This window comes from Bradyrhizobium sp. IC3195 (assembly GCF_020193585.1).
GTDB lineage: Bacteria > Pseudomonadota > Alphaproteobacteria > Rhizobiales > Xanthobacteraceae > Bradyrhizobium > Bradyrhizobium yuanmingense.
This window is the reverse complement of record NZ_JADYVG010000023.1, coordinates 1-114,730: the sequence shown is the minus strand read 5'-3', so window position 1 is coordinate 114,730 and position 114,730 is coordinate 1. Positions and strand designations below refer to the sequence as shown.

The 114,730-nt window shown below is 65.0% G+C and carries 103 protein-coding genes and 1 other RNA gene (1 of these 104 cut by a window edge); 54 read left to right on the top strand and 50 right to left on the bottom strand.

Annotated features, from left to right (window positions below):
* The 3 genes from dapD to dapE form a co-directional block, all read left to right on the top strand.
* Positions 1-44, top strand: the 3' portion of a protein-coding gene (dapD, locus tag I6F09_RS31160; RefSeq protein ID WP_057027810.1) for a 2,3,4,5-tetrahydropyridine-2,6-dicarboxylate N-succinyltransferase. The gene continues 802 nt to the left of window position 1, outside the view; the window shows 44 of its 846 coding nt (coding positions 803-846); the start codon falls outside the window, past its left edge; its stop codon occupies positions 42-44.
* Positions 45-190: 146 nt separating this feature from the next.
* Positions 191-835 carry a DUF805 domain-containing protein gene (locus I6F09_RS31155; RefSeq protein ID WP_036014086.1) on the top strand — a complete coding sequence of 215 codons (645 nt, stop codon included), beginning with the start codon at positions 191-193 and terminating at the stop codon, positions 833-835.
* Positions 832-1,998 (top strand): succinyl-diaminopimelate desuccinylase, encoded by a 1,167-nt coding sequence (gene dapE, locus I6F09_RS31150; RefSeq protein ID WP_225172601.1) that lies wholly within the window; start codon positions 832-834, stop codon positions 1,996-1,998. The genes I6F09_RS31155 and dapE overlap by 4 nt, the downstream gene beginning before the upstream one ends.
* A 173-nt stretch (positions 1,999-2,171) precedes the next feature.
* On the opposite strand, the gene truA is transcribed toward dapE, so the two are convergent.
* From truA to def, 3 genes are all read right to left on the bottom strand, one after another.
* A complete protein-coding gene (truA, locus tag I6F09_RS31145; RefSeq protein WP_225172606.1) occupies positions 2,172-2,909 on the bottom strand; it encodes a tRNA pseudouridine(38-40) synthase TruA in 738 nt (245 codons plus the stop codon).
* A gap of 138 nt (positions 2,910-3,047) precedes the next feature.
* Complete coding sequence (fmt, locus tag I6F09_RS31140; RefSeq protein WP_225172600.1) at positions 3,048-3,971, bottom strand: methionyl-tRNA formyltransferase; 924 nt, start codon at positions 3,969-3,971, stop codon at positions 3,048-3,050.
* A 136-nt stretch (positions 3,972-4,107) separates the two neighbouring features.
* Positions 4,108-4,635, bottom strand: coding sequence for a peptide deformylase (def, locus tag I6F09_RS31135; RefSeq protein ID WP_036041776.1), 528 nt, complete (start codon positions 4,633-4,635; stop codon positions 4,108-4,110).
* Between the two features lie 169 nt (positions 4,636-4,804).
* Here def and rmuC point away from each other — a divergent pair, with 169 nt between their 5' ends.
* Positions 4,805-6,004, top strand: a complete 1,200-nt coding sequence (rmuC, locus tag I6F09_RS31130) for a DNA recombination protein RmuC (RefSeq protein WP_036026501.1) — start codon at positions 4,805-4,807, stop codon at positions 6,002-6,004.
* Positions 6,005-6,197: 193 nt separating this feature from the next.
* Positions 6,198-7,559, top strand: coding sequence for an MFS transporter (locus I6F09_RS31125; RefSeq protein WP_225189780.1), 1,362 nt, complete (start codon positions 6,198-6,200; stop codon positions 7,557-7,559).
* Positions 7,560-7,693: 134 nt separating this feature from the next.
* Here I6F09_RS31125 and I6F09_RS31120 read toward each other — a convergent pair whose 3' ends face one another.
* The 5 genes from I6F09_RS31120 to ffs form a co-directional block, all read right to left on the bottom strand.
* Positions 7,694-8,128 carry a hypothetical protein gene (locus tag I6F09_RS31120; RefSeq protein ID WP_036014102.1) on the bottom strand — a complete coding sequence of 145 codons (435 nt, stop codon included), beginning with the start codon at positions 8,126-8,128 and terminating at the stop codon, positions 7,694-7,696.
* Between the two features lie 88 nt (positions 8,129-8,216).
* A complete protein-coding gene (gene recR, locus I6F09_RS31115) occupies positions 8,217-8,819 on the bottom strand; it encodes a recombination mediator RecR (protein WP_036026497.1) in 603 nt (200 codons plus the stop codon).
* Between the two features lies 1 nt (position 8,820).
* Positions 8,821-9,141 (bottom strand): YbaB/EbfC family nucleoid-associated protein, encoded by a 321-nt coding sequence (locus tag I6F09_RS31110; RefSeq protein ID WP_225189779.1) that lies wholly within the window; start codon positions 9,139-9,141, stop codon positions 8,821-8,823.
* Positions 9,142-9,167: 26 nt separating this feature from the next.
* On the bottom strand, positions 9,168-11,003 hold the full coding sequence (locus tag I6F09_RS31105; protein ID WP_225189778.1) for a DNA polymerase III subunit gamma/tau: 1,836 nt from the start codon (positions 11,001-11,003) through the stop codon (positions 9,168-9,170).
* Between the two features lie 95 nt (positions 11,004-11,098).
* Positions 11,099-11,195, bottom strand: an RNA gene (gene ffs / locus I6F09_RS31100) — signal recognition particle sRNA small type.
* Between the two features lie 200 nt (positions 11,196-11,395).
* Between ffs and I6F09_RS31095 the strand changes: the two genes are divergently transcribed.
* The 4 genes from I6F09_RS31095 to I6F09_RS31080 all read left to right on the top strand — a co-directional run bounded on the left by I6F09_RS31095 (position 11,396) and on the right by I6F09_RS31080 (position 14,307).
* On the top strand, positions 11,396-11,815 hold the full coding sequence (locus I6F09_RS31095) for an HIT family protein (protein WP_225189777.1): 420 nt from the start codon (positions 11,396-11,398) through the stop codon (positions 11,813-11,815).
* Between the two features lie 10 nt (positions 11,816-11,825).
* Complete coding sequence (gene nudC, locus I6F09_RS31090; RefSeq protein ID WP_225127009.1) at positions 11,826-12,770, top strand: NAD(+) diphosphatase; 945 nt, start codon at positions 11,826-11,828, stop codon at positions 12,768-12,770.
* Between the two features lie 12 nt (positions 12,771-12,782).
* On the top strand, positions 12,783-13,700 hold the full coding sequence (locus I6F09_RS31085; RefSeq protein ID WP_225189776.1) for a sugar kinase: 918 nt from the start codon (positions 12,783-12,785) through the stop codon (positions 13,698-13,700).
* A gap of 97 nt (positions 13,701-13,797) precedes the next feature.
* Positions 13,798-14,307, top strand: a complete 510-nt coding sequence (locus I6F09_RS31080; RefSeq protein ID WP_025032510.1) for an Lrp/AsnC family transcriptional regulator — start codon at positions 13,798-13,800, stop codon at positions 14,305-14,307.
* A 162-nt stretch (positions 14,308-14,469) separates the two neighbouring features.
* On the opposite strand, the gene I6F09_RS31075 is transcribed toward I6F09_RS31080, so the two are convergent.
* The 4 genes from I6F09_RS31075 to I6F09_RS31060 all read right to left on the bottom strand — a co-directional run bounded on the left by I6F09_RS31075 (position 14,470) and on the right by I6F09_RS31060 (position 20,716).
* Positions 14,470-15,969, bottom strand: a complete 1,500-nt coding sequence (locus I6F09_RS31075) for a phosphomannomutase/phosphoglucomutase (protein WP_036026482.1) — start codon at positions 15,967-15,969, stop codon at positions 14,470-14,472.
* Between the two features lie 197 nt (positions 15,970-16,166).
* Complete coding sequence (locus I6F09_RS31070) at positions 16,167-16,679, bottom strand: TIGR02281 family clan AA aspartic protease (RefSeq protein ID WP_225189775.1); 513 nt, start codon at positions 16,677-16,679, stop codon at positions 16,167-16,169.
* A 127-nt stretch (positions 16,680-16,806) separates the two neighbouring features.
* Positions 16,807-19,281 (bottom strand): ATP-dependent helicase HrpB, encoded by a 2,475-nt coding sequence (gene hrpB / locus I6F09_RS31065; RefSeq protein WP_225189774.1) that lies wholly within the window; start codon positions 19,279-19,281, stop codon positions 16,807-16,809.
* Between the two features lie 118 nt (positions 19,282-19,399).
* Positions 19,400-20,716: a UDP-glucose/GDP-mannose dehydrogenase family protein gene (locus I6F09_RS31060; RefSeq protein ID WP_225127013.1), complete on the bottom strand. Its 1,317-nt coding sequence runs from the start codon at positions 20,714-20,716 to the stop codon at positions 19,400-19,402.
* Positions 20,717-20,919: 203 nt separating this feature from the next.
* On the opposite strand from I6F09_RS31060, the gene I6F09_RS31055 reads away from it, so the two are divergent.
* The 3 genes from I6F09_RS31055 (at position 20,920) to I6F09_RS31045 (ending at position 26,233) form a co-directional block, all read left to right on the top strand.
* Complete coding sequence (locus I6F09_RS31055) at positions 20,920-21,987, top strand: acyltransferase family protein (protein ID WP_225140971.1); 1,068 nt, start codon at positions 20,920-20,922, stop codon at positions 21,985-21,987.
* Positions 21,988-22,246: 259 nt separating this feature from the next.
* On the top strand, positions 22,247-25,327 hold the full coding sequence (gene polA, locus I6F09_RS31050) for a DNA polymerase I (RefSeq protein WP_225189773.1): 3,081 nt from the start codon (positions 22,247-22,249) through the stop codon (positions 25,325-25,327).
* Between the two features lie 270 nt (positions 25,328-25,597).
* On the top strand, positions 25,598-26,233 hold the full coding sequence (locus tag I6F09_RS31045) for a LysE family translocator (RefSeq protein ID WP_225189772.1): 636 nt from the start codon (positions 25,598-25,600) through the stop codon (positions 26,231-26,233).
* A gap of 6 nt (positions 26,234-26,239) precedes the next feature.
* Here the strand turns inward: I6F09_RS31045 and I6F09_RS31040 are convergent, their stop codons facing one another.
* Positions 26,240-26,866, bottom strand: coding sequence for a glutathione binding-like protein (locus I6F09_RS31040; RefSeq protein ID WP_036014128.1), 627 nt, complete (start codon positions 26,864-26,866; stop codon positions 26,240-26,242).
* A gap of 184 nt (positions 26,867-27,050) precedes the next feature.
* On the opposite strand from I6F09_RS31040, the gene pyrE reads away from it, so the two are divergent.
* Positions 27,051-27,614, top strand: coding sequence for an orotate phosphoribosyltransferase (pyrE, locus tag I6F09_RS31035; protein WP_036014130.1), 564 nt, complete (start codon positions 27,051-27,053; stop codon positions 27,612-27,614).
* A 217-nt stretch (positions 27,615-27,831) separates the two neighbouring features.
* A complete protein-coding gene (locus I6F09_RS31030; RefSeq protein WP_036014132.1) occupies positions 27,832-28,635 on the top strand; it encodes a DUF2865 domain-containing protein in 804 nt (267 codons plus the stop codon).
* A 61-nt stretch (positions 28,636-28,696) separates the two neighbouring features.
* Here the strand turns inward: I6F09_RS31030 and I6F09_RS31025 are convergent, their stop codons facing one another.
* The 7 genes from I6F09_RS31025 to I6F09_RS30995 form a co-directional block, all read right to left on the bottom strand.
* Positions 28,697-29,128, bottom strand: a complete 432-nt coding sequence (locus I6F09_RS31025) for a hypothetical protein (RefSeq protein ID WP_036026470.1) — start codon at positions 29,126-29,128, stop codon at positions 28,697-28,699.
* Positions 29,129-29,398: 270 nt separating this feature from the next.
* Positions 29,399-30,070, bottom strand: a complete 672-nt coding sequence (gene pdeM, locus I6F09_RS31020) for a ligase-associated DNA damage response endonuclease PdeM (protein ID WP_050995974.1) — start codon at positions 30,068-30,070, stop codon at positions 29,399-29,401.
* Positions 30,071-30,112: 42 nt separating this feature from the next.
* Positions 30,113-32,698, bottom strand: a complete 2,586-nt coding sequence (locus I6F09_RS31015) for a ligase-associated DNA damage response DEXH box helicase (protein WP_225189771.1) — start codon at positions 32,696-32,698, stop codon at positions 30,113-30,115.
* A 250-nt stretch (positions 32,699-32,948) separates the two neighbouring features.
* On the bottom strand, positions 32,949-33,314 hold the full coding sequence (locus tag I6F09_RS31010; protein ID WP_225189770.1) for a nuclear transport factor 2 family protein: 366 nt from the start codon (positions 33,312-33,314) through the stop codon (positions 32,949-32,951).
* A 113-nt stretch (positions 33,315-33,427) separates the two neighbouring features.
* On the bottom strand, positions 33,428-33,778 hold the full coding sequence (locus I6F09_RS31005) for a RidA family protein (RefSeq protein WP_025032572.1): 351 nt from the start codon (positions 33,776-33,778) through the stop codon (positions 33,428-33,430).
* 128 nt (positions 33,779-33,906) lie between these two features.
* Positions 33,907-34,824: a PHB depolymerase family esterase gene (locus tag I6F09_RS31000; RefSeq protein WP_036014144.1), complete on the bottom strand. Its 918-nt coding sequence runs from the start codon at positions 34,822-34,824 to the stop codon at positions 33,907-33,909.
* Positions 34,825-34,827: 3 nt separating this feature from the next.
* Entirely contained in the window at positions 34,828-36,486 is a 1,659-nt protein-coding gene (locus tag I6F09_RS30995; RefSeq protein WP_225189769.1) for an FAD-binding dehydrogenase, read from the bottom strand.
* A 281-nt stretch (positions 36,487-36,767) separates the two neighbouring features.
* On the opposite strand from I6F09_RS30995, the gene I6F09_RS30990 reads away from it, so the two are divergent.
* The 6 genes from I6F09_RS30990 to I6F09_RS30965 all read left to right on the top strand — a co-directional run bounded on the left by I6F09_RS30990 (position 36,768) and on the right by I6F09_RS30965 (position 41,141).
* Positions 36,768-37,289: a hypothetical protein gene (locus tag I6F09_RS30990; RefSeq protein ID WP_036014153.1), complete on the top strand. Its 522-nt coding sequence runs from the start codon at positions 36,768-36,770 to the stop codon at positions 37,287-37,289.
* Positions 37,290-37,434: 145 nt separating this feature from the next.
* A complete protein-coding gene (locus I6F09_RS30985; RefSeq protein ID WP_036014155.1) occupies positions 37,435-37,629 on the top strand; it encodes a hypothetical protein in 195 nt (64 codons plus the stop codon).
* Between the two features lie 24 nt (positions 37,630-37,653).
* Positions 37,654-38,244: an SCO family protein gene (locus I6F09_RS30980; RefSeq protein ID WP_225189768.1), complete on the top strand. Its 591-nt coding sequence runs from the start codon at positions 37,654-37,656 to the stop codon at positions 38,242-38,244.
* 89 nt (positions 38,245-38,333) lie between these two features.
* Complete coding sequence (locus I6F09_RS30975) at positions 38,334-39,269, top strand: transporter substrate-binding domain-containing protein (protein WP_036014158.1); 936 nt, start codon at positions 38,334-38,336, stop codon at positions 39,267-39,269.
* A 187-nt stretch (positions 39,270-39,456) separates the two neighbouring features.
* Positions 39,457-40,374, top strand: a complete 918-nt coding sequence (locus tag I6F09_RS30970) for a sulfite exporter TauE/SafE family protein (RefSeq protein WP_074448058.1) — start codon at positions 39,457-39,459, stop codon at positions 40,372-40,374.
* Entirely contained in the window at positions 40,371-41,141 is a 771-nt protein-coding gene (locus I6F09_RS30965) for a TIGR02186 family protein (RefSeq protein WP_036014162.1), read from the top strand. The genes I6F09_RS30970 and I6F09_RS30965 overlap by 4 nt, the downstream gene beginning before the upstream one ends.
* Before the next feature lie 115 nt (positions 41,142-41,256).
* Here I6F09_RS30965 and I6F09_RS30960 read toward each other — a convergent pair whose 3' ends face one another.
* Complete coding sequence (locus I6F09_RS30960) at positions 41,257-42,168, bottom strand: DMT family transporter (RefSeq protein ID WP_225114582.1); 912 nt, start codon at positions 42,166-42,168, stop codon at positions 41,257-41,259.
* Positions 42,169-42,277: 109 nt separating this feature from the next.
* On the opposite strand from I6F09_RS30960, the gene I6F09_RS30955 reads away from it, so the two are divergent.
* Positions 42,278-43,141 carry a LysR substrate-binding domain-containing protein gene (locus I6F09_RS30955; protein WP_225127163.1) on the top strand — a complete coding sequence of 288 codons (864 nt, stop codon included), beginning with the start codon at positions 42,278-42,280 and terminating at the stop codon, positions 43,139-43,141.
* 23 nt (positions 43,142-43,164) lie between these two features.
* On the opposite strand, the gene I6F09_RS30950 is transcribed toward I6F09_RS30955, so the two are convergent.
* Positions 43,165-43,398, bottom strand: a complete 234-nt coding sequence (locus I6F09_RS30950) for a hypothetical protein (protein WP_036014169.1) — start codon at positions 43,396-43,398, stop codon at positions 43,165-43,167.
* Positions 43,399-43,601: 203 nt separating this feature from the next.
* Between I6F09_RS30950 and I6F09_RS30945 the strand changes: the two genes are divergently transcribed.
* The 3 genes from I6F09_RS30945 (at position 43,602) to I6F09_RS30935 (ending at position 47,376) form a co-directional block, all read left to right on the top strand.
* Positions 43,602-46,118, top strand: coding sequence for a glycogen/starch/alpha-glucan phosphorylase (locus I6F09_RS30945; RefSeq protein WP_036041825.1), 2,517 nt, complete (start codon positions 43,602-43,604; stop codon positions 46,116-46,118).
* A gap of 97 nt (positions 46,119-46,215) precedes the next feature.
* The gene (locus tag I6F09_RS30940) at positions 46,216-46,557 is read left to right on the top strand and encodes a hypothetical protein (RefSeq protein WP_225189767.1); all 342 of its coding nucleotides are present in this window, start codon (positions 46,216-46,218) and stop codon (positions 46,555-46,557) included.
* A 3-nt stretch (positions 46,558-46,560) separates the two neighbouring features.
* Positions 46,561-47,376: a thioesterase family protein gene (locus tag I6F09_RS30935; RefSeq protein WP_109145473.1), complete on the top strand. Its 816-nt coding sequence runs from the start codon at positions 46,561-46,563 to the stop codon at positions 47,374-47,376.
* Between the two features lie 212 nt (positions 47,377-47,588).
* On the opposite strand, the gene I6F09_RS30930 is transcribed toward I6F09_RS30935, so the two are convergent.
* From I6F09_RS30930 to I6F09_RS30920, 3 genes are all read right to left on the bottom strand, one after another.
* Complete coding sequence (locus tag I6F09_RS30930) at positions 47,589-49,205, bottom strand: phosphoenolpyruvate carboxykinase (RefSeq protein ID WP_109145474.1); 1,617 nt, start codon at positions 49,203-49,205, stop codon at positions 47,589-47,591.
* Positions 49,206-49,522: 317 nt separating this feature from the next.
* Positions 49,523-52,111, bottom strand: a complete 2,589-nt coding sequence (locus I6F09_RS30925; RefSeq protein WP_225150825.1) for a CHAT domain-containing tetratricopeptide repeat protein — start codon at positions 52,109-52,111, stop codon at positions 49,523-49,525.
* A gap of 64 nt (positions 52,112-52,175) precedes the next feature.
* A complete protein-coding gene (locus I6F09_RS30920; RefSeq protein WP_036026441.1) occupies positions 52,176-52,925 on the bottom strand; it encodes a DUF2470 domain-containing protein in 750 nt (249 codons plus the stop codon).
* Positions 52,926-53,166: 241 nt separating this feature from the next.
* Here I6F09_RS30920 and I6F09_RS30915 point away from each other — a divergent pair, with 241 nt between their 5' ends.
* The 5 genes from I6F09_RS30915 (at position 53,167) to I6F09_RS30895 (ending at position 57,148) form a co-directional block, all read left to right on the top strand.
* Positions 53,167-53,868: a response regulator transcription factor gene (locus I6F09_RS30915; RefSeq protein ID WP_008542552.1), complete on the top strand. Its 702-nt coding sequence runs from the start codon at positions 53,167-53,169 to the stop codon at positions 53,866-53,868.
* A gap of 113 nt (positions 53,869-53,981) precedes the next feature.
* The gene (locus tag I6F09_RS30910) at positions 53,982-55,778 is read left to right on the top strand and encodes a sensor histidine kinase (RefSeq protein ID WP_225130995.1); all 1,797 of its coding nucleotides are present in this window, start codon (positions 53,982-53,984) and stop codon (positions 55,776-55,778) included.
* The gene (locus I6F09_RS30905; RefSeq protein ID WP_057027499.1) at positions 55,775-56,299 is read left to right on the top strand and encodes an HPr kinase/phosphatase C-terminal domain-containing protein; all 525 of its coding nucleotides are present in this window, start codon (positions 55,775-55,777) and stop codon (positions 56,297-56,299) included. The genes I6F09_RS30910 and I6F09_RS30905 overlap by 4 nt, the downstream gene beginning before the upstream one ends.
* Positions 56,300-56,432: 133 nt before the next feature.
* The gene (locus I6F09_RS30900; RefSeq protein ID WP_007597752.1) at positions 56,433-56,834 is read left to right on the top strand and encodes a PTS sugar transporter subunit IIA; all 402 of its coding nucleotides are present in this window, start codon (positions 56,433-56,435) and stop codon (positions 56,832-56,834) included.
* Positions 56,831-57,148, top strand: a complete 318-nt coding sequence (locus I6F09_RS30895; RefSeq protein WP_036014186.1) for an HPr family phosphocarrier protein — start codon at positions 56,831-56,833, stop codon at positions 57,146-57,148. The genes I6F09_RS30900 and I6F09_RS30895 overlap by 4 nt, the downstream gene beginning before the upstream one ends.
* Before the next feature lie 65 nt (positions 57,149-57,213).
* Here I6F09_RS30895 and I6F09_RS30890 read toward each other — a convergent pair whose 3' ends face one another.
* A complete protein-coding gene (locus tag I6F09_RS30890) occupies positions 57,214-58,839 on the bottom strand; it encodes a glycosyltransferase family 39 protein (RefSeq protein ID WP_225189766.1) in 1,626 nt (541 codons plus the stop codon).
* Positions 58,840-58,951: 112 nt separating this feature from the next.
* Here I6F09_RS30890 and lepA point away from each other — a divergent pair, with 112 nt between their 5' ends.
* Positions 58,952-60,763 (top strand): translation elongation factor 4, encoded by a 1,812-nt coding sequence (gene lepA, locus I6F09_RS30885; RefSeq protein WP_036041840.1) that lies wholly within the window; start codon positions 58,952-58,954, stop codon positions 60,761-60,763.
* Between the two features lie 210 nt (positions 60,764-60,973).
* Here the strand turns inward: lepA and I6F09_RS30880 are convergent, their stop codons facing one another.
* The 5 genes from I6F09_RS30880 to I6F09_RS30860 are packed head-to-tail and all read right to left on the bottom strand — an operon-like array spanning position 60,974 to position 66,264.
* On the bottom strand, positions 60,974-62,209 hold the full coding sequence (locus I6F09_RS30880; RefSeq protein ID WP_036026436.1) for an HlyD family efflux transporter periplasmic adaptor subunit: 1,236 nt from the start codon (positions 62,207-62,209) through the stop codon (positions 60,974-60,976).
* A gap of 2 nt (positions 62,210-62,211) precedes the next feature.
* Positions 62,212-64,575: an FtsX-like permease family protein gene (locus tag I6F09_RS30875; RefSeq protein WP_036026435.1), complete on the bottom strand. Its 2,364-nt coding sequence runs from the start codon at positions 64,573-64,575 to the stop codon at positions 62,212-62,214.
* 4 nt (positions 64,576-64,579) lie between these two features.
* Entirely contained in the window at positions 64,580-65,287 is a 708-nt protein-coding gene (locus tag I6F09_RS30870; RefSeq protein ID WP_225189765.1) for an ABC transporter ATP-binding protein, read from the bottom strand.
* Positions 65,288-65,335: 48 nt separating this feature from the next.
* Positions 65,336-66,010: an isoprenylcysteine carboxylmethyltransferase family protein gene (locus tag I6F09_RS30865; RefSeq protein ID WP_225189764.1), complete on the bottom strand. Its 675-nt coding sequence runs from the start codon at positions 66,008-66,010 to the stop codon at positions 65,336-65,338.
* Positions 66,010-66,264: a DUF2933 domain-containing protein gene (locus tag I6F09_RS30860; protein WP_036026429.1), complete on the bottom strand. Its 255-nt coding sequence runs from the start codon at positions 66,262-66,264 to the stop codon at positions 66,010-66,012. Before I6F09_RS30860 ends, I6F09_RS30865 begins: the two co-directional genes overlap by 1 nt.
* A gap of 181 nt (positions 66,265-66,445) precedes the next feature.
* On the opposite strand from I6F09_RS30860, the gene I6F09_RS30855 reads away from it, so the two are divergent.
* The gene (locus I6F09_RS30855) at positions 66,446-66,691 is read left to right on the top strand and encodes a hypothetical protein (protein ID WP_036014203.1); all 246 of its coding nucleotides are present in this window, start codon (positions 66,446-66,448) and stop codon (positions 66,689-66,691) included.
* A 147-nt stretch (positions 66,692-66,838) separates the two neighbouring features.
* Here the strand turns inward: I6F09_RS30855 and I6F09_RS30850 are convergent, their stop codons facing one another.
* The 3 genes from I6F09_RS30850 to I6F09_RS30840 form a co-directional block, all read right to left on the bottom strand.
* The gene (locus I6F09_RS30850) at positions 66,839-67,252 is read right to left on the bottom strand and encodes an SRPBCC family protein (RefSeq protein ID WP_225189763.1); all 414 of its coding nucleotides are present in this window, start codon (positions 67,250-67,252) and stop codon (positions 66,839-66,841) included.
* 426 nt (positions 67,253-67,678) lie between these two features.
* A complete protein-coding gene (locus I6F09_RS30845) occupies positions 67,679-68,632 on the bottom strand; it encodes a tetratricopeptide repeat protein (protein WP_036014205.1) in 954 nt (317 codons plus the stop codon).
* A gap of 143 nt (positions 68,633-68,775) precedes the next feature.
* Positions 68,776-70,077: a serine hydrolase gene (locus I6F09_RS30840; RefSeq protein ID WP_225186122.1), complete on the bottom strand. Its 1,302-nt coding sequence runs from the start codon at positions 70,075-70,077 to the stop codon at positions 68,776-68,778.
* A gap of 194 nt (positions 70,078-70,271) precedes the next feature.
* Between I6F09_RS30840 and I6F09_RS30835 the strand changes: the two genes are divergently transcribed.
* The 3 genes from I6F09_RS30835 (at position 70,272) to I6F09_RS30825 (ending at position 73,174) form a co-directional block, all read left to right on the top strand.
* The gene (locus I6F09_RS30835; RefSeq protein WP_225189762.1) at positions 70,272-71,492 is read left to right on the top strand and encodes an MFS transporter; all 1,221 of its coding nucleotides are present in this window, start codon (positions 70,272-70,274) and stop codon (positions 71,490-71,492) included.
* Positions 71,493-71,682: 190 nt separating this feature from the next.
* On the top strand, positions 71,683-72,630 hold the full coding sequence (locus I6F09_RS30830) for an ABC transporter substrate-binding protein (protein ID WP_036014208.1): 948 nt from the start codon (positions 71,683-71,685) through the stop codon (positions 72,628-72,630).
* A gap of 82 nt (positions 72,631-72,712) precedes the next feature.
* On the top strand, positions 72,713-73,174 hold the full coding sequence (locus I6F09_RS30825; RefSeq protein ID WP_225189761.1) for a GNAT family N-acetyltransferase: 462 nt from the start codon (positions 72,713-72,715) through the stop codon (positions 73,172-73,174).
* Positions 73,175-74,070: 896 nt separating this feature from the next.
* On the opposite strand, the gene I6F09_RS30820 is transcribed toward I6F09_RS30825, so the two are convergent.
* Together I6F09_RS30820 and I6F09_RS30815 are read right to left on the bottom strand one after the other, a co-directional pair.
* Positions 74,071-74,235 carry a helix-turn-helix domain-containing protein gene (locus tag I6F09_RS30820; protein ID WP_162130849.1) on the bottom strand — a complete coding sequence of 55 codons (165 nt, stop codon included), beginning with the start codon at positions 74,233-74,235 and terminating at the stop codon, positions 74,071-74,073.
* 246 nt (positions 74,236-74,481) lie between these two features.
* Complete coding sequence (locus tag I6F09_RS30815) at positions 74,482-76,683, bottom strand: EAL domain-containing protein (protein WP_225189760.1); 2,202 nt, start codon at positions 76,681-76,683, stop codon at positions 74,482-74,484.
* A gap of 417 nt (positions 76,684-77,100) precedes the next feature.
* Between I6F09_RS30815 and mepA the strand changes: the two genes are divergently transcribed.
* From mepA to modC, 4 genes are all read left to right on the top strand, one after another.
* The gene (gene mepA, locus I6F09_RS30810) at positions 77,101-78,045 is read left to right on the top strand and encodes a penicillin-insensitive murein endopeptidase (RefSeq protein WP_225134037.1); all 945 of its coding nucleotides are present in this window, start codon (positions 77,101-77,103) and stop codon (positions 78,043-78,045) included.
* Between the two features lie 368 nt (positions 78,046-78,413).
* Positions 78,414-79,196, top strand: a complete 783-nt coding sequence (gene modA, locus I6F09_RS30805; protein ID WP_225189759.1) for a molybdate ABC transporter substrate-binding protein — start codon at positions 78,414-78,416, stop codon at positions 79,194-79,196.
* 67 nt (positions 79,197-79,263) lie between these two features.
* Positions 79,264-79,959, top strand: a complete 696-nt coding sequence (gene modB / locus I6F09_RS30800) for a molybdate ABC transporter permease subunit (RefSeq protein WP_225189758.1) — start codon at positions 79,264-79,266, stop codon at positions 79,957-79,959.
* Positions 79,960-79,961: 2 nt separating this feature from the next.
* Positions 79,962-80,624, top strand: coding sequence for a molybdenum ABC transporter ATP-binding protein (gene modC / locus I6F09_RS30795; protein ID WP_036014214.1), 663 nt, complete (start codon positions 79,962-79,964; stop codon positions 80,622-80,624).
* A 14-nt stretch (positions 80,625-80,638) separates the two neighbouring features.
* On the opposite strand, the gene I6F09_RS30790 is transcribed toward modC, so the two are convergent.
* Positions 80,639-80,899: a PepSY domain-containing protein gene (locus I6F09_RS30790; RefSeq protein ID WP_036014215.1), complete on the bottom strand. Its 261-nt coding sequence runs from the start codon at positions 80,897-80,899 to the stop codon at positions 80,639-80,641.
* Positions 80,900-81,035: 136 nt separating this feature from the next.
* The gene (locus tag I6F09_RS30785; protein WP_225189757.1) at positions 81,036-82,829 is read right to left on the bottom strand and encodes a potassium/proton antiporter; all 1,794 of its coding nucleotides are present in this window, start codon (positions 82,827-82,829) and stop codon (positions 81,036-81,038) included.
* 208 nt (positions 82,830-83,037) lie between these two features.
* On the opposite strand from I6F09_RS30785, the gene I6F09_RS30780 reads away from it, so the two are divergent.
* From I6F09_RS30780 to radC, 4 genes are all read left to right on the top strand, one after another.
* Entirely contained in the window at positions 83,038-84,354 is a 1,317-nt protein-coding gene (locus I6F09_RS30780) for a mechanosensitive ion channel domain-containing protein (RefSeq protein WP_036014217.1), read from the top strand.
* A gap of 184 nt (positions 84,355-84,538) precedes the next feature.
* Positions 84,539-85,357, top strand: a complete 819-nt coding sequence (gene map, locus I6F09_RS30775) for a type I methionyl aminopeptidase (RefSeq protein WP_036014218.1) — start codon at positions 84,539-84,541, stop codon at positions 85,355-85,357.
* Between the two features lie 373 nt (positions 85,358-85,730).
* Positions 85,731-86,993: an adenylate/guanylate cyclase domain-containing protein gene (locus I6F09_RS30770; RefSeq protein WP_051057161.1), complete on the top strand. Its 1,263-nt coding sequence runs from the start codon at positions 85,731-85,733 to the stop codon at positions 86,991-86,993.
* A gap of 132 nt (positions 86,994-87,125) precedes the next feature.
* Complete coding sequence (radC, locus tag I6F09_RS30765; RefSeq protein WP_225186114.1) at positions 87,126-87,839, top strand: DNA repair protein RadC; 714 nt, start codon at positions 87,126-87,128, stop codon at positions 87,837-87,839.
* Positions 87,840-87,843: 4 nt separating this feature from the next.
* Here the strand turns inward: radC and I6F09_RS30760 are convergent, their stop codons facing one another.
* The 6 genes from I6F09_RS30760 to I6F09_RS30735 form a co-directional block, all read right to left on the bottom strand.
* Complete coding sequence (locus I6F09_RS30760; protein ID WP_225189756.1) at positions 87,844-88,620, bottom strand: tetratricopeptide repeat protein; 777 nt, start codon at positions 88,618-88,620, stop codon at positions 87,844-87,846.
* 94 nt (positions 88,621-88,714) lie between these two features.
* Positions 88,715-89,437 carry an AprI/Inh family metalloprotease inhibitor gene (locus tag I6F09_RS30755; RefSeq protein ID WP_036014220.1) on the bottom strand — a complete coding sequence of 241 codons (723 nt, stop codon included), beginning with the start codon at positions 89,435-89,437 and terminating at the stop codon, positions 88,715-88,717.
* Positions 89,437-90,426 carry a 2-hydroxyacid dehydrogenase gene (locus I6F09_RS30750; RefSeq protein WP_225189755.1) on the bottom strand — a complete coding sequence of 330 codons (990 nt, stop codon included), beginning with the start codon at positions 90,424-90,426 and terminating at the stop codon, positions 89,437-89,439. The genes I6F09_RS30755 and I6F09_RS30750 overlap by 1 nt, the downstream gene beginning before the upstream one ends.
* Positions 90,426-91,244, bottom strand: coding sequence for an ABC transporter permease (locus I6F09_RS30745; RefSeq protein ID WP_225189754.1), 819 nt, complete (start codon positions 91,242-91,244; stop codon positions 90,426-90,428). The genes I6F09_RS30750 and I6F09_RS30745 overlap by 1 nt, the downstream gene beginning before the upstream one ends.
* Complete coding sequence (locus I6F09_RS30740; protein WP_225150788.1) at positions 91,241-92,056, bottom strand: ABC transporter ATP-binding protein; 816 nt, start codon at positions 92,054-92,056, stop codon at positions 91,241-91,243. Before I6F09_RS30740 ends, I6F09_RS30745 begins: the two co-directional genes overlap by 4 nt.
* Before the next feature lie 191 nt (positions 92,057-92,247).
* Complete coding sequence (locus I6F09_RS30735; protein ID WP_225189753.1) at positions 92,248-93,270, bottom strand: ABC transporter substrate-binding protein; 1,023 nt, start codon at positions 93,268-93,270, stop codon at positions 92,248-92,250.
* Between the two features lie 153 nt (positions 93,271-93,423).
* On the opposite strand from I6F09_RS30735, the gene I6F09_RS30730 reads away from it, so the two are divergent.
* From I6F09_RS30730 to I6F09_RS30715, 4 genes are all read left to right on the top strand, one after another.
* Entirely contained in the window at positions 93,424-94,230 is an 807-nt protein-coding gene (locus I6F09_RS30730) for a creatininase family protein (RefSeq protein WP_225145587.1), read from the top strand.
* Between the two features lie 140 nt (positions 94,231-94,370).
* Positions 94,371-94,634 carry a hypothetical protein gene (locus I6F09_RS30725; protein ID WP_036014244.1) on the top strand — a complete coding sequence of 88 codons (264 nt, stop codon included), beginning with the start codon at positions 94,371-94,373 and terminating at the stop codon, positions 94,632-94,634.
* A gap of 207 nt (positions 94,635-94,841) precedes the next feature.
* Positions 94,842-95,795, top strand: coding sequence for a DUF1194 domain-containing protein (locus I6F09_RS30720; RefSeq protein WP_225141012.1), 954 nt, complete (start codon positions 94,842-94,844; stop codon positions 95,793-95,795).
* A 385-nt stretch (positions 95,796-96,180) separates the two neighbouring features.
* Positions 96,181-98,151 (top strand): carbohydrate porin, encoded by a 1,971-nt coding sequence (locus I6F09_RS30715; protein WP_225189752.1) that lies wholly within the window; start codon positions 96,181-96,183, stop codon positions 98,149-98,151.
* A 217-nt stretch (positions 98,152-98,368) separates the two neighbouring features.
* Here the strand turns inward: I6F09_RS30715 and I6F09_RS30710 are convergent, their stop codons facing one another.
* On the bottom strand, positions 98,369-100,444 hold the full coding sequence (locus tag I6F09_RS30710; RefSeq protein WP_225189751.1) for a HAMP domain-containing methyl-accepting chemotaxis protein: 2,076 nt from the start codon (positions 100,442-100,444) through the stop codon (positions 98,369-98,371).
* A gap of 244 nt (positions 100,445-100,688) precedes the next feature.
* On the opposite strand from I6F09_RS30710, the gene I6F09_RS30705 reads away from it, so the two are divergent.
* The gene (locus tag I6F09_RS30705) at positions 100,689-101,984 is read left to right on the top strand and encodes a hemolysin family protein (RefSeq protein WP_225189750.1); all 1,296 of its coding nucleotides are present in this window, start codon (positions 100,689-100,691) and stop codon (positions 101,982-101,984) included.
* Between the two features lie 178 nt (positions 101,985-102,162).
* Here the strand turns inward: I6F09_RS30705 and I6F09_RS30700 are convergent, their stop codons facing one another.
* The 3 genes from I6F09_RS30700 to I6F09_RS30690 form a co-directional block, all read right to left on the bottom strand.
* Entirely contained in the window at positions 102,163-102,402 is a 240-nt protein-coding gene (locus I6F09_RS30700) for a PilZ domain-containing protein (protein WP_225157236.1), read from the bottom strand.
* A 98-nt stretch (positions 102,403-102,500) separates the two neighbouring features.
* Positions 102,501-104,126, bottom strand: coding sequence for an FMN-binding glutamate synthase family protein (locus I6F09_RS30695; protein WP_225189782.1), 1,626 nt, complete (start codon positions 104,124-104,126; stop codon positions 102,501-102,503).
* A gap of 376 nt (positions 104,127-104,502) precedes the next feature.
* On the bottom strand, positions 104,503-105,276 hold the full coding sequence (locus I6F09_RS30690) for a ferredoxin--NADP reductase (RefSeq protein ID WP_036014229.1): 774 nt from the start codon (positions 105,274-105,276) through the stop codon (positions 104,503-104,505).
* Positions 105,277-105,649: 373 nt separating this feature from the next.
* Here I6F09_RS30690 and I6F09_RS30685 point away from each other — a divergent pair, with 373 nt between their 5' ends.
* From I6F09_RS30685 to I6F09_RS30660, 6 genes are all read left to right on the top strand, one after another.
* Positions 105,650-106,462: a RimK-like protein gene (locus tag I6F09_RS30685; protein WP_225189749.1), complete on the top strand. Its 813-nt coding sequence runs from the start codon at positions 105,650-105,652 to the stop codon at positions 106,460-106,462.
* Between the two features lie 214 nt (positions 106,463-106,676).
* On the top strand, positions 106,677-107,684 hold the full coding sequence (locus I6F09_RS30680; RefSeq protein ID WP_225189748.1) for an NADP-dependent oxidoreductase: 1,008 nt from the start codon (positions 106,677-106,679) through the stop codon (positions 107,682-107,684).
* Positions 107,685-107,834: 150 nt separating this feature from the next.
* Positions 107,835-108,668 (top strand): cysteine rich repeat-containing protein, encoded by an 834-nt coding sequence (locus tag I6F09_RS30675; protein ID WP_225189747.1) that lies wholly within the window; start codon positions 107,835-107,837, stop codon positions 108,666-108,668.
* 133 nt (positions 108,669-108,801) lie between these two features.
* Complete coding sequence (locus I6F09_RS30670) at positions 108,802-109,017, top strand: hypothetical protein (RefSeq protein ID WP_036026389.1); 216 nt, start codon at positions 108,802-108,804, stop codon at positions 109,015-109,017.
* Positions 109,018-109,203: 186 nt separating this feature from the next.
* Positions 109,204-110,367 carry an FAD-dependent monooxygenase gene (locus I6F09_RS30665; protein ID WP_225189746.1) on the top strand — a complete coding sequence of 388 codons (1,164 nt, stop codon included), beginning with the start codon at positions 109,204-109,206 and terminating at the stop codon, positions 110,365-110,367.
* Positions 110,364-111,977: a benzoate-CoA ligase family protein gene (locus tag I6F09_RS30660; protein WP_225189745.1), complete on the top strand. Its 1,614-nt coding sequence runs from the start codon at positions 110,364-110,366 to the stop codon at positions 111,975-111,977. Before I6F09_RS30665 ends, I6F09_RS30660 begins: the two co-directional genes overlap by 4 nt.
* Positions 111,978-112,130: 153 nt before the next feature.
* Here the strand turns inward: I6F09_RS30660 and I6F09_RS30655 are convergent, their stop codons facing one another.
* Both I6F09_RS30655 and maiA read right to left on the bottom strand, forming a co-directional pair.
* Positions 112,131-112,643, bottom strand: coding sequence for a MarR family transcriptional regulator (locus I6F09_RS30655; protein ID WP_225189744.1), 513 nt, complete (start codon positions 112,641-112,643; stop codon positions 112,131-112,133).
* The gene (gene maiA, locus I6F09_RS30650; protein ID WP_225189743.1) at positions 112,633-113,265 is read right to left on the bottom strand and encodes a maleylacetoacetate isomerase; all 633 of its coding nucleotides are present in this window, start codon (positions 113,263-113,265) and stop codon (positions 112,633-112,635) included. The genes I6F09_RS30655 and maiA overlap by 11 nt, the downstream gene beginning before the upstream one ends.
* 204 nt (positions 113,266-113,469) lie before the next feature.
* Between maiA and gtdA the strand changes: the two genes are divergently transcribed.
* Positions 113,470-114,510, top strand: a complete 1,041-nt coding sequence (gtdA, locus tag I6F09_RS30645) for a gentisate 1,2-dioxygenase (protein ID WP_225189742.1) — start codon at positions 113,470-113,472, stop codon at positions 114,508-114,510.
* Positions 114,511-114,730: the final 220 nt, after the last annotated feature.

Sequence of the window (114,730 nt, the reverse complement as noted above, 5' to 3'; positions counted from 1 at the left end):
GCACGCGGTCGAAGACCAGCATCAACGAGCTGCTGCGGGATTGATGCAAGGCGAGTAGCGAATGGCCAGTGGCGAATAGGGCGCCAATCCTACTTGCCATTCACCATTCACCATTCGCTGCTAGGATCGAACCCACCCTCCCTCCATCGCGACCAATTTCCGGGCGGCCATTCCGCCCGGAGCCACTCGCATGGACTGGATCTGGTACCTATTCCGCTTCGACGGCCGCATCAATCGCGCCCTGCTGTGGCAGGCGCTGTTGATCGTTGCGCTGCTGGCAGGCTTGCTGGAGGTGATCGGTCAGATCATTCATCTGCCCAATGCCGACGGATCGTTGAAGCTCTCGCTCAAGCTCGATTTCGGCCTTGGCGATCTGTTCAAGCTGGCCGATCCCCGGGAACACCCTTCACTCGCGTCTACCGACCGCGCGCCCCTGATCCTGAGGGCATTCGGCATGTCGCTGTTCCTGTGGGTCTATCTGGCAACGGCGATCAAGCGGCTGCACGACCGTGACAGGAGCGGCTGGTGGCTCGTTCCGTTTTTCCTCGTGCCCGGCCTGTTCAACCAGTTCTCGGACCTGCTCCCCGACACCAGCGTGATGCTTCTTTTCAACCTCGCCGCTTCGATGCTGTGGCTGTGGGGTCTCGTCGAGATGCTCTGCGTGCCCGGCACTGTCGGCGATAACCGGTTCGGGCCTGATCCGCTGGCCGGGATCGCGTATGAGTCCACGCCCGCCTCGCCGCCTGCGAAGAGCTGGGACCAGGGCCGCGAGATCGAAATTGTTCCGCCCAGCGCTAGCCCACCCGGCGGCATGCATGTTAAGCGGGGCGCATGACCGATGCTCTCTCCATTGCCCGCGACCTGATCCGTTGCCCTTCAGTCACTCCGGCCGATGCCGGCGCGCTCGGGGTGCTCGAAAAAATCCTGGGCGCTGCCGGCTTCACCTGTCACCGCGTGACCTTCAGCGAGGAAGGCACCGCCGACGTCGACAATCTCTACGCTCGGATCGGCACCGACGGTCCGCACATCACCTTCGCAGGCCACACCGATGTGGTGCCGCCCGGCGACGAGAGCGCCTGGAGCGTCGGCGCGTTCTCCGGAGAGGTGAAGGACGGCGTGCTGCATGGCCGCGGCGCGGTCGACATGAAAGGCGGCATCGCCTGCTCGGTCGCCGCGGTGCTGGAGCATCTCGCCGCCAACGGCGGCAAGCCGCGCAGCGACGGAAAGGGCTCGATCTCGTTCCTGATCACCGGCGACGAGGAAGACGTCTCGATCAACGGCACCATCAAGCTGCTGAAATGGGTCGCCGAGCGCGGTGAGAAATTCGACCATTGCGTGCTCGGCGAGCCTTCCAACGTCGAGACGCTCGGCGACACCATCAAGATCGGCCGGCGCGGCTCGCAATCCGGCACGCTCGTCGTCGACGGCGTGCAGGGCCACGTCGCCTATCCGCACCGCGCCTCCAATCCGGTGCCTGATATCTCGCGGCTGATCGTCGCGATCTCCGACGAGCCGCTCGACCATGGCAGCGCGCAATTCCAGGCGTCCAATCTCGAATTCGTCTCGGTCGACGTCGGCAACAAGGCCTTCAACGTCATCCCCGGCGAGGCCCGCGCAAGATTCAACATCCGCTACAACGACAACCACACCCAGGCGAGCTTGCGTGAATTGGTGGAGACGCGTCTCGCCAAAGCCTGCGGCAACCGCATCAAGGCCCGCATCGTGTGGGAGCCCTCCAACTCGAACGTGTTCGTGACCAAGCCGGGTCCGTTCACCGATCTCGCGGTCTCCGCGATCGAGGAGGTGACGGGACGCAAGCCCGAGCTGTCGACGTCAGGCGGCACGTCGGATGCGCGGTTTATTTCAAGCTATTGCCCCGTGATCGAGTTCGGCCTGGTCGGGCAGACCATGCACCAGGTCGACGAGCGCGTGCCGGTGGCGGATCTGGAGAGGCTGACGAAAGTGTATCGCGGGATTTTGGCGCGGTATTTTGCTTGAGGCAGTGTTGCCTCCACAAACACGACCGTCATCGCCCGGCTTGACCGGGCGATCCAGTATTCCAGAGACGGCAGTGATTGAGCCGAGAGGCCGCGGCGTACTGGATGCCCCGGTCAAGCCGGGGCATGACACCGAGGTTTGGCGAGAGCGTGCCCGCTCTCTGCGCCGCTCGCCTAATAATCCACCTTCATCAAATACAGCCCCTCGGGCGGGGCGACGATGCCGCAGGCGGCGCGGTTGCGGGCTTTGAGTGCGGCGGAGAGATCGTCGGCGGTCCAGCGGCCCTCGCCGACCCAGACCAGGGATCCCACCATCGAGCGCACCTGGCTGTGCAGGAACGAGCGCGCCGAGGTGATGACGTTGATCTCGCGGCCATCGCGGATCACGTCGAGCTGGTCGAGCGTCTTCTCCGGCGATTTGGCCTGGCACTCGGTGTCGCGAAAGGTGGTGAAATCGTGCTTGCCGAGCAGGCGCTGCGCCGCCGCGTGCATTGCGTCGGCATCGAGCTTGCGCGGCACGCGCCAGGCGTGGCCGACATCGAGCGCGAGATTGGCGCGAGTGTTGACGATGCGATAGCGGTAGTGGCGCTTGACCGCCGAGAAGCGCGCCTCGAAATCGTCGGGCACGATCTCGGCCTCGAGCACCGCGATCGGATGCGGGCGCAGATGCGCGTTGAGCCCGTCGCGAAAACGGCCCGACGGAAACTGCTTGTCGACGTCGACATGGGCGACTTGGCCGCGTGCATGCACGCCGGCATCGGTGCGGCCGGCACCGTGCACGCGCAGATCCGAACCAGTCATCGCCTTCACCGCGGCTTGCAGCGCGCCCTGCACCGATGGCAGCGTGTCCTGCACCTGCCAGCCGAAGAACGGCGCGCCGTCATATTCGATGGTGAGCTTGTAGCGGGGCATCGTGTCCAGTTTCGTCGTCATTGCCCGCCTTGTGCGCTGTTGCGCACTGGGGCGGGCAACCCAGTACTCCGCGGCTTATCCGATTGACCGAGAAGCCTCGGCGTACTGGATACCCCGCCTTCGCGGGGTATGACAGTGTCAGGTGAATTTGGATCCCGCCTTTAACGGCACGCCGCGCAGGAAGTCCGCGGCCTGCATGCGGGCCTTGCCCTCGCGCTGCAGCTCGATGATGCGGATGGCGCCGTCGCCGCAGGCGACGGTAAGCTGATCGTCGAGCATTTCGCCAGGCGCGCCGGCGCCTTGCGCCAACTCGCAACGCAGGATTTTGACGCGGGCATCGTCAAGCTCGCTCCAGGCGCCGGGGAAGGGCGAGAGGCCATGGACGTGGCGCAGCACCGCGCGCGCGGGCCTGGTCCAGTCGATCCGCGCCTCGGCCTTCTCGATCTTGGCGGCGTAGGTGACGCCGTCCGCGCTCTGCGCCTTGAGCTGGAGCCCGCCGCGTTCGAGCGCGGCCATCGCGCGCACCATCAGGTCGGCGCCAAGGCGGGACAGACGATCGTGCAGGTCGAGCGCGGTCATGCCGTCGGTGATCGTGATGCGCTCGGCCATGGCGACGTCGCCGGTATCTAAGCCGACATCCATCTTCATCACCATCACGCCGCTCTCGGCATCGCCGGCCATGATGGCGCGGTTGATCGGCGCGGCGCCGCGCCAGCGCGGCAACAGCGAGGCATGCAGATTGTAGCAGCCGAGTTTTGGCGCATCGAGGATCGCCTGTGGCAGGATCATGCCATAGGCGACGACGACGGCCGCGTCCGCATCGAAGGCGCGGAACTCCGCCAGCGCCTGCTCGGTCTTCAGCGTCTTCGGCGTCAGCACGGGAATGCCCAGCTTTCGCGCGGCCTCCTCGACCGGGGTCGGCTGCAATTGCAGGCCGCGCCGGCCGCCCGGCTTCGGCGCGCGGGTGTAGGCGGCCGCGATCTCGTGGCCATGCGCGACCAGCTCGAGCAGCGTCGGCACGGAGAAATCGGGCGTGCCCATGAAGATGAGGCGGAGGGGCATGTGACGAGACAATCCTTGAAACGAGCAAGGTACTCGTCATGGCCGGGCTTGTCCCGGCCATCCACGTTCGTCCTGCTCGCGGCGGCAAAGAACGTGGATGCCCGGGACAAGCCCGGGCATGACGGCGGAGGAATTATCACTCCGCCGCGCGCTTGGCGGCTTTCTCGAACTTCTTCATGACGCGGTCGCGCTTGAGCTTCGACAGATAGTCGACGAACAGCACGCCGTTGAGATGGTCGATCTCGTGCTGGATGCAGGTGGCGTAGAGGCCTTCGGCATCCTCCTCGTGCACCTTACCGTCGAGATCGGTGAAGCGCACGCGCACCTTCGCGGGCCGCTCGACCTCCTCGTAATATTCCGGGATCGAGAGGCAGCCTTCCTCGTAGACCGACAGTTCCTCGGACGAGGCGATGATCTCGGGATTGATGAAGACGCGCGGCAGCGGCTTGGTCTCGCCGTTCTCGTCGCGTTTGGCGAGGTCCATCGTGATCAGACGCAAGGGCTGCGCGACCTGGATCGCCGCCAGCCCGATGCCGGGCGCGTCGTACATAGTCTCGAACATGTCGTCGGCAAGCTTGCGGATCTCCGCCGTGACCTTCTCGATCGGCTTGGAGACCAGGCGCAGCTGCTTGTCGGGCAGGATGATGATTTCTCTGAGGGCCATGGCCGCGATTTAAGCCGCGCGCCGGATGCGGTCAATGCGGCCCGGAACCCGTTAACCCCTCGCTAACCATAAAACTTCACCTTTCATTAACCATGAAAATTAGGGGCCGGTTAACCCAGAATGTTCCCTCTTCGTTCGCGAGAGCGCAGCGAATCGGCTACAAGGCGGCATGAACGAGATCATTGTCATGCTGGGCGACTGGCCGGTGCGCATCGTCGATGCGCTGATCGGCTTCGGTGCGCTCGTCCTCATCCTGCTGGTTGTGATTGCGGTCGTGATCGCGCGCTCGGGGCGGCGTGGCGCGGAACTCGCCATGGCGAACGCGATCCGGGCCGACGAGCTCGAGGAGCGGCTCGCCCAGGTGCTGCACGCCCAGAGCGAGGCCTCGGGGCGGGTCGACGCCATGACCCAGGCGCTGGCGGGACGCCAGGCCGAGATGGCGCGCGCGGTCAACGAGCGGCTTGATTCGGTGACGCATCGAGTCGGCCAGTCCATGGAACATTCGACCCGCAACACCATGGAGAGCCTGCGCGCGCTGCATGAACGGCTCGGCATCATCGACAACGCGCACAAGAACCTCACCGACCTCACCACGCAGGTGACCACTCTGCGCGACGTACTCGCCAACAAGCAGTCGCGCGGCGCCTTCGGCCAGGCGCGGATGGAGGCAATCGTCCAGGACGGTCTGCCCAAGGGCTCCTACGAGTTCCAGTTCACGCTCTCGACCGGAAAACGGCCGGACTGCGTCGTGTTCCTGCCCGACCAGCGCCCGCTGTGCATCGATGCGAAGTTTCCGCTGGAGGCGATGACGGCGCTGCACGACGCCCGCACCGACGAGGAGCGGCGCGTTGCCACGCAGCGGCTGCGCGGCGACGTGATGAAGCATGTCAGCGACATCGCGGAAAAATACCTCGTCACCGGCGAGACCCAGGAGATGGCGCTGATGTTCGTGCCGTCGGAATCGGTCTATGCCGAGATCCATGACGGCTTCGACGACGTGATCCAGAAGGCCTATCGCGCCCGCGTCGTGCTGGTGTCGCCGTCGCTGCTGATGCTCGCGATCCAGGTGATGCAGCAGATCATGAAAGACGCGCGCATGCGCGACGCCGCCGACCAGATCCGCACCGAGGTGATCAAGCTCGGCGACGATTTGGGGCGCCTGCGCGACCGCGTGCTCAAGCTGCAAAAGCATTTTGCCGACGTGAACGAGGACGTCCGCCAGGTGCTGATCTCCGCCGACAAGATCGAAAAGCGCGCAGGGCGAATCGAGGAGCTCGATTTCAGCAAGAGCGATGCGCCGGAGGCGCCGCGCCTGGTGGCGACGGGAGCGGCAGAGCTGTTTCCGCGCAAGCTCCAGGCGGGGGAGTGAGACTAGGGCACACTGTCGTGCCCCGCGAAGGCGGGGCATCCAGTATTCCGCAGCCCGTGTGGTTGAACCGAGACGCCGCGGAGTACTGGATCGTCCGCCTTCGCGGACGATGACACCGAGCGTGTTGGAAGCTCTCCCGTCTCACCAGCTACCGCGAGAGTCTTTTCTCCCAGAATCTGCTAACACGCCCCCCATGACCGCACCCGACGCGACCTCCCCCGCCGCGACTTCCACCGCCTCGCCCTCCTGGCGCGACAGCCTTGCTGTTTACCTGCAGCCGCGGGTGCTGATCGTGCTGTTTCTCGGCTTCTCCTCGGGGCTGCCGCTGGCACTGTCGGGATCGACGCTGCTGGTGTGGATGGCCGAAGCCGGGGTCGATCTTGGAACGATCGGGCTGTTTGCGCTGGTTGGAACGCCATACACGCTCAAGTTCCTGTGGGCGCCGCTGGTCGATGCGCTGCATGTGCCGTTCTTCACGCATGCCTTCGGACGTCGCCGTGGGTGGCTGGTGTTTGCGCAGCTGCTGCTGATCGGCGCGATCCTGCTGTTGGCGCTGACCGATCCGGCACGTTCGCCACTGCTTGTCGCGCTCGGCGCGCTGCTGGTCGCGACGATGTCCTCGACGCAGGACATCGTGGTCGATGCTTTCCGCGTCGAGAGCCTGCCCGAAAGCGAGCAGGCCGCCGGCATGGCCGCCTATGTCGCCGCCTATCGCATCGGCATGTTGGTATCGACTGCAGGCGCCCTGTTCATCGTCACCGGCTTCGAGGCGATCGTCCCGCGTGGGGCCGCCTGGATGTGGGGCTATGTGGTGATGGCGGCTCTGGTGCTGATCGGCACGGCGACTGCGCTCGCCGCCACCGAGCCCGCACAATCCGCGCGCGCCGAGGCCGCCACGCAGGACGAGGGCGCGCTCACGCGGGTGTTCCATGCGGCGCTGGGCGCGTTCTCGGAATTCCTGCGACGCAAGGAAGCATGGGTCGTGCTCGCCTTCGTCGTGCTGTTCAAGTTCACCGACGCGTTCTCCGGCAACATGACCGTGCCGTTCGTGATCGACATCGGCTTCACGCGGAACGATTATGCCGTGATCGTCAAGGGCGTCGGCATCATCGCGACCCTGGCCGGCGGCTTTGCCGGCGGCTTCGTGGCCCGACGCTATTCGCTCGCGACCAGCCTGTGGATCGGCGGCATCGTGCAGGCGATGTCCAATTTGTCGTTCTCGTGGCTGGCGCTGGTCGGCGTCAACGAATGGGCGCTGACCCTCGCGATCACCTCCGACAATTTCTGCAACGCCATCGGCACCGTGATCTTCGTCGCCTATCTCTCGGCGCTGTGCCAGAACCCGCTGCACACGGCGACCCAATATGCGCTGCTGACGGCGCTCGCCGCGGTGGGACGGACCTATTTGTCGTCGGGCGCAGGCTATCTGGCGAAGGCGACGGGCTGGCCGATGTTCTTCGCGATCTCCGTCCTCGTCGCCATCCCGAGCCTGATGCTGCTGGCGTATTTGCAGAAGCGCGGGCATTTCGAGGCGCTGGGGCCGGTGCGGGTGTAGGCACCCCTGTCATGCCCCGCGAAGGCGGGGCATCCAGTACTCCGAGACAGTCGTGATCGACCGAGAAGCTGCGGCGTACTGGATCGCCCGCCTTCGCGGGCGATGACACCGGAATCGGGGAGACGACTCCACCCCTACTGCTTCTTGATCAGGCTCCACTTGGTGATCACGGCCTCGCTCATCTGGCCGGGATCGCTGGCGCAGGCGACCTCGTCCACCTTCACGGAGATCTCCTTGCCGACGAAGGATTTCAGCTGGGCGGCCTGCGCCTCGCTGGAGGTGACGAGTTGGAACGTCTCAGGGCCGGTTTCGAGATTGCACAGCCCGTTCGGCGGCGGCAGGCGGCGCGGCTCGGACGTGATCTGGTAGGTCGCGACGCGCTTGCCGTTCTTGGCGTCGCGCACCTTCATCGCGTTGAGCTCGCCGGAGAGCACGTCGCCAGTGTTGATCGGCTTGCCGGGCTTGGACGGCGGCAGCGCCGCGTCGCCCTGCTGCGCGGAGATGGCCGGGGTCACCAGCATCAGCATCGTCGCGACCAAAGCCCATCGCGTGGCGAAAAGTTTCGTCATGTCGTCCGTTCCGTAAAGTCTGGATGGAGATTCCTGTTTTGACGCGTTTTCTTCACGCGAACCGGTATCCACTTCGCTCGAAAACGCTCTAGAACAGGGTGCGCTGCCGCATCGCAGCCGATAGCGTACCTTCGTCGAGATAATCAAGCTCGCCGCCGACGGGAACCCCGTGGGCGAGCCGCGTCACCTTTACATTGGCGTCCTGAAGCAGGTCGGTGATGTAATGCGCCGTGGTCTGGCCGTCCACCGTCGCATTCAGCGCCAGGATGATTTCGTGCACTTGCGAATCATGGGCGCGCGCCACCAGCGCGTCGATGGTCAGATCCTGCGGGCCGACGCCGTCGAGCGGCGACAATGTCGCACCGAGCACATGATAGCGCCCCTGGGTCGCATTGGCCCGCTCCAGCGCCCAGAGGTCGGCGACATCGGCGACGACGACGATGATCGCAGGATCGCGCTTCGGATCGGTGCAGACGGTGCAGGGATTTTGCGTGTCGATGTTGCCGCAGGTCTTGCAGACCTGGACCTTGTCCAGCGCCACCTGCAAGGCGCTCGACAACGGCATCATCAGTGCTTCGCGCTTCTTGATCAGATGCAGCGCCGCGCGCCGCGCCGAGCGCGGACCGAGGCCCGGCAGCCGCGCGAGCAGCTGGACCAGCCGCTCGATCTCGGGACCTGCAACAGCGCCCATTTTATTGGCCGAACAGCCCCGGCGGCAGGCCGAGCCCGCCGGTGAGGGCCTGCATCTTCTCCTGCATGGCGGTCTCGGCCTTGCGGCGCGCATCAGCGAGGGCGGTGACGAGCAGGTCTTCCAGCACCTCGCGCTCCTCGGCCTTCATCAGCGAAGGATCGATCTTGATGCTCTTGACGTCCATCTTCGCGGTCATGCGCACGGCGACGAGACCGCCGCCGGAGATGCCTTCGACCTCGAGGTTGGCGAGCTGGTCCTGCATCTCCTGCATCTTGGATTGCAGCTGCGCCGCCTGTTTCATCATGCCGAGAAAATCAGCCATGGGTGCGTGTCCTTGGAAAGAATGGTTCAGAGATCGTCGCCGTCGGAACCTTCGGGCGGATCGTCGCTGCCATAGTCGGCGTTAATATCGGTTTCCGGCGTCTCGGGAGCAAGCCTGCGGACCTCGACGACCTTGGCGCCGGGGAAACGCGACAGCACCTCCTGCACGCGCGGATCGGCTTCCGCGGTACGGGCATGCTCCTGCTTAGCCGCCTGGTTCACCGAGCGCAAAGTCGGCTGGCCCTGCTCGTTGGAGACGATCACGGTCCAGCGGCGGCCGGTCCACAGCTCGAACTTCTTCGCAAGTTCCGAGATCATGGTCTTGGAAGCGTTGGGCTCGAGCGCGACTTCCAGCCGCCCCTCCTCGAAACGGACGAGGCGCATGTCGCCTTCGAGCGCGCTCTTGGTCATGATGTCGCGCTTCTGCCCTGCGAGCGCAACCAGCTGGGTGAAGCTCGCGATGCGCAGCTGGGGCGCCGCCCCTTGCGTATCCGGCGCGGGGGCCGCCATCTGCGGCCGGGCGCCACCGCCAAACGCTGGAGCCGAGGCTGTCGGCATGCGCACGGGCGCAGCTGACATCGGCGCTGCGGAGGCAACCGGCGCGGCCGGCGCGCCGTTGCGCGCGCTACTTCCGCCGTTCACGACCGGCGAGCCGCCGCCGTTCTGCTCGAGCATTCTGATCGCTTCGTCGGGCGTCGGCAGGTCGGCGACATAGGCGATGCGCACCAGAACCATTTCGGCCGCGGCTGCGGGACGCGTTGCGGCCTGCACCTCGGCGATGCCCTTAAGCAGCATCTGCCACATCCGCGACAGCACGCGCATCGAGATCTTGGAGGCGAACTCCTTGGCGCGCACCCGCTCGGTCTCGCCATAGGCGACGTTGTCGGCGGTCGCCGGGATGACCTTCACACGGGTGACGAAATTGACGAACTCGGCGAGGTCCGAGAGCACGACGATGGGATCGGCGCCGACATCGTATTGGTCGCGGAACTCCTTGAAGGCGGACGCGATGTCGCCGCGCGCCAGCGACTCGAACAGGTCGATGACCCGGGTGCGGTCGGCAAGGCCCAGCATCTGCCTGACGGCATCGGCCTTCACCTGCCCCGCCGCATGCGCGATCGCCTGGTCGAGCAGCGACAGCGAATCGCGCACCGAGCCCTCCGCGGCGCGCGCAATGATGCCGAGCGCTTCCGGCTCGATCTCGACGTTTTCCTTCGCCGCAATGCTGGCGAGGTGCTTCATCAGCACGTCGGCCTCGACGCGGCGCAGGTCGAAGCGCTGGCAACGCGACAGCACGGTGACCGGAACCTTGCGGATCTCCGTCGTCGCGAACACGAACTTGGCGTGCTCGGGCGGTTCCTCCAGCGTCTTCAGGAAGGCGTTGAACGCCGCCGTCGACAGCATGTGGACTTCGTCGATGATGTAGACCTTGTAGCGGGCGCTGGCCGGGGCATAGCGCACGCTGTCATTGATCTGGCGGACGTCGTCGACGCCGGTATGCGAGGCCGCGTCCATCTCCAGCACGTCCATGTGCCGGCTTTCCATGATCGCCTGGCAATGCACGCCCAAGGACGGCATGTGGATGGTCGGCCCCTTCACCGATCCATCCGGCATCTCGTAGTTGAGTGCGCGGGCGAGAATGCGCGCGGTGGTGGTCTTACCGACCCCGCGGACGCCGGTGAGAATCCAGGCCTGCGGAATGCGGCCGGTCTCGAACGCATTGGAGACGGTACGGACCACGGCCTCCTGGCCGATCAGGTCGTCGAACGAGGATGGGCGGTATTTGCGCGCCAGCACCCGGTAGGGCGCATTGCCGGCCTGGCCGGCGCTGTCGGGATCGGGAGGGGCGCCAGCGTCGGTCATCGGTCGATCCGCAATGAAATGTCTCTTGGCCGGCTTTTGCGGAAAGGAGCGCGCTGGCGGCTGGTGCCGCCGGCGCTGGTTCGCTCGAAAAACAGGTAGGAGACTGACGAGCGACCCGATCCGGACCTCGTTAGGGCTGCTTCCTTCCGGACCTGACCCGGTTGGCGAGTGGCTCGTCCACCGCCAATCTCCCGGTCCCTATTTGGGGCCAAAGGGAGCGGAAAGCAAGCGGGGTCTGGGGCTGTTCCGACGGCGCTTGAGGACTTCCGGCGCCGAATTCGCCCTCATTCGGCCTGTCCCACCGGGTCCGGCGCATAAGGACCACGGCGCATACGCATGTTGTCTGGGGGCGTGGTCTCTGCGACGGTAAGAATCAATCCAGAGAAGCCTTCATGCCCGAATCCGCCTGGTCGCTGCACTCCCGCTTGAAAGAGGACACCATCGATATCGGCGACCTGCCGCTGTCGAAGGTGCTGGTCATCAAGGACGCGCATTATCCCTGGCTGCTGCTGGTGCCGCGGCGCGCCGACACGGTCGAGATCATCGATCTCGACGAGGTGCAGCAGGCGCAGCTGATGACGGAGATCTCCCGCGTCTCGCGCGCGCTGAAGGAGATCACCAAATGCGACAAGCTCAACATCGCCGCGCTCGGCAACCTCGTGCCGCAGCTGCACGTCCACATCATCGCGCGCCGCACCAGTGACGCGGCCTGGCCGCGGCCGGTGTGGGGCGTGATGCCGCCGCTGGCGCATGACGCCGCGGAGGTTCAGAATTTCATCAGCGCGCTTCGCCGCAAGATCTGGTTGGGTTGAAAGAACGATAATGTCAGCATTCAACGCGTTTCCGCTCGGGCAGCCGGCCTTCGTCACCAACGTCCTCGACCGCGCCGCGCATCTGCGCCGCGACGACGAAAAGCTGTTCGCGCTGGAGCAGAAGCCGTCCTCGCGCGCCTACGTGGTCTATCGCGACTCGCTGCTGGTGAAGCGCGAGGGCGACAAGGTGCGGGCGCTGCTCGGAATCGACGAGGCGCTGAAATGCGGCGCCAATCCCGGCACGGTGTTCCTCGGGCTTCGCGACGGTGCGGCCGTGTTCGGCATGGGCCTGTCGCAGGCCGCCGCCGAGAAGCTGGTCGGCCGCGAGGATTATACCGTGACCGAGCTGCGCGGCATGGCGATGCAGGGCGCGATCCCGCCCGAGGAGCTCTCGGCCGTCGCGATGGCAAAGTCGATGGTGGGATGGCATCAGCGCCACGGCTATTGCGCCAATTGCGGCGTACGCACCAGCATGAAGGAAGGCGGCTGGAAGCGCGACTGCCCGAGTTGCAAGGCCGAGCATTTTCCGCGCACCGATCCGGTCGTGATCATGCTGGTGGCGTCTGGCGACAAGTGCCTGCTCGGACGCCAGAAGCAGTTTCCGGCAGGGATGTATTCCTGCCTCGCCGGCTTCGTCGAGGCTGCCGAGACCATCGAGGACGCGGTGCGCCGAGAAATCTTTGAAGAGTCCGGGATCCGCTGCACCGACGTGCAATACTACATGACCCAGCCCTGGCCCTATCCGTCGTCCCTGATGATCGGCTGCAGCGCGCAGGCGCTGAACGAGGACATCGTCGTCGATCGGATGGAGCTGGAAGACGCGCGCTGGTTCACGCGCGAGGAGGCGGCGAAGATGCTGACGCGGACGCATCCGGACGGGTTGGCCGGTCCGCATCCGTTCGCGATCGCCCATCATCTGCTCGGCCGTTGGGTGCACGACAAGAGCAGCGCCTGAGCCGAGCCGACGATGGCCGGGATCGCGCCGCGCATCCTCTGCATCGGCATGCCGGTGCGCGACCTCATCCTGCGGATCGAGGCCCTGCCCGAACGCGGCGGCAAGGCCAACGCCAGCCATCTCGCCGAAGTGTGCGGGGGCAACGCGCTCAACGCTGCCATCGCGGTGGCGCGGCTCGGCGGCCGCGTCGCGTTCGCAGGTCCCATGGGCGATGCGCAGGAGACGTCGAGCGCTTTCATCCTCGCGCAGATGGCGCAGGAGGGCGTCGATAGCACACACATCGTGCGCATGCCGGGTCTGACCACGCCGGTCTCGGCGATCATGATCGAGCCCTCGGGCGAGCGGACGCTCACCATCTATCGCGATCCCGCGCTGTGGACCGTGAGGCTGCCCGAGGCCGATGCGCTGCTTGCCGATTGTCAGGCGGTGCTCGTCGAAAGCCGCTGCGCGGCGTTCGCGGCCTCGTTTTGCGCCGAGGCACGCCGGCGCGGCATTCCCGTCATCGTCGGCGTCGACCGCGCGATGGCGCTGCAGGACGGCCTGCTCACGGCCGCCTCGCATCTGCTGTTCGCCAGCGCCCAGCTGCAGGAGACGGCCGGCATCGCTGACGACGGCGCGGCCTTGAAGCGCCTGGCGGAGCTGACGCCCGCCTTCCTCGCGGCCACAAGGGGCCCGCGCGGCGCGATCTGGCTGAACCAGGCGGGCGCGCTGGAGGAAACACCAGCCTTCCCGGTCCAGGCGGTCGATACGCTCGGAGCCGGCGACGTCTTCCATGGCGCATTCGCGCTCGGCCTCGCTGAGGGTAAGGGGTTGCGGGAAGCGATGCGATTCGCCGCGGCCGCCGCGGCGCTGAAATGCACCCGCCATGGCGGCGGCCTGGCCGCCCCGCAACGCGTTGAAGTTGAAAGGTTTTTGCGCGATCACCCGTAGAGCGATTCCATGGAAGCGCCGAGATTATGGGCTTGCTGTGGAAAGATTTTCTCTATATCAGGGAAATCTGCCCCTGAAATGAAACAAAGTTCTTCAAATGACTGATGTCGCCGTCCAAATTCCCGAGACCAGCCGCCGCCTCGACGCCATCGACCGCAAGATCCTGATGGTGCTCCAGGAAGACGCCTCCCTTTCCGTCGCCGAGATCGGCGACCGGGTCGGCCTGTCCTCGACCCCCTGCTGGAAGCGCATCCAGCGCCTGGAGGCCGACGGCGTGATCATCAAGCGCGTCGCGCTCGTCGACCAGAACAAGATCGGGCTCGGCATCTCCGTGTTCGTGTCGGTCGAGAGCTCCGACCATTCGGATGCTTGGCTGAAGCGATTCGCCGAGGCCGTCAGCGCGATGCCGGAGGTGATGGAGTTCTATCGCATGGCCGGCGACGTCGATTACATGCTGCGCGTCGTGGTCGCGGACATGCAGGCCTATGACGTGTTCTACAAGAAGCTGATCAGCGCCGTGCCGCTGAAGAACGTCACCTCGCGCTTCGCGATGGAGAAGATCAAGTCGGTGACGGCGCTACCGATCCCGGCGGTGGTGGCAGCTTAATTTACGCCACACGGAAAGTGTCATCGCCCGATTTAATCGGGCGATCCAGTATTCCAGAGACGCCCGTGATAGAATCGAGAAGCCGCGGGGTACTGGATGCCCCGGTCAAGCCGGGGCATGACAGCGGAGCGAGAGGGACGGATCGCCTCTCTCAGGTGCTCCTCAAATCTTCTGATTGTACTCGCCGACTTCGGGATGCGTGCGCAGCACGCTGTTCACCATCTCGAACATGTCGTGCATGCGCTGCTCCGAGACCGGGCTTTCGACCACGACGACGAGCTCGGGCTTGTTGGACGAGGCGCGCACCAGGCCCCAGCTGCCGTCCTCGACCGTGACGCGCACGCCGTTGACGGTGACGAGATCGCGGATCGCCTGCCCCCCGATCTTCGCACCCTTTGCTTGCAGGCCTTCGAAGTGCTTCACCACCTTGTCGATGACGCCGTATTTGGTCTCGTCGGCGCAATGCGGCGACATGGTCGGCGACGACCAGGTCTTCGGCAGCGCGTTCTTCAGATCGGCCATCGACTTGCCGGGCGCGCGGTCGAGCATGTCGCAGATCGCGAGCGCCGAGACCAGGCCGTCGTCATAGCCGCGGCCATAGGGCTTGTTGAAGAAGAAGTGGCCGGACTTCTCGAAGCCCGCGAGCGCGCCGGTCTCGTTGGTGCGGCGCTTCATGTAGGAATGACCGGTCTTCCAATAGGCGGTCTTTGCGCCCTGCTTCTGCAGCACGGGATCGGTGATGAACAGGCCGGTGGACTTCACGTCGACGATGAACTGCGCGTCCTTGTGGATCGCCGACATGTCGCGCGCCAGCATCACGCCGACCTTGTCGGCAAAGATCTCCTCACCGGTGTTGTCGACCACGCCGCAGCGGTCGCCGTCACCGTCGAAACCAAGGCCGACATCGGCCTTGTGCTGCAACACCGCGTCGCGGATCGCGTGCAGCATCTCCATGTCTTCCGGATTCGGATTGTATTTCGGGAAGGTGTGGTCGAGCTCGGTGTCGAGCGGGATCACCTCGCAGCCGATCGCTTCCAGCACCTGCGGCGCGAACGCACCGGCGGTGCCGTTGCCGCAGGCCGCGACCACCTTGAGCTTGCGCTTGAGCTTCGGACGAGAGGTGAGGTCGGCGATGTAGCGCGCCGGATAGTTCTCGTGGAACTGGTAGGAGCCCCCGGCCTTGTTCTTGAATTCCGCGTTCAGGACGATCTCCTTCAGCCGCGTCATCTCGTCAGGGCCGAAGGTCAGCGGGCGGTTGGCGCCCATCTTCACGCCGGTCCAGCCATTGTCGTTGTGGGAGGCCGTAACCATCGCAACGGCGGGCACGTCGAGATCGAACTGCGCGAAATAGGCCATCGGCGTCACCGCAAGACCGATATCGTGCACCTTGCAGCCCGCCGCCATCAGGCCGGAGATCAGCGCGTATTTGATCGAGGCCGAGTAGCCGCGGAAATCGTGGCCGGTGATGATCTCCTGTTTGACGCCGAGCTCGGCGATCAGCGCGCCGAGCCCCATGCCGAGCGCCTGCACACCCATCAGATTGATTTCCTTCTGGAACAACCAGCGCGCGTCGTATTCGCGAAAGCCCGTCGGCTTCACCATCGGCTCGGATTCGAAGGCGTAGGTGTTGGGCAACAATACGGATTTCGGCTTCGGGAACATTGAGTCGGTCTCGTGAAAGGGGGGCGGGAGTTGCTGCAGGCTTAGCGAATGCCAAACCGCAGCGAAAGGCGGGAATGAAGGCTTATGGCCGATAATTGCGGCAGTTTGGTAACGAAGAAACGTTACCGGGAGGGCAGCCGGAGCAAGGATATCATCTACTTGAAATTGGCGACTGCGCGGTCGCGCGGGCAGCGCCTCTACTGCTCCAGCACCATCTGCCCGTTGGCGTACTCAAAACGCTTCAGGCGGGACAGGAAGGAGAGGCCGAGCAGGTTTTCCGACAGCGCCTCGTCCGGCAGCACCATGGCATCGACGTCGCGCACGATGAGGCCGCCGACGTCGAGCATGGCGATTCGGGTGCGCGCGGCCTTGATGGTGCCGTTGGCGGTGGAGACCGTGGCGTTGTAGTCGCCGCGCGAGGGACGGAGACCAAACCGGGCGGCCGAGGTCTCGTTCAGCGCAACGACGGAGGCGCCGGTATCGATCATGAAGCCGATGCGCTGGCCGTCGATCCGGCCCTCGGTCTGGAAATGACCGCGGCCGTCACGGCCAATGGCCAGGCTGCGGCCGCCGGCCGGCGCTGTGGCCGCGACTGCGACCGTCGTGCGCGGCACTGACGTGGCGGAAGCCGAGCTCATCTTGTCCGCCATCTGCGCCATGAAGGTGCCGAGGCCGATCATAACGGCCGCGATGATCATAATGTTACGCATCACACCACTTCCGAGCCGAAAGCTCGATTTCATCACGCGACGAGGCCGGCGGCGAGCGCAGGCACGCCGGGGCTCCTGTCATTTTGACGAAAAGGATGAGCGGAGGGTTAATGCCGGTTGCGAGTTCTCACGTCCCGCGCGGCTTCGCCCGCCTTGTCGGCACGGCGCTCGCGGGATCGTCGGGCCAGGGGTGACGCGGGTAGCGGCCGCGCAGGTCGGAGCGGACGGCGGCGTAGCTGCCGCGCCAGAAGCCGGGCAGATCGCGCGTCACCTGCACCGGACGCTGGGCCGGCGACAGCAATTCCAGCACCAGCGGCACCTTGCCGGCGGCGATCGAGGGATGGGTGTTGAGGCCGAACAATTCCTGCAGCCGCACCGCGATGGTCGGTCCCTGCTCGGCCTCGTAGTCGATCGCGAGCATAGTGCCGGTCGGCGCCTCGAAATGCGTCGGCGCCTCGCGGTCGAGCCGCGTGCGCATCTCCCAGGGCAAGAGCGCCATCAGGGCGTCGGAGAGATCGCCCGCGGAGATGTCCTTGAGCGCGATCTTGTCGGAGAGCGCCGGCACCAGCCAGTCGTCGCGCCGCGCGATCAGACCGTCGTCGGACAAATCGGGCCAGCTGTCGCCCTCGGCCTTGCGCAGGAACATCACGCGATCACGCCATTGCTTGGCGGCTTTCGACCAGGGCAGCCGGTCGAGGCCCGCGGCGATCAGGCCATCTGCGAAGATGCGCGCGGTGTCCTCCGAGGGCGATACTGAAAGCGTCGCCTCGGAAAGCGTGATCGCGTGCAGCACGCGCTTGCGCCGCGCCCGCAGCGCCATCGCGCCGCGATCGAACGAGATCTCGTCGGCGGTCTCGATATGCTCGGCGAAATGCCGCTCGATCTCGTCCTCGGTGATTTGCGCGGCGAGCAAGATGCGACCGCTCGCCGCCGTCCCCGTCATCTCACCGATCGCGATGTAGGGCGCACGGGCGAGCGAGGAGGTCTGCTCGACAGAGGCGCCGCGGCCGTTGGCCAGCACGAAGCTGCCATTCCCGCGATTGCGCGCGACGCGGTCCGGGAACGCATAGGCGAGCATCAGGCCGGTCGAGAGATCCTCCTGCTGCGCCACCTTCTCCGACGCCGCGACCTGCGAAGCCCAGCGGTGCGCGAGATCGCGCGCGCTTGCCGCGCGTGGTGAGCGGTCGCGGCGGAACTGGTCGCGGCGGTGCTCGAGATCGACGCTGTCGCCGCCAAGGCCGCGCTCGGTGATGATGGCCGCGATCTCGGCCGCGGCCTCGCCCTCGCCGGCGCGATGCGAATCCACGATCATGCGTGCCAGCCGAGGCGGCAGCGCCAGCGCACGCAAGCTCTTGCCTTCGGCGGTGATGCGGCCGTCGCCGTCGAGCGCGTTGAGCTCGCTCAGCAGGCTCTTGGCTTCCTTCCAGGCCGGCTGCGGCGGCGGATCGAGGAACGATAGAGCCGCGGGATCGCTGACGCCCCATTGCGCCAGATCGAGCACCAGCGAGGACAGATCGGCGCTGAGGATTTCCGGCTGCGTGTAGGGCGCGAGCGAGGTGGTCTGCGGCTCGTCCCAGAGCCGGTAGCAGACGCCGGGCTCAGTGCGGCCGGCACGGCCGCGGCGCTGGTCCACCGCCGCGCGCGAGGCGCGCACGGTCTCGAGCCGCGTCAGGCCGATATCGGGCTCGTAGCGCGGCACGCGGGCAAGACCGCTATCGACGACGATGCGCACGCCCTCGATGGTGAGCGAGGTCTCCGCGATCGAGGTCGCCAGCACCACCTTGCGCGTGCCTCTGGGAGCCGGCGCGATGGCGCGGTCCTGCACGGCAGCATCGAGCGCGCCGAACAGCGGCACGATCTCGACGGAGGCGTCCTGCACGCGCTCGGAGAGGAAATTCTGCGTGCGGCGGATCTCGGCGGCACCCGGCAGGAAGGCCAGCACCGAGCCGCTATCGGCGCGCAGCCCAGATGCGATCGCATCCGCCATCTGCCGTTCGATCGGTGCATCCGCCTTGCGGCCGAGATAGCGTGTCTCGACCGGAAACGCACGGCCCTCGCTCTCGACGACGGGGGCATCGCCGAGCAGCCTTGCCACCCGCGCACCGTCGAGCGTCGCCGACATCACCAGGATACGCAAATCCTCGCGCAAGCCGGTTTGCGCATCACGCGCCAGCGCGAGGCCCATGTCGGCGTCGAGCGAGCGCTCATGAAATTCGTCGAACAGGATCGCGGCAACGCCTGTTAGTTCGGGATCGTCGAGGATCTGGCGGGTGAAGATGCCCTCGGTCACCACCTCGATGCGTGTGGCGCGCGAGATCTTCGAGCCGAAGCGGACGCGATAGCCGACGGTTTCGCCGGCGCGCTCGCCGAGCGATTTGGCCATGCGGTCGGCGCTGGCACGCGCAGCGATGCGGCGCGGCTCCAGCACGATGATCTTCTTGTCCTTGGCCCAGGGCGCATCGAGCAAGGCCAGCGGCACGCGCGTGGTCTTGCCGGCGCCGGGAGGGGCCACCAGCACTGCGGCGTTGCTGGCCTCCAGCGTACGCGACAAATCGTCGAGCACGGCATCGATCGGGAGGGGCGTGTCGAAGCTGCGGGGCAAGATCCATCCACTCGTCATGCCCGGGCTTGTCCGGGGCATCCACGTCCTCGACCAGAAAACAGACGTGGATGGCCGGGACAAGCCCGGCCATGACGAATTTATGTGGAGCTGGGAACGATCAGCCCTGCACTGGCGGACGACCGACGCTCTCGTAGACGAAGCCGGCGGCTTCCATGTCTTCGGGGCGGTAGATGTTGCGGAGGTCGACGACGACCGGCTGCGCCATGGTCGCCTTCAACCGGTCGAGATCGAGCGCGCGGAACTGGACCCATTCGGTGACGATGACGAGCGCGTCGGCGCCTTGCGCGCAGGCATAGGCGTCCTCGCAATAGGTGATATCGGGCAATTCGCCCTTGGCCTGCTCCATGCCGACGGGATCGAACGCCTTCACCTTCGCGCCCATGTCGATCAGGCCTGTTACCAGCGGGATCGACGGCGCATCGCGCATGTCGTCGGTGTCGGGCTTGAAGGTGAGGCCGAGCACCGCAACGGTCTTGCCGCGCAGATTGCCGCCGAGCGCCTGGCTCACCTTGCGCGCCATCGCGCGCTTGCGGTTCTCGTTGACCGCCAGCACCGATTCGACGATGCGCAAGGAGACGTCGTAGTCCTGCGCGATCTTGATCAGAGCCTTCGTGTCCTTCGGGAAGCACGAGCCGCCGAAGCCGGGACCGGCATGCAGGAATTTCGTGCCGATGCGGTTGTCGAGCCCGATGCCGCGCGCGACCTCCTGAACGTTGGCGCCGGCCTTCTCGGACAGATCGGCGATCTCGTTGATGAAGGTGATCTTGGTCGCCAGGAACGCGTTGGCGGCGTATTTGATCATCTCGGCGGTGCGGCGCGCGGTGAACATCAGCGGCGCCTGGTTCAGCGACAGCGGACGGTAGATGTCGCCCATCACCTTGCGGCCGCGCTCGTCGGAGGTGCCGACCACGATGCGATCCGGGAATTTGAAATCGCGGATCGCCGCACCCTCGCGCAGGAACTCGGGGTTCGAGGCGACAACCACATCGGCCGACGGATTGGCTTCGCGGATGATGCGCTCGACCTCGTCGCCGGTGCCGACCGGCACGGTCGATTTCGTCACCACCACGGTGAAGCCCTGCAGCGACTGCGCGATCTCTTTCGCGGCGGCGTAGACGTAAGACAGGTCGGCGTGTCCGTCGCCGCGGCGCGAGGGCGTGCCGACCGCGATGAACACGGCATCGGCATCGGCGACCGGCTGCTTCAGGTCGGTGGTGAAGTCGAGCCGCTTGGCTTTCACATTGTTCGCGACCAGCTCGTCGAGGCCAGGCTCGTAGATCGGGATCTCGCCGCGATGGAGTGCCGCGATCTTCCTCTCGTCCTTGTCGACGCAGGTGACGTCGTGGCCGAAATCCGCAAAGCAGGCGCCGGACACCAATCCCACATAGCCCGTGCCGATCATCGCAATTCGCATGAAAAATCCTGTTCCAGCTTGGTTAACGGACGTCCAACTCAGCCCAATCCGGGGCGGTTTAGCATTTTCCCGAGGCCATGGAACAGTCCGCATGCAAAAACCGGCCCGCGATTTGAACCGGTAAAGAAGTCGGAAACTACTGCGCTCCAAACTGCCCCAGGCCCGCACAGGCACGGGCGGAACGCGCCTCGAAAAGGGACACCATGGCACGATCAGGCACAATCGCGGCGGCCAGCCCTTCCACGGCCGCTTCGGGCGCGCGTATCGACTGGGTCGACTACGCCAAGGGCATCTGCATCGTCATGGTGGTGATGATGCATTCGGTGCTGGGGGTGGAGCTTGCCGCCGGGCAGACCGGGTTCATGCACGTGCTCGTAGCCTTCGCAAAGCCGTTCCGGATGCCGGATTTCTTCCTGATTTCGGGCTTGTTCCTGTCTCTGGTGATCGATCGGGACTGGCGAACCTATCTCGACCGCAAGGTGGTGCATTTCGCCTATTTTTATGTCGTCTGGGTGACAATCCAATTCGGCTTCAAGGCCCCGGCCTTTGCGGCCGAGACCAGCTGGCAGCATGTTGGCCTGCTGTATCTCGAATCCTTCATCGAGCCGTTCGGCACGCTGTGGTTCATCTATCTGTTGCCGGTCTTCTTCGTCGTCACGAAACTGACACGCAAGGTCCCATCGCTCGCGGTCTGGCTCGTCGCCGCCGCGCTGGAGACCGCGCACATCACGACCGGCTGGACCGCCATCGACGAGTTCTGCGCACGCTTCGTCTATTTCTATTCGGGCTATTTGTTCGCGCCCTACGTGTTCGCCCTGTCGGATCAGGCGCGGAAGCATCCGGCGCTGGCGCTTGCAGCGCTCGCTGCCTGGGCGCTGATCAATGCCGGCCTCGTCGCAGCGGGCGCCAGCGAGTGGGCGATCGTCTCGCTCGCGCTCGGCTTCGCCGGCGCCTGCGCCATCATCGCGGCGGGCACGCTGCTCGCGCGGGCGCACTGGCTCAACTTCCTCCGCTTCTGCGGCGAGCATTCGATCGTGATCTATCTCGCCTTCTTCCTGCCGATGGCGGCGACGCGAACGCTGCTGCTGCGCACCGGCGTCATCCCTGATATCGGCACGGTGTCGCTGCTCGTTACCGTCGCTGGCGTGCTCGGATCGCTTGTGATCTGGCAGGTCGCGCTCCGCCTCAATGCGCGCTTCCTGTTCGAGCGGCCCGATGCGTTCTGGATCGCGCCGAGGAAGGCGGGCGCGCGGTTGCAGGCAGCGGAGTAGCTGCCCTCTCGGTGTCGTCGCCCGGCTCGACCGGGCGACCCAGTACGCCGAGAGCATTGATTGAGCCGAGAAGCCGCGGCGTACTGGATTCCCCGCTTGCCGCCTACGCTAGAGCTTCGGCGTGCCCAAGACCGAGACCTCGGCGAAGCCTTGGCATAGCCGGGTCGCGGGGAATGACAGCGGGGATTAGTCGCGCTACCGGCCCAAAAATCCGCCTCCCAAGGCTGTCAAAGTCCGCAAAAATTCATACATTGCGGCCATGCCCAAGACATCTCCGAAGACCACCGCCAAAGCTGACACCAAGGCCGCGCCGAAAGCTGCCGCAGAGACCAAGCCCGCTGTTGCCAAGGCTGCTGCCAAACCGGTCGCGGCAAAGGCGGCCGGAAAGGGCGACCACGTCTTCCTGGTCGATGGTTCCTCCTACATCTTCCGCGCCTATCACGCGCTGCCGCCGCTGAACCGCAAATCCGACGGGCTCCAGGTCAACGCCGTGCTCGGCTTCTGCAACATGCTGTGGAAGCTGCTCCGCGAGATGCCCGAGGACAATCGGCCGACGCATCTGGCCATCATCTTCGATAAGTCGGAGATCACCTTCCGCAACAAGATCTATCCGGACTACAAGGCGCACCGGCCGCCGGCCCCCGACGATCTCATTCCGCAATTCGCGCTGATCCGCGAAGCCGTGCGCGCCTTCGACCTGCCCTGCCTGGAACAGATCGGCTTCGAGGCCGACGATCTCATCGCGACCTATGTGCGCCAAGCCTGCGAGCGCGGCGCCAGCGCCACCATCGTGTCGTCCGATAAGGACCTGATGCAGCTCGTCACCGATTGCGTCACGATGTACGACACCATGAAGGACCGCCGCATCGGCATATCAGAGGTGATCGAGAAGTTCGGCGTGCCGCCGAACAAGGTGGTCGAGGTGCAGGCGCTCGCGGGCGATTCCACCGACAACGTGCCGGGCGTACCCGGCATCGGCATCAAGACCGCGGCGCAGCTGATCACCGAATATGGCGATCTCGACCAATTGCTGTTCCGCGCCGGCGAGATCAAGCAGCCCAAGCGGCGCGAGGCGCTGCTCGAGAATGCGGAGAAGGCGCGCATCTCGCGGCAACTCGTGCTGCTCGACGACAAGGTCGAGTTGGAGGTGCCGCTGGACGACCTCGCCGTCCACGAGCCCGACGCGCGCAAGCTGATCGCCTTCCTCAAGGCGATGGAGTTCACGACGCTGACGCGGCGCGTCGCCGAATATGCGCAGATCGATCCTGCCAATGTCGATGCCGATCCCGGCTACGCCAGCGGCGCCAGCGTGTTCACGACGCTGCCGCCTTCGGACGTCGTGCCCACACCAGGCACGGGAACTCCGGCGCCAGCCCGGCCGAACCAGCCCAACAAATCGGCAGGCAAGGAGGACAAGGCTGCGAGCCCGAAGGGTGCGCCGATCTCGCTCGCCGTCGCGCGCGAAGAGGCGCTGCGCAAGCTTCCTGTCGATCGCGGCAAATACCAGACCATCAAGACGCTGAAGGAGCTCGACGCCTTCATTGCGCGCATCCATGACGCCGGCCATGTCGCGATCGAGACGAGAGCGAGCTCGATCGATCCGATGCAGGCCGATCTCTGCGGCATCGCGCTGGCGCTGGCGCCGAACGAGGCCTGCTACGTGCCGCTGGCGCACAAGCAATCCGGCGGCGGCGCCGGCCTGTTCGATGCCGGCCTCGCGCCGGACCAGGTCAAGCATGACGACGCGCTGCAAGCGCTGCGGCCGGTGCTGGAATCGACGGGCATCCTCAAGATCGGCTTCGACGTCAAGTTCACGGCCGTGATGCTGGCGCAGCACGGCATCACCCTGCGCAACATCGACGATGCGCTGCTGATCTCCTACGTGCTCGATGCCGGCCGCGGCTCGCATGCGCTCGAATCGTTGTCGGAGCGCTGGTTCGGCCATGCCATGCTGAAGGACAGCGAGCTGCTCGGCAGCGGCAAGGGCAAGATCACCTTCGACCAGGTGCCGATCGACAAGGCCGCACCGCTGTCAGCCGAAGGCGTCGACATCGCGTTGCGGGTGTGGCGCGTGCTGAAGCCGCGCCTGGTTTCCGAGCACATGAGTGCGGTCTACGAGACGCTGGAGCGGCCGCTGGTCTCCGTGCTTGCGCGTATGGAGCGGCGCGGCATCTCGATCGATCGCCAGGTGCTGTCGCGTCTGTCCGGCGACTTCGCCCAGACCGCAGCGCGCGTCGAGGCCGAGATCCAGGAGATCGCGGGCGAGCCGGTCAATGTCGGCAGCCCCAAGCAGATCGGCGACATCCTGTTCGGTAAGATGGGATTGCCTGGCGGCACCAAGACCAAGACCGGCGCGTGGTCGACCACCGCACAGGTGCTCGACGAGCTCGCCGAGCAGGGCCACGACTTCCCGAAGAAGATTCTGGAGTGGCGCCAGGTCTCCAAGCTGAAATCGACCTACACCGACGCGCTGCCGACCTACGTCAACCCGCAGACCCACCGCGTGCACACCACCTACGCGCTGGCTGCGACCACGACGGGGCGCTTGTCGTCGAACGAGCCGAACCTGCAGAACATTCCGGTGCGTACCGAGGACGGCCGCAAGATCCGCCGCGCCTTCATCGCCACGCCCGGGCACAAGCTGGTCTCGGCCGATTATTCACAGATCGAGCTGCGGCTGCTGGCCGAGATCGCCGATATTCCGGTGCTGAAGCAGGCGTTCCGCGATGGGCTCGACATTCACGCCATGACCGCGTCGGAAATGTTCGGTGTGCCGATCAAGGCCATGCCGAGCGAGATCCGCCGCCGCGCGAAAGCGATCAATTTCGGCATCATCTACGGCATCTCCGCCTTCGGCCTCGCCAACCAGCTCGGCATCGCGCGCGAGGAAGCCTCCGCCTACATCAAGAAGTATTTCGAACGGTTCCCCGGCATCCGCGCCTATATGGACGAGACGCGCGATTTCTGCCGCAACCACGGCTACGTCACCACGCTGTTCGGCCGCAAGTGCCACTACCCCGACATCAAGGCTTCGAATGCCTCGGTGCGCGCCTTCAACGAGCGCGCCGCGATCAACGCGCGGCTTCAGGGCACCGCCGCCGACATCATCCGCCGCGCCATGACCCGCGTGGAGGATGCGCTGGCCGCGAGGAAGCTGTCGGCGCAGATGCTGCTCCAGGTGCACGACGAATTGATCTTCGAGGTGCCGGACGACGAGGTCGAGGCAACGCTCCCCGTCGTGCAGAAGGTGATGCAGGATGCGCCGTTCCCGGCCGTGCTGCTCTCGGTGCCGCTGCATGTCGACGCCCGCGCCGCGAACAATTGGGACGAGGCGCATTAGCGCACTTCCTTACCTCTCCCCGCTTGCGGGGAGAGGTCGGATCGCCCTTCCGATCCGGGTGAGGGGGTGCAGGTCTATCGACGACCGCCCGTGTGGAGAAAGCCCCTCACCCCAACCCTCTCAGGGCGAGCGAAGCTCGTCCCGGCCCCGTAAGAACCGGGGCGAGGGAGCACACCGGCGCAAGACCTCGATTGTCCTCCGATCAATTGCGCGATGGCCGCGCGATCCCGCGCGTATTAGAACCTTTGCATCTCCCGCACCGGTTCAACCATGCCCCACACCTCCGCCTTGCTCGGCTTCGCCCTCGTCAGCCTCGGCCTCGTGCTCACGCCGGGACCGAACATGATCTACCTGATCTCGCGCTCGATCACGCAAGGCGGCGCGGCCGGCATCGTCTCGCTCGGCGGCGTGGCGCTCGGCTTCGTGTTCTACATGCTGTGCGCGGCGTTCGGTATCACGGCGCTGTTGCTCGCCATTCCTTTCGCCTATGACGCGCTGCGCTTTGCCGGTGCCGGCTATTTGCTGTGGCTCGCCTGCCAGGCGGTGAAGCCGGGCGGACGCTCGCCGTTCCAGGTGAGGAAGCTCGCGGTCGACAGCCCGCGCAAATTGTTCGTGATGGGCTTCATCACCAACCTGCTCAACCCGAAGATCGCGATGCTGTATCTGGCGCTGCTGCCGCAATTCATCGATCCCGCGGCGGGCAGCGTGCTGACGCAGTCTGTGGTGCTGGGCGCGATCCAGATCGCGATCAGCGTCAGCGTCAACGCGATGATCGCGCTCGCCGCCGGATCGATCGCGCTGTTCCTGGTGAACCGGCCGAGCTGGATGCTGGTGCAACGCTGGCTGATGGGCACCGTGCTGGCCGGGCTCGCGGTGCGGATGGCGGTAGAAGCGAAGAGGGTGTGAAGAAGCTCAATCCAGCTTCGCCTCCATCCCCCGCTTCACGGCCGGGCGCGCCATCAGGGCCTCGTACCAGCGCTTGACGTTGGGGAAGTCGGCCAGATCAACCTTGTGGCGAGGATGGCGCCAAGCCCAGCCCAGGATGGCAAAATCGGCAACCGAGAGCTCGCCGGCGACGAAGTCGTGCCCCTCGAGGCGGCGGTCGAGCACACCATAGAGCCGGCGCGTCTCGGCCATGAAGCGCTTCAGGCCGTAGGCCCGGTCCTGCTCGTTCTCGAGTGCGATGAAATGGTGTACCTGGCCGGGCATCGGGCCGAAGCCGCCCATCTGCCACATCAGCCATTCGTAGACCGGAATGCGTTGGATAAGCGATTTCGGCAGGAATTTGCCGGTCTTTTCGCCGAGATAGAGCAGGATCGCGCCGGATTCGAAGATGCTGACGGGCTTGCCCTCAGGCCCCTCGGGGTCGACGATCGCGGGGATCTTGTTGTTGGGCGAGAGCTTGAGGAACTCGGGCGCCATCTGCTCGCCCTTGGTGATGTTCACCGGGATCACCTTATAGGGCAGCCCCATCTCCTCCAGCGCGACCGAGATCTTGCGGCCGTTCGGCGTGTTCCAGGTATAGAGCTCGATGGTCATTCCGTGTCCTTCCCCAAGAGGCGTGCCCGAAGGCTTGCCCCCTCACCTACTCCAGAAGGTTGCGCCCTCACAACCTTTGGGCCGGGATGGCCGATCCCTGTTGACGGGAGACGCCCCCTCTGGAATGTCGCGTCGGTCGCGGATAAATTCCGCCCCCACCAAAAACGCCGTTTGAGGGACCGCCGTGTCGAAATCCGCCTCCCGCGCCCGCCTGTTCGAGATCATCCGCCGGCGCTCATTCGGCCGCGGCGAGGTGACGCTCGCGTCGGGCCGCAAGAGCGATTTCTACTTCAACCTCAAGCCGACCATGCTCGACCCCGAGGGCGCAACGCTGCTCGCCGAGCTGACTTACGAGGCGCTCAAGGACGACCAGCTCGATTTTATCGGCGGGCTCGAGATGGGCGCGGTGCCGCTCGCCGGCGCGCTGGCGCAGATCTCCTGGATCAAGGGGCATCCGATCGCGGCCTTCTTCGTGCGCAAGAAGCCGAAGGAGCACGGCGCGAAGCTCGCGATCGAGGGCCTGCCCAAGGGCGAGACGCTGGCGGGCAAGCGCGTCGTGATCGTCGAGGACGTCACCACCACGGGCGGCTCGGCGATGAAGGCGGTGGAATCGGTGCGCGAGGCCGGGGCCAATGTCGTGCTGGTGCTGACCATGGTCGATCGCGAGGAAGGCGCCACCGACACGTTCGGTGCGGCTGGCCTGCCGTTCCGCTCGCTGTACAAGGCGTCGGAATTCTTGAAGGGGTGAAGTGGCGGAAATTTCTCCGCCGTCGTGCCTCAATGTGTCCCGGTAGCAACCACCCGTCCAAAGCTGCGCCCGGCCTTAAAGAGGCCACCGCCTCGTCTTGAAACCGCCTACGCTCAACTGCTCATTTACCATCCCGCTTTATGGTGAATCGTGTGCTGAGATCGCTCGGTCCCAGCCGATTCAGTAGCGTCGGGTGGAGTAAGCATTGCGTACAGTCATGTCCCATGCGCGCCGGCGGCGTCGCGCTTCGCTTGTGGCCGCCATGCTGGCAGCGCCGCTGCTGGCGGCGCCGACCTCGGTTGCAGCCGAAGGCCTGTTCGATTTCCTCTTCGGCGGAATGCAGCAGCGGCCGCAGCGCGAGGTGCCGCCGGCGAACTCCCACGTCGATCCCTTCAGCAGCCAGCAGAATGGCGCCACGCCGCAATATGTGCCGCCGACCCGCTCGGCCGCGGCCGGTGGCTCGGGACCGGCCTTCTGCGTACGCAGTTGCGACGGGAAATACTTTCCGCTGATGCGCGGTCTCGTCTCACCCGCGCAGATGTGTCAGGCGTTCTGTCCTGCCAGCGCGACCAAGGTCTATTTCGGCTCGTCGATCGACGGTGCCTATTCACAGACCGGCGAGCGCTATGCCGACAGCGAGAACGCGTTCGCCTACCGCAAGGCGCTGCGCGCCGACTGCACCTGCAACGGCCGTGAACCCGTCGGTCTTGCCCCGGTCGACCTTGCGCTGGATTCCTCCCTGAAGGCCGGCGACGTGATCGCCACCAGCGACGGCCTCGTCGCCTATACCGGCGTCCGCGTCGGCAACGACCAGGCTGCGGACTTCACCCCGGTTGCCTCCTATCCCGGCCTCACCGCGCAGGTTCGAGCGCGGCTCGGCGAGATGAAGGTGGCGCCGGTGCGCGCCGAGACGGTGTCGGCAGATGCGCCAGCGTCAAACGAGATCGTGCGCGAGCCGCTGCCGGACGTGACAGTGCCGAAGACCGCCGCGAAGCCGGCGAAGCGGGCGGGGTTGGAGTAAGCCTCACCTGTAACCACACCGTCATTGCGAGCGTAGCGAAGCAATGACGGAATTTGCGGCACTACCTCCCGATGATCACGCCGATCACATTCGGCGCCGCCAGATATTTCTCCTCGATCGCGGCGCGCGCGGAGGCGCGGTTCTCCGGCGTCAGGAGGCCGCGCTTCTCGGCCAGGATCATCCAGCAGAAGCCCCACCAATCGGTCAGCATGCCCTGATCGCCGACGAGGTCATAGCCCTGCTCCGCCGCGAAGATGCGCGCATGCGCTTCGTCCAGCGTGTCGAGAAACAGATGATCCTCGGACGAGAACAGATCGTCGCTGACATCGTCGATGGTGTAGCCCCAGATCGACTGGCACACCGCGTTGAACTCGCGGTCGAACTGGTCGTCATCGACCCTCTGGCGCCGCGCGGCCTGATGCAGCCGTGACAGCGAGCGCGCGAAATCGGCGATCCGGGTGAGGGCAAACTGGTCGAAGGCAATGGTGGACATGTAGTCCTCGCAAAGTCGGACAGACGCTAGATATTGTATCGGCGAGGCGCCGAATCACAATGATATATCAAAGACTTGCTAAAGTGTTCTTAATTTGTTCTGGGCGCGCGTGGAATCGAAAGGGGCCGCCCGAGGCGACCCCTTTGCCGGTTGCAATCTTGTTCGGGATGAAATCCAGCCCCGGCAAGCGCGGACGTTAATACCGACAGCGGGCTTTGCGCGATTCCGGAAAAATACCGGTCGTAGTGCTGTCCTAATGCAGCCGGCGCCTCAATGGCAGCGCGAGGCCGCAATGGCGTGGACGCGGCGGTCGCCGAGGAGATGGGCGACAAAGCCATTCGCCGGAAAGATCTTTGCGAAGGCTGGATCGCGGACGCTGAGGCCCCCCGCGTAAGCACCGAATGCCGGCATCACCGCCCGCATCCCGTCGCTGGCGAAGCAGCGGCGCTCCATCGAGCGGCCACGCGCCGAGACACGCGCCTTCGGATGCAGATGGCCGGCGATCTCGCCGTGGGCGCCGGTCGGCTCGTGGCGGAAGGTGATCGGGCCGATTGCGACTTCGTCCGCGATGGTGCCGCCAAGATCGCGCGGCAGCATGGGGTCGTGATTGCCGGAAATCCAGATCCAGTCGCGGCCGGTCTGGAGTGCGGCCAAGGCGTCGCGGTCCTCGGCGGACAGGCGCTCATGCGCGCTGCGGTCGTGAAAACTGTCGCCGAGCGCGATGACCACTCGCGGATCATGGCGGGAGATGACAGCAGCGAGCCGGCCGAGCGTCGCAATGGTATCGTAAGGCGGCAGCAGGACGCCGCGCGTGGCGAAGCTCGAGCCTTTCTCGAGATGCAGGTCGGAGACGACGAGCAGGCGCTGCTCGTCCCAGAACAGCGCGCCGGAGAGATCGGCCGCAAAGGTCACATCGCTGATCGTGACTCTGGAAACGCGCATGTCCTCGACATCTCCCGAAATCAGCGCGCCTGCCGTCACGTCTTACCCGCTTCGATCCATCGCCTCTTTGACGAGCTCGTCGGCGGCTTCCGCCAAAAGCTCGTCTGCAGCTTCGCCATAAACTGACTCGCGGCCGATTTCCAGCATCACGGGCACGGCGAGTGGGGAGACGCGGTCGAGTTCCCGGTGCGTGATGCGGCCGTGGATGCGCATCAGCATGTCGCCGAGCCGGCGCAAATCGAGCAGGCCGGTGGCGGCATCGGCGCGCGCAGCGCGGAGCAGGACGTGATCGGCCTGGTGCTTGCGCAACACGTCGTAGACGAGATCGGTCGAGAACAGCACCTGACGGCGGCTCTTCTCCTCCCCGGTGTGGCGGCGCGCGATCAGGCCGGAGATGATGGCGCAGTTGCGGAAGGTTCGCTTCATCAGCGCGGATTCGGCGAGCCAGGCTTCGAGATCATCGCCGAGCATGTCAGGATCGAACAGCGCGTTGAGGTCGATCCGCCCATCGCGGATCATGAAGGAGAGATCACCGAGCCCCCAGATCGCCACGGCATATTCATTGGCGACGAAGCCGAGCGGACGCGCGCGAGCGCGCTCCAGCCGGCGCGTCAGCAGCATGCCCAAGGTCTGATGCGCGAGACGGCCCTCGAAGGGGTAGCAAACGAGATAATGCTTGTTGGCCCGCGGAAAGCTCTCGACCAGCAGCTCGCGGACCGCCGGCACTCTGCTGACATCCTTCTGCAGCGACAGCCAGTCGCGCACCTGCTCCGGCAAGCCGCCCCAGGCGCGGCCATCATCGAGCAGGCGGCGCACGCGCTCGGCGAGATAGGTCGAAAGCGGAAACTTGCCGCCCATGTAGGACGGCACCTTCGGGTCCTTGTCATGCGCGCGCGAGACATAGACCTGGTCCTCGACCAGGGTCTCGTAGCGCACCACTTCGCCCGAGAACACGAATGTGTCGCCGGGGGAGAGGCCCTCGATGAAGGCTTCCTCGATCTCGCCGAGCAGTCGGCCGCCGCGTGCGATCACGCCTGTGGATCCTGCACCGCTGTCGCGCGAACGCACCAGCCGCACCTTCAGCATGTCGTCCTCGACGATGGTGCCGACATTCATGCGGTAGCTCTGCCGCACCTTGGGATTGGCGACGCGCCAGCGTCCCTCCTTGTCCTGCTTGATGCGAGCAAAGCGCTCATAGGTCTTCAGCGCATAGCCGCCGGAGGCGACGAAATCGACGACGTCGTCGAAATGCTGCCGCGACAGGCTTGCGTAGGGCGCGGCGGTGCGAACCTCGCCATAGAGCTCGTCGCTGAAGAACGGCTCGCCACAGGCACAGCCCAGAACATGCTGAGCCAGCACGTCGAGCGCGCCAGTGCGCAAGGGCGGCGTATCCTGCGCATTCTCGGCGATGGCGTCGATGGCGACGCGGCACTCCAGCACTTCAAAACGGTTGGCGGGCACCAGCACCGCGCGGGAAGCCTCGTCGAGGCGGTGATTGGCGCGGCCGATGCGCTGCATCAGACGCGAGGAGCCTTTTGGCGCGCCGATATTGACGACGAGATCGACGTCACCCCAGTCGACGCCGAGGTCGAGCGAGGAGGTGCAGACCACGCCGCGCAGCCGGCCCGCCGACATGGCGTCTTCGACCTTGCGGCGCTGGGCGACGTCGAGCGAGCCGTGATGCAGCGCGATGGCAAGGCCATCGTCGTTCATGCTCCAGAGATTCTGGAACAGCATCTCGGCCTGGCTGCGGGTGTTGACGAAGACCAGCGTGGTCTTGTTGGCCTTGATCAGCTCGTAGATTTCAGGGAGCGCGTGACGCGCGCTGTGACCGGCCCAGGGCAGCCGCTCGCGCGTATCGAGCATCTCGACCACGGGCGGCGCGGCGCCGCCGGCGACGACGATGTCGGCTGCCCGCTCCTTGCCGTCGGGCTGCGGCACCAGGAAGCGCGCGAGCTGCTCTGGCTCGGCTACGGTCGCGGACAAGCCGATCGCGCGCATCTGCGGCGCGAGGCGCCACAATCGCGCCAGCCCGAGGGAGAGCAGATCGCCCCGCTTGGACGTGACCAGCGCGTGCAGCTCGTCGAGCACGATGCGCTTGAGAGAGGAAAACAGGAACGGTGCGTCGTCGGAGGAGAGCAGCAGCGCGAGCTGCTCGGGCGTCGTCAGCAACACGTCGGGCGGATAGCGCCGCTGCCGCTGACGGCGCGACACCGGCGTATCGCCGGTGCGGGTCTCGACCTTGATGGGCAAGTCCATCTCGGCGATCGGACGCTCAAGGTTGCGCGCGATGTCGACGGCGAGCGCCTTGAGCGGCGAGATGTAGAGGGTGTGCAGGCCGCCGCTGCGCTGCACGCTCCGGCCGGTGGAGACGAGGTTCTTCTTCGCACCCGCGTCGCGTGTCAGCGGCTGCGTCGACAGCTCGACCAGCGTCGGCAGAAATCCGGCCAGCGTCTTGCCGGCGCCGGTCGGCGCAATCAGGAGAGCGGACCGGTCCTCGCGCGCCTTCTCCAGCAGCGCCAATTGATGCGCGCGCGGCGACCAGCCGCGGGCTGCGAACCAGGCCCGAAAGCGATCCGGCAGCAGGGCGGCCGGCTCGGTCGATGTCTGGAGGAGACGGGGCGGCACGGCATGACAGGTAAGCCGTAGGGATGGCTTCGTCGAGGGGGGCTATGGCCTGCGACAGGGCGATCGCACACGCGCTGTCCATTTGAGGCACGATAGACTCGACATCGTCATGGCCGGGCTTGTCCCGGCCATCCACGTCTTACCCGCGGCACGAAGAACGTGGATGCCCGGGACAAGCCCGGGCATGACGACCGCTTGTGAGGTCCAAATTTCGGTCCTCTCCTCGCCTGCGCGACGAGGGCCAGCGCTCTCACGCCCCGGCCGGGACCTCATCGAGAAATCCGGTCACGCTTCTGATCCGGCCGTCCTTCAGCACGGCGAAATCGGTGCCCTTGATCGGGCTGTCGGCGCCGTCAGGGCCAAGTCCCCACGAGAAGCGGATGTGATCGCCGTAGCCGTTGGGCTCGCCGATCAGCTTGAATGTGAAATCGGGAAAGCGCTGCTGCACACCTGCGATCAGCGCCTCGATGCCGTCCTGGCCGTCGCCCTTCATCACGGGGTCGACGTAGCTCGCATCCGTCGTCCAGCTTTCGCTCAGCAGCTCGCGGCGGCGGCCGGCGGTGCGCTCGTTCCAGAGCTCGATGTAGCGACGGGCGATGGTGACGGGGTCGGTCATGGTTCTCTCCTTCGATGGCGCCGTGTTGTCCGGCTGACCGTGACTATCGAAGGTTCACGCGCGTTGATCGATTACCTCGGAGGTCATCAACGCGCGTGAGGTTTTCGCAAAAATTACTTCGCCGCCGTCACCATGATCTCGACGGTGTATTGCGGGGCGGCCAGCTTGGCTTCGACGGTGGCGCGCGCAGGCGTATTGCCGGGCGAGACCCAGGCGTCCCACACAGCGTTCATCTCTGCGAAGGTCTTCATGTCGGTGATGTAGATCGTGGCCGAGAGCAGCTTCGACTTGTCGGTGCCGGCCTTGGCGAGGTGACCGTCGATGGTCGCCAGGATGTCCTGGGTCTGCTTCGTCACGCTTTCGCCGGCCGCCTTGTTGGCGACGACACCGGCGAGATAGACGGTGTTGCCGTGCACGACGACCTGGCTCATGCGCGGGCCGGTTTCAAAACGCTGAATGCTCATCTGGATCTCCTGGCTGGAATGGCGGCCCTGTCTAGCCCAGCGGTTTGCACTGTGCCACCCCTTGGCACGCGTGCGTTGCCTGCCACGCATGCGTTGCCCGGCACGCATGCGTGGGGCAGCAACGCCGTTCACGGAAACCGGCTGAAGAACGTCCAGATCGTTTCGGCGCCGTCGATGTCGCCGTTCTGCGGTCCGAGCAGGTTCCTGGCGACCTTCGGGAATCGGGCATCCGGAGCAAAGCCTGGCATGCGGTGGCCGCCGTGGTTGATGCGATAGAGCACGACGTCGTGCCCAGCCGGACAGCGCGAGCTGATACGCGTGACCGTGGACTGGTCCGCGGGCGCCGCGTCGGGCATGTCGGTGATCCCGGCGTCGTCGGTCTCGCAGCCATTGAGCCTGCGCCAGAACGCCAGCGTCTCATCCGTCGACCAGAATCCCTCTGCGGCAAAATAGCTCGATCCGCGCCCGCCCTCATAAGGGACCAGCGGATCTTCCGTCCCGTTCATGAGCAGCATCGGCAGCGGCCGCGACGGATGACAGGTGACGGCGGCTTCATCGTTGAGGTTCATGATCACACTCGCAGCCGCCGCAAACAGATCGGCCCGCGCGCAGGCCATGGTCATCGCCATGGCACCGCCATTGGAGACGCCGGCGACGTAGACGCGCTTCGCATCGGCCGTGCCGTCGGCCACCAGCTTCTCGACCAGCCTTGCGATGAAGGCGACGTCATCGGTGCCGACCGGTGGTCCGCGCAGGGCCGGCCCCGCCTTAGTGCGCGCGTCCGCCCATGCGTTGTTGAGCCCGTCCGGAAACACCACGGCGAGGCCCTCGCGCTTGGCAACCTGCGGCCAGGCCGTCCGCGTGACCATGTCGGCGCCGCGCTGGGTCTTGCCATGCAGCACGATGACGAGCGGTGCGGGCCGCTTGGCCGGCAGTTGCGCGGTGTAGGAGCGCTTCACCCCGTTGACATCGACCGTATCGGCGGACGCAGCCGAAGCTGCCGTCAAAGCAGCGATCAGCGTGGCGATGCGCATCCGCCGCCGCATGGTCTAGCCCACTGCCTTGGCGGCGGCACGGCCCGCATTGCGGCCCGAGAACAGGCAGCCGCCCAGAAAGGTGCCTTCCAGCGAGCGATAGCCATGCACGCCGCCGCCACCGAAGCCGGCGGCCTCGCCGACGGCGTAAAGGCCGGGAATGACGCGGCCCTCCTCCCCGAACACGCGGGAGTCGAGATCGGTCTCGAAGCCGCCCAGCGTCTTGCGGGTGAGGATGTTGAGCTTCACGGCGATCAGCGGCCCATGCGCGGGATCGAGGATGCGGTGCGGAGAAGCGGTGCGGATCAACTTGTCGCCGATATAGCGGCGCGCATTGTGGATGTTCATGACCTGCGCATCCTTGACGTAGGGATTGGCGATCTCGCGGTCGCGCGCCTCGATCTGCATCCTGATGTGCTCGAGCTTGAGGAGATCGCTGCCGGCGAGCTTGTTCATGGCCGCAACGAGCTCATCGAGCTTGTCGCGGACAATGAAGTCGACACCATGGCTCTTGAACGCCTCCACCGGCGCCGGCGCGCCCTTGTTGGTGGCGCGGCGAAGCGTCATGCGCCAGCTCTTGCCGGTCAGGTCCGGGTTCTGCTCCGAGCCCGACAGCGCAAACTCTTTCTTGATGATGCTCTGGGTCAGGATGAACCAGGAATAGTCGTAGCCTGTCGACATGATGTATTTGAGCTGGCCGAGCGTGTCCGAGCCCGGGAATAGCGGCGCCGGCAGCCGCGTGCCTGTCGCGTCGAACCACATCGAGGAAGGACCCGGCAGGATGCGGATGCCGTGGCGCGGCCAGATCGGGTTCCAGTTCTGGATGCCCTCGACGTAGTGCCACATGCGGTCGCGATTGATCAGCCGTGCGCCGGTCTTTTCCGTGATGCCTATCATGCGCCCGTCGACATGCTCGGGCACGCCGGAGATCATGAACTTCGGGGGCTCACCGAGCCGCTCCGGCCAGTTCTGCCGCACCAGCTCGTGGTTGCCGCCGATGCCGCCGGAGGCGACGATCACGGCCTGCGCCTTCAACGCGAAGTCACCGACCACGTTGCGCGAGGAGCTCTTGCCGCGCTCTGCATCATCAGGCGCAAGAACGACGCCGCTGACGCCATCCACCGTGCCATTGGTGACCGAGAGCGCATCGACGCGATGGCGGAATCGGAAGATCAATCGGCCGGTCTTCATCGCCTCGCGCGCGCGGCGCTCGAACGGCTCGACGATGCCCGGGCCGGTGCCCCAGGTGACGTGGAAGCGCGGCACCGAATTGCCGTGGCCCATCGCATCATATCCGCCGCGCTCGGCCCAGCCGACCACGGGAAAGAAGCGATGGCCCATCGCGCGCAGCCAGCCGCGCTTCTCGCCGGCCGCGAAGGCCACATAGGCTTCGGCCCATTGGCGCGGCCAGAAATCCTCGTCGCGGTCGAAGCCGGCGGTGCCGAGCCAGTCCTGCATGGCAAGCTCGTAGGAGTCCTTGATGCCGAGCCGGCGCTGCTCCGGCGAATCGACCAGGAACAATCCGCCGAACGACCAGAACGCCTGGCCCCCCAGCGACTGCTCGCCTTCCTGGTCGATAACGATCACGCGCTTGCCCGCATCAGCGATCTCAGTGGCGGCAACGAGGCCCGACAGTCCCGCGCCGACGACGATGACATCCGTTTCTTGAACCATGCGCTTCCCCCTCCAAGTTCTTCTCCTCCTCAAGGGTTCCCCCCTGTAGTTGCCCGGATTGAAGCCAGCGGTTGCAACTGAGATCAAGGGTATGGCGCGCAAGACCTCGTTAACTTGTTCCACTTTGGGATGGAGACCGGCCGGGTGCAGCGCGGACGCAACACTGGATTTAATTTGTTTTGAGCCAGCAGGCCTGCCTAGACAAAGCCTCGGTTACGACCGACGCTAGCCGTGCATCATCACCTGACACACAGATTCGAATTCGACTGGGGCGGGGGAAAATGAATTTTCTGACGGGGTTGCTTGCGGCGGTTCTCTTGATCGCAGGCATGGGGGCTTCTCACGCGGTGGTTCGGATCGCGGATGACCGCGGCGGCCGGATCGGAACCTACGTCGACAAGTACCAGGACCTCAGGCAATCGGGCGAGACGGTCATCATCGATGGCCTCTGCGCCTCGGCCTGTACCATCGTTCTCGGTGCTATCCCGCACGACCGGATCTGCGTGACCTCGCATGCGACGCTGGGCTTCCATGCCGCCTGGGATTTCGGCGCCAACGGCCGCGCCATCACCAATCCCGAAGCGACCCAGATGCTCTATGCGATGTATCCCTCGCAGATCAGGCGCTGGATCGGCCAGCGGGGCGGCCTCACCCCGCGGATGCTCTTCCTGAGGGGCAAGCAGCTCCAGGCCATGTACAAGCCGTGCTACCTGGACGCGCAGGCCTCGACGACCAGGCCGTCGCGCCGGTCGCTCCCGCAAGCTGAGCCGCTCGAATCCGCCCGGGGCCAGCTCCTCCACTGACATCCACAGGCTGGCGGCGTCCTCTGGCGCCGCCGCGGCGTCTTGCCAGCTGGCGGAGCCTTGCCTGCTGGCGGCGCCTTGCCCGCAGCCGGCGCAAAGCCTATCTGAAAGCCAGGGAACCGGGGCCTTCGTCCCGATTGTTGTCATGGCTCAACCGCTGCACCCGGCACATCGGCTATCGGACAATTCGCCCACTGCCGGGCGGATGCCATCCGTGCTGCTGTGGGCGGGCGCTGCAATCGGCGGTCTCGCCGTGATCGGCGCGCTGGCGCTCTGGTTCCACTATGGCAGCCAGGTGTTCTTCGAAATGATCAGGACCGGCTTTGCCGCCTGCTTCTGACCTGCGACAGGAAGTTTTCCGCCCATGAGCTCCGCCACCCGTCCGCTGGTGATCGCGACCGCCTTCGCTACAAGCCTCGTCGTCGGGCTCCTGATCATGTTCTGGGCCCTGGGCGGGGTCGGCAAGGTGGCACAGCCGGCCGCGATCGGCGGCCCGTTCCAGCTGACCGACCAGAACGGCAAGGCCGTCACCGACAAGAGCCTGAAGGGCAAGCCGACCCTGATCTTCTTCGGCTACACCCATTGCCCCGACGTCTGCCCGACCTCGCTGTTCGAGATCTCGGAAGTGCTGCGCGCGCTGGGCAAGGACGCCGACAAGGTCAATGCCATCTTCATTTCGGTCGATCCCGAGCGCGACACGCCGGCGACGATGAAGGATTACCTGTCGAGCTTCGATCCGCACCTCCAGGGCCTGTCCGGCGACCCCGCCGAGACCGCCAAGGTGATCTCCTCCTACCGGGTCTATGCCAAAAAGGTCCCGACCAAGGACGGCGATTACACGATGGACCACACCGCGCTGATCTACCTGATGGACCGCGAGGGCAGGTTCGTCTCGCCGTTCAATTTGAAGCGGACGCCGGAAGAGGCAGCGGTTGATTTGAAGCGGTATCTCTGAGCTTCACGCTGGCCACAATCGGCGCTCGCGTTCCCGGCGGGATGGTCTATAAGGCCCTCCGATCCCGACGAAATTCATTCCTTCGGCCGATGGCTCCATCGCAACAGGCGAAATCGCTCAAATCTGTCCGTGGCTTGCTGGCAGGGCTGGCTGCTGGCCTTTGCCTGCTCGGCGGCCTCACCGAGGCGAACGCGCAAGCTCCCGCCAAGCGGCCTCCGGCTGCGCCACAGACCACCCCTCAGGCGGCGCCCCAGGCCGCCCCGCAGGCGGTGCCCGGGTTCTGGGACCCGCGCCGGCGCCCCGAACGGCCGGACCTGTCCCGCCTGACCGTGATCCGCTTCCTGACCGAGACCGACTATCCGCCGTTCAACTACACCGGTGCGGACGGCAATCCGGCCGGCTTCAACGTCGATTTCGCCCGCGCCCTGTGCGAGGAGATCAAGGTCACCTGCACGGTGCAGATGCGGCGTTTCGAGACGCTGGTCGATGCGCTCACCTCCAACCGGGGCGATGCCATCATCGCCTCCATGGCGGTGAGCCCGCAGCTGCGCGCCCGCGTCGACTTCACCGATCCCTATTACCGCGTGCCGGCGCGCTTCGTCTCGCGCAAGGATGCGGTGATGCCGGAGATCCGCCCCGAATATCTCGAGGGCAAGAAGGTCGGCGCCATCGCCGGCTCGGCGCACGAGGCGTATCTCAAGGCGATGTTCACCGACGCCGAGCTGCACGCCTACCCCAATGACGATGCGATGCGCGCAGCTCTGCGCAGGGGCGAGGTCGACTTCATCTTCGGCGACGCCATCTCGCTGGCGTTCTGGATCAACGGCACGGATTCGGCCGATTGCTGCGCCTTCTCCGGCGGTCCGTTCGTCGAGAGCCGTTTCTTCGGCGAGGGCATCGGCATCGCCGTGCGCAAGGGCAACGACGTGCTGCGCCAGGCCCTGAACTGGGCGATGTTCCGGATCTGGGAAAAAGGCCGCTACACCGATCTCTGGCTACGGTATTTCTCGGTCAGTCCGTTCTGACCTCCGCCTGCAGCGGGAGTGCGGACGATCGCAGAGATCATCACGCGCGCGTCATACCCATTCACCACGCCTGAAATTCCCGGTCCCGCCCGCCCGCGAATTCCGCTATTGAAGGACGCGGCAATCGTTCCGTCCTCTCCGCGAGCATTCCGCGTTCGTCGATCCGTCTCGCCGGTGCGCAGGTTCAATGCAGCTTTACCTCCCGATCGCCGATCTTCCGGTCAACGTCTTCCTGGTGCTCGCCATGGGCGCGGCGGTCGGCTTCGTCTCCGGCATGTTCGGCATCGGCGGCGGCTTCTTGATGACGCCGCTTTTGATCTTCATCGGCATCACGCCGGCGGTCGCGGTGGCCTCCGTGGCGAGCCACATCGCGGCCTCCTCCTTTTCCGGCGCCCTCTCCTATTGGCGGCGGCGCGCGATCGATCCGGCGCTGGCGAGCGTGTTGTTATGCGGCGGCGTGACCGGCACGACGCTCGGCGTCTGGACCTTCACCCAGCTGCGGGCGCTCGGCCAGCTCGACCTGATGATCGCGCTCTCCTACGTCGTGCTGCTCACCACGGTCGGCAGCCTGATGTTCTCGGAAGGATTGCGCGCCTTGATGCGGACCCGGCGCGGGGCGCTGCCGCCGCGCCGCACCCACAACTGGATCCACGGCCTGCCGCTGAAGATGCGGTTCAAGCGCTCGAAGATCTATCTCTCGGTCATCCCCGTGGTGATCGTCGGCATCGTGATCGGTTTCATCGGCGCCATCATGGGTATAGGCGGCGGCTTCATCCTGGTGCCGATCATGATCTATCTCTTGAGGGTGCCGACCTCGACGGTGATCGGGACCTCGATGGTTCTCACCGTCGTCACCATGCTGTTCGCGACCATGCTGCACGCGGCGACCAATCACCTGGTCGATGCCGTGCTGGCGCTGATCCTGATGGTCGGCGGCGTCACCGGCGCGCAGTTCGGCGCCCGTGCCGGCCAGAAGATCCGCGGCGAGCAGCTGCGGCTGCTGCTGGGCTTGCTCATCCTCTCGGTCGGAATCCGCTTCGCGATCGAGCTGGTGATCCAACCCTCCGATCTCTTCACCATCCGTGAGCTCGGAGTGAGCCGATGAGGCGCATGCTTCTCGCCATCGTCCTCGTCCTGCTGCTCGGCGGCGCTGCGCGGGCCGAGCGGCTGATTGTGTCGGTCTCGAATCACCGGGTCACGGTGACGCCGAACTATTCCGGCGAGGAGCTGGTGCTGTTCGGCTCGGTCGAGAAGGATACGACGACGCCCGCGGACCGCACGGCCTACGACCTCGTCGTCACCGTGATGGGCCCGCGCGCCGACATGGTGACGCGGCGGAAGGAGCGCACCTTCGGCATCTGGATCAACACCGACTACCGCCAATTCCTGCAGGTGCCGAGCTATCTCGCGCTGTTCGCCAACCGCCCGCTCGACGCCATCACCTCGCCCGAGATCGCGCGGCGGCAGCAGATCGGGCTCAACAACGTGCTGCTGACGCAGCGGGTCAGCGGCGACTTTGCCGACGTGGTGCCCAACGATGCGTTCCGCTCGGCCTTCATTCGCCTGCGCACCCAGCGCGGGCTCTACCGCGAAGACGGAAGCGCGGTCACGTTCCTGACGCCGACGCTGTTCCGCACCGGCATTCCGCTGCCCGCGGAGGTGCCGATCGGCACCTATGAGATCGAGATCAAGTTGTTCGCCAACGGCGCGTTCATCGGCAAGACCGAGACCGCGTTCGAGATCGTCAAGGTCGGCTTCGAGCAGTTCGTCGCCACCACTGCCCGCCAGAATGGCCTGATCTACGGCCTCGCCACCGTTGCGATGGCGCTGATGACGGGGTGGATGGCCTCGATCGTGTTCAGGAAGGACTAGCCCCCCGTCATTGCGAGCGCAGCGAAGCAATCCAGACTGCCTCCGCTGCGGCAGTCTGGATTGCTTCGTCGCAAGAGCTCCTCGCAATGACGATAGTGAACAGCGGGGCCTCCACCTACACCACCGCCTTCGCCGGCCGCGTCACCAGATAGATGCCGAGCGCGACCGGAATGATGCCAAGCAGGTCGCGCGCCTCGATGTGCTCGCCGAGGACGAGGAATGCGAACAGCATGCCGAGCGGCGGCATCAGGAAATGATAGGCGCTGGCGGCGGTGGCGCCACACGTCTTCAAGAGACGAAACCAGAGCCAAGAAGCGATGATCGAGCCGCCGAGCACGAGAAAGGCGAAGGCGCCGATCAGGCTCGGCGTATAGTCGATCGCGTCGACATCGGCGAAGGTGAGCGCGACCGGTGTCAGTACGATGCCGGCCGCGAGGTTCTGCACGCCATTGCCGATCCACAGGGATCCCTTCGGCGCCAGCAGCTTGAACAGGATGGTGCCGGCCACGATCGAAGCGAGCGAGGCCAGCGTGAAAACGATGCCGTGCAGCGAATCGGTGCCGACCGACAGGCGGTGCCAGACGATTGCGGTCACGCCGATGATGCCGAGCAAGAGGCCGCTCGCCTTGCGCCAGGTCATGCCTTCGCCGAGCAGCAGCGCGGCAAGGCCCGCGGTGAACACCGGATTGGCTGACACGATCAGGCCGCCGAGGCCGGCGGAGACCGATTGCAGGCCGGTGTAGCCGAGGCCGAGATAGAGCGCATTGTTGGCGATGCCGAGCACCGCGAAGATCGCGGCATCGCGCCACGACAACGACCAGGCTTCGCCGCGGATCAACGTGGCGCCCAGGATCAAGATACCCGCGAGCGAGAAGCGCGCGGCGAGCAGGATCAGCGGCGGGCAATGGGTGACGCCGATCTTGCCGGCGATGAAGGCGTAGCTCCAGAGCAGGCAGAACAGGCCGATCGCGAGCGGCAATGTGTTGAAGCGGCTGCGGGGGGCGGGAAGCGAGCTGGCGAGCGACATGAGGGGCATTCTCGGATGTTTTTTTCTGCCCTCGATCTAGGGAGGCCGCTTGCCATTTGGAAATTAAATGATTAACTCGCGCCCAGTGGATTTCTTAATGGAGGCGGCCGTGCTCGATCTCGAGCTGCTGCGCAGCTTCGTCTCGGTGGTCGAGGCCGGCGGCTTCACCCGCGCCGGCGAGCGCGTCCACCGCACGCAATCGACCGTGAGTCAGCAGATCAAGCGGCTGGAGGAGGATGTCGGTCAGGTGCTGCTGCACCGCGACGGCAAGGACGTGCGCCCGACCGAGGCCGGCGAGCGGCTGCTGTCCTATGCGCGGCGATTGCTCTCGCTGGCCGAGGAGGCGCGCGACGTGCTGCGCCAGCCTGATAGCGATGGCGCGATCCGGCTCGGCATCCCCGAGGACTTTGCCGCGTACCGGCTGGCAAAACTGCTGGGCGCTTTCTCGCGCTCGCATCCGGGATTGCGGCTGGACGTGCGCGCCGACCAGAGCAAGCATCTCGCCCGCGATCTCCAACGCGGCGAGCTCGACCTTGCGCTCTACAAGCGCGAGGCTGGCGCGAAGGACGCGATCGCGGTGTGGCCGGAGCGGGTGCACTGGGTCACCAGCAAGAGCCACCCGGTCGACGTCAACGTGCCGTCGGTGCCGCTGATCGGCTTTCCGCTCGGCTGCATCTACCGCGCCGGCGCCATCCACGCGCTGGAAACGGCCGGCCGCGCTTGGCACACCGCCTACACCTCATCGAGCCTCGCCGGCATTCAGGCCGCGGTCGCCGCCGGCATGGGCCTCAGCATCCTGTCGGAGATGGCGATCCAGACCGACCACCGCGTGCTGACGGCGAAGGACGGCTTTGCGCCGATCAACAAGACCGAGGTTGCACTGATGGCTTCGCCGGATGCGAGCCCGGCGACGCTGCGGCTTGCGGACCGTCTCGCGGAGTTTTGCGATACGGTGCAGAGCAAGGCGGCTTGAGCTCGCCAAAGCTCCTACGGCTCTCAATTCGCTGCGGATATCAGCTTGTCGCCGCACGCGCTTGCGTAAAACTTGCCGCCGCATTGGCGCTTGATCGCAGCGCAGCGGGCTGCGGGCGACGCCTTCTGCGGCACTGTGAAGCCGCAGCTGAGGCCATCGGCGCTGCGACCGGTCGTGCCGGCGGCAAACGCCGCACTGGTGGCGCTGATGCAGACGACGAGCAGGGCCGCAGTGGCGATTTCGATCAGCAGTCTCACGGTCCGCTTCTCCACACTGATGGCTGAATCTTTCGTAATCTAGCACCGAATCTGGGTTTCTCCGTGCTCCTCCGGGTTCCCAATTCGGCCCATTCCTTGCATAAATTTGCGCCAGCGCAGTGCACGACCTCGCGGGCGACAGTTCCGGTGCAAGGGCAGGACGCGTAGAGTTAAGAGTTGTTTCGACCTAGGAAGTAACGGCTTTGCAGGATTCATCGTTCCAGCCCAGTTATCCGGCCCCCGGCCAGCCCATCGACGAACTCGCGCTGGCCGAGATCAAGGGCGCAATCCTGGCGAAGCTGCGCCTTGCCATCGGCAAGGACGCTGGCATGGCGACCAGGCACGATTGGTACCAGGCCGCGGCGCTCGCGCTGCGCGACCGCATCGTGCATCGCTGGCTCACGGCCGAGAAGCACAGCTACGACGCGGGCCGCAAGCGGGTTTACTATCTCTCGCTCGAATTCCTGATCGGCCGGCTCTTCACCGACGCGCTCAACAACATGGGCCTGCTCAAGATCTTCGAGGTCGCGCTCGGCGATCTCGGCGTCTCGCTGCCGGAGCTGCGCAAATGCGAGCCGGATGCGGCGCTCGGCAATGGCGGCCTCGGCCGGCTCGCCGCCTGCTTCATGGAGAGCATGGCGACGCTGTCGATCCCCGCGATCGGCTACGGCATCCGCTACGATTACGGCCTGTTCCGCCAGATCATCAATCAGGGCTGGCAGCAGGAATATCCCGACGAATGGCTGAGCTTCGGCAATCCCTGGGAATTGCAGCGACCCGAGGTGATCTACGACGTCAATTTCGGCGGCGGCGTCGAGCATGTCGACGACAAGGGCCGCGACCGCTCGATCTGGCATCCTGCTGAAACCGTGCAGGCGATCGCCTATGACACGCCGATCGTCGGCTGGCGCGGCCAGCACGTCAATGCGCTGCGGCTGTGGTCGGCGCGCTCGCCCGATCCGCTCAAGTTAGATGCCTTCAACAAAGGCGATTACGTCAGCGCCAGCGCCGAGCAGGCGCGCGCGGAGGCGATCTGCAAGTTCCTCTATCCGAACGACGAGAGCCCGGCGGGCCGCGAGCTGCGGCTGCGCCAGGAATATTTCTTCGTCTCCGCCTCGCTCCAGGACCTGGTGAAGCGGCATCTCGCCTCCGACGGCCAGCTGCGCAACCTCGCCGGCAAGGTCGCGGTGCAGCTCAACGACACCCATCCGAGCCTTGCCGTCACCGAGCTGATGCGCATCCTCGTCGACCTCCACAATTTCCGCTGGGACGAGGCCTGGAAGATCACGGTCGCCACCCTCTCCTACACCAACCACACGCTGCTGCCGGAGGCGCTGGAGACCTGGCCGGTCGAGCTGTTCGAGCGGCTGCTGCCGCGGCATCTGGAGATCATCTACCGCATCAACGTGCAGCATCTGGCGCTCGCCGAAGCGCGCTGCCCCGGCGACATCGACTTCCGCGCCTCGGTCTCGCTGATCGACGAGAAGAGCGGCCGCCGCGTGCGCATGGGCCAGCTCGCCTTCGTCGGCTCGCACCGCATCAACGGGGTCTCGGCGATGCATTCGGACCTGATGCGCGAGACCGTGTTCCACGACCTCAACCATCTCTATCCCGGACGGATCACCAACAAGACCAACGGCATCACCTTCCGACGCTGGCTGATGCTGGCGAACCCGAAGCTGACCGATTTGTTGCGCGAGAGCTGCGGCGATGCCGTGCTCGACGATCCGACCCAGCTCTCGCTGATCGAGGCGCGCGCCAGCGACGTCGAGTTCCAGAAGAAGTTCCGCAGCGTCAAGCACCACAACAAGGCCCAGCTCGCCCGCCTGATCGGCGAACGGCTCGGCATCAGGGTCGACCCGGGCGCATTGTTCGACGTGCAGATCAAGCGCATCCACGAATACAAGCGCCAGCTGCTCAACGTCATCGAAACGGTCGCGCTGTACCAGGCCATCAAGGACGAGCCCAACGGCAATTGGGTGCCGCGGGTGAAGATCTTCGCCGGCAAGGCGGCGGCGAGCTATCGCTACGCCAAGCTGATCATCAAGCTGATCAACGACGTCGCCGAAATCGTCAACAACGATCCCGCGATCGGCGGCAAGCTCAAGGTCGTGTTCCTGCCCGACTACAATGTCAGCCTCGCCGAGGTGATCATTCCCGCCGCCGATCTGTCCGAGCAGATATCCACCGCGGGCATGGAAGCCTCCGGCACCGGCAACATGAAGCTGGCACTCAACGGCGCCATCACCATCGGCACGCTCGACGGCGCCAATATCGAGATCCGCGACCATGTCGGCACCGAGAACATCGCGATCTTCGGCATGGAGGCCGGCGACGTGATGATCCGGCGCAAGCAGGGCCTGGATGCCTCCGACGTGATCCGCAGGTCGCCGAAGCTGCAGCGTGCCATCAACGCGATCGGCGCCGGCGAGTTCTCGCCCGGCGACCCCGGCCGTTTCGAATCGATCGCGCACGCGCTGCGTTATCTCGACCATTACATGGTCAGTGCCGATTTCGATTCCTACTACGAGGCGCAGCGCGCGGTCGATGCGCGCTGGCAGGTGGCGCCGGCCTGGACCCGCGCCTCGATCCTCAATGTCGCGCGCATGGCCTGGTTCTCGTCCGACCGCACCATCCGCGAATATGCCGAGGAGATCTGGAACGTGCCGGTCAATCCGACCACGCCGCTGCTGCCGAACCTGCGCGACGCCGCGGGCTGATTTTCCGCGACGTGGAAGCGGCCTTACCTGCCAGGTTATTGCTTTAGCAGGATAGCCATCATATCACGGCTTGAGATTTTTCTGGCCGGAGTTGATCGTGCCTGTCGGCGAGTATGTCACCCCGGATGGGCAGTTTCGATTCCTCGTCATCTGTCCCGATGGGGACTGGACGTTGGGTTTCGACGGCTTCCCCTGGCACACGCACGGCAGCATCCTCGCCAGTCTCTCCGGGAAGGACGAGGAAACTGCCATCGACGACTTCATCGCCCACCTGACGAGCGGCAAGAGCATCATCGCTGTAAAGCGCATAGGAGGCTCGATCACAGACGTCTGGGTTACAGACGATCCAGCGGATGATGCCCTGAGTTCGCGGCAATATGGCCCCGATGACGAGACGATGGAGTTTCGTCGTTGGGACGGAAGCTCAGTAGAGGTCTAACCCATGCACGCCAAGCTCCCGCACCCGTTCGACGAGGCCACGCGCGTCACCGCCGGTGACTCTAGCTGGCAGGGACACACCAGCGACGATTACTGGGCCTTTGTCGGCCCGTTCGGCGGCGCCACCGCCGCGACCATTTTGCGGGCGCTGATCGAGCACCCGCAAGCCGCGGGCGATCCGCTCGCCCTCACCGTCAATTATTGCGCGCCGATCGCCAAGGGTCCGTTCGATCTCGACGTGCGCCTCGTCAAGGCCAACCGCTCCAGCCAGCACTGGAGCGTCGAGCTTAGCCAAGGCGGCGGCGAGGTCGCAACGCTCGCCACCGCGGTGTTCGCCGAGCGCCGTCCGTCCTGGGAGCACAGGGTGGCGCAATATCCGGATGCCAAGCCGTTCGAGCAGACGCTGCCATTCCCGAAGATCTCGGCATCCTGGGCCAACCAGTACGAATTCCGCTTCGTCGAGGGCGAGATGCGGATCGGCCCGCCGCAGGCCGAGCCCGCCAGCACCTACTCGAAGATCTGGATCAGCGACCGCACGCCGCGCAAGCTCGACATGCTGTCGCTGATGTCGATGTCGGACGCCTTCTTCGGCCGCATTTTCCACGCCCGGCGCGAGCTGGTGCCGTTCGGCACGGTGTCGCTGACGACCTATTTCCACACCGACGCCGAGGAGCTCGCGGCTGAAGACATCACGCGCGTGTTGGCGACGGCGGATTCGAAGATCATGCACAAGAGCTACGCCGACCAGAACGCCGAGCTGTGGTCGCCAAACGGGCGGCTGCTCGCGACCACGACGCAGATCGCGTATTTCAAGGCGTAGCTTTCTCCTCCCCTCTCCCCTTGTGGGAGAGGGTGGATCGCCGCGTAGCGGCGAGACGGGCGAGGGGTTCTCTCCGCGGGCACTTCCCTCGCACTTGAGTTTGCGGATAGAACCCCTCATCCGGCGCTTCGCGCCACCTTCTCCCGCAAGGGGAGAAGGAAAGAAAAAGGGCGGCCTTTCGGCCGCCCTTTCGCAATTCAAACAATGCGACCTTACTCCGCGGCGAGCTTCACGTCCGGCGCGGCCGCGCGCACCTCGGCGTCCACCTGTGCTTCGAACTTGGCAAAATTCTTCTGGAACATGCCGACCAGGGCGCGGGCGGTCTTGTCGAACTCGTCCTTGTCCTTCCAGGTGTTGACCGGGTTGAGGATCTCGGCCGGCACGCCCGGCAGCGCGGTCGGGACCGCGAAGCCGAAATACTTGTCGGTGCGGAATTCGACGTTGCGAAGCGAGCCGTCGAGCGCGGCGGTGAGCAGCGCGCGCGTCACCTTGATCGGCATGCGCGAGCCGACACCATACTTGCCGCCGGTCCACCCGGTGTTGACCAGCCAGCAATCGACATTGTGCTGGGCGATGAGGTCGCGCAGCATGTTGCCGTAGACGGATGGATCGAGCGGCAGGAAGGGCGAGCCGAAGCAGGTCGAGAATTCCGGCTGCGGCTCGTTGCCGAGGCCGCGCTCGGTGCCGGCGACCTTGGCGGTGTAGCCGGACAGGAAGTGATACATCGCCTGCGCCGGCGAGAGCTTGGCGATCGGCGGCAGCACGCCGAAGGCGTCGGCGGCGAGCATCACCACGTTCTTCGGCTGCGGCGCGCGGCCGGTGCGCGAGGCGTTCGGGATGAAGTCGAGCGGATAGGCCGAACGCGTGTTCTCGGTCTTGGAGCCGTCGTCGAAATCGACGACGCGGGTGTCCTCATCGAGCACGCAGTTCTCGAGCACCGCGCCGAAGCGGGTCGAGGCGGCATAGATCTCCGGTTCGGCTTCCTGCGACAGCTTGATGCACTTGGCGTAGCAGCCGCCTTCGAAATTGAAGACGCCGTTCGGGCCCCAGCCGTGCTCGTCGTCGCCAATCAGCGTGCGGTTGGGATCGGCCGACAGCGTCGTCTTGCCGGTGCCCGACAGGCCGAAGAAGATCGCGGTGTCGCCCTTGGCGCCGACATTCGCCGAGCAGTGCATCGGCATCACACCGCGCTCGGGCAGGTAATAATTCAGCGTCGTGAAGACCGACTTCTTCATCTCGCCGGCATAATAAGACCCGCCGATCAGGACGATCTTGCGGGCGAAATCGATCGCGACCACGTTCTCCGAGCGGCAGCCATGGCGTTTAGGATCGGCGCGGAAGCTCGGCATGTCGATGATGGTGAGCTCCGGCACGAAGGTCGGCAGCTCGATCGCCTCGGGGCGGATCAGCAGCGTGCGGATGAACAGCGAGTGCCAGGCAAGCTCGGTGAAGACGCGCGTCTTGATCCGGTAGGCCGGGTCGGCGCCGCCATAGAGGTCCTGCGCGAACAGGCGCTTGCCTTCGGCGTGCTTGAGGAAGTCCTGGTAGAGCGTCTCGAATTGCTCTGCGGTGATCGACTGGTTGCCGGCCCACCACATCTTCTTGTCGGTGGTGGCGTCGCGCACCGTGAACTTGTCCTTCGGGCTGCGCCCGGTGAACTCGCCGGTGTCGGCGCAGAGCGCGCCGTCGGCGGAGAGCACCGCCTCACCCGCTGCCAGCGAGTATTGATAGAGTTGTGGCGCACCCAGATTCCAGTGAACCTGCTTGAGATTCTTTAAGCCGAATTTGTCGGCGCCGAAGGCACCGTTGCGCACGCCCGTCTCTTGCACGAAAAATCCCTCCTAGAACCCGCGACATCAAGCGCGGCCAAGTTTGGCGCCGTCGCGATCACCGTGAATATGGGCCGTTCGGCCTCGGCTGAACGACCTAATAATGATGAACGCAGGCGTTGCCAAGCTGATCCCGCAGGATTTGGTTTATTCAAGGACCGCGCCAAACGCCGCGCATGTCAGCTCTGTAAGGCCGCATCGAGAAAGTGCGGATGATCGCGCAACCAAATGCACATCTGCGCGTTATGCGCGCAACCAAATGCACATCTGCGCGTTATGTCCGGTTATTGCGACGCACAATCACTGCGTCGACACCCCTATCTTACCTCGCCCTCTCCGATCAACGCGAACGGTCCCCACATCGCGGGATAAGCGTTGCGCGGCGACGAGGCGTCGTCGAGATAGGTTAACATCGCGCGGCGCAAGGCTTCGGCGCGGCCGAGCTTTGGCTCGTTCTTCAGCAGCTCGAACGTCGACGTTGTCAAGCGGGTCGCAGCCTCCGAATCCACGGCCCAATGCGACACCAGGAGCGCGCGAGCACCTGCGTAGAAGAACGAGCGCGCCAATCCCGACAACGCCTCGGCACCGGGCTTGTCGCCCGCGATGGTGTTGCAGGCAGACAGCACAACCCAATCGGCATTGAGCTTGAGCTGGGCCACTTCGCTCGCGGTGAGAAGACCATCGTCGAGCTCCGTCGGCTGGTCGGGGATGGAGAGCGCCAGCGAGGGCTCCCCCAATCCCTTGACATCGCCGGCGACGAGGCCGTGGGTGGCAAAGTAGATGATGCCGTATTGGGCAAGCGCTGCACGCTTGAGCGTCGTTTCGCTGGCGTCGCGGCCGAGATGGATGTCAGCCTCGGCAGCGCCGACGTCCCTCGCCACCGCGTTCAATTCGTCGGCGGTATCGGGCAGCTGCGGCAGCGCCTGGGCCAGCCGCGCACGATCCACGCCCGCGCCGCGCCAGAAGTCGGCATAGGCGATCGTCGCGATGCTGCGTGCGGCGACCTTGCCGTTCGCGGCACGCCGGTCGGCAGGCCCTTCGGCTGCAGGGTTGAACACGGGATCGCCGAAACCGGTCATCGGCTTGACGCTTTGATCCCTGCGGGCAAAAGCGCGCAGCGATTTCAGGCTGATCACTGACGGCAGGACCGAAACGGCCTGACGCCGCAGCAGCCAGGCAGCACTGCGATAGCCCTCGAGCCGGTCCGGGATCGCAGCCTGTGGCTTCTCTGTGACCAGCAGATGAAACGGCAATGCGGTCAATGCCGCCGACGGCACGACCAGCAGGTTGCGCTTGTCCTTGGTCAGCGCCTCAACCGGGCCGAGCAGCGCGACATAGAGCTCGTTGGCAAGACCGAGGTCGAACAATCCCGATTTGCCGGATGCATCGCGCGCCTTGCCGACATCGAGCCCCCTGCGGAAGGCCGTGACCTTCTGTGCGACCGCGTCCGCTCCGAGCGGAATCTCCTTCCAGTCGACGCTCTCGCGCGTGATCGCGACGACATAGCTCCGCCTGTCGACGACGGAATAGACCACCATCGCCTCGTCGGACGCCAGCAGCGGCTGGATGTCCTTGACGGTCAGCGGCAGCGGGTTGGATAGCGAGGAATAGTCGGGAAACTCGACGGCGAGCGTCTTCTGCAATCCATTGCGCGCGCCCGCGATCGCCGCAATCCGCACGCGGCTGCGCTGCTCGGCCGCGACGTCGCGCTGCGCCGATGGCTTCGACACCGCAGCGATGATCGCCTTGTCGAGCGCTTCCGACTCGGCCGCGAGATCCTGATCCTTGCGCACGAGCTCGGCGAGCCGGTCGCTGCCGGCGGCGAGCCGCACCGCGAGCTTGTTCACGGCAGAAGCGGCAGAGGATTGCGTGCCGCGCTGGATCGCAGCAAGCGCATCGTCGAGCGCCTTCTCGCTCTCCAGCAGCGATTGCTGCCGTGCCGCGAACAGGATCGGCAGCACGACGCGCAGCTGCGCACGATTGGCCGCAAGCGTCTTCTGCGCCAACGGCAAGGCATCCGCCGTCCGCCCCGTCGCCTGCAGAAAGTCGGCAAGATTGCTCGTCGAAGTCGCGACATCAGGGTGATCCGGCCCGAGCGCGCGTTCGCGGATCGCCAGCGCGCGACGATACAGCGGCTCGGCATCGGCAAAACGCTGCTGGTGCTGGTAGAGCCCGGCGAGATTATTGAGCGAGCGCGCGACGTCGGGGTGTTCAGGCCCCAGCACCTTTTCGCGGATCGCGAGCGAGCGCTTGATCGGCGCTTCGGCACCGGCGTCGCGATTGAGGTCGCGCTCGACCTGTCCGATGTTGTTCAGGACCGTGGCGACCGCGGGATGCTCGGGACCGGCAGCCTTCTGATAGATCGCGAGCGCACGGCGGAACAGTGGCTCGGCATCGGCCGGACGCTGCTGCTTGGCGTAGAGCGTGGCGATATTGTTGAGGGATTGACCGACGTCGGGATGCTCGCGCGGCAGCGCCTTCTCGCGCACGGCAAGTGCACGCTTGAACAGCGGCTCGGCCTCTGCGAAGCGACCCTGCCGCTGATAGAGCGCGGCAAGATTGGTCAGCTCGGCCGCAACCAGGGCGTTGTCGGAGCCGAGCGATTTTTCCATGAGTGCGATCGCGCGCTTGTAGAGCGGCTCAGCCAGATCGTCCCGTCCCTGACCGGCATGGACCTGGCCGAGATTGTTCAACGCGCCCGAGAGATCGCGGCCGTTGTCCTTCTCCAGGCTGGCGACCATCGCCTGCGCCAACGGCAGCGCTTCCGAATATTTTCCGGCACCGATGAGCGCGGTGAGCCGCGCGCTCTCGGCGGCGAGACCTTTCTGCGCAAGGGCTGGCGTGGCGAGCAAGGTGGTGATGGCGAGCGCGAGAGCCGCCGTCCATGCCAAACGTTGACGCGTCATGACCCCTCTCGCTGCGAGCCCGAAAACCATCACGGTCATGGGTCGCGGCGATCGGTAGCCGCGTTCAAGCGGTTGCGCCCTGGTCCACCTTCGTGCGCGCTTCGCCAGCGAGACGGACCAGCATCTTGCGAAGCGCCGTGCCATCCGTCACCCGCTCCGGGAAGTCCAGCCGCAGCGTTGCCTGGCCGACCTGCATGTCGAGGCCTTCAGGATCACAGCCGGTACAGCGCCAGTCGCCCTCGGTGGCGCCGAGCAGCTTCGTGGCATAAAGATTGAGGGCGTCGCGATGGTCGGCGTTCATGTGCTCGACGGCGCCCTCCTCCGCCGCCAGCAGGTCCTCGGCGCCGGTGAGGTCCGTCAGGAATTGCTCCGGCTTGAGGTCGACGATCCGGCCAAAGCCGGCGACCAGATGTGTTCCCGTGGGCCGGATCCGGAAGAAGGAGAAATCCTTAAAAGAAACAAAGCCTTCTGCCGAGGGATGAGCACTCAGATACCGTCGCTGGAGCAGATCCTTGTTGGAATCGGCCTCCTCGGCTCGGCCGGACAGCATGATCCGGGCGCCTTCCAGGGGATCGCCGGCCGCGCGCTCGTCCAGCATCAGCGAGACCCTGGAGTCCGCGAGGACGTTCTTGGTGTGCACGGCGAGGCGCGAGATCAGCAGGATCGGCGAGCCGTCGGGATGGCTGGCCAGATTGACCAGGGAACAATAGGGATCGCCGTTGCCGACCATCAGCGTCGCCAGAGCCCCCTGCCGGGACCGCCTCAGCAGCGATTTGGCGAGCTTTGCGGGGTCGAAATTGGGGGTGGGTTGCATTGGCTTTCTCGGCTCAGGTGGTTGCAAGGAGGGCCTTTTTTCGGGTAAACGGGGGCCCGGTTATGGGTCGAGATGCGGCGAATCTGCCGTGTTTCGTGGAACTTGGTCACACTTCAGCCCAGCTTGCATTGCTCGGTGACAAGGTTCGAACGCCACTTTGGCACCCATGTATGCGGCGCATCACTGATTGCTCGCCGTTTCAAGCCACGACCCAAACGGAAAGCAGAAAGCAGAGAGGCTCATGCCCACAATCGCTTTGGTCGACGACGACCGCAACATTCTCACATCCGTCTCGATCGCGCTGGAAGCCGAAGGCTACCGTATCATGACCTACACCGACGGCGCTTCCGCGCTCGACGGTTTCCGTACCACCCAGCCCGATCTCGCCATCCTCGACATCAAGATGCCGCGCATGGACGGCATGGAGACGCTGCGCCGTCTCAGGCAAAAGTCCGACCTGCCGGTGATCTTCCTCACCTCCAAGGACGAGGAGATCGACGAGCTGTTCGGCCTCAAGATGGGCGCCGACGACTTCATCCGCAAACCGTTCTCGCAGCGTCTGCTGGTCGAGCGCGTCAAGGCGGTGCTGCGGCGCTCGGCGCCGAAGGATCCGACCGTTGCGCCGAAGGAGAACGACGCCAAGGCGCTCGACCGCGGTCTGCTGCGCATGGACCCCGAGCGCCATACCTGCACCTGGAAGAACGAGCCGGTGACGCTCACCGTGACCGAATTCCTCATCCTGCAGGCGCTCGCGACCCGGCCCGGCGTGGTGAAGAGCCGCAACGCGCTGATGGACGCCGCCTATGACGACCAGGTCTATGTCGACGACCGCACCATCGACAGCCACATCAAGCGGCTGCGCAAGAAGTTCAAGGTGGTCGACAACGAGTTCGAGATGATCGAGACGCTCTACGGCGTCGGCTACCGTTTCAAGGAAGCCTGAGGGCGCCTCCTCCACGGCGATCGAGAGCATCTCCGGTTCTCGTTCCATCGGGACGAGGATCGCTCTAGGATGCGGGGACCTTCGCACGGGCCGTCCTAACGCGGGCGTAAGCATTGCTTGACCGAACGCAGCCTGACCCTAACCAGAGCGCCGGGGATATCGCATCCGACGGCGTTCAGGAGCACGTTGCCGACAACAAGCCGCAGGGCTTCCGGCCGCTGAACTGGTTGAAACGCGCCGGGCAGTTCTTCTTCGCGCTGTCCTTCTCGAGCCTGACCCGCCGCATCGTCTCGCTCAACCTCGCCGGCCTCGTCGCGCTTGTGGCGAGCATCCTGTACCTGTCGCAATTCCGTGCCGGCCTGATCGACGCCCGCGCCCAGAGCCTGCTGGTGCAGGCCGAGATCATCGCCGGCGCGATCGCGGCCTCTGCCACGGTGCAGACCAACGCCATCACCATCGATCCCGACCGGCTGCTCGACCTCAAGCCGGGCGAGACCTATGGCGGCTCGGACGAGTATTCGCCGCTGGACTTCCCGATCAATCCGGAGCGCGTCGCGCCGGTGCTGCGCACCTTGATCTCGCCGACCAAGACGCGCGCCCGTATCTACGATCCGAACGGCAGCCTGCTGCTCGACAGCCGCAACCTCGAAAACGTTCTGCGCTTTCCGCTGCCTCCGCCGGCCGAGCAACCCGGCATCATCGAGCGTGGCAAGGTCGCGGTGCGCACCTGGCTGAACCGCGGCGACCTGCCGCTCTATCGCGAGCTCGGGCCCGAGAACGGCAACGGCTATGCCGAAGTGGGCGACGCCCTCCAGGGCCAGAAACGCTCGATGGTGCGGGTCAATGCACGCGGCGAGGTGATCGTCTCGGTCGCTGTCCCCGTGCTGCGCTCGCGTGCGATCCACGGCGCCTTGATGCTGTCGACGCAAGGCGACGACATCGACCAGATGGTCACCGCCGAGCGCCTCGCCATCCTGAAGGTCGGCGGCGTCGCCGCCGCCGTCATGATCATGCTGTCACTGCTGCTGGCGAGCACGATCGCAGGTCCAGTGCGCCGGCTCGCCGACAGCGCCGAACGCGTCCGCCGCCGCATCAAGGCCCGCATCGAGATTCCCGATTTCACCCGCCGCCGCGACGAGATCGGCCACCTCTCCGGCGCGCTGCGCGACATGACCAGCGCGCTCTACAGCCGCATCGAGGCGATCGAGATGTTCGCTGCCGACGTTGCCCATGAATTGAAGAACCCGCTGACCTCGCTGCGCTCGGCGGTCGAGACGCTGCCGCTGGCGCGCAACGAGAACAGCCGCGCCCGCCTGCTCGAGGTGATCGAGCACGACGTCAAGCGGCTCGACCGGCTGATCTCCGACATCTCCGACGCCAGCCGCCTCGATGCCGAGCTGCAGCGCCAGGATGCGATCCCGGTCGATTTGCGCCGGCTGCTGACGACGCTGGTGTCCGTCGCCAACGAAACCAAGCTCGGCCACGACGTCGCGGTCGAAACGCGCTTCGAGGGCCGCAGCCCGACCGACACTTTCGCCGTGAGCGGCCACGATTCCCGGCTCGGACAGGTCGTCTCCAACCTGCTCTCCAACGCGCAATCCTTCTCCGAACGCGGCAGCAAGGTGCGCCTCACCTGCCGCCGCGTCCGCTCCGAGATCGAGATCGTGGTCGACGACGACGGCCCCGGCATTCGCGAGGACGCGCTGGAGCGCATCTTCGAGCGCTTCTACACCGACCGCCCGCATCAGGGCTTTGGCCAGAACTCCGGCCTCGGCCTGTCGATCTCCAAGCAGATCGTCGACGCCCATGGCGGACGGATCTGGGCGGAGAACCGCCCTGGCCCGCCGGACGCCGACGGCACTCCGACAATTGCCGGTGCGCGCTTCGTGGTCAGGCTGCCGGCGCTATGAACGAAGGCGGGCCCAGCGTTCACGCCTCTGCCGTCAAGGTCGGGCCTTACGCCGTGCTGATCCGCGGGCCCTCGGGGTCCGGCAAATCGCGGCTTGCCTTCGATCTAATCATGGCGGGGCGCTCAGGCGTCGTGGAAAGGGCCGTTCTGGTCGGTGACGACCGTGTCCATCTGGCGACACTCGGCCACGAAATTGAGGTCCGCCCCGCGCCTCGCCTGGCGGGCCTGATCGAGATCCGGGGCCTCGGAATCCGCCGCTGCGACTTCGTGGAGCATGCGACTGTCGGTCTCGTGGTCGATCTGGCCGCAGTCGACGCGGAGCGCCTGCCGCCGGCTGAAGCCCTGAAAACCAGCATTTTTGGTGTCGAAATACCGCGAATCCCTGTTGCCCGCGACTATTCGCCCCTTCCCCTGGTTGTTGCGGCCTTGACCACTACCAAGAGTTCATCTTCCGTTAACCCATCAGGCGATTGTTTGAAGGGAAATGGTAACCATATGAACCCCACTATCGCGACCGAATAGACCGGCGCAGCTCCCCTCATCCATCCGTCTAGATTCAGGGAGATACGCAACATCCCCTCTTGCGCGGGGGCTCTGGATGGTCAAAGTGGCGCGTTCGTGCGGTGCACCAAAAGCGCCCGCGAGGAGTTTTCCGATGATTGGTCTAGTACTTGTGACCCACGGGCGCCTTGCCGACGAATTCAAGGCAGCGCTTGAGCATGTCATGGGCCCACAAAAGCAAATCGAAGCGATCACGATCGGCGCCGAAGATGATTCCGATCTCTGCCGAAGCGACATCATCGAGGCGGTCAACCGCGTCGATTCCGGCGACGGCGTTGCGATCCTCACCGACATGTTCGGCGGCACGCCGTCGAACCTGGCAATATCCTGCATGAGCCGGCCCAAGGTCGAAGTGCTCGCGGGCATCAACCTGCCCATGCTGGTCAAGCTTGCCAAGGTGCGCGAGGAGCGACCGCTGCCCGACGCGATCGCGATGGCGCAGGAAGCTGGCCGCAAATACGTCACCATCGCCAGCCGGGTGCTCGCCGGCAAATGAGCGAGGAGGCGCCACAAGCCGCGACCGGCGTGCCCGCGGGCGCGATCTCCAAGGATCTCCTGATCATCAACAAGCGCGGCCTGCACGCCCGCGCCTCGGCGAAATTCGTCCAGGCGGTCGAGCGCTTCGATGCGCAGGTGTGGGTGACACGCGGCGGCGAGACCGTCGGCGGCACCTCGATCATGGGCTTGATGATGCTCGCCGCGGGTCCTGGCACGACGATCACGGTGGCGGCGGCAGGGACCGACGCCGAAGCCGCGCTCGCGGCGATCACGGAGCTCGTTGAAAGCAAGTTCAACGAGGAAGGGGTTTAGGCCCTTCTCTCACCACGCGGCCAGGTGCGCTCCCTCGCCCCGTACTTGCGGGAGAGGTGACGAAATCATTTCCCCGGCGGCGCGAAGTAGATGTTCCAGCTCATCGACGGTCCGGCCTTGCCGTTGGTGAAGCGGCGCGTTGTCATCACGATGCGCTCGGCGTTGGGCGCAACCTCCGACACCCATTTCTCGAACGCGGGCAGGCGGCCGTCGGTCGGATCGAACACGCCGATGAAGCCGTACTTCCTGGCGTCGTCGCGCGAGGTCAGTCCGGAATCCCAGGCCTCCAACGGCAGCAGCGCGGACGGATGATCCGGGCTGTAGAACACCAGCGGCTGGATCTGCTCCATCGTGCCGGCAACGACGGCCCAGCGCGAGCCGAAGCGGGTGTGCCAGGCCTGGGTCAATTCGCGCGCGAGCTCCGAGCGCGCGCCATAGATCTGGGCATTGCCGGCATTGGCCGCCATCTCGCGCGCGGCGATCCAGGGCGAAGCGGCGAGCGTCGCGGCGCTGAGCACGAGCCAGATCGCGGCGATGTTGAACAGCGCGGCGCTCTGCACGCGCAGCGTCGGGATCGCGACCAGTGCGAGCGGCACCAGGAAGAACAGCGAGATGCCCCAATCCGTCTTCATGTAGATGCTGAAGGCGAGCGCCCCGAGCGGCGGGCCGACTGCGACGATGACCTGGACGATCCAGACATTCAGCGCCTGCGAGACATTGACTCCTGCATTGGCGCCACGCGCCCAGGCGCGCGTGACGATGCGCGACGGCGCAGCCAGCAGCAATCTGCCCCATGGCGGCACCAGCGCCATGGCCAGCGCCGCGAGCGCCACCGGCAATGCCAGCAGCGCGAAGTTGTGCAGCACATAGCCCGCGACGAGCTGATGCACCTGGGCCTTGTCCTGAAGGCTGTAGGTGTCGCCGGCATAGGTCAGCGGCACGAAATGCGCATCCGCCAGCCAGACGAGGTGCGGGATCATCGCCGCGACCATCGTGGCAATCGCGACCCACGGCGCGGGCGACGACAGGAAGCGCAACCGGTCGGGATGGATCAACGCGGCGAGGCCGATCGCGCCGATCATGGTCAGCACCCAATATTTGGTCATCAGCGCCAGCGCGCCGGCAAGCCCGAGCAGGATTCCGGATTGCCAGCTCCGCTTCTCGAAGGCGTTGAGATAAGCGAGCACCAGGAGCGCCAGCGTGACGAGCTGCAGCAGGTCCGGGTTGTACTTGAAGCCCTTGAAATTGAAGATCGGGTAGAGCGCGATCATCACCACGACCAGGAACGCGCGGCGCGCATCCACCACGCGCAAGGCGATCAGCCAGCAGATCACCATGCCGACGCTCACCGTCGTCATCGCCAGCGCATAGGTCGCCCAGTCCGCCGCCGGGAGCGCCTTGAACCAGAGGCCGGCCACCCAGCCCGACAACGGCGGGTGCTTGCCATAGCCCCAGAGGAATTTCTGGCCCCAGCCCCAGGCTTCTGCGACGTCCATATGAACGTCCTGCGCCGCCTTAAGATTGATCAGGATGAAGGTCCAGAGCACTGCATGCAGGATGGCAAATTGGATCACCAGCCACAGGCGCGCCTCGGGGCGGACCGCACAGGCAACCAGGAAGGCCCGGAAGCGGTTGTAACTCAAGCGGGTCTTTGCCCGCGCTCCGGCAGTGCGAAGAGAGGTCGTGGACATGGCCGTGCGTAGCGCGTTTTGGCCCGTCATGGAATCAGCTTGGCGTGAACAAAGGCCCTGAAAATACAGCAATATGGTTGCCGCACGGGGATGTGAGTGGTATCCCGCGCCCATGACGACCGTCCCTATTTCCAACATCCGCAATTTCTCCATCGTCGCCCATATCGACCATGGCAAATCGACGCTGGCCGACCGCCTGATCCAGATGACCGGCGGCCTCTCCGACCGCGAGATGGCGGGCAAGGAACAGGTGCTCGATTCCATGGACATCGAGCGCGAGCGCGGCATCACGATCAAGGCGCAGACGGTGCGCCTCGCCTACCGCGCCAAGGACGGCAAGGACTACATCTTCAACCTGATGGACACGCCCGGCCATGTCGACTTCGCTTACGAGGTCTCGCGGTCGCTGGCGGCCTGCGAGGGTTCCCTGCTTGTGGTCGACGCCAGCCAGGGCGTCGAGGCGCAGACGCTCGCCAACGTCTACCAGGCGCTCGACAACAATCACGAGATCGTCCCGGTCCTGAACAAGGTCGACCTGCCCGCGGCGGAGCCCGAGAAGGTCAAGCAGCAGATCGAGGACGTCATCGGCATCGACGCCTCGGACGCGGTGATGATCTCGGCCAAGACCGGCCTCGGCATTCCTGATGTGCTGGAAGCCATCGTCACCCGCCTGCCGCCGCCGAAGGGCGATCGCGACGCCACGCTGAAGGCGCTCTTGGTCGACAGCTGGTACGACGTCTATCTCGGCGTCGTCGTGCTGGTGCGCATCGTCGACGGCACGATGAAGAAGGGCCAGCGCGTGCGCATGATGGGCACGGGCGCGGCCTATGACGTCGAGCGCGTCGGCTTCTTCACGCCGAAGATGCAGCAGGTCGAGGAGCTCGGCCCCGGCGAAATCGGCTTCATCACCGCCGCGATCAAGGAAGTCGCCGACACCCGCGTCGGCGACACCATCACCGACGACAGGAAGCCGGTCGCCGAGATGCTGCCGGGCTTCAAGCCGGCGATCCCGGTGGTGTTCTGCGGCCTGTTCCCGGTCGACGCCGACGACTTCGAGACGCTGCGCGCCGCGATGGGCAAGCTGCGCCTCAACGACGCCAGCTTCTCCTTCGAGATGGAGACGTCGGCTGCGCTCGGCTTCGGCTTCCGCTGCGGCTTCCTCGGACTTCTCCACCTCGAGATCATCCAGGAGCGCCTGTCCCGCGAGTTCGACCTCAACCTGATAGCGACCGCGCCGAGCGTGATCTACAAGATGAAGCTCACCGACGGCCAGGAGATCGAGATCCACAATCCCGTCGACATGCCCGACGTGGTCAAGATTGCCGAGATCGACGAGCCCTGGATCGAGGCGACGATCCTAACGCCCGACGAATATCTCGGCAGCGTCTTGAAGCTGTGCCAGGACCGCCGCGGCGCGCAGAAGGAGCTCACTTACGTCGGCTCCCGCGCCATGGTGAAGTACGACCTGCCGCTCAACGAGGTCGTGTTCGACTTCTACGACCGCCTCAAATCGGTCTCCAAGGGCTACGCCTCGTTCGACTATCATCTCACCGACTACAAGCCGGCCGATCTCGTCAAGATGCAGATCCTGGTCAATGCCGAGCCGGTCGATGCGCTCTCGATGCTGGTCCACCGCACCCGCGCGGAAGGGCGCGGCCGCGCCATGGTCGAGAAGATGAAGGAGCTGATCCCGCCGCACATGTTCCAGATCCCGATCCAGGCGGCGATCGGCGGCAAGGTGATCGCGCGCGAGACGGTGCGCGCGCTGCGCAAGGACGTCACCGCGAAATGCTACGGCGGCGACATCACGCGTAAACGAAAACTTCTGGAGAAGCAGAAGGAGGGCAAGAAGAAGATGCGGCAGTTCGGCAAGGTCGACATTCCGCAGGAAGCTTTTATTGCCGCGCTGAAGGTCGACAGCTGAGGCGAGGCTCAGGACGGGCCAGCCGGGTCGCCGGGGCCGGCAAACAGGCGCTCTCCCGACGGCAAACAAAAAAGTGCGAAAACAACCCCATGCACAGTAGCCGCCCTCTTGGCGGCATTGTGCTTTTTCGATTTTACGAAGTCGGTTTGACCCGTCGGGCAAAACAGGGGTATGGTGGCATCATCGAACGCTTGCCTCTCAGCCGTGTATCTATTCCTCGCCCCTCTTCGCGATCCTGATGCCCTCGATGATCCGGTCGCTCGGGTGCAACACGACGCGATCACCTGCAGCTAGTCCGGAGAGAACTTCGGCCACGCGGTTATTCCGGTGGCCGATGCGGACCGGGACAGTTCTTGCACGGCCGTTCTCGTCGGCGAAAACCGCCCATTGGTCGCCTTTTCGGAACAAAGCGCTCACCGGCACGGTCAGCGACTCGGTCGCGCTCCATGTCGTCACGTGAACGATAACACGATAGTCGTGCCCGAGCGTGCCCCACTTCTCGGGCGGGTCGGTGAAATCGATGGTCACGCGGACCCGCTGCTCCTCGGTGCCGAGTGCGGAGACTTTCAGGAAACCGGCCGGGTCGACCCGGACCACCTTTCCCGCGATGGGCTGACCGCCCCAGCCATCGATCCGGACCGGCGCGCCGACCTTGATCTGGACCGCGTCAGTCGAGAGCAGGTCGGCCACGACCTCGAGATCGAACGGGTCGCCGATATCAACCAGCGGCGTCCCGGGCAGAACCGTCGTCTCGCTGTCCTGGATGATCTTCAATACCCGTCCGCTTGTCGGCGCCAGCACACGGATGCAGCAGGTCGGCTCCGCGGGAGGGATAGCGCTTGCCGGGTCCATCAGCCGGGCCGCCAGGCTGGTCCGCACTGCGCGGCGCATCTCGACCTGGGCCTTGGCACCTCTCAGGGCGGCCTCGTTGGTGGCGACCTCGAATTTCGCCTTGTCGTAGGCCTGGGCCGAGGTGGATTGCGTCCGCAACAGCGTCTGCACCCGCTGGAACTCGGTCCGCGAAAAATCCAGCGCGGCTTCGATCCGCTGCACTTCAGCTTCCTGCTGCTGGATCGCGGCGTCTGCGGCCAGGACCTCCGCCTGCAGCTGATCGCGCGATCGCGCATCGATGAAGCCGGGCAGCGTCGGTTGCATCAGGGCGACGGTCTGGTTAGCGACGACGTCGTCGCCGACATGGAGCGAAGGCCCCTGCTCGCCGAGCGGATGCGAGATTCTCAAGACCTTGCCCGCGATCGGCGCCGACACCGTGTAGACGTGGCGCACGCGGGTCTTGCCGTCGTCGTCCGCCGTGACCTCGATCGGCCCCTTCGCGACGGTCGCGAGATCGACCAGAACCGGTCGGGGCCAGGCGAACCAAGCGAGCCCTGCGAGGATCGCAGCAGCGAGCGCGGCGCCGATGATGCGTTTGGTCCAGTTGGCGGGCATGGCTAATCTCGCGTCTTGAGGACCGCAACAAGGTCCAATCTGTCGATGCGTTCTCGGATCACGGCGGCGGAAACGATGGCGGCCAGCACCACGACGGACGTGGCGATCACGTAAGTCGAGTGCTCGACGACGAGGCGGACGCGCATCAACTCGCCGGCAAGGTTCGTTTTCATTACCCAGGCGAGGCCGTAGCCCATCAGCCAACCGGGCGGTTGGGCGATCAGGGTGAGGATGGCGAGCTCAAGCAGCAGGATGCGCAGCACCTCGCCGCGCGTGAAGCCGAGCACGCGCAGGCTGGCCAGTTCGCGCGCCCGTTCGGACAGCGAAATGCGCGCATTGTTGTAGACGACGCCGAACGCGATCACGCCGGCAAGGCCCGTGTAGATACTCGCCATCGTGGTGACGAGCAGCGCGACGGTCTTGCGGAAGTTCGCCAGCGAAACGCGCTGCAGCGCCACGCCGCCGACCGTCGGTATGGACTTCACCGCCGTGTAGAAGTCCTCCGTCCGGTTCTCGTCGAGGCTGAGATTGACGCTAGTGACGACGGGCGCCTCGCGCATCAGCTTGTGCAACGCCTCGATCTCCATCATGCCCCTAATCCCGAAGTAGTCCTCGACGGTCGCGACGACCGGCACCGTCACGGATCGCCTGGCGCCCTCCAACAGATCGACCTCGACGCTATCGCCTGGTCCGACGCCGAGGATATGCGCGAGCATGCCGGAGATGGCGAGGCCCGTCTCCGGCAGGATGACCGGCCGAAGCTCGACGTCGATGATGCGCCTGAGGTGGGCAGCAGCCGGTCGGCCGCTGATGACGATGCGCCGTTCGACGTTGCCGTGGCGGATCCGGACCGGCACCTCGCGGAACGGCTCGGCGGCGAGAACGCCCGGAAGCCGGCTCACCTGCTCCACGACATTTGCGATCCGCTTCTCGGCAAAGCCGATGGTTGCGTCCTGCCGGTCGGCGAGGAAGTAGGTCACATCGGTCAGATGCTCCATGCTGTCCCGCGTGAACAGCGAGACGACTAGGATCGCGGTGGCCAGCGCCATGCCGAGCGCCGTGAAGAAGGCCCGTACCGGATGCCGGGCGATGTTGCGGATCATCATCAGCGTCGGCTGCGACACGATCCGGTCGAGCTGGATGCGCGCCGAAAGCAGCCGGCGATAGACCGGCGGAGCCGGCGCCTGCATGGCGACGGCCGGGGGCAGCTTCACCACCTCGCGCAACGCACGGAATGCGCCGATCGCCGCAGCCGCCGCGCTAAGCGCACCTGCCGTGAGATAAACGTCCGGTGCCTTCGCGAACACCAGGAACGGAAAGTGGAAGAAGTCGCCGAACAGCGCGGTGACGTGCAAACCGAGCCAGGTGCCCACGATGCCGCCCAACACGATGCCGACCACGACGATGAAGGCAACGAACTTGAAATAGTGCAGCACGATGCTGCCGTCTGAATAACCCAGCGCCTTCAGCAGGCCGATCTGCTCGCGCTCGAGCGCGACCAGCCGGGTCAAGGTGAGATTGACGAGGAAGGCCGCGACCAGCAGGAAGATCGGCGGCAGCGTGCGGCTCATGTTGTTGAGCATGTCGAGTTCATGATCGAGCCAGGCGTGCGAGGTCTGGTCCTTGCGGCCATGCGCCGCCTGCCCGCCATAAGGATCGAGCAGGGCGTCCAGTCGCCGGACCACATCGCGCTCGGAGGCGCCGGGCTGCAGCTTGACCGCGACCGCCGAGAAGGCGCCGTCGAGATCGTAGGCAGCGCTAAGCACCTTCTCCGACATCCAGACGATGGCATAGCGGCGATCGTCCGGCATCAGGTCGCCCGGTCCGACCGTGTAAACGAACTCGGGCGACAGCGCGATGCCGACGATGACGAGCTCGCGCTTCCTGCCGTTGAGGATGGCGGAGAACCGCGCCCCCTCGACGAAACCGTGCGCCCGAGCGAACGGCTCGTTGACGACGACCTCTTCGGTCCGTCCCGGCGCCGGGAACCGCCCGGAGCGCATGTAGAGCCGGTTGAGATGCTGCTCACCCGTGTCGGCCAGCGAAACGAACTGCGCGCTGGCCGGCGCGGAGAAACCGGGAATGTCGAGTAGCGCCGGCTTGGCGATACGGGTGTCGATGGCGGCGACTCCTGGGATCTCGCCGATCCTGTCGGTGAGCGCCTTCGGTGCCCGCTTCGCCTGCGCGAACACATCGGCAAAGCCGTAACGCTCGTAATAAGCGATCCGGGTCTCCTCCAGCGATCGGTGCGAGCCCACCGCGAGCACCAGCGTCGCAACCCCGCCGCCGACGACCAGCGCGACCGCGAGCACCTGCGCCCAGAGCCGTCTGACGTCACGAAGCAGCTTGATGTCTAGCACCTTCATGTCGTCACCAGGTGAGCTCGGCGGCCTCCCGCCGGGCCTCGTTGGTCCGGATGCGGGAGATGCGACCGTCGGCGAAGAACAGCACTCGGTCGGCGACCTCCTGGATGCTGGCGTTGTGGGTGATGATGACTGTAGTGGTCCCGAGCTGCCGGTTGACGCCAAGCAGCGCCTCGATGACGCGGATGCCGGTCTTCGAATCCAACGCCCCGGTCGGCTCGTCGCAGAGCAGCACCGCCGGCCGCTTCGCGAACGCGCGGGCGATGGCGACGCGCTGCTGCTCGCCGCCGGAGAGCTGGGCGGGAAAGTGATGCATCCTCGCTTCGAGTCCGACCAGCGCGAGGGCGTCGGCCGGCCGCATCGGATTCTTGGCGACTTCGGTGACCAGCGCGACGTTTTCGTAGGCCGTGAGGCTGGGCACCAGATTGTAGAACTGGAAGACGAAGCCGACGTGATCGCGGCGGTACTTCGTGAGTTCGCGGTCCTCCAGGTCCGTTAGGTCCAGATCGCGGAAGAACAGCCGGCCGCTGGTCGGACGGTCGAGGCCGCCCATGATGTTGAGCAACGTCGTCTTGCCGCTGCCGGAGGGGCCGAGCAGCACGACCACTTCCTTCTCGGGAATGTCGAGGTCGACCTCGTTGAGGGCATGCACCATCACCTCGCCGGAGACATAGATCTTAGTCAGCGCCTTTGCGGTGAAGACGGGAACGCTCATTGACGTCCTTTAAAGCTAGCGCCGTTTGCAGGCATCTCCTCGCGAAGGTCAGCCGTGACGATAGCCGCCAGAAGAGCTATGACCGGATCGCCGGTTGAGATGGGGAATGAAGGCCGGCACCTGCGCGGCATACCGGGCATAGGCCTCGCCGAACTCGCTCCGGGCCTCACGCTCCTCGTCCCTGGCGAGCTTCACGTACATGACGGTCAACACCGGAAACATCGCCAAGGTCAGAATCGTCGGCCATTGCAACAGGAAGCCGAACATCACCAGCACGAAGCCGACATATTGCGGATGCCGGACGTAGCTGTAAGGACCGGTGGTGGCGAGGCTCCGGGTCTGCTGCGCCTCGTACAGCGTCCTCCAGGCGAGGGAGATCAGGATGAACCCGGCGCCGATGAAGATGAAGCTGACGACATGGAACGGCCCCGTGTGGGGATTGGTCTTCCAGCCGAACATCATCTCGAGCAGATGACCGGCGTCGTGCGAGAACCAGTCGACGTTCGGGTAGCGCGACTGCAGCCAACCCGACAGGAAATAGATGGTGAGCGGAAAACCGTACATCTCCGCGAACAGCGCCACCAGGAACGCGCTGAAGGCGCCGAAGGAGCGCCAGTCGCGCGAGGTCTGCGGATTGAAGAAGCTGTAGGAAAACAGGATGAACACCGCCGAGTTGACGGTGACGAGGCTCCAGAGGCCGTAAGCAGGCGGAATGTCGTGCATCACGCGCTCCTCGAATCGTTTGGCCGGCCGCCACCGTGACGGTGACCATGGCCGCCATGCATGAAGAAATGCATCAGCGGACAGGCAAGGAGCGGCAGCCAGACCAGGAGCCCCAGCACGTGAGCCCTGTGCTCGCTGAACAGCAGCACGCCGGCGATGGCCAGGAATCCGATCAGGACCAGGCCAGCCTTGGCTCTCATGGACATGCCCGCGGCATGCCGCTGTCGATAAGCGGAATGATCCTGCACCGGCATGGGCGCGCTCCTCTCGATCCCCGCAGCATAGGAGCACCGCCGCCATCGCTTTTGACGCAGATCAAAGGCTCGCGGGAGCTGAGCGCGCGAGACAATTAGCAACCGATCGTACCTTGAGATTCGTCAAGACCGACGTTGCGCCGATGCGTATCGTGGACCTTCGCAACCTGGAGGACCGAACATGATCACCAAGACGCTTCTCGCCACAATCGGCATTGTTTCCCTGCTGGCCGTACCCGCCACGGCTCAATCCACCGACAAGGAAAAGAACGGCCATCACTACAGCGGCGGACCCAAGACAGAAGTTCCGCACCACATGGGCAAGAAAGAAAAGACCGGCACCTCTGCCAACGCTCAATCAGGCGGTCATCACTACACGGGCGGCCCCGGCACGTCGTCGCCTCATCACATGGGCAACAAGAAATAGTTCGATCTTAGCGGCACGCGAAGGCAAGAAGAAGATGCGGCAATTCGGCAAGGTCGACATGCCGCAGGAAGCTTCATGGCCGCGCTGAAGCATGGCACCTGCATCGCAGCGTGTGCGATGCAGGCATCCACGTTCGCTGCTAATCGATCACGATTTCCTCTTTGCCTCGACGTATCGCGCAAAATTGTCGAGGATCGCCTGCCAGCCGCCCTGCTGCTGTTCGACCGAGTGCGTGGTTTCGGCGTCGAAGACGACACGGACGACAACACTCTTCGGGCCGGGCTCGAAGTCGACCTCGGCCTTTCGATCGCCGAACGCGTATTCGATCCGCTTGTGCTCGACGATCTTGGTGTAGGTGCCGGCGAAGTCGAAGCCGATGCTGCCGTCCTTGGCCTCCATCCGCGACGAGAAGGCGCCGCCGTCCCGCAGGTCGACCGTCGCACTGGTCGTATGCCAGTCGTCGGACGCGGCATTCCACTTCACGATGTCGGCTGGCGTCGTATAGGCACGCCAGACCTGATCGATCGGGGCGGCTACGCTGGTTTCGACGGTGATCCTCATGGGCATTGCTCCAGTTGCGACTTTGACGCTCGAGTTGACGGAATCTCGCCAGCGTGCCGGGTCCATTTCCTGCACGTCCGGGACGTGTCGACCCGAGGACGATCGAGACCGGCCCATGCCGACATGGTTCGGCGTCAATGTGCCAAAAAAGTTGGAGAAGTTGTGGTGTGGGCAAGCGAAGTGTGCCTGCGCGCACGCCTCGTCCTTCGAGACGACGCTGACGCGTCTCCTCAGGATGAGGCTCATTGGGCGTCGGTGCCTGTTGAAACTGCTGCCGCGGACTCCGCCCTCATCCTGAGGAGCCCGCTCAAGCGGGCGTCTCGAAGGATGGCCGCAGGGAAAAACTCTCAAATGCGATAGCCCTGCCCGCCAGCTTCGCTCTTCGGGCTGCGGCGGACAAGTCGCACTACCATCCTGCGCTGCTCGTCAGATCGGCCTCGTCTTCCCTCGAATGGCCATCGACCGTTTCAGGACCTGCTGGGCATCGGCATAGCGGCCTTGATACTTGTAGAGACCGGCGAGGTTTTCCAGAACGCCGGCGAGATCCGGATGGTCAGGGCCGAGGGTTTTCTCGAAAGTGGCCGCCGACCGCTTGAACAGCCGCTCGGCCTCCGCGTTACGGCCCTGGCGCCCATAGAGCGCAGCCAGATTGTTCTGTGCCTGGGCGATGTCGGGATGATCCGGGCCGAACGCCTTCTCGGTCACCGCCATCGACCGCTTCAGCAGCCGCTCGGCATCGGCATAGCGATTGCGATTGATATAGGCGTCGGCCAAATTGTTCATCAGCACCGTGGCTTCGGGGTCGTCGGGACCGAGCGCCTTCTGCAGCACGGCGAGGCCTCGCTTGAACAGCGGTATAGCCTCATCGTATCGGCCCTGATGGCTGTAGACAGCGCCCAGATTGCTCAACGCCATCACGATCGATGGATCACCGCTTTTCTCGTGAATGGCGATCGACCGCTTGAGCACCGGCTCCGCTTCGGCGTAACGCTCTTCCGCACGGTAGAGGTCGCCGAGATTGTTCAGCACCATCGCGACTTCGGAGTGATTCGGGCCGAGCGTCTTCTCGTCAATGGCCAGCGCGCGCTTGTACAGCGGTTCGGCAACGGCGTATTGGCCGAGATTGTAATGGATCGTGCCGAGGTCGTTCAGCGGCATCGCGACGTGCGCATCATCGGGGCCGAACTCCTTCTCGCGAAGGGCCAGCGACTTCTGGGCCAGAGGCAGTGCTTCCATGTACTTCCCGGCCCGATAAAGCTGCTTCATCTGCCGGGCCAGCGTGCCCGCCTCGTCCTCTTCGGCATGGGACGGCACGCCGAACGACAGGCTCAAGGCGAGCGCTGTGACTGCGACGCAAATCGATGCTGTCAAGGTCCTCATCGCGCCTTCCCTCGTCGCGGCTATTGGGACTTACGCGCCATTGGTGCTCCCGGAAGCCGGACAGGTTCAATGCAACCGCGGCTTTCCGACGCGACCGACCGCGCCAGCGCGGCTGTATGCCATTGGCAGGCATCAGCAATTGATCATTGCCCGAGCTGCTGCAGCACAGCAGACCACAACGCGAGCGGCTCCCTGAAGGCTCCGGGTTCGTTCGGCTTCTGGCGAACGGCCGTGTGCACCATGACGAGCTTGGAGGCGGGATCGACCAGGATGAGCTGACCGCGAATGCCGATGAGGGCAAATCGGCGCTGCTCGCCGGGGAGGAGCCACACCTGATAGCCGTAGCCGAAATAGCGCGTGGCCACGCGTGGAGCGAGATGACCCTCCTCTGGCCTGACGGTCGTGGCATCCAGCAGCCACTGCCGGGGGATCAGCTGCCGGCCTTCCCAGGCGCCGTCATGGGCGAGCAACCGGGCCAAGCGCGCATAATCGCGCAAGGTCGCGTTGAAGCAGCAATAGGCGATCTCCTGCCCGCTGCCGTCGATCACCCAGGAGGCGTCCGCCTCGGTGCCGATGGGGTCCCAGATCCGGTCGCGGAGATAGTCGGCGACCGGCGTGCCCGTGGCGGCGCGCAGGACCAAGCCGAGTATCTCCGTTTCAACGCTGGCATAGTGGAATTTGGTGCCTGGCGGCGCGGTCCGCGTGTTGAACTGCGCGACGATGGCGGCGGGATCTTTCGGCGGGCCGGCGAACAAGGCCCGCCCAAGCCGGGCGATGTCGTCGTTCCCGTCATAGACTTCCGAGAATTCGACGCCCGACGACATGTTCAACAAGGCGCGGATGGACGTGTTGCCATATTCCGTGCCTGCAAGGCCGTCGACATAGGTCGCGACGAGGTCGTCGATCGACTTGATCCGTCCCTCCGAGACCGCGATCCCGACCAGCATGGCTACCAGAGTCTTGGCCATGGACATCGAAACAAAGCGGTGGTGGTCGGTCCGTGCATATTGATAGTGCTCGTACAGGATGGTGTCGTCCCTGGCGATCAGGAGGCCCGTCGCCGGGTTGCGCTTGAGGTAGTCCGCAATGCCGAGCTTTTCGGTGCCAAGACTGTAGGTGACCTGTGGCTCCGGCGCGCGCTTGAATTGCCAGAGCGTCGTCGCGCGAGCGACCCGGCGCGAGGGATAGATCTCGCCGAAATGGCTGTAGCTGCCGACGAGCTTGTCGAGCGGGGGAGCGGCGCCGCGCGTGCCGACCGGATAGCCTTCAGCCGCGCCGTAGAGCTCGGCATCGGGACCGCTATCCGAAAAGACCGGCCCCGGCGCGGCGGGCGCGCTTCGGACGTCCTGCGCGCACGCCAGGGGCGACCAGATCGCGGAAACAAAAATGACGGGCAGGAAAAGCCGGCGGCACCCGCGCGGCCTAAACGACGCTCCCCAGTTCATTGCACTTGCCTCCCCGCACGTTGGTGGGTGTGCGCTTCACGAGAACAACATCGCAGGCTGGTGACGCGCGGCATGCTATCATTGCGGGCGGGCCGTGTCAGCCTGCGGTGGCAACCCGCCTTGCTCTCGCCCCGCGGATCAGTCACCATCCCTGCCGCGCACCATCAACAAGAGCAAAAGCGCCAAGGAAACGCATGAGCAAGCCGTCACGTTTCGACTATGGCTGGGTCGTTGTCGCCGCGGGGGCGCTGATGACCTGCATCGGGTTCGGCACGATGCTGTCGCTGGCGGTGTTCCTGCAGCCGATCTCGGAGGCGATGGGCTGGTCGCGCGCCGGGGTGTCGGCTGCCGCGACGCTGGATTTCCTCTTTATGGGATTCGCCGCATTCCTATGGGGCACGCTGTCGGACCGGTTCGGCACCCGCATCGTGGTGCTCTCGGGAAGCGTTCTGCTGGGACTAGGTCTCGTCACAGCGAGCCAGGCAGCAAGCCTGTGGCAATTCCAGCTTTGCTTCGGCGTGCTGATCGGGATCGCCGTGGGCAGCTTCTACGCACCGATGATGGCGCTCGCGAGCGCCTGGATCGAAAAGAACTGCAGCCTCGCGGTGGCGCTGGTCTCGGCCGGCATGGGCGTGTCCCCGGTGACGGTCGCGCCGGCCGCGAGCTGGCTGATCACGGCCTATGATTGGCGCACCGCGATGCTGACGATCGGCATCGCTTCGTGGGCGCTGTTGATCCCCGCCTGCTTCCTGGTACGTCCGGCGCCGCCAGCCGCGGGCTCCGCAACGACGGACGCGGCGCCAGAGGTCGAGATGGGCGCGGCGCAGGCGCTGCGCACGCCGCAATTCATCGCGCTCGCAGCGGCGCATTTCGCCTGCTGCGCGGCGCATTCCGGCCCGATCTTCCACATGGTGTCCTATGCGATGGTCTGCGGCATCGCTCCGCTCACGGCAGTGACGGTCTATAGCGTCGCCGGCGTCTCAGGCCTCGGCGGACGCCTGCTGCTGGGCGCGCTGGCCGATCGCATCGGCGCGAAACCGGTCCTTGTCGGCGGGCTGTTCGTGCAGGCGATGTGCATTGCGACCTATCTGGCGGTGGCGCAGCTCGGCGAGTTCTACGCGCTCTCGGTCGTGTTCGGCCTCGCCTATGGTGGGGTGATGCCGCTCTATGCGGTGCTGGTCCGCGAGTTCTTCGGCCCGCGCATTATGGGCACGGTGTTCGGTGCCGTGTCGGCCTTCGCCAGCCTCGGCATGGCGCTCGGGCCCTGGGCCGGCGGGATCGTGTTCGATACTTTCCAGCAATACACCTGGCTGCACGCCGGCTCCTTCGCGATCGGGCTTGCGGCGGTCGCGGTGGCGCTGAGTTTTCCGACGCGGCGCAGGCCATCGCTCGATCTTAGCCGCGCGACGGCGTGACACCGGACAGTGGCGAATACCGGATCTGACTTTGCATAAATGTAAGTTTGATGGATTTCGCCTCCCTCGGTCATCCTACTTCCTGCCTTCTGGCACCGATTATCTTCGTGTACCATTGCCCTTGTGATCAGATCGTTCTGGCATCGCGAGAGGCCAAATGAGGCGGCGGACGTTTCTGAGCTTCTTGGGAATGACGGCGATATCGGCGCGCGAAGCCTTGGCCCAAAAGCGCGTTCCGGTCGTGGGATTCGTCGGATTTGCCACGCCGGAAATCGACAATGCGGTGCTCGTTCCGTTCCGGAAGGCGCTGGCCGAGCTGGGTTACGTGGAGGGCCGCACCATCGTCATCGAGGCCCACTCGACGGCCGGCGATGTGTCGCGGGGCCTTGCATTGATCGACGACCTCGTGGCCAGACAGGTGGACGTGCTGCTTTCGCCCGGCCCGGCCGCAGCACGCGCGATCATCAGGAAAACCAATATTCCCGTCGTCGCCGTGGCGCTGCCTGCGGTGCAAAGCGACCCTGAATTGTTTCAGAGCCTCGCGCGGCCGGGCGGCAGTCTCACCGGCTTCGCCGCGTTCGGCGAGGAGATGTCGGCCAAGCGCATTGAGATGATCCGGGAGATCCTGCCCTCGCTGAAGCGGATCGGCGTCTTGAACAATGCGACGGACCCGACCTTCAGCGCCTGGGGCGCGCAAACCATCGAGGAAGCACGACGCGCCGGGCTGGAACCGGTGCGCCTCGGACTGACGAGCGCGTCGCCGGCGGCGGTTGCCGAGCAATTCAACGTGCTCGCGGGCGCCGGCGGCAACGCCGTGATTGTCATTCGCGACTACATGACCGCCGCGATGCAGGACGCAATTTGCCGTATCGGCATCGACATGAAGATCGCCGTCATCGGCCAGCAGAAGGAGTTCGCGCATGCCGGCGCTCTGATCAGCTATGGCGCCGACATCGGCGACCTGTTTCGTCGCGCCGCGGGCTATGTTGATCTGATCCTGAAGGGACAAAAGCCGGCAAATATGCCAATCCAGCTGCCAACCAAATTCGAACTGGCCGTCAATCTCAAGACCGCGCGTGCGCTCGGCGTGACGATCCCGCCCACCATCCTCGTGCTGACGGACGACGTGATCGAGTGACAGGTCGTTGAAAATCCGCCGATTACCGCGCCGTGAGGGGGGCTCAAATCCAGTCATTCGCGAAGCTTCGGCGGAGCAGTTCATGGAATGCAGCATCCGGCCCGCGCTCGACGATGACGCCGCGGCCATCAGCGCCGTCATCTTGCGTGCGCTGCGCGAAACTAATGCAAGGGACTATACGGCGGAGATCATCGCGCGGATCGAGCCCAGCTTCGGCCCGGATACCGTGCGCCGGCTGATCGGGCAGCGCACCGTTTTCGTCGCCACGATCGGCGGCCGCCCGGTCGGAACGGCAAGCCTCGACGGAAGCGTCGTCCGCACAGTCTTCGTTTCTCCGGACGTTCAGGCTCGCGGGATCGGCAAGCTGCTGATGGCCGAGATCGAGCGCACGGCGCGCGAGCGGAACATTCCGTCCTTGACGGTCCGTTCATCGGTCACTGCAGAGACCTTCTATGCGCGACTGGGGTTCAATGCCGTGCGCGACAGCTATTATGGGGACGAACGCACGATCATCATGGAGCGGGTGCTCATCGAGCGGACCTAGACCTGGTCCACACCATGGCAATCGCCGCGGAGAGCCCGACGCGTGGTGGTAGTTCGAGCTCTTGCGGAACCCATCGCCGACGGACGGGCGCGAGTATCTCGCCGTTCTTGCCAGTTCTGATTAGTAAGCACGAAGCCTGATGGTCCGGTCTCGATCTACCGATACGAGCTGGATTGCACCAGCTTGTGTTCGACGCGCGATTTGTAGTCGCAACGAAAGTCGAGTCGCGCTTCGAAAAGTGGAAATTAGTTTTGCGACATAATCGTAATGACTCCGACGCAAAAAAAGAAAATAGGGTGCAATCAACAAGAATATAATGGGAGGAGCAGATGGATACTGCGGGTCGCCTGCGCGCGATGGCATTATTGTGCCGTCAGACAGCCGCGCGTCATCCGGATCGAGGTTGGAAACTACTCGCGGAAGCTGAATATTGGGAGCACTTGGCCAATGATGCGCCGCTCGAGCATGTCGACCATTGCTCGGTTCGCTCACCGCTTCACCGTGAGCACGCTATGATACAATCGGCCACGGCCGACGCGAGGTGAGAGCGAAACAGAATAATTTGTTAGCTTCTGTGTGCCTAACCTGAAGAGTGCCGCCCACCGCCGATGCGGCACATTGGAATGGGAATGCCGGCCCCGGCTGTTACCCCATCCTGCGGCTGGGGCCGTTTTGAACTTTCGCAGCATCGTTCAAACCCGATCCACAACCATGCTCAGAAGCATCGCTATAGCGCTCTTCGGAAAAGGCATCTTGTCTCGGCTCGATCGAGCGCTCTCCCATGGTCGCAATACTGAGGCTGCGCCCAGCCTTGTGCGGGACATCGGCCGAGGCTTCGGGCTGTAGGGCGCCGTCCACGCGCCTCGTCGATCAGGCAGCGCCTGCCCTACCGGCGACTATTTCTTCAACAATATTCCTTTCGCTCGCGCCATTCGCCTGACCGATCCGGCGTGGCGGCCCAGTTCGGCGGCAATCTTCGATACCCCAATGCCCTGCCGGGCCAGCGTGACCAGCCGTCGAACCTCCTGCTCGGCCCATTGCTTCGGCTTCGGTGTCTTCATGGTGCGACCCCACGACCGCACGACTTAACGACGGCAGCTGACGGTCCGCACTTGGGAAATTTACGGGTGGCGCGCCCGGGCCGTTATCCGTCCGAACCTCCAAACGGAAATTGACCGACGCCGCGCTGTCATGCGCCCCGGCCTTTGGCCTCGTTGTTGAGGCAGATCAAGGCTGCTGGCGCCGGGCAAGGCGGGAGAGGCCGATGGGCGAAGCGGTACGTTCTTAGATATCGTGGAGGCGAGCGGTCACGCCACCAGCGCGGCGTCCTCGTCGCCGTCGATGCCGCGCTGTGCGGCCAGCAGGCTGACGATCTCCGCATTCGGCCGGGCCTTGCTGAACAGGAAGCCCTGGCCCTCATGGCAGCCTTCGGCGCGGAGGCAGCTGAGCTCGGCTTCGGTCTCGACGCCTTCGGCGGTGATGGTGACGCCAAGGCCCTTGCCGAGGCTGACGATGGAGCGGATGATCGCCTGGGCCTCGCGGTTGGCCGCGAGATCGCGCACGAAGGACTGATCGATCTTGATCTTGTCGAACGGGAAGCTGCGTAGGTAGCTGAGGCTGGAATAGCCGGTGCCGAAATCGTCCATGGAGATGCGCACGCCGAGCGCGCGCAGCGCATGCAACGTCGCCAGCACCTGCGCGCTCTTCTCCAGCAGCAGCGTCTCGGTGATCTCGAGCTCGAGCCGGCGCGGCGGCAGGCCGGAATGTTTCAGCGCGTCAGTGACCATCGAGAGCAGATTGCCACTGCGGAACTGGAGCGGCGACAGGTTGACGGCGACGCGGACGTCGTCGGGCCAGGCCGCGGCGTCGAGGCAGGCCCGGCGCAGCATCAGCCCGCCGAGCGGATTGATCAGGCCGGTGTCTTCGGCGACCGGAATGAACTCGGCCGGCGACACCATGCCGCGCTCGGCATGCGGCCAGCGCACCAGCGCCTCGAAGCCGGTGATGCGGCCGCTCTGGAGATCGATCAGCGGCTGGTAGTACGGCCGCAGCACGTCATTCTGGATCGCATCGCGCAGCTCGACCTCGATCTTGCGGCGGCTCTGCGCCTTCGCATCGAGCGCGGCCTCGAAGAAGGCGAAGCTGCCGCGCGCATCCAGCTTGGCGCGCGACAGCGCCATGTCGGCGCTCTTGAGCAGCTTTTCGGAATCCTCGCCGTCGCCGGGCGCCATCGCAATGCCGATCGAGGCGCCGATCACCACGGAATGACCGTCGAGCAGATAGGGATCGGCAATGGCCGCAAGGAGGCGTTTTGCGAGACCCACCGCATCTTCCGGCCGAGCCAATCCGCTCTGCAGAACCGCGAACTCATCGGAATTGAGCCGGGCCAGCCCATCCTCGTCGCGCAAGGTGGAACGCAGCCGCTTGGCGACGCCGCGCAGCAGCTTGTCGCCGACCGCGTGCCCCAGCGTGTCGTTGACCGCCTTGAAATTGTCGAGCCCTAGTATCAGCAGCGCGACCTTCTCGGAGCCGCGGCGCGTGTGCAGCAGCATCTCGTCCATCTGCTGCCGCAGCAGGCTGCGATTGGGCAGACCGGTCAGCCCGTCATGCTGGGCCATGAAGGCGAGCCGCGCCTCCGCGCGCTTGCGCTCGGTGATGTCCATCAGCGCGAGCAGCACCGCAGGCCGCTCGGCATAGGTCAGTTCGCGGGAATAGATCGCAAGATCGATCAGCCCACCGTCGGCCTTGACGTGCTTCCAGGTGCGGCCGGCCTGATCCTCGCCGGTCCCATCGACGGTCCAGGGCGGCACGCTTTCGAATGCCTGCAAGGACCGGATCTTCAATCGCTCGAACTCGGCGCGGCTGTAGCCATAATGCGCGACCGCGGCATCGTTGACGCCGAGGATGCGCTCGTCGTCCAGCGCGCAGACGATCATGGGCACGGGATTGCTGTCGAACAGCAGGCGAAACGAGGCCTCGCGCTGCTTGAGCTCGGTGATATCGACGCGCAGGCCGACGACGCCGCCGTCATCGGTCAAGCGCTCGTCGATCAGGATGACGCGGCCGTCCGACAGCTTCTGCTCGTGGCGCGCGCCGGGCTTGTAGAGCTTTTGCAGGCGCTCGGCGATCCAGGCTTCTTCATTGCCGATGGCCTCGGGATAGTCGCCGCGGGCGACGCCGATACGCAGCGTGTCCTCGAGCCGCGCGCCTTCCTCGAACAGATCGGCGGTCTTGCTGTAGATCTCGGCGTATTTCTTGTTCCAGAGGACGTAGCGGCCTTCGGCGTCGAGAAACACGATGCCCTGCGGCAGGATGTCGATGGCCTGGCGCAGGCGCTCATGCGACTTGCGCGCCTCCGCGATCGCGGCTTCCGCCTCGGCACGGCTGCGCAGGATTTCGTCGTGTTCGGAAAGGGCACGGTGCGCGCACGCGAAGCGCGGCTTGCGCGCCTTTTGGCCGGCGCGGGCAAGCGTGCTTTGCTTTCGCTTTCTTGTTTTTAGAGACCCCAAACTCAACTTCACTCGTCCCAGTCGCGTCCAGCGGTCGCAAGTTTTGAGGCAAGTGTCTGAAAAAAATGTAATCTTAGCCAGCCGCGGTCCGCGCGCGGGGCGCATATTGCCTGTTTGCGCGGCGTGGCGGGCGGCGGCAGGCGCCATCAGACTGAGTGCGGCGCCCGCAATCAATGAGCGATCTGGCGCAAAACTGCGCGCGCGCCTGAATCGGTTCCGAAATTGCGCGCGATTGCATGCGAACCGCAGAATTTTCTGCGCGCCGCGCACGAATTTTGGTCAATGCAGGATACGGTTATTACACCCTTAAGAAACGGCGGGTCGAGACGCGATTCGGGGCGCGCTGCGATGAGCCGGCGGCGGGCTCGTCGCCTCGTTCTTAACCCTGGTGCAGCATTGGGTTATAAGAGCGTCAGCATGAGTCGCCGCGGCATCACCCTCCTCCTGCTCTCGTTCGTCTGCCTGGGCGCCGGTGGCGCGCTGGCCCAGGACCGTGGCAGCATCAACCCGAAGCCGCTGCCGCCGCTCGCCAATCCCAACGACCCCGATCTCGCCGCCAAGGAATTGTTCGCGCGCAAGCTGCTGCCATCGAAGGGGCCGGCCCACGTCATCGGCTCCTACACCAGGGGCTGCATCGGCGGCGCCGCGCAGATGCCGGTCAACGGCGACAATTGGCAGGTGATGCGGCTGTCGCGCAATCGCAGCTACGGTCATCCCGACATGATCGCGCTGATCAGGCGGCTTGCCGCGAAGGCGCACAAGGACGCAGGCTGGCCCGGCATCCTGGTCGGCGACATCGCCCAGCCGCGCGGCGGGCCGGCGCTGTCAGGCCATGCCAGCCACCAGATCGGTCTCGACGCCGACATCTGGCTGACGCCGATGCCGGACCGCCGGCTCTCGCGCGAGGAGCGCGAGGAAATGTCGGCGGTGATGATGGTGCGCCAGGACCGGCTCGACATCGACCCCAAGGTGTTCACGCCAGGCCACGTCCTGGTGCTGCGCGCCGCGGCGCGAGAGCCCGCCGTGCAGCGCATCTTCGTCAACGCCGCGATCAAGAAGGCGCTGTGCCGCGAGGCCAAGGGCGACCGCGCCTGGCTGTCGAAGATCCGCCCCTGGTGGGGCCACGACTACCACTTCCACATCCGCATGCACTGCCCGGCCGGGGCCGGCGAATGCGAGGGCCAGCCGTCACAGGCCGAGGACGAAGGCTGCAAGCCCGCCGATCTCGCCTATTGGTTCTCCGATGCGGTGCTGCACCCCAAGCCGCCGCCCGAGCCGCCCAAGCCGAAGCCGCCGATGACGCTCGCGCAGATGCCGGCAACCTGCAAGGCGGTGCTGCATGCAGGGGATGCGAAGCCGTAAGGGCTCGCCCGCGGACGTCGTCCCGGGGGCGCGCAGCGAGCCCGGGACCCATAACCACAGGGAGTGATACTTGCGCGAAGCAGGTCACTCCGAGTCTTCGCCCAACGCAATCCTGTGGTTATGGATCCCGGGCTCGCGCTACGCGCCCCCCGGGACGACGAACTCGCCGGCCCGATAGAAGCTGGCCGACAAACGGCCGGCTTTGACCTGCGGCCACGGCCTGCTATGTTTGCACTGCGATATCCCCGCCGGCCGTAAGCCGTCGCTAGGGGACCGTGGAACAGCGCGTCCGCCCGTCGCATCTGACCAGCCAACGCCAGATTTCGCGCGTGCAACCTTGCGCGCGCGAGCCCGCACGGAGCGCATCCATGTTTCGTCTATCAGGACTTTTCACCGCCTTCATTCTCGCCAGCACGGCCGTCGCGCCCGCCGCGGCCGAGGACAAGACCATCACCGTGTTCGCCGCCGCCTCGATGAAGAACGCGCTGGACGAGATCGACGCCGCCTACACCGCCAGGACCGGGGTCAAGTTCAGCGTCAGCTACGCCGCTAGCTCGGTGCTGGCCAAGCAGATCGAGCAGGGCGCGCCGGCCGACGTGTTCGTCTCGGCCGACACCGACTGGATGGACTACGCGATCGCCAAGAAGACCATCAACGAGCCTTCCAGAGTGAATCTGCTCGGCAACAGCATCGCGCTGATCGCGCCGAAGGATTCCAAGATCGACAGTGTGACGATCGCGCCAGGTTTCGATCTCGCCAAGCTCGCCGGCGACGGCAGGATCGCGACCGGTGACGTCAAGTCGGTCCCTGCAGGCAAATATGCCAAGGCGGCGCTGGAAAAGCTCGGGGCCTGGCAGGCCGCGGAGCCGAAATTCGCCATGGCCGAGAGCGTGCGCGCCGCGCTGACGCTGGTCGCGCGCGGCGAGGCCGTGCTCGGCATCGTCTATTCCACCGACGCCAAGGTCGAGCCGGGCGTGAAGATCGTCGGGACCTTCCCGCCGGATTCGCATCCTGCGATCATCTATCCGGTCGCGGCGACCAGCACCGCCAAGCCGGAGGCGAACGGCTATCTCGCCTTCCTGCGCTCGGCGGCGGCCAAGGCCATCTTGGAAAAATACGGCTTCAAGTTCCTGATCAGCCCCACAACCTGATTGTTGCGACCTGATTCCTGCAAACCTGATTTTGCAACCTGTTTCTGCGACCTGATATGACGACTTGATGTTCGACATCTCTCCCGCCGAATGGACGGCGATCCTGCTTTCGCTCAGGGTCGCCGTCATTGCCACGCTGGTCGCGACGCCGTTCGGCATTGCGCTGGCGTGGCTGCTCGCGCGGCGTGATTTCTGGGGCAAGTCGGTGCTCGACGCACTCGTGCACCTGCCCCTGGTGCTACCACCCGTCGTCACCGGCTATCTGCTGCTACTCACCTTCGGCCGGCGCGGTCTCGTCGGCAGCTTTCTCGCCGACCATCTCGGCATCGTCTTCGCGTTCCGCTGGACCGGTGCCGCGCTCGCCTGCGGCGTGATGGCGTTTCCGCTGCTGGTGCGGCCGATGCGGCTGTCGATCGAGGCGATCGACCGCCGGCTCGAGCAGGCTGCGGAGACGCTCGGCGCAGCGCCGTGGAAAGTGTTCTTCACGGTGACGCTGCCGCTGGCGCTGCCGGGCGTGCTCGCCGGCATGGTGCTGGGCTTTGCCAAGGCGATCGGCGAGTTCGGCGCCACCATCACCTTCGTCTCCAACATTCCAGGAGAGACCCAGACGATTTCGTCCGCGATCTATTCGCTGATCCAGACGCCGGACGGCGATGCCGCTGCGGGAAGGCTCGTGATCGTCTCGATCGTGCTCGCGATCGGTGCGCTGATCGCGGCCGAATGGTTCGCCCGCCGCGCCACGCAGCGGCTGCACGGGAATTGACCATGCTGCGCGTCGACGTCGAAAAACAGCTGGGTGAATTCTCGCTGTCCGCTTCCTTCAGCAGCGAGGGGCGCGTCATCGGGCTGTTCGGCGCCTCGGGCGCCGGCAAGAGCTCGCTGGTCAACATGATCGCCGGCCTGCTGCGGCCCGATCGCGGCACCATCGCGATCGACGGCGAGATCGTCGACGACACCGCGGCCGGCATTCACGTGCCCACTTACCGCCGCCGCATCGGCTACGTGTTCCAAGATGCGCGGCTGTTTCCGCATCTGAGCGTGGCGCAGAACCTCGACTACGGACGGCGAATGAACGGGCTTGCGCCCGATCCGGCGCAGCACAAGCGCATCATCGACCTGCTCGACATCGGCGCGCTCAGGGATCGCCGTCCCGGGAAGCTGTCCGGCGGCGAGCGCCAGCGCGTCGCGCTCGGCCGCGCGCTGCTGTCGAAGCCGCGCCTCCTGCTGCTCGACGAGCCGCTCGGCGCGCTCGACGAGGGCCGCAAGCTCGAGATCCTGCCCTACCTGGTGCGACTGCGCGACGAGGCCAATGTGCCGATGGTCTATGTCAGCCACGACGTCGCCGAGCTGCGCCAGCTCGCGACGCAGATCGTGATGCTGAAGCAGGGACGGGTGACGTCGTTCGGCGGGGTGAAGGTGCTGACGTGATCGGGCCAACCCCCCTACCAGCCGCGGTCGACGTTTCGCACTTCGCCGGTCCGGGCATCCACATCGACCTCGATCCAGCGGCCGGCGCGGTCGCGGCCCTCAATCTGCCATTCGTCGCCGAGGAAGTTCGTGTGCGACACCGTCGCAACGCCAAGATCGGTCGCGACGTCAAGCGCAACCTGCATCGAGATCTGATCGCCGGTGTCGTAGGCCATAGCCGGCGCCGCTGCGCCCAGCACGAGGACAGTCGCGATCGGAAGGGCGAACTTTCGCATTGGCGTACTCCTGTCAGTCCAAACTTCTATACAGCTTAGAACGAGAGGCAATGCGGAGCGTTCCGGATCCGGATGTCACGAAGCCGCGCAAAACTTCGGCGGTTGCGGCGATTTGGTGGCAGTTCCTCTTCGCAAGTCAAACTCCGGCGACCGAAGTCCAGACATCGGCGAGCTTCTTTCTCACCGCCTGCGCGCGGGTCAGCGGCGGCGGCGTTTCGTCTTCTTCCGGCAGACGCAGGCCGACGACGTTGACGCGGCCGCCGGAGATTGATCGTGCGACCAGCACGATCTCGTCCAGCGGCAGCTCGGCGCCCTCTTTCGGCGCGTGGTCGAGATGGACGTCGAAATAATCTGCCAGGGTCAGCTTGCCGTCGTCCTCGCCGACCTTCACACCGTAGATCGCGGCGAGCTCGGCGAGCGTGTGCTCGCCGGAGACCATGAAGTCGCCGAGCAGATGCGGATCGGGCGCGGTGCTCGGCTGCATGTCGACGAAGAAACGGTCCAGCGCTTCGGCCTTTTCCGGCGGCGCCAGCAGATAGATGTAGTCGCCCGGTGCGATTGGATCGGCCTCCGTCGGCATCAGGATGTGCTCGTTGCGGATCACCAGTGTCGGCTTGGACCAGGACGGGATCAGGCCGCGGCGGAAATACAGGCTCTTGGGCCGCACCGGATAGCCGACCAGCTGCTGCTCGAGCTGGCCGGGCAGATCGAGCTCGACGCGGCGGGGGCCGCGGTCGGCACGGGGCAGCGCCACGTGCAGCTTGCGCGCGGCCGGCGCCAGGGTCCAGCCTTGCAGCAGAAGCGAGATGATGACGACGACAAAGGCCACGTCGAAATAGAGATAGGCCTTGGGCAACCCGACCAGCATCGGGATCGAGGCCAGGAAGATCGCGACCGCACCGCGGAGGCCCGTCCAGGCGATGAAAATCTTCTCACGCCAGTTGAAGCGGAACGGCGACAGGCACACGAACACCGCGAGCGGGCGCGCCACCAGCATCAAGACGAGCGCGACGGCGACCGCTGGCAGCACGCTGGAACCCAACCGACTCGGCGAGACCAGAAGGCCGAGCAGCACGAACATCACGATCTGCGCCAGCCAGGTCGCGGCGTCGAGGAACGTCACCACCGAATTATGCGCGCGGGTCGGCCGGTTGCCGATGATGATGCCGGCGAGATAGACCGCGAGGAAGCCGGAGGCGTGCATGATCTGCGAGCCGCCGAAGATCACGAGCGCGGCCGTGGTCACGAAGGGCGCATGCAGGCCCTGCGGCAGGGCGACCTTGTTGAGCGCGATGACGACGAGGCGGCCGCCGAGCACGCCGACGACGGCACCCAGCACCGCCTCCTGGATGAACTCCATCAGCACATGGCCGGGCGAGCTCGATCCCAGCGATATGTATTCCACCAGCATCAAGGTGAGGAAGATCGCGAAGGGATCGTTGGTGCCGGATTCGGCCTCCAGCGTCGCGCCGACGCGCGGGCGCAGACGCAGGCCCTGGGTGTGCACCAGCAGGAATACGGCGGCAGCGTCGGTCGAGGCCACCACCGCCCCGACCAGCAGCGACTCCGACCAGTTGAGGTCGAGCGCATATTTGGCGAACGGCGCCGTGACCAGCGCGGTCAGCAGCACGCCGACTGTCGCGAGCACCACGGACGGCGCAAGCACGGTGCGGATGCTGGCAAAGCGCGTGCGCAGGCCGCCGTCGAACAGGATCAGGGCGAGCGCGACGGAGCCGACCAGATAGGTGGTGCGGACGTCGTCGAACTGAAGCTGACCTGGGCCGGAATCGCCGGCGAGCATGCCGATGATGAGGAAGACGAGCAGCAAGGGCGCGCCGAAGCGCAGCGCCAGCAAGCTGGAGAGGATGCCGGCCATGACGAGGACGGCGCCGAGCAATATGGCGAGACTGACGGAATCGAGAGAGGCCATCCACCTTCCGGGTAAAAAATCGCTGGAATTTCATCCTTATCGTTGGTGGACTCGCGCGCCAACCCATTTTCGCGCTTCGCGGCAATCTGCCCGTGTTTTACGGCCTTAACGCGCTTCACTTCACGGTGTATCGATGGCCCGGCCGCGTCCTTTGTGGGATTGTCCGGCGCCCTCGAATCAATTCCTCCCCGCTTGCCGACGAGACCCGATGGACATGGACCTCAAAGACTTCATGGAGCTCGTGCAGACCACCGCACGCAGCGTCGGGGCAGAATTCTCCTCACCCTGGTTCTACCTGCAATTCGGCCTCATCCTGGCCGCCGCCGGCATCGCCTATGCCGCGGAGGCCGCTATTCGCAGCCGTGTCGACCTGACCTCGCTGGCGATGCGCTGGCCGCTGCCGCTCCGGCATTTCGTCCGGGTCATGGTCGCCAGCGCCTCGACGGCGGTGTTCACGCTGCTCGTGATCGTCTCGCGCGTGGTGATGTATCACGCGACCTGGCCGAGCCGCTCCTATCTGCTGATGGTCGCAGCCAAGCTGGGTTTCGCCTGGCTGGTGATCCGGCTCGTGACCTCGGTGCTGCGCAACGCCTTCATCGTCAAGCTGGTGTCGATCACGGCATGGTTCATCGCCGCGCTCTCCATCGTCGGCCAGCTCGATGCGACGGTCGACCTATTGGATTCCTTCGCGATCGTGCTCGGCGGCCTCAGGCTGACCCCCCTCCTGGCGCTGAAGGCCGGCGCGCTGCTGCTGATCGCGCTCTGGCTCACCAACATCGCCAGCAATTTCGCCGAGAGCCGGATCAATTCGACCACCGACCTGACGCCGTCGGTGCAGGTGCTGCTGGTCAAGATCATCCGCATCGGGCTGCTCACGGTCGCCATCGTGATCGCGCTCGGCGCGGTCGGAATCGACCTGTCGGCGCTCGCGGTGTTCTCGGGCGCGGTCGGCGTCGGCATCGGTATCGGCCTGCAGAAGATCGTCGCCAATTTCATCTCGGGCATCATCCTGCTCGCCGACAAGTCGGTGAAGCCCGGCGATCTCGTCACCATCGGCGACAATACCGGCCGCATCAGCGCGATGAAGACGCGCTATATTTCCGTCGCTGCCGGAGACGGGCGCGAATTCCTGGTCCCGAACGAGGATCTGGTGACGCAGAAGGTCGTCAACTGGACCTATACCGACAAGAACACGCTGGTGAAGATCGCCTTCGGCACCAATTACGACGCCGACCCCAAGCTGGTTTGTACGCTCGCCGCCGAGACCGCCGCCGCTCATCCGCGCGCGCAGAAGGGCAAGCCGCCGACCTGTCTCCTGACCGAGTTCGCGGAAGCCGGGATGAAGTTCTCGCTGACCTTCTGGATCGCCGACCCCGACGGCATGGACAAGGTCAAGAGCGACGTGATGCTGGAGCTATGGGACGCCTTCAAGCGCGAGGGCATCCGGGTTCCCTATCCCGTCCGCGAAATCCGTATCCGCGGCGGCGCCCTGCCGGTGGAAACCGCCGTGGAAGTCCCGAATTAAGACGCTTTCGTAAGCCAAGGCTGGTAGGGCTCTTGTTTTGACGCGTTTTCTTCACGCGAACCGGTAGCCACTTCGCTCGAAAACGCTTGGCTCGGCTTGCATGAAGGCCGCCAATCATTAAATTGGGGCGTGAAATCAAGCCTTTCCGCCGATATCGAGATCAGCCCGAGAAGACCTGACACGCATGAGCTACGTCGACGCCACCGAGACCTCCCTGCGCAAGACCGGACAGATCAAGCTGCACGGGCCTGCCGCCTTTGCCGGCATGCGCAAGGCGGGCGCGCTGGTGGCCAGGTGCCTGGACGAGCTCACCGACATCGTCGGGCCGGGCGTGCCGACCTCCAGAATCGACGAATTCGTCCGCGACTTCGCCTTCAGCCATGGTGCCTATCCGGCGACGCTGATGTATCGCGGCTACCGCTACTCGACCTGCACCTCGCTCAACCATGTTGTCTGCCACGGCATGCCCGGCGACCGTCCGCTGAAGGAGGGTGACATCGTCAACATCGACGTCACCTTCATCGTCGACGGCTGGTATGGCGATTCCAGCCGGATGTATGCGATCGGCCCAATCGCCCGCAAGGCGGAGCGGCTGATCGAGGTGACCTATGAAGCCATGATGCGCGGCATCGCCGCGGTGAAGCCCGGCGCCACCACCGGCGACATCGGCCATGCCATCCAGAGCTTCGTCGAGCCGCAGGGCATGAGCGTGGTGCGCGATTTCTGCGGCCATGGTTTGGGGCGCATGTTCCACGACGAGCCGAACATCATCCATATCGGCCGGCCCGGCGAGGGCGTGCAGCTCAAGCCCGGCATGTTCTTCACCATCGAGCCGATGATCAATCTCGGCAAGCCGCACGTGAAGATCCTGTCCGACGGCTGGACCGCGGTGACCCGCGACCGCTCGCTGTCGGCGCAGTTCGAGCACTCGGTCGGCGTGACGGCGACCGGCGTCGAGATCTTCACGCTATCGGCGCGGCACGGCGAGAAGCAGATCGGGTGAGCCCGGTGCGTCAGCTATTGCTAGCGGCGGCCCCCTTTGGCGGGTGGCGATTCTGCCTTTGCGCACCGACGCGTCGAGGACGCGCTTACTGACCTAGGCCCGAGTCCGGGTCTCGGTTGATCGTCCCAGATCTTGCCTTCGCCAGAAGGCCCCCCAGAACAGCGCTGAGACGCACGCGACGGGCAACAGGCGGCCTACGTCGAGGTGAAAGCACGTGCATGATAGGAAAAGCATGACCACAATCACGTCGGTTTCGCTGACTGCGCAGGGAGTCGCACCTTTCCATGATCCGCCTCCAGTGTTCTAATGCAGGCGTCTTGACTGGGCATGGAGATATGGTCATGGCGGGTTCTGTCGAGCGGTGGCGGACGACATGAAGATCTACCTGCCGGACAACGAGCAGGCGCGGCAGCAAGCCCTCGAAACCTATCGCATTCTCGATACGCCGCCGGAGATCGCCTATGATGAACTGGCGGACCTGGCGGCGCAGATCTGCGGCTGCAGCGCCGGGCTGCTGACCTTCCTCGACGACAAGCGACAATGGCTCAAGGCCAAGTGCGGCCTGCCGCCTGACCTTACGCACGTGCCCAAGGAGATCTCGATCTGCCAGGCGACGATCTGCCATGACGATCTCATGTATGTGCCTGACCTCACGAAGGATCCGAGGTTCAGCGATTCGCCGTTGGTCGCCGGCGAGTTCGGGCTGCGCTTCTATTGCGGCATGCCGCTGATCAGCGAGGAGGGATACGCGCTCGGAACGCTGTGCGTCATCGATTTCGAGCCGCGCGAGCTCAGCTTCGAGCAGCAAGAAGCAGTGCGGCGGATCTCGCGTCAGGCCGTGGCTCAGCTCGAGCTCAGACGTAGACTCCGCGAGCGCGACGAGATGCTGGCCGAGCTCGACAAGGCGCGCGCAATGGCGGAGGCGGAGCGGAGCAAATCAGATGCGCTCCTGCTCAACATCCTCCCCCCTGCGATCGCCGAGGAGCTCAAGGCCAACGCGAAGGTACGGCCGCGCTTCTACCAGTCGGTCAGCATCCTCTTCGTCGATTTCGCCGACTTCACCCGGCACGTCGAGGCGATCGAGCCGGCGCAGGTCGTGCACCAGCTCGACGAGTACTACAGCACGTTCGACGAGATCATTGCGCGCCATCGGCTCGAAAAGATAAAGACCATCGGCGATGCCTATCTCTGTGCCGGCGGCCTGCCCGAGATCAACCGGACGCACGCTGTCGATGCCGCGCTGGCGGCGCTCGAGATTCAGGACCTGCTCGCCAAGGCGAACCGTCAGCGCGAACGGCTGAGGCTGCCGCTCTGGATGGCGCGAATCGGCATCAACACCGGCCCGGTCATCGCTGGCGTCGTCGGAACGCGCAAGTTCAGCTACGATATCTGGGGCAACGCGGTGAACGTCGCCGCGCGTCTGCAGGCGGCCGCCGATCCCGGACGGATCAACATTGCCGAGGCGACCTGGAACCTGGTCAAAGCGCGCTTCACCTGCGAACCGCGCGGCAGCATCGAGGTGAAGGGCAAGGGGCCCACCCCGATGTACTTCCTCGATCGTATCAGGCCGGACCTGGCTGCCGATCCCGCAGGCGTCGTGCCCAACGATAGCTTCTGGCGTCACCAGGGCCCATGATCGCCAGCTGAGACGAAGGGCGGGAAAAACGGTCGGCTGATCATCATCCGCTTCATGCCGGAAGCGCACCTATGCAAGGCGCGCGCAATTGACGGTTGCAAAAACCACCATCCCCGGCAATGCTGGCGGCCGATGCCCGCCAAGCCGGACCACGACAAGAGCAGACCTGACGACACGCCGCACTATCACGGCCATCGCGAGCGGCTGCGCGAGCGCTTCTATAGCGCGGGCGCGGATGCGCTCAGCGATTACGAGCTGCTCGAGATGGCGCTGTTTGCCGCGCTGCCGCGGCGCGACACCAAGCCGCTGGCGAAGACGCTGATCAAGACCTTCGGCTCGTTCGCCGAGGTCGTGCATGCGCCAGTGGCGCGCTTGCGGGAGGTCGAGGGGGTCGGCGAGTCCGCGATCAACCAGCTCAAGCTGATCGCCGCGGCCGCGCATCGCGTTGCCAAGGGCGAGGTCAACAGCCGCAACGCGCTGTCATCCTGGAACGAGGTGATCGCCTATTGCCGCACAAGCATGGCGTTTGCCGACAAGGAGCAATTCCGCCTGCTCTTCCTCGACAAGCGCAACCAGCTGATCTCCGACGAGGTGCAGCAGACCGGCACGGTCGACCACACCCCGGTCTACCCGCGCGAGGTGATCAAGCGCGCGCTCGAGCTGTCCGCGACCGCGCTGATCCTGGTGCACAACCACCCCAGCGGCGATCCCTCGCCCTCGCAGGCCGACATCCAGATGACCAGGGCGATCATCGACATCGCAAAACCGCTCGGGATTGCCGTGCACGACCACATCATCGTCGGCAAGAACGGGCATGCGAGCTTGAGGGGGTTGCGGTTGATCTAGACGATCAGAACGCCTGGTTCTTGGCGGCTTTCAAATGGTCTTCCGCGGCCGTGATGCCGGCGAATGCCTTCAGCGTCAGGGCGGTCGGTTGCGGCTTCCATTCGGCAACCATTTTCTCGGCCTTCTCGAGCTCAGGCTTGGACAACAGGGAAGCCATCTCGTTCACGTTCTTGGCCGGCGCCACCTTCGAGAGCTTGAAATAGGCATACGACAGGGACAGGTCCCTCGGCGTGCCCTTTCCTGCGGAATATGCGCGGGACAGGCTGAAGAGGGCGCTGGGGAGACCCTGGTCGCCCGCCATCTTCCACCATTTCAGCGCTTCTTCCGAATTCCCTTGTCGGTCATACATGAGAGCGACGTCGTGCTGGGCACGCGCGTAGCCGGCCTTGGCGGACACAAGCTTGTACTTCAATGCCTGATCCGGATTTGTTGCGACGACGCCCACGCCTTGCCCGTCATAATAACAGCCGAGCTTGTAGGCTCCGAGCGGATCGTTGGCCGCAGCCGATTTTTGAAACCACTCGAATGCCTGGCTGCGGTCCTGCTGTGTGCCGATGCCGTTATTGTGCATCATGCCGACATGATATTGCGCCTCCGCATCTCCGCGATTGGCCAACGCGACCATCGCATTGAAGGTGCGGCTGTCATTCGCGCTGGCGGGCGTCGCGACAAGCAGAAGGCACGAAAAGGCCAGGGCAACGAATTTCATGTCAAAGCCCGATCGAGTTTGAACGATTCCTGTCTTGGTCTCTCCAGATGCGAGAAAAGTTCGAGCCGGCAATATTCCGGGGTCAAGGCGATTTTTGGCCCATCCGAGTTCGTCCCGTCAGGGCACGACCAAACGCCGCACCGCCTTAGCGGTCTCGGCCGACGCCCTACTGCCTCAGCATGATCAGGGGATCGGCGGTGTCGGGGACGCGGCGCCACTGCGCGTTGTCGTCGGCCTCGAACTGCCAGGCTTCGCCGGATTTCGACATCAGGATGATCTGGCCGCGCTCGAGGCGCCATTGCGTCGGGTTGAACTGCGCGATCGTGGCGTCGCATCTCGGCTTGAGGAAAACCTGGAAATTGTCCGCATCAGCCTCGGTGTTGGTCAGCGTCAGCCCGCACACCGGCTGGCCGTTGCGGCGCACCATCGACCAATCGCCGATCATCTGGTCCATTGACTTCGCCATCGAGCGCGCGGCGGCGAGATCCTGCAGGATGTAGACGCCCTCGCCCTGGCGCAGGCCCTCGAAGATGCCGGCCTCGACCTCGGTGAAGTCGATCACGGCTTCGCCGGTCGCATCCTGCAGGCGCACGATGTCGAGGCCCCTCACGCTCCAGGCCACGATGTCCTTGGTGAAGGGCAGCGCGGTCTTGCAGGACGGCTCCAGCTCCAGCTTGAAACCCTGGCCTGCGGCGTCAGCCTTCAGCGTGACGACGCAGGTCTTGCTGCGCTCGGTGGTCGAGAGCTCCCATTGTCCGGGCATCTGCTTCTTCAGGCTCGCCGCATCCTGCGCATGCGCGATGCCGATCGCGGCCAAGGAGGCCGCGACGGCGCCGATCGCGGCCAGGCAGGCCGCAACGACATATGCGAGAAGGCGACGAGCGATCATCAGCGTCCCTTGACCGGCGTTTCCGCAACCGGCGTCAGCGGCGCCTTGCCGGCGAACCAGGCCTTGAGATTGTCGACCACGAGCTGGTCCATGGCGTTGCGCGTCACCACCGAGGCCGAGCCGATATGCGGCAGCAGCACGACGTTCTGCATGGTCTTGAGCTCGTCGGGCACGTTCGGCTCGGCCGCGAACACGTCGAGCCCGGCGGCGAGAATGGTGCCGGATTTCAGCGCCTGGATCAGCGCCGGCTCGTCGATCACCGAGCCGCGGGCGACGTTGACCAGCACGCCGCGCGGGCCGAGCGCCTTGAGCACCTCTTCATTGATCATCTTGTTGGTGCTGGCACCGCCGGGCACGATCACAACAAGCGTGTCGACCGCTTTCGCCATCTCGATCAGGTCAGGATAGTGCTTGTACGAGACGTCCTTGGAGGGATTGCGGGAGTGGTAGACCACCGGCACCAGCGAGGCAGCTAACCGGCGCGCGATGGCCTGGCCGATCCGGCCCATGCCGACGATGCCGACCTTGCGGTCGCGCAGCGAGCCGACGCTGAGCGGATAGTTCTGGGTCTGCCAGAGCCCGGAGCGGACATAGCGGTCGGCCTTGATGAACTCGCGCAAGGTGGAGATCAGAAGGCCCATCGCGACGTCGGCGACCTCCTCGGTCAAGACGTCGGGCGTGTTGGTCACGATAATGCCGTGCTCGGCCGCATATTTGGCATCGATGTGGTCGTAGCCGACGCCGAAGCTCGCCACCATCTCCAGCTGCGGCAGCTGCGACAGCGAGTCCTTGTCCGCACGCACGGTGTGGTAGGTCACTGCGACGCCGCGGATCTTGTCGCGGACCGCCGGCGTCAGCCGCTCGAGATCGCCGCGCGTCTCTGCCTTGTGCACGACGAAATGATCGGAAAACCCGTTCTCGAGGATCGGCCGCACCGGCCCATAGATCAGAAGGTCGATCTTTTCGGACGAAATCGAACCGGCAGCCATCAGTTTTCCTTTCCAAGCGCGCTCTCATGCCAGCGCCGTAAAACGAGGTGGGAAACTAGCGCCAGCACCCCATAGATGACAATCCCGGCCAGCGACAACAGAAGCAGCGCGGCAAACATGCGGGGTATGTTCAAGCGATAGCCTGACTCGGCGATCCTGTAGGCGAGCCCGGAGCCGGCGCCGGCCGTTCCGGCCGCGATCTCGGCCACGACCGCGCCGATCAGCGACAGGCCGCCGGCGATGCGCAGGCCACCGAGAATGTAGGGCAGCGCCGCCGGCAGCTTGAGGAAGCGCAGGGTTTGCGGCTTCGATGCGCCATAGAGCTGGAACAGGCCGGCGAGGTTGCGGTCCACCGAGTTCAGCCCGAGCGTGGTGTTCGACAGCACCGGGAAGAAGGCGACGATGAAGGCGCAGACGACCACCGCGGTCTGCTGCTCCAGATAGATCAGCAAGAGCGGCGCGATCGCGATGACAGGCGTCACCTGCAGCACGATTGCATAGGGGAACAGCGAATATTCCACCCATTTCGATTGGTTGAACAGCAGCGCCAGCCCGATGCCGCCGATGCTGGCGGCGACAAAACCTTCGAGCGTGGTGACAAGCGTGGTCGCCAGCGATTGTGACAGCACCGCCCAGTCCTTGATCAGTGTCAGCAGGATGACGGAGGGCGCCGGCAGCACGTAAGGCGGGATCTCCCTGATGCGGACCACGAGTTCCCAGGCAAAGAGGCCGGCTGCGACGACGATGACGGGCAGCACGAAGCGCATCGCGCGTTGCGCGCCGGACGATTTTGCGGGCACGGGAGCTTGGGCGTTCATAGCGTCGACTGCCCCGAATAGGACGGCGCCAGCGCGGCCGACACGCGTCGGCAATAATCGGAATAGGCCGTCGAGGTGCGAAACTCCTCACCCCGCGGCTCGACCGTCTCGATGCGGATGTCGGCCTGGATGCGGCCGGGGCGCGCCGTCATGACGACGACGCGCTGCGACAGATAGACGGATTCGAACACCGAATGGGTGACGAAGATGACGGTCTTGCGTAAGCCTCGCCACAGCGCCAGCAGATCGTTGTTGAGGCGGAAGCGCGTGATCTCGTCGAGCGCGGCGAACGGCTCGTCCATCAGGAGGATATCGGGATCGGTGACAAGCGCACGCGCCAGCGACACCCGCATCTTCATGCCGCCGGAGAGCTCTCGCGGAAAGGCATCGGCGAAATCAGCAAGGCCGACGCTGGCCAGCGCCGCGTCGGCACGCGCGCGCCCCTCCGCCTTCGGCACGCCGCCGAGCTTCAGCGGCAGGCGCACGTTCTCGCGGACATTGGCCCAGGGCATCAGGGTCGGCTCCTGAAACACGAAGCCGATGCCGTGACCTGGCTGTGGCACGCCCTCGTGCCGTGCCACTCGCACCGTGCCCGACGACGGCGCGCTGAGCTCGGCGATCAGCCGCAACACCGTCGACTTGCCGCAGCCGGAGGGTCCCAGCAGCGAGATGAACTCGCCCTTGCGGACGGCAAGGTCGAACGGGCCGAGCGCCATCACGCCGTTGTCGTAAGTTTTCGTCACGCCACGCAGGCTGACGGCGAGATGCGTCAGGCTGGCCTCGACGGCGGGCGCGGTTCTGCTCTCTGTCATCACGCGCTGAACATGGCGGGGCACGTCACCTCCCCCCAGCGGGGAGAGGTCGGCGCGCAGCGCCGGGTGAGGGGCCTCAGGTCCAACGAGGGAGCGTTACCCCTCACCCGCACCGCATCTGGCGATGCGATGCGACCTCTCCCTTCGGGAGAGGTGGGCGCCAGCCTCACCGGCGTGCCTGATCTCAACATTTACGGCTTGTTCGGGCGCAGCTCGACGCCGACGCCCTTGTTGACGAAGCGCAGCGTGTAGGATTTGCGGTAGTCGAGATCCGCCTTCACGACCCCGGCCTTGACCATCTTGTTGAAGAAGGAGGCATAGCGCTCGTCGCTCATTGCGCCGATGCCGTTCTTCAAGCTGTCGCCGGAATCGACGATGCCGTGCTCCTTCATCTTGGCGACGGAATAGGCCAGGAGATCGTCGGTCATCTCCGGGTTGAGCTGCTTGATCAGGGCATTGCCGGCGGAATTGTCGCGGTACATGTAATTGTACCAACCGATCATGGAGGCATCGACGAAGCGCTGCACGAGGTCGGGCTTCTTCTCGACGTTCTCGCGGCGGGTTTCGATCAGCGTCGAATAGGTGTTGAAGCCGTAATCGGCGAGCAACAGCACATTGGGCTTGAAGCCGGCGGCCTTCTCCACCGCAAACGGCTCGGAGGTGACGTAACCCTGCATCGCGCTCTTCGGGTTGGCGATGAAGGGCTGCGGATTGAAATTATAGGGGCGGACGTTCTTGTCGCTGAAGCCGTATTCGGATTTCAGCCACTGGAAGTAGCTGGTCATGCCTTCCTTGGAGACGAACAGCGTCAGCGGCTTGAGGTCCTCGATCTTGGCGACCTTGGCGTCGGGCTGCGTCAGCATCACCTGCGGATCCTTCTGGAAAATCGCGGCGATGGTGATGACGGGAACGTTGTTGGCGACGGCATCGAACGACATCAGCGTGTTCGCGGCCATGAAGAAATCGATCTTGCCGGCGATCAGCAGCATCCGGTTGTTCTCGTTCGGGCCGCCGGGGACGATGGTGACGTCGAGGCCGTATTTCTTGTAGGTGCCGTCGGCGACCGCCTGGAAGAAGCCGCCATGCTCGGCCTCGGCGACCCAGTTGGTGCCGAAGGTGACCTTGTCGAGCGTTTGGGCGCGCGCCGGCGCAAAGGAGGCAAGAGCGGCCAACAAGCCCGCAACTAACGCTCGCCGCAGATGAAAGGGGGTCATATTGGCACTCCGTCGATCGTGGCTGGCCCAATCGCGACTGGTCCGGGTGAAGGCAACGCGATAGAACCGCATGACATCAGGGGATGCGAGCCGCCCGGGCCCGCATCCCCTCAAACCGCAAATTACGTGACAAATTCGAGCAAGGAAACCTCGATGACGCCCTCCCGCGACTGGATCGACATCGACTGGGCTGATGCGAGCCCGGACGAGGCGTCGCGCTGGATCGCGGTGCTGCCGCTGGCGGCAACCGAGCAGCACGGCCCGCATCTGCCGCTGACGACGGACGTGCTGATCGCGGACGCCTATCTGGCACGTGTGCGCCAGCTGTTACCCACCAGCATTCCGGCGAGCTTCCTCCCGGTCGAACGGGTCGGGATCTCCACCGAACATATCGACTATCCCGGCACGCAGACGCTGCCGACTGAAATCGCGCTGAGGAAATGGGCAGCGATCGGCGCGGACGTTGCACGCCACGGCGTGAGGAAGCTCGTCATCGTCACCAGCCATGGCGGCAATAGCGCAGCCATGATGCTGGTTGCGCAGGACCTGCGCGCGCATCACAAGCTGTTCGTGGTGACGACGTCGTGGTCGCGGCTCTCGGGCGCGGACAAATTGTTCCCGGCCGATGAAGTGCGGCACGGCATTCACGGTGGCGCGGTCGAGACCTCGATCATGCTGGCGCGCTATCCGGATCAGGTGCGCAAGGATGCGATCGCCGATTTTCCCGCGAGCAGCATCGCGATCGAGCAGCAATATCGCTGGCTGTCGACGCAGCGGCCGGCGCCGTTCGCCTGGCAGGCGCAGGATCTCAACACCAGCGGTGCCGTCGGCAACGCGACGCTGGCGCAGCCAGAGAAGGGCGAGCAGCTGCTCGATCAGGGCGCGACGGCGTTCTGCGAGCTGCTGGGTGAGGTCGATAACTTCGACGTGAACAGGCTTGCCAAGGGTCCCCTCGGCTAGGGGGCATCTTCCTGGATTCATTCAGGAAAGATCTATTCTTCGCGAGCGCATTTGCAGTCTTCGAACCGGACGCGAGCAGCCTCCGTCCAACTGGGCACGCGGGCCACAACGGACCGCCTCAACCCCGGATGGAGTTTCACATGTCGATCAAGACCAAGATTGCCGCCGCAGCTCTCGCTGCTCTCACTGTTGCCGGCAGCATCGCATCCACCACCACCTCGGCCGAAGCCAAGCAGCCCGGCTGGGTCTGGGGTGTCGGTGCCGGCATCGCCACCGCCGCCGTCGTCGGCTCCGCGATCGCCGCCAGCAACGATCCCTATTACCACGGCTACCACCGCTGCGGCTGGGTCGCGCAGTACAACGCCTTCGGCCAGTACGTCGGCCGCGTTCGCACCTGCTACTGATCTGAGTATCTGAGGCCGATCTCCACGTGGATCCCGCGTCCGACACGGGCGCCTCATCCACCCCGTGTCGTGCCCCCGACCCCGCCCGGCCGTCCCCCCGGGCGGGGTCATTCGTGTTGCGGCCAGAACAGCCCATGATGAGTCGGACAACCCTTCCGATTGCACGTTCCGCGTGTCAGGATACGAATGGGTGGCTGGAGGGCGAGCGTGAGTTGGCAGATCTCAATTGGATCGATCCTGATTGCGATCCTGACATCGACACAGGCATGTCCCGAGCCGGCCTCACAGCCGCTAACGGCGACCCAGGGCGACAGCCGCCCTGCCGTAGACCTCGAGCTCGTCATCGCAGTCGACGTTTCTTACTCAATGGAGCCGGATGACCTTGCAGCCCAACGCGAAGGCTATGCCAAGGCCATCGTCTCGCAGGAGTTTCTCCGGGCGGTGCGAGCCGGTCCTGCCGGCAAGATCGCGCTGACCTATTTCGAATGGTCATCGACCAGCGACCAGAAAATTGTCGTTCCCTGGCGACAGATCGACGGGCCGGGAGCGGCTGAGGCGGTCGCAACTGAAATCACCAATGCACCGATCCGCCGCGGTTCGCGCACCTCGATTTCAAGTGCAATTAAGTTCGCCGCCTCGCTATTCGAGCAGAACCCCTACAGTGGTCCGCGCCGTATCATCGACGTCTCGGGCGATGGCCCCAACAGCAATGGCGATCCGGTCACCTCAGCGCGCGACAAAGCGTTGCAGCAAGGCCTCGTCATCACAGGCCTGCCGGTCATGACCAACGCAACACCCGCTGCTCCGACAGACTTTCAGCATATCGACCATATCGATTGGTACTACGAGGATTGCGTGATCGGCGGCCCGGGTTCCTTTGTCGTACCGGTCACCGATCGCGAAAATTTCAAGGAGGCGATCCGGACCAAGCTGACTCTCGAGGTGGCGGGCCAAACGCCAGATCAATCGCCTGCCCCCTCTACGGACAAGGAGCCGCGCGTTCTCTGCACGATCGGCGAGAAACTCTGGCAGGAGCGCTGGGGCGCGATCACACCGGGGAGCAATAGTCCGGCCATGAGCAAACCGGCGGCGAGCAGTCAGTCCAGCAAGGATGACGCGCTGCTCGACAAGAAGATCAAGGGCATCTGCCGCGGCTGCTAGGTCCTTCCGCGGGCCGGGAACCGGCCATCGCCCCCCATGGCCCACCCATCCCTGACAGGTCCTCCCGCAAGCGGCCGGGCTCCGCTCGGGCTGTTCAGGTTGCTGAGCAGAGGGGCGATGTTGCAGCCGCGTCACATAGTGGTGCGAACTCTCCTCTATGGCGATGGGGATCAGTTGCTATTGCGAATTATTCGCAATAAGGCTTGTCGCAGATTCAGGAGCTTGGGACGAAGTCGAGGCGAATCGAGACCATCCCGGCCGGTCGCCTCGAACGCGGAGGCCTGGTGACAGAATCGCCGCGACCCGGCAGGGATATCGCGGCGGGTGGGACACATTCGCGTTTGGGGGCGTGCGTTTGGCGTTGAGAGGTCACAGACACCGGTGCTTGCGAACGGCCGCGGCGATTGCCACGGGCGTGCTGGCTTTTCCGACCGCCGGCCGCGCGGCCGATCTGCCGCTGAAGGAGCCGGCCTTGAGAGCGGTCTATGACTGGACCGGTCTCTATATCGGCGCGCATGCCGGCTACAGCCGCGGCTCGTCGCGCTTCGCGCTGAACGACGGCACCGCACTCGGCGACAGCGGCGTCTTCAGCGGCATGATCGGCGGCGTGCAGGCGGGCTACAATTACCGCCTCAACTCCGGCTGGCTGGTCGGCGTCGAAGGCGATTTTACGTTTCCCAACTACATCACCTCGAACTCGATCGTCTCGTTCCTGGCAACGCCCGCCAACACCGTCACCCAGCAATGGGACTACGCCGCGAGCGTGCGCGGCCGCGTCGGCTACACCAGCGGTCCCTGGCTCATCTATGCCACCGGCGGCTTCGCCTGGATGGGCGAGCGCTATTTCGACGCGCCGGCCTCCGGCGCCGAAATCCCGAAGATCCTGAACACGCGGCCCGGCTGGGTCGCAGGCGCCGGCCTCGAATACGCCTTCGCGCCGCATTGGAGCGCGCGGCTCGAATATCTCTACAGCCGCTTCGACGGCGCCAACGTCGCCTTCTCCACGGGCGCGCAATACACGTCCTCGTCGCTCGACTTCCAGCAGGTCAGGCTCGGCCTCAACCGCAAGGTCGATTGGCCGGGCCTGCCTAGCTATGATCCGAAGAGCTCACTGATCGACACCGAATCGGACCGCTGGGAGATTCACGGCCAGACCACTTATCTTCCGCAAGGCTATCCATCCTTTCCCGCGCTCTATACCGGGCCGAACTCGCTGTCGCCGTCGCGGCAGGCCAAAGCGACCTGGAGCAACAGCCTGTTCCTGAACGCGCGGCTGTGGGACGGCGGCGAGGTCTATTACAATCCCGAGCTGCTGCAGGGATTTGGGCTGAACGACACGGTCGGTGCGGCCGGCTTCCCGAACGGCGAAGCGCAGAAGTCGAACTTCCCCTATCCGCACTACAACACCTCGCGCCTGTTCGTGCGCCAGACCTTCGGCTTCGGCGGCGAGCAGGAAGAGCTCGCGAGCGGTCAGCTGCAGCTGGGGCAGAAGGTCGACGTGTCACGCCTCACGATTCAGGCCGGCAAGTTTCCGGTGATCGACGTGTTCGACGGCAATGCCTACGCCAAGGATACGCGCCGGGATTTCATGAACTGGTCGATCTGGGCGCCCGGCGCCTTCGACTATTCCGCCGACAAGGTCGGTCTCACCTACGGCGTCACCGCCGAGCTCAACCAGAAGCAATGGGCGCTACGCGGCGGCTATTTCCTGATGGTCTCCGAGTCCAACGCCAATCACTTCGACACCAGGGTCGGGGAGCGCGGTCAATATTTGCTCGAGCTCGAGACGCGCTTCTCGCTGTTCGGCCGGCCGGGCAAGCTCAGGACCATCGGCTGGCTCGATAGCGCCAACATGGGCAGCTTCCGCGAGACGCTGGACAATCCCGCGCTCAATCTCGACATCGCGCAGACCCGGCGCGGCCGCCTGAAGTACGGCTACGTGCTCAACCTCGAGCAGGCGATCACCGACGATGTCGGCCTGTTCGGCCGCTGGAGCTGGAACGACGGCAAGACAGAAACGCTGGCCTTCACCGACATTCATCGCAGCCTGTCCGGCGGCGTTTCGATCAAAGGCACGACTTGGGGCCGACCCGACGACGTGATCGGCGTCGGCGGCGCGATCAATGCGATCTCGCAGGATTATCGCGAATTCCTCGCCGCCGGCGGCCTCGGTGTGCTGGTCGGCGACGGCGCGCTGAACTACCGCAAGGAACGTATCTTTGAAACCTATTACGCCTATGCGGTGAACAAGAACATCACCCTCACCGCCGACTACCAGCTCATCGTCAACCCCGCCTACAATGCCGACCGCGGACCGGTGTCGGTGTTTTCGGGGCGGCTGCACGGGGAGTTCTGAGCTCGACGCGACTTCGGTGCGCGCGACGCGTCCTTCGAGACGACCGCGTCGCGGTCTCCTCAGGATGAGGCTAAGCAACACCGGCGCCCGTGGAAATAGCTGCCGCATAGTCCGTCCTCATCCTGAGGAGCCCGCCAGAGGCGGGCGTCTCGAAGGATGGACCGCGGGCACGTCGCTCTTCAATGCGATTGCCTCACCAAGCGGCGAGAGACGCTCGTCACGCCGCGCGGATCGCATCCAGGAATTTTCCGACCTCGACCTTGAGACGGCTGCTCTCGCCGGACAGCGACCTTGCCGATGCGAGCACGTTGGAGGAGGCCGATCCGGTCTGGTTGGCACCGCGCTGCACGTCGACGATGCTGGCGGAGACCTGCTGGGTGCCGCGCGCGGCCTGCTGCACATTGCGTGAGATCTCGCGCGTCGCTGCGCCCTGCTCCTCGACCGCCGCGGCGATGGCGGACGCGATCTCGGACATGCGGGAGATGGTGTCGCCGATCGACTTGATGGCGCCGACGGAGTCCTCCGTCGCCGTCTGGATGCCCGAGATCTGCTGGCTGATCTCGCCGGTGGCCTTGGCGGTCTGCTCGGCCAGCGCCTTGACCTCGGACGCGACGACCGCGAAGCCGCGACCGGCCTCGCCGGCGCGCGCCGCCTCGATGGTGGCGTTGAGCGCCAGAAGGTTGGTCTGGCCGGCGATCTGACTGATGAGCTCGACGACGTCGCCGATCCGCCCCGCAGCCCTGGCGAGCTCGCCGACATGCTCGTTGGTCCGCCCGGCCTGCTGCACGGCCTCGCCGGCGATGCGCGCGGAATCCTGAACCTGACGGCTGATCTCGTCGACCGACGAGGCCATCTCCTCGGCCGCGGCGGCAACGGTCTGCACGTTGGTGGAGGCCTGCTCGGATGCGGCGGCAACGGTCGCGGTGACCTTTTCCGATTGCTCGGCCGTGCTCGTCAGCGTTCCCGCGGAGGCTTCCAGCTCCGAGGATGCCGACGAGACGGTGTTGATGACGTCGCCGATCATGGCTTCGAACTCGCGCGCGATCTGATCCATGCGCTGGCTGCGCTTCAGCTTCGCTTCCGCTTCGATCGCGGCCGCCTCGTCGGCGGACTTCTTGGCGAGCAGCGAATCCTTGAAATGCTGGAGCGAGCCTGCGACCTGGCCGATCTCGTCGCTGCGGCCCGTCGCCGGAATCTCGACCTCGTGCTGCCCGGCGGCGAGCGCTCCGATCACGTCGGCGATCCGGCCGAGCGGCGTCACCACGCGCCTGCGCAGCATGATGGTTACGCCACCGAGCGTGCCGAGCAGGGCCAGCACGGCGACACCGGCCAGTGCGAGCATCGCCAGCGCGCCGTCGCGCGCGGCCGAGGCACGCTCGGCGGCTTCCGCCAGCGCGGCGTCGCGCACGCCGTAGAACATCTGGATGACCGGCACGATGACCTTCGCCAGTTCGTCGGCGGTGGCAGCATATTTGCCGTCACTCCGGGCCGCAGGAAGCTCCTTGTCCACAGCAACTGCAGCTTTTCCGAAATATGATTCCGTCGCAGCCTTCAGCGCGGTGGCGATGCGGACGGGATTTCCGAGTTGCTCGAGACCGGCCTCGATGCGCTCGCGATCGACCTCCACGCGTCCCTGCATGCGGTCCATCAGCGACAATTCGGCCGCGGTGAGCGGACGGCGCGCGGAGAGCGCAGGCGACAGCGTGGCCGCGCGGCTGCCGGCCGAAACACGCAGGTCCTGCGCCGTCCGCGCCAGGTTCAACAGCGCCGCAAGCGAGGAATCGGCGTTGATCACCTTGGCCTCGAGCTTGTTCATGACAGGCTCGAGATTGGCGAGGACCTCGGCAACACCGGGCAGGAAGCCCTTTGTCACGGCGCTGTCGCGCGTCGCGAGGGGAACGCTCATCGCACGATCGGCCGCGGCGGTGATGTCTTTCAGCCGCCGCGCGGCACGGTCGAGATTCTCGGCAATCGCGCCGCCGTCATCCAGCACCATGACGGCGCGCGTTGCGGCCTCGAAGCCCGCCTCGGCCGTTTTCGTGGCCTTCGTCGCAGCTTCGAGCTGCGCCTGCGTTGCGGCGCCCTCCTGGAAGATCGGTCCGATATAGGGAGCGCGAAGGCTGGCGACGTGCTGGCTGGCCATCAGCGTCGCGCCAAAGGCATCGACCGTCTTGATCGCGTCGGAGCGGTTCGTGAAGATGCGGGCCTGCGGTATCAGCACCTCGGCGCCGAGAATGACTGCAAATACCGTCACCGTCAGCATCGACAGCGCAAAAAGCTTCCCGATCCGCATCCTCAGGTTCCCCGACTTTACTTCTGCAATGTCGAAAACCTAGCCGGCGGGCCACTAAGGGCTCGTTAAGCAACGATCCGTAGTTCGGCGGGGTGTCAAGTCGTCGCGGACGCCCTTGGGAACGCCGTCGCGCACGGGTTCCCTTTCGGCATGAATAAGCAGAATCGCCAGCACTTCCGCACTGAATACCTATATCAGTGGCTTGCCGGCATCCCGGCCACACTTGCTTACCTCCGGAACGTCAATGCTTTCGCTCGAACTCGCCATCGTCGTCGTCCTGATCGTCATCAACGGCCTGCTCTCCATGTCGGAGCTGGCCGTGGTGTCATCGCGCCCAGCGCGGCTGTCGCTGCTCGCGGCCAAGGGCGTGCGCGGCGCCGAGCGGGCGCTGACGCTGGCGGCCGATCCCGGCAAGTTCCTCTCGACGGTGCAGATCGGCATCACGCTGGTCGGTGTGCTCTCCGGCGCGTTCTCGGGCGCGACGCTCGGGCAGCGGCTGACGCAATGGCTGCTCGAGCTCGGCCTGTCCCCAGGCATTGCCGACATCGTCGGCGTCGGCATCGTGGTCACGCTCATCACCTACGGCACCCTGATCGTCGGCGAGCTGGTGCCGAAGCAGGTGGCGCTGCGCGACCCCGAGAGCATCGCGGTGCGGGTCGCGCCGGCGATGCACGCGCTCGCGAAAATATCGCTGCCGCTCGTCTTTCTACTCGACGTCTCCGGCAAGCTGATCCTCACCCTGCTCGGCCGCGGCGGCAAGGCCGAGGAGAAAGTCTCCGAGGACGAGATCCATCACCTCGTCAGCGAGGCCGAGAGCGCAGGCGTGCTCGAGCCGGGCGAGAAGGAGATGATCGCCGGCGTGATGCGGCTGGGCGACCGGCCGGTCGGCGCGGTCATGACGCCGCGCACCGAGGTCGACGAGATCGATTTGAACGACGATCGCGCCGCCATCCGGGAGATCATCGCCAAGAGCCCGCATTCGCGCTTTCCCGTCTCTGACGGCGACCGCGACAAGCCGATCGGCGTGCTGCAGGCCAAGGATTTGCTGATCGCCTATATGAACGAACGCAGCCCGGACTTGCGCGCGCTCGTGCGCGAGGCGCCCGGCATCCCGGTGTCGGCAGATGCGCGCGACGTGCTGACCATCCTGAAAGCGGCCCCGGTTCACGTCGGGCTCGTCTATGACGAATACGGCGCCTTCGAGGGCATGGTGACCGCCGCCGATATCCTCTACTCGATCGTCGGCGCCTTTCATTCCGAGGAGGGGCCGCCCGAGCCGGCCTTCATCAGGCGCGACGACGATTCGCTGCTGGTCTCCGGCTGGATGCCGGTCGACGAGTTCGGCGAACTGCTCGGCATCGAGCTGCCGCCGCATCGCTACAACACGGTCGCAGGCCTCGTGCTGCAACAATTCAACATGCTGCCCAATGTCGGCGATGCCTTCGATTTCGGCGGCTGGCACATCGAGGTGGTCGATCTCGACGGGCGAAGGATCGACAAGATATTGGCGAGCCGATTGACTGAGGTCGAGACGGGGTAGCAGGTGACGGCGCACCCACTTTTCCTTCTCCCCTTGTGGGAGAAGGTGGCGCGAAGCGCCGGACGAGGGGTTGTCTCCGCACATTCAATCGAAAATTGGATTCGCGGATAGAACCCCTCACCCGTCTCGCCGCTACGCGGCGAGCCACCCTCTCCCACAAGGGGAGAGGGAAACATCATCACCCGAACCTCACCCCGATCCGCTTTTCCTTGCGCCAGACCACCGTGCAGGTCCGATGCGTGCCGTCGGCCTGGACGAACAGGGTGAAATGATCGGGAATGCCGATGGGGCTGGTGACGTCGAGTGCGGCGCCGGTATCGGAGAGATTGCGGACGGTGCAGTCGATCGCGCCGCCGCCGAACTCGATCGTTCCGGCCTTCAGCACGCGATGTCGGGCCTTGTCGCGTCGCTCGTCCATGGGGCGAATCTACACCCAAAGTTGAACCAGCCGTTAAACCCTACCCTCCGCTCTCGGCAATTTGAGGTCCCTGGCCTACGGCAGCCGCAGCCCGCATCTTACAACGCCGGCTGGAACGTCTCGGCGCGCGCCATCTGCCAGGCGTCGCGGAAGCGCGGGTCTTCCGTGCCTTCGAGCAGCTCCCCCGGACGCAGCGCCGGATAGAGCTGCGCGAACGACTTCACCTGGGTCGTCGACGTCCGTTGGCTGAAATGGATCGGCCGCAGCTGCTGCGGATGTTCGAGCCCGGCCGCGGCGATCAGCTCGGTCAGCGAGTGCAGCGTGGCGTGGTGATAATTGTGCACGCGGTCGATCTTGAGCGGCACGTAGAGCGCGCGCGCCCGCGTCGGGTCCTGCGTCGCCACGCCGGTCGGGCAGCGGTCGGTGTGGCAGCTCAACGACTGGATGCAGCCGAGCGAGAACATGAAGCCGCGCGCCGAATTGCACCAATCGGCGCCGATCGCCATGGCGCGCGCCATGTCGAAGGCGGTCGCGATCTTGCCGGAGGCGCCGATCTTGATGCGGTCGCGCGCATTGATACCGACCAGCGCGTTGTGGACGAAATTGACGCCCTCGCGCATCGGCATCCCCAGATGATCCATGAACTCGAGCGGCGCGGCACCGGTGCCGCCCTCATTGCCGTCGACGACGATGAAATCAGGATAGATTCCGGTCTGAAGCATCGCCTTGCAGATCGCCAGGAACTCCCAGGGATGGCCGATGCAGAGCTTGAAGCCGGCCGGCTTGCCGCCCGAAAGGCGGCGCATCTCGGCGATGAACTGCATCATGCCCACGGGCGTCGAGAAGGCGCGGTGCGAGGCCGGCGAGATGCAGTCCTCGCCCATGGCGACGCCGCGGATCTTGGAGATCTCCTCGGAGACCTTGGCCGCCGGCAGCACGCCGCCATGGCCGGGCTTGGCACCCTGGCTGACCTTGAGCTCGACCATCTTGATCTGGTGGTCGCCGGCGACGCGCGCGAACGCTTCGGGATCGAAGCTGCCGTCGAGATGACGGCAGCCGAAATAGCCCGAGCCGATCTCCCAGATGATGTCGCCGCCCATCTCGCGGTGATAGGGGCTGACGCCGCCCTCGCCGGTGTCATGGGCGAAACCACCCTTTTTGGCGCCGGCATTCAGCGCGCGCACGGCGTTGGGGCTGAGCGCGCCAAAACTCATCGCCGAGATGTTGAACACCGAGGCCGAATAGGGCTTTGCGCAGTCCGGCCCGCCGATCACGACGCGGAATTTCTCCGTCGCATGCGCCTTCGGCGAGACCGAGTGATGCATCCACTCATAGCCCTCGCGATAGACGTCCTCCTGGGTGCCGAAAGGACGCTTGTCGAGCTCCATCTTGGCGCGCTGATAGACCACCGCGCGGGTGTCGCGCGAGAACGGCATGCCGTCCTTCTCGCTCTCGAAGAAATATTGCCGCATCTCGGGGCGGATCTCTTCGAGCAGGAAGCGGATATGCGCCGAAATCGGGTAGTTGCGCAGCACCGCGTGGCTCTTCTGCAGGAGATCGCGGACGCCGAGCAGGGTCAGAGCGCCGAAGATCAGGATCGGAATCAGCAGGATGTCGAAGATCTTGCCGTCGGAGATGCCGATGCCGATCAGGAGCGCGGTGACCACCGCGCAGATCGTCAGCACGATGAAGCGCGGCGAGAAGGGCAGCAGCAGGGTTTCCATGATCCCCTCCTCCGCCAGCGGCAGGCGTTTCGGGGATGCATGCGTGTTGTTGTCGTCGGCCACGATTCCGATCCTCTCGCCAGCAGAAGGCGTCACGATACGCCCGCGCCTGTCATACGGATATGACGCCGCCCTTGTTTCAGGCTAGCGAATTCGGCCGAGACAAATCAATCAGCCGGATGGACGGATTTTGCGGTGCAGCAGAGGGGTCGGATGGGGTCAGGCTGGAGGCGGCGCAAGCCATGCAGTGTCCCGGGCAAGCGCAAGCTCAGACCCGGGACCCAGAATGCAACAGCATACGATGCGGCGAGATGGACCCCGGCTCTGCAGCGCACCGGCGAAGGGGCGCTGCGTCCGGGACACGAGAGCGTGGTGCTTAGCGCTCGACGAAGGCCTTCTCGATCACGAAATGGCCGGGCTTGTTGCCGCTTCCTTCGACGAAGTCGCGGCTCTCGAACATCTGCTTCAGCTCTTCCAGCATCGCCGGGCTGCCGCACATCATGATGCGGTCGGTTGCGATGTCGAGCGGGCCCTGCCCGATGTCGTTGAAGATCTGCTCGGAGCTGATGAGGTCGGTGATGCGGCCGCGATTCCGGAACGGCTCGCGGGTCACGGTCGGATAATAGACGAGCTTATCCGCGAGCAGCTCGCCGAACAGCTCATCCTCGCGCAGGGTCGCGACCAGCTTCTCGCCATAGGCGAGCTCGGAGACCTGACGGCAGCCATGCACCAGCACGATGGACTCGAACTGGTCGTAGACCTCGGGGTCCTTGATCAGGCTGGCGAAGGGCGCAAGGCCGGTGCCGGTCGAGAGCAGCATCAGCCGCTTGCCGGGAAGCAGGTTGTCGGTGATCAACGTGCCGGTCGCCTTGCGGCCGACCAGGATGGTGTCGCCTTCCTTGATCTTCTGCAGGCGCGAGGTCAACGGACCGTCCTGCACCTTGATCGAGAAGAACTCGAGCTCTTCCTCGTGGTTGGCGCTGGCCATGCTGTAGGCCCGCAGCAGCGGCCGGCCATCGACCTCGAGGCCGATCATGGCGAACTGGCCGTTCTGGAACCGGAAGCCGGTGTCGCGGGTGGCGCGGAAGCTGAACAGCGTGTCGGTCCAGTGGTGGACGGAAAGAACCTTCTCTCGGTAAAACGCGCTCATGATTTTCGATATTCCGAATAACTGCGGTTTTAGGGCAAAAGCGTTGCCCGGCCCTGAAATCGGGCGGTCACCATTTGCCATGGCGGAGGATTTCGCGTGTGTGATCTACGCCATTGAGACCAATAATCAACCTCGTTTCGGATGCAATTGATGCCGGTCAAACCGGCATTTGCGGCAGAACTGGTCACATCATTAAGGAATCTGCTGCCTGGCGCGCGTGGAGGATAATATCTTTTCCCTCCCGGCCTTCATTGCAGCACTTAATTTCCGGCGCGCTCGCAAGAATTTCATTAAGAATAGCTCTGATTTTCAGCCGGTTTGGCGCCGATGCCCGCATTTTTGCGGCTTTTGGCGACAGGAATGACGAAACACCATGGCAAGCGGCGAGCGGATCTTCGTTCAGGCGATCAGGCGGTATTGCGCGGAGAGGGGCATCGCGGTCGATGTCCGCTCCGACGGCTGGCTGATCGCAATGCGCCGGGGGCCGCGGCGCCGTTTCGCCTTCGGCTACGACATCGGCCTCAACAACGCCATCGCCCATCGCCTCGCCAATGACAAATCGGCCACCGCCGAGGCGCTGACGCTGGCGGAGGTGCCCTGCGTTCCGCATCGGCTGTTCCTCAACCCGAAGCTGGGCGTGCATGTCGCCGGCGCCGATTGGCGCGAGGGAATGCTGGCGCAGCTTGCCCAAAACCCGCAGGGCGTGGTGGTGAAGCCGAACGAGGGGACATCAGGGCGATCGGTGTTCAAGGTGACGACGGAGGCGGAGCTCGACCGGGCGGCCGACGAGGTCTTTTCGATGAGTACCGGGCTCGTGATCTCGCCCTTTGTCGCGATCGAGGAGGAGGTCCGCGTGGTCCTGCTCGATGACATGCCGCTCGTCGTCTACAGCAAGCAGCGCGGCTCGGATTGGCGGCACAATCTCGATGCCGGCGCAAAGCCGGTGTTGCTGGAGGACGGCGAAGTCCGCGCGGTCTGCGCAAAGCTCGCGATCGATGCCGCGTGCGCCATCGGCATCGTCTTTGCTTCGATCGACGTGGTTCGCGTGAACGGCGAATGGAAGGTGCTCGAGATCAATTCCGGCGTGATGATGGAGGCGCTGGGCAAGTTGCACCCGGAGCTGGTGCAGGCGGCGTATGACGCGGCGCTCGATCGGGTGTTTGGCGAGCTTCGCCACGAGCGATAATCGCTGCCAATTATTCGTCCCGCGGAAATCGTCGGCCGCGTTGAACGCCTTTGCCGGCTGCAACGTAGTCGGCACGTTCACGTTGGCCCGATGTTCCCGTTGTGAAATGGAAAGCGGCGATCTAGCCTTCATGCAGCGCACGACGCATGCGGCTTGCACGCTTTCCTTGCGGCGGCTGCATCAATGATCGTCAAGCAAATGAAAGGGAAACGCCATGAGCGGCAACATCAATCGCCAGATCCTGCTGGTGGAGAAGCCCAGCGGCAAGCTCGGTCCCGAACATTTCAGGATGGTCGAGGGCGCGATGCCGGAGCCGAAGGATGGCGAGGCCTTGCTGCGCGTACGCTACATCTCGCTCGACGCGGCCAACCGCGCCTGGATGCACGGCGCGACCTATCGTTCCGCCGTCGAAGCCAACAGTGTCATGGCCGGCGGCGCCATCGCCGAGGTCGTCAACTCGAAGGCAGCGGGGCTTGCGCCCGGCGATATCGTATTCGGCGACACCGGCTGGCAGGAATTTGCCGCCGTGCCGGCGAAGCATCTGACCAAGATGCCGAAGCTCGAGCCGATAACGCACCTGCTCAGCGTGTTCGGCATCGCGGGCCTCACCGCTTATTTCGGCCTGCTTGAGATCGGCAAGCCGAGAGAGGGCGAGACGGTCGTGGTCTCCGCAGCCGCAGGCTCGGTCGGCTCGATCGTCGGACAGATCGCCAAGATCAGGGGATGCCGCGTCGTCGGCATCGCCGGCGGCGCCGACAAGTGCAACTGGCTGACCTCCGAGCTCGGCTTCGATGCCGCCGTGGACTACAAGGACGGCGCGGTGTTCAAGGCGCTGCGCGCAGCGGCCCCGAAAGGCATCGACGTCTATTTCGACAATGTCGGCGGCGACATCCTCGAAGCCTGCCTGCCGCAGATGAACAATTACGGCCGCATCGCCTGTTGTGGCGCGATCTCGCAATATGACGGCGCGCCTGCCGCACATGGCCCGCGCGGCGTGCCCGGCCTGGTCGTGGTGAAGCGGCTGACCATGCAGGGCTTCATCGTGATGGACTACATGAAGGACAGCGAGCGCGCGCTCGCCGATCTCCAGGCTTGGGTGAAATCCGGCAAGCTCAAGGTGCAGGAGGACATTCTCGATGGACTTGAGACCACGCCGAAAGCGCTGATTGGATTGCTTGCAGGCGAGAACCGCGGCAAGCGCATGGTAAGACTGACGACGTAGTCGCGCGCCCCAATTGCGTCGGCATAATTGACTTGCGGTAGAGGCCGAAGCGGCCAAAGATGTCGCTCGCGAGCTGACCCTCGCGACGATTGCGCTTGCATATCTTTTTCAGAATGGTCGGCGTTCCCGATCGGGCAGGAATTCATTCAAATGTTCAAAACGTTGAAGCATGCATCGACGCGCACGGCGTTGCTGGCGACAGCACTCTTCGCAACTGCAACAGGAGCGTTCGCGCAGACCGAGGCCCAGAAAAGCGCCATCCGGTCCGCATGCCGCTCGGACTTCATGGCGCATTGCTCGAGCGTGACGCCTGGCGGAGTGGAGGCGTATCAATGCCTCGCCAAGAACATGTCGAGCCTGTCGTCGGGCTGCCAAGCTGCGGTTCGCGCGGTCGAACCGGCCGCCGCGCCGAAGACCGAAGCAGCGCCCGCCAAATCTGAACCGGCCAAATCTGAACCGGCCAAGTCTGAACCGGCCAAAACGGAAGCGGCGCCGGCTGCCGCGCCAGCTTCCAAGCCGGGAGCGGCAGCGGCGCCGAAGGCAGCAGCAGCAAAGCAGCCGAGCCCCGCGCAGGTTTCCGCGATCAAGAGCGCCTGCCGCGGCGATTATCCCAAGGTCTGCGCCAGCGTGCCGCCCGGCGGCGCGCCCGCGCTCGAATGCCTGGAGAAGAACAAGGCGAAGGTGTCGGCCGGTTGCGCCAAGGCGGTGAACGCGGCTTTTGGTGGCGGAGCGGCCGCGCCTGCTTCCGCTGCTGCACCGGCCGCAGAGGCGGCGCCTGCCGCGGCACCGGCCGCCATCGTGCTGCGGCCATTGCTGCCGCGCGAAGAGCTGTTCATCGTGCGGTCGGCTTGCGGCGCCGACATCCGCACCCTCTGCGCCGGCGTGGCGCCCGGCGGCGGCCGGATCATCCAATGCATTTCCAACCGGGCGGCATTGCTCTCGCCGGCCTGCAAGGAGGTGCTCGCGCCTTTCGCGGCGCGATGAGACCGAGCGAGCTTAATTCGTCCGCGGCATGAATTGCGGTGCGTGACGAAAAGGTTTTCGCGTGCTGAGGCGTAAACTAACCGATCCTTGTTTGAAAGGCCGCTACGACCACGACAAGCCCCGGGAGGACAACATGCGTTCATTGCTGCTCGTTGCTTCTGCGCTTCTGGCTTTCGCCGCCACCATGACCTTCGAGACCACCGACGCCAACGCGGTGGTATGCGCGCGCGGCGTCGTTCGCGCCGGCTGCGCCGGCCCGAACGCAGCCGTGGTCGTCCGCAAGCCGGTGCCGGCGGTCCGCTGCACCAGAGTTCTTGTGAACGGGGTCTATGTGAAGCGCTGCGTCTGACCCCCGGTGGCCAATCCGCCCAGGTTTGGCTATGATTCGCACCTGACGGTTTCGGACGCGCACGAGCGTGTCCGGACACGTGCTTTGGCGTGCCGCGCGCTGGCAATAATTCCGCTGGCGCAGGACACCGGAGCACATTAGTCTACCCCTAGATAGTAAGTATACTGTCAATTAGGGAGGCAGACGTTGCGGATCGCCGTGATTGGCGGGGGGCCCGGTGGGCTCTACTTCGCCTATCTCTGGAAGAAGCGTCACCCCGAGGATCAGGTCGACCTGTTCGAACAGAACCCGGCCGACGCGACCTGGGGCTTTGGCGTCGTGTTCTCCGACCAGGCGCTGGAGTTCCTGCGCGCTGACGACCCCGATACGGTCGATGCGATCGCCCCGCACATGGAGAGCTGGGAGAACATCACGCTGCACCTGCATGGCGACAGCGTCGCCATCGACGGCGTCGGCTTCTCATCGATCGGGCGACTGGATCTGCTCAGATTCCTGCAGCAGCGCGCGCTCGATGTCGGCGTGACCCCGCGCTTCGACACGCAGATCCAGGCGATCGACCAGCTCAACGGCCACGATCTGATCGTCGCCGCCGACGGGCTGAACTCGCTGGTGCGCCGCGCCTATGAGGGCGATTTCGGCACCTCGCTGTCCTACTCATCCAACAAGTTCGTCTGGTACGGCACCTCGAAGCGCTTCGACACGCTGTCGCAGACTTTCGTGAAGACCGAACGCGGCGCCTTCAACGCCCATCACTACCGCTATTCGCCGACCATGAGCACCTTCCTGGTCGAATGCGATTACGCCACCTGGCAGGCCTATGGGTTCGCCTACAAGGACGTCGAGCAGTCCAAGGGCGTCTGCGAGGAGGTGTTCGCCGACACGCTCGGCGGCCATTGCCTCGTCTCCAACAAATCGGTCTGGCGCAATTTTCCCTGGATCTGGAACGAGCACTGGTCGTTCAAGAACATGGTGCTGCTCGGCGACGCCCTGCATTCGGCACATTTCTCGATCGGCTCGGGCACGCGGCTCGCGATCGAGGACGCCATCGCCCTCGTCAAGGCGCTGGAGTCGGATGCGCATCTTGCGACCGCGCTGCATCGCTATCAGGCCGCGCGCAAGCCCATCGTGCAGAAGCTCGTCAACGCGGCGCGCACCAGTGCGTTCTGGTACGAACATTTCGCCGAGCACATGAAGCTTCCCCTGATGGACTTCGCCTACAGCTACATCACCCGCTCCGGCCGCATCGACGATTCCCGGCTGCGTGCGATGTCGCCGGCCTTCATGGCTCGCTACGAGGCGGCCAGGAACGCCGGAGACGGCGCCGAAGACAAGGGCGGAGATGCGGCATGAGCAACGAGATTCGCGACCAGGTGCCCACGGACAGCGCGGGGGCGCGCGAAATCGGATTTGCCGTTCCGCAAGTCTACAACGCGAGCCGCGTGCTGTTCGACAATCTCGGAAAGGGCCGCGGCGACAAGCGGGCGCTCATTGGTCCGGCGGGCTCGCGGACCTATGCCGAGCTCTGCGCAGAGGCCTGCCGCTGGGGCAACGGTTTCGCCTCGCTTGGCCTTGCGCGCGGCGATCGCGTGCTGTTGTTTCTCGACGACACGCCGGCCTACCCCGCCGCCTTCTTCGGCGCCGTGCGCGCCGGCTTCGTGCCGCTGCTGATCAACACGTTGACGCCGCCGGACCTCTTGCAATTCTACCTCGCCGATTCCGGCGCGACCGTCGCGGTGGCGGATGCAGAATTCGTAACCCGCTTCAATGCCGAGGCCTGCAGGGAGACCAAGCTGCATACGCTGATCGTCGCCAACGGCGCGGCCGGCGAGCACGCGGCGCCGCGGGCGCTCGCGGCGGCGAGCTGGCTCGCGCAATTTTCTGCTGAGCTGGCGGAAGCGCCGACGCAACGCGACCACATGGCGTTCTGGATGTACTCCTCCGGCTCGACCGGACGGCCCAAGGGCATCGTGCACCTGCAGCACGACATGGCCTATAGCGAAGCCGCCTTTGCGCGGAACGTGCTGAAGCTGACGCCTGACGACATCTGCTTCTCGGTGCCGAAAATCTTCTTCGCCTACGGCTTCGGCAATTCCGTCACCTTCCCGTTCTCGGCCGGCGCCGCAACGCTGCTGCTGCCGGGCCAGCCGAAGCCGGCCGCGATCTTCGCGGCGATCGAGCAGTACAAGCCGACAATCTTCTTCGGCCTTCCGACGCTGTACACCGCGCTGACCAAAGCGGAAGGCGCGGACAAGACGGATTTCTCATCGCTGCGGATGGCGCTCTCCGCGGCCGAGGTGCTCTCGGCCGAGGTCTTCAACGGCTGGAAGACGCTCACGGGGCTCGAAATCATCGAAGGCCTCGGCTCGACCGAGGTGCTGCACATCTATCTCTCCAACCGGCCCGAGCAGAAGAAGCTGGGCGCTGCGGGCCTGCGCGTCCCCGGCTACGAGGTCGCGCTGCGCGACAAGGACGGCCGCGACGTCGGCGACAACGAGGAAGGGATTCTGTGGGTGCGCGGCGATTCCAACACGCCGCTGTACTGGAACCGGCCGGACAAGTCCGCCGAGACGATCCGCGAGGGCGGCTGGATCTACACCGGTGATCGCTTCGTCCGGGATGCCGACGGCTTCCACTTCTTCCGCGGCCGCGCCGACGATCTCATCAAGATCTCCGGCCAGTGGGTCTATCCGCTCGAGGTCGAGCTGTGCCTCGCCGATCACCCCGACATCCGCGAATGCGCGGTGTTCGCCGCCGAGCTGCCAGACCGTCGCATGACGCTGAAGGCTGTGGTGGTGATGAACAACCGCGCGGTCGACCAGAGTGAGGCGACGCGCAGGCTGCAGGACTATGTCAAGGGCAGGCTGCTGCCGTACAAATATCCGCGCGAGGTGATCTTCATCGACGAGTTGCCGAAGACGGGGACGGGGAAGATCGATCGGCAGGCGTTGCTGCGGATGTGAGGCGCGCTGTCATCGCCCGGCTTGACCGGGCGATCCAGTACTCCGAGACGGTAGCGGTTGAATCGAGACGCCGCGGGGTACTGGATTCCCCGCCTGCGCGGGGAATGACAGTCGAGATTGAGGGCGACAGTGTCGCTCTACAACTGGAGCCCCTCACCCAGCCTTCCCAAGATGCTCCAGCGCGTCCTCCGCGCGCAGCGGCACGCGGGAGGCTTCGTTGTTGAGATCGACCAGCTGCGCCAGCAGGCCCATCAGCGCCTTGCGGTCGGCGGGCTTGAGCGGCTCCAGCATCCGGGCCTGAGCGCGCTCGACGGCGGGGATGATCTCGCGCAGGATCGCAGCGCCCGACTTGGTCAGATAGAGCAGCTTGATCCGCTTGTCCTCGGGTGCCGGCTTGCGCTCGATATAGGCCTTGGCCTGCAGACGTTCGATCACGCTGCCGAGCGTGGAGCGGTCGAAAGCGATCACCGCCGAGAGCCGGGTCGCATCAATGCCGGGATGGGTGTGGATCGCGATCAGCGCGGCATATTGCACCGGCGTAAGGTCGAAGGTCTTGCACTCCTCCATGAAGATCGAGACGGCGATCTGCTGCATGCGCCGGAACAGATAGCCCGGCGCGGCATAGACCGCGTCGATCGTGATCGGAGGCGGCGGCTTACTCGGCATCGGGCTGCTTCTCCGGCGCGGCATCGGCAAATGCCGGCAGTGCCTTGGCGGCGGCCTCGGCCTGGAGCAGGCGCGGATAGGCGGAGACGTCGACGCAGAAGCGGCGCGCATTGCCGAGCTGCGGCACGAGGCAGAGATCGGCCAGCGTCGGCGCATTGCCGAAGCAGAATGGGCCCTTCTCGTCCTTGATCAGCGTCTCGCAGGCCGACAGGCCCTCGCGGTTGACCCAGGCGGCCCAATCCAGGACCTTCTCCTCGGGCAGGCCGAGCTCACGCAGCCGCGCCAGCACTTTCAGGTTCTGCACCGGATGGGTGTCGCAGGCGATCGCCAGCGCAAACGCCCGCACCTTGGCGCGGCGCAGCGGATCCTTCGGCAACAGCGGCGGATTGGGATGGGTCTCGTCGAGCCATTCGATGATGGCGACCGATTGCGTCAGCACTCCGCCCGCATCGTCCTCCAGCGCCGGCACCAGGCCCTGCGGGTTGATGGCGAGATAGCTGGGGGCGCATTGCTCGCCCTTGCGCAAATGATGCGGCAGATGCTTGGCGCCGAGCCCCTTGAGGTTCAGCGCGATCCGCACGCGATAAGCGGCGCTGGAGCGGAAATAGCCGTGCAGCTTCATTGAGACCCTCCCTGCTTTTGGTCATTCCGGGGCGACGCGCCAGCGTCGAGCCCGGAATCCATAACCACGGTCGGGAGTATGGATTCCGGGCTCGCGCCTTGCGGCGCGCCCCGGAATGACACGACCTTGTGTGTCGTTCGTCAAGTTGACGCTACATAGATTGTCAGTATACTGTCAATCAACAATGAACGGGAGGCCTTATTCATGGAAGCCGTGACCAAGACGCCGGAACGCGAGGCGTTCTACAAGAAGATCGACGGCGAAAACCTCACCGCACTGTGGACGGTGATGAGCGACCTGATCACGCCGGAGCCGAAAAGCGCCTGCCGGCCGCACCTCTGGAAGTTCGACATCATCCGCAACTACATGACGGAGGCCGGCAAGCTCATCACCGCCAAGGAAGCCGAGCGGCGCGTGCTGGTGCTGGAGAACCCGGGACTGCGCGGGCAATCCAAAATTACGACCTCGCTCTATGCCGGCGTGCAGATGGTGGTGCCCGGCGACGTCGCGCCTGCGCACCGGCATAGCCAGTCGGCGCTGCGCTTCGTGCTCGAAGGCAGGGGCGCCCACACCGCGGTGGACGGCGAGCGCACTGCGATGGAGCCCGGGGACTTCATCATCACGCCGTCGATGACCTGGCACGATCATTCCAACGAAACCGATCAGCCGATGTTCTGGCTCGACGGCCTCGACATTCCACTGGTGCAATTCTTCGACTGCTCCTTTGCCGAAGGCGCGAAGGAAGACCAGCAGAAGATCACCAAGCCCGCGGGCGACAGCTTTGCCCGCTACGGCCACAACCTCTTGCCCGTTGATGTGAAGCGGAGCTCGAAGACTTCGCCGATCTTCAGCTATCCCTATGCCTACACCCGCGAGGCGCTGGAGAAGGCCAGGACGAGCCAGGAATGGGACGCCTGCCACGGCCTCAAGCTGAAGTTCAGCAACCCCGAGACCGGCGATTTCGCGATGCCGACGATTGGCACCTTCATCCAGCTGCTGCCGAAGGGTTTCAACACCGCGCGCTATCGTTCGACCGATGCGACGGTGTTCTGCCCGATCGAGGGTAAGGGTCGGAGCCACGTCGGCGATACAATGTTCGAATGGGGCCCGCGCGACCTGTTCGTGGTGCCGAGCTGGCATTGGGTGACGCACGAGGCGGATGAGGACGCCGTGCTGTTCAGCTTCTCGGATCGGCCGGTGCAGCAGAAGCTGGATCTGTTCAGGGAAGACCGCGGGAACGCGTGACGGTCGCCGGTCTCGTAGGGTGGGCAAAGGCGCCCTTGCGCCGTGCCCACGTCTTCGCGACTCATGAAGGAATGGTGGGCACGCTTCGCTTTGCCCACCCTGTACCCTTCTGGCGTTCGGAGGCCAGTCAGTTGGTGTAGGCTGGTCGCCGGGCCGATCCGCCGGGAGCCGCCTTGCCCACCTGTGCCTAGAGCACCGACGTAGGACCCGCGCCCTGGCG

Coding starts and splice junctions, on each gene's coding strand:
- I6F09_RS31155 (WP_036014086.1), top strand. CDS start 191: ATGGACTGGATCTGGTACCTATTCCGCTTCGACGGCCGCATCAATCGC.
- dapE (WP_225172601.1), top strand. CDS start 832: ATGACCGATGCTCTCTCCATTGCCCGCGACCTGATCCGTTGCCCTTCA.
- truA (WP_225172606.1), bottom strand. CDS start 2,909: ATGCCCCGCTACAAGCTCACCATCGAATATGACGGCGCGCCGTTCTTC.
- fmt (WP_225172600.1), bottom strand. CDS start 3,971: ATGCCCCTCCGCCTCATCTTCATGGGCACGCCCGATTTCTCCGTGCCG.
- def (WP_036041776.1), bottom strand. CDS start 4,635: ATGGCCCTCAGAGAAATCATCATCCTGCCCGACAAGCAGCTGCGCCTG.
- rmuC (WP_036026501.1), top strand. CDS start 4,805: ATGAACGAGATCATTGTCATGCTGGGCGACTGGCCGGTGCGCATCGTC.
- I6F09_RS31125 (WP_225189780.1), top strand. CDS start 6,198: ATGACCGCACCCGACGCGACCTCCCCCGCCGCGACTTCCACCGCCTCG.
- I6F09_RS31120 (WP_036014102.1), bottom strand. CDS start 8,128: ATGACGAAACTTTTCGCCACGCGATGGGCTTTGGTCGCGACGATGCTG.
- recR (WP_036026497.1), bottom strand. CDS start 8,819: ATGGGCGCTGTTGCAGGTCCCGAGATCGAGCGGCTGGTCCAGCTGCTC.
- I6F09_RS31110 (WP_225189779.1), bottom strand. CDS start 9,141: ATGGCTGATTTTCTCGGCATGATGAAACAGGCGGCGCAGCTGCAATCC.
- I6F09_RS31105 (WP_225189778.1), bottom strand. CDS start 11,003: ATGACCGACGCTGGCGCCCCTCCCGATCCCGACAGCGCCGGCCAGGCC.
- I6F09_RS31095 (WP_225189777.1), top strand. CDS start 11,396: ATGCCCGAATCCGCCTGGTCGCTGCACTCCCGCTTGAAAGAGGACACC.
- nudC (WP_225127009.1), top strand. CDS start 11,826: ATGTCAGCATTCAACGCGTTTCCGCTCGGGCAGCCGGCCTTCGTCACC.
- I6F09_RS31085 (WP_225189776.1), top strand. CDS start 12,783: ATGGCCGGGATCGCGCCGCGCATCCTCTGCATCGGCATGCCGGTGCGC.
- I6F09_RS31080 (WP_025032510.1), top strand. CDS start 13,798: ATGACTGATGTCGCCGTCCAAATTCCCGAGACCAGCCGCCGCCTCGAC.
- I6F09_RS31075 (WP_036026482.1), bottom strand. CDS start 15,969: ATGTTCCCGAAGCCGAAATCCGTATTGTTGCCCAACACCTACGCCTTC.
- I6F09_RS31070 (WP_225189775.1), bottom strand. CDS start 16,679: ATGCGTAACATTATGATCATCGCGGCCGTTATGATCGGCCTCGGCACC.
- I6F09_RS31060 (WP_225127013.1), bottom strand. CDS start 20,716: ATGCGAATTGCGATGATCGGCACGGGCTATGTGGGATTGGTGTCCGGC.
- I6F09_RS31055 (WP_225140971.1), top strand. CDS start 20,920: ATGGCACGATCAGGCACAATCGCGGCGGCCAGCCCTTCCACGGCCGCT.
- polA (WP_225189773.1), top strand. CDS start 22,247: ATGCCCAAGACATCTCCGAAGACCACCGCCAAAGCTGACACCAAGGCC.
- I6F09_RS31045 (WP_225189772.1), top strand. CDS start 25,598: ATGCCCCACACCTCCGCCTTGCTCGGCTTCGCCCTCGTCAGCCTCGGC.
- I6F09_RS31040 (WP_036014128.1), bottom strand. CDS start 26,866: ATGACCATCGAGCTCTATACCTGGAACACGCCGAACGGCCGCAAGATC.
- I6F09_RS31030 (WP_036014132.1), top strand. CDS start 27,832: ATGTCCCATGCGCGCCGGCGGCGTCGCGCTTCGCTTGTGGCCGCCATG.
- I6F09_RS31025 (WP_036026470.1), bottom strand. CDS start 29,128: ATGTCCACCATTGCCTTCGACCAGTTTGCCCTCACCCGGATCGCCGAT.
- pdeM (WP_050995974.1), bottom strand. CDS start 30,070: ATGCGCGTTTCCAGAGTCACGATCAGCGATGTGACCTTTGCGGCCGAT.
- I6F09_RS31010 (WP_225189770.1), bottom strand. CDS start 33,314: ATGACCGACCCCGTCACCATCGCCCGTCGCTACATCGAGCTCTGGAAC.
- I6F09_RS31005 (WP_025032572.1), bottom strand. CDS start 33,778: ATGAGCATTCAGCGTTTTGAAACCGGCCCGCGCATGAGCCAGGTCGTC.
- I6F09_RS31000 (WP_036014144.1), bottom strand. CDS start 34,824: ATGCGGCGGCGGATGCGCATCGCCACGCTGATCGCTGCTTTGACGGCA.
- I6F09_RS30995 (WP_225189769.1), bottom strand. CDS start 36,486: ATGGTTCAAGAAACGGATGTCATCGTCGTCGGCGCGGGACTGTCGGGC.
- I6F09_RS30990 (WP_036014153.1), top strand. CDS start 36,768: ATGAATTTTCTGACGGGGTTGCTTGCGGCGGTTCTCTTGATCGCAGGC.
- I6F09_RS30985 (WP_036014155.1), top strand. CDS start 37,435: ATGGCTCAACCGCTGCACCCGGCACATCGGCTATCGGACAATTCGCCC.
- I6F09_RS30980 (WP_225189768.1), top strand. CDS start 37,654: ATGAGCTCCGCCACCCGTCCGCTGGTGATCGCGACCGCCTTCGCTACA.
- I6F09_RS30975 (WP_036014158.1), top strand. CDS start 38,334: ATGGCTCCATCGCAACAGGCGAAATCGCTCAAATCTGTCCGTGGCTTG.
- I6F09_RS30970 (WP_074448058.1), top strand. CDS start 39,457: ATGCAGCTTTACCTCCCGATCGCCGATCTTCCGGTCAACGTCTTCCTG.
- I6F09_RS30965 (WP_036014162.1), top strand. CDS start 40,371: ATGAGGCGCATGCTTCTCGCCATCGTCCTCGTCCTGCTGCTCGGCGGC.
- I6F09_RS30960 (WP_225114582.1), bottom strand. CDS start 42,168: ATGTCGCTCGCCAGCTCGCTTCCCGCCCCCCGCAGCCGCTTCAACACA.
- I6F09_RS30935 (WP_109145473.1), top strand. CDS start 46,561: ATGCACGCCAAGCTCCCGCACCCGTTCGACGAGGCCACGCGCGTCACC.
- I6F09_RS30925 (WP_225150825.1), bottom strand. CDS start 52,111: ATGACGCGTCAACGTTTGGCATGGACGGCGGCTCTCGCGCTCGCCATC.
- I6F09_RS30920 (WP_036026441.1), bottom strand. CDS start 52,925: ATGCAACCCACCCCCAATTTCGACCCCGCAAAGCTCGCCAAATCGCTG.
- I6F09_RS30915 (WP_008542552.1), top strand. CDS start 53,167: ATGCCCACAATCGCTTTGGTCGACGACGACCGCAACATTCTCACATCC.
- I6F09_RS30905 (WP_057027499.1), top strand. CDS start 55,775: ATGAACGAAGGCGGGCCCAGCGTTCACGCCTCTGCCGTCAAGGTCGGG.
- I6F09_RS30900 (WP_007597752.1), top strand. CDS start 56,433: ATGATTGGTCTAGTACTTGTGACCCACGGGCGCCTTGCCGACGAATTC.
- I6F09_RS30895 (WP_036014186.1), top strand. CDS start 56,831: ATGAGCGAGGAGGCGCCACAAGCCGCGACCGGCGTGCCCGCGGGCGCG.
- I6F09_RS30890 (WP_225189766.1), bottom strand. CDS start 58,839: ATGTCCACGACCTCTCTTCGCACTGCCGGAGCGCGGGCAAAGACCCGC.
- lepA (WP_036041840.1), top strand. CDS start 58,952: ATGACGACCGTCCCTATTTCCAACATCCGCAATTTCTCCATCGTCGCC.
- I6F09_RS30880 (WP_036026436.1), bottom strand. CDS start 62,209: ATGCCCGCCAACTGGACCAAACGCATCATCGGCGCCGCGCTCGCTGCT.
- I6F09_RS30875 (WP_036026435.1), bottom strand. CDS start 64,575: ATGAAGGTGCTAGACATCAAGCTGCTTCGTGACGTCAGACGGCTCTGG.
- I6F09_RS30870 (WP_225189765.1), bottom strand. CDS start 65,287: ATGAGCGTTCCCGTCTTCACCGCAAAGGCGCTGACTAAGATCTATGTC.
- I6F09_RS30865 (WP_225189764.1), bottom strand. CDS start 66,010: ATGCACGACATTCCGCCTGCTTACGGCCTCTGGAGCCTCGTCACCGTC.
- I6F09_RS30860 (WP_036026429.1), bottom strand. CDS start 66,264: ATGCCGGTGCAGGATCATTCCGCTTATCGACAGCGGCATGCCGCGGGC.
- I6F09_RS30855 (WP_036014203.1), top strand. CDS start 66,446: ATGATCACCAAGACGCTTCTCGCCACAATCGGCATTGTTTCCCTGCTG.
- I6F09_RS30850 (WP_225189763.1), bottom strand. CDS start 67,252: ATGAGGATCACCGTCGAAACCAGCGTAGCCGCCCCGATCGATCAGGTC.
- I6F09_RS30845 (WP_036014205.1), bottom strand. CDS start 68,632: ATGAGGACCTTGACAGCATCGATTTGCGTCGCAGTCACAGCGCTCGCC.
- I6F09_RS30840 (WP_225186122.1), bottom strand. CDS start 70,077: ATGAACTGGGGAGCGTCGTTTAGGCCGCGCGGGTGCCGCCGGCTTTTC.
- I6F09_RS30835 (WP_225189762.1), top strand. CDS start 70,272: ATGAGCAAGCCGTCACGTTTCGACTATGGCTGGGTCGTTGTCGCCGCG.
- I6F09_RS30830 (WP_036014208.1), top strand. CDS start 71,683: ATGACGGCGATATCGGCGCGCGAAGCCTTGGCCCAAAAGCGCGTTCCG.
- I6F09_RS30825 (WP_225189761.1), top strand. CDS start 72,713: ATGGAATGCAGCATCCGGCCCGCGCTCGACGATGACGCCGCGGCCATC.
- I6F09_RS30820 (WP_162130849.1), bottom strand. CDS start 74,235: ATGAAGACACCGAAGCCGAAGCAATGGGCCGAGCAGGAGGTTCGACGG.
- mepA (WP_225134037.1), top strand. CDS start 77,101: ATGAGTCGCCGCGGCATCACCCTCCTCCTGCTCTCGTTCGTCTGCCTG.
- modA (WP_225189759.1), top strand. CDS start 78,414: ATGTTTCGTCTATCAGGACTTTTCACCGCCTTCATTCTCGCCAGCACG.
- modB (WP_225189758.1), top strand. CDS start 79,264: ATGTTCGACATCTCTCCCGCCGAATGGACGGCGATCCTGCTTTCGCTC.
- modC (WP_036014214.1), top strand. CDS start 79,962: ATGCTGCGCGTCGACGTCGAAAAACAGCTGGGTGAATTCTCGCTGTCC.
- I6F09_RS30790 (WP_036014215.1), bottom strand. CDS start 80,899: ATGCGAAAGTTCGCCCTTCCGATCGCGACTGTCCTCGTGCTGGGCGCA.
- I6F09_RS30785 (WP_225189757.1), bottom strand. CDS start 82,829: ATGGCCTCTCTCGATTCCGTCAGTCTCGCCATATTGCTCGGCGCCGTC.
- I6F09_RS30780 (WP_036014217.1), top strand. CDS start 83,038: ATGGACATGGACCTCAAAGACTTCATGGAGCTCGTGCAGACCACCGCA.
- map (WP_036014218.1), top strand. CDS start 84,539: ATGAGCTACGTCGACGCCACCGAGACCTCCCTGCGCAAGACCGGACAG.
- I6F09_RS30770 (WP_051057161.1), top strand. CDS start 85,731: ATGAAGATCTACCTGCCGGACAACGAGCAGGCGCGGCAGCAAGCCCTC.
- radC (WP_225186114.1), top strand. CDS start 87,126: ATGCCCGCCAAGCCGGACCACGACAAGAGCAGACCTGACGACACGCCG.
- I6F09_RS30755 (WP_036014220.1), bottom strand. CDS start 89,437: ATGATCGCTCGTCGCCTTCTCGCATATGTCGTTGCGGCCTGCCTGGCC.
- I6F09_RS30750 (WP_225189755.1), bottom strand. CDS start 90,426: ATGGCTGCCGGTTCGATTTCGTCCGAAAAGATCGACCTTCTGATCTAT.
- I6F09_RS30745 (WP_225189754.1), bottom strand. CDS start 91,244: ATGAACGCCCAAGCTCCCGTGCCCGCAAAATCGTCCGGCGCGCAACGC.
- I6F09_RS30740 (WP_225150788.1), bottom strand. CDS start 92,056: ATGACAGAGAGCAGAACCGCGCCCGCCGTCGAGGCCAGCCTGACGCAT.
- I6F09_RS30735 (WP_225189753.1), bottom strand. CDS start 93,270: ATGACCCCCTTTCATCTGCGGCGAGCGTTAGTTGCGGGCTTGTTGGCC.
- I6F09_RS30730 (WP_225145587.1), top strand. CDS start 93,424: ATGACGCCCTCCCGCGACTGGATCGACATCGACTGGGCTGATGCGAGC.
- I6F09_RS30725 (WP_036014244.1), top strand. CDS start 94,371: ATGTCGATCAAGACCAAGATTGCCGCCGCAGCTCTCGCTGCTCTCACT.
- I6F09_RS30710 (WP_225189751.1), bottom strand. CDS start 100,444: ATGCGGATCGGGAAGCTTTTTGCGCTGTCGATGCTGACGGTGACGGTA.
- I6F09_RS30705 (WP_225189750.1), top strand. CDS start 100,689: ATGCTTTCGCTCGAACTCGCCATCGTCGTCGTCCTGATCGTCATCAAC.
- I6F09_RS30700 (WP_225157236.1), bottom strand. CDS start 102,402: ATGGACGAGCGACGCGACAAGGCCCGACATCGCGTGCTGAAGGCCGGA.
- I6F09_RS30695 (WP_225189782.1), bottom strand. CDS start 104,126: ATGGAAACCCTGCTGCTGCCCTTCTCGCCGCGCTTCATCGTGCTGACG.
- I6F09_RS30690 (WP_036014229.1), bottom strand. CDS start 105,276: ATGAGCGCGTTTTACCGAGAGAAGGTTCTTTCCGTCCACCACTGGACC.
- I6F09_RS30685 (WP_225189749.1), top strand. CDS start 105,650: ATGGCAAGCGGCGAGCGGATCTTCGTTCAGGCGATCAGGCGGTATTGC.
- I6F09_RS30680 (WP_225189748.1), top strand. CDS start 106,677: ATGAGCGGCAACATCAATCGCCAGATCCTGCTGGTGGAGAAGCCCAGC.
- I6F09_RS30675 (WP_225189747.1), top strand. CDS start 107,835: ATGTTCAAAACGTTGAAGCATGCATCGACGCGCACGGCGTTGCTGGCG.
- I6F09_RS30670 (WP_036026389.1), top strand. CDS start 108,802: ATGCGTTCATTGCTGCTCGTTGCTTCTGCGCTTCTGGCTTTCGCCGCC.
- I6F09_RS30660 (WP_225189745.1), top strand. CDS start 110,364: ATGAGCAACGAGATTCGCGACCAGGTGCCCACGGACAGCGCGGGGGCG.
- I6F09_RS30655 (WP_225189744.1), bottom strand. CDS start 112,643: ATGCCGAGTAAGCCGCCGCCTCCGATCACGATCGACGCGGTCTATGCC.
- maiA (WP_225189743.1), bottom strand. CDS start 113,265: ATGAAGCTGCACGGCTATTTCCGCTCCAGCGCCGCTTATCGCGTGCGG.
- gtdA (WP_225189742.1), top strand. CDS start 113,470: ATGGAAGCCGTGACCAAGACGCCGGAACGCGAGGCGTTCTACAAGAAG.